Source organism: Mesorhizobium sp. LSJC269B00, from assembly GCF_000502815.1.
Lineage (GTDB): Bacteria > Pseudomonadota > Alphaproteobacteria > Rhizobiales > Rhizobiaceae > Mesorhizobium.
The window spans coordinates 229,228-344,570 of record NZ_AYVN01000004.1 but is presented as its reverse complement, the minus strand read 5'-3'; the positions used below and the strand labels follow the sequence as shown (position 1 = coordinate 344,570).

Genomic DNA, 115,343 nt, shown 5'->3' with positions numbered 1-115,343 from the left:
ATTCAGCGCGCGAATAAAACTGCTTGTGCTCGGCCATGGCGACATCGGTGGCGTAGCGCTGCAGGCGGCCGATCTGCACCGGCTTGCCTTCCGCCACCTCGCGCACGCAGACCTCTTCGCACAGCGTCTCGGTAGGGCAGACGCGGGCGCACATGCCACCCAATATGTTCTGGTCGAAAATCGTCTTGGCCGAACCGATCGGGTTGCCGGTCGAGATCTGGCGGATGAACAGCGGAATGTCGATCGAGGTCGGGCACGCATTCATGCACGGCGCATCGTAACAGAAATAGCAGCGGTCGGATTCGACCAGCGCCTCGTGGTGATCGAGCGGCGGATGCAGGTCGGAAAAATTCTCGGCGTACTGGTCGGCGGCAAGCCGGCCGCCGGCAATGCCGTCCTTGAACTGGCCTTCTGGCATCGTCAGTTCCCCTGTTTTCGTTTTGGGGAAGGCTAGCACGTTTTATTTTTTTATCAATTGGTCAATTTTCGACCCAAGCCGCTGAAAAGACTAGCTGATAATATGATTTAGTTCCTCATGTTATGAGTGACGGTTGCGTCCTCAAAGAGGGGAGCGCGACAAGCTCCAAGTCGCGGCAAGCTGTTCCAGGCCAGCGCGAAATGATAGGGCGCTTGAGCACGATGCGCGGCTTTCATTCAACGGAGAAGGCGATGACCGATGATAGGGAGACGGCTCACCGGTGGGAGCCCGTGGGAGATTTACCTCTGGCTGCCTGTCAGGTGTGGCGTCTAAAATCCGACAATAACTTTGAGCTGACCGTCGAAGGCGACTTCGGGACATCGGAACGAACTCTCAAGATCGATTTTCAAGGGGTAGTAGCCCTGGCTGCCCATGATGACATGCTGGGACTGACCAAAATCCGTGCGGACACCTCGATCCCATTGATTGGATCTGGCAGGCAAGCCTCCTACAGGTGGCCGATCCTGCGAGTGGAGAACTCGCACTGGTTGCGATCGACACTTGGCCCGACAGAAGACTGTACGCATTTTCTGCTGCTCAGTCTCGAATGCACGGTTGAGGTCATTGCTCGTGAAGCCACTCCTTCTTGGATCTGATCACCCGGGGAGCGAAACGCCTTGAAACCGCATACGCTCCGGCACAGGCCAAGATTGGTGGCTGTTCGCTACGAAGGTGCCAGCTGTAGGCTGGCATCGGAGCGGCCGCCATGGATCGACCTGATCTCGTCGGCAACCAGTTGCTGCAGCCGCCACAGATTGCGGTCGCGGATGCCGAATTCCTCGAGGTGGCTGACGGTGTTGTAGAGATATTCCGCGCCCGAGCCGACATGGCCGCAGGCTCTGGCAAGCACCCCCGCCACCGTGTCCAGCGGCTGCCCGAGCGAGGTTCCCCTGCCCGTCACCCCGACCCAGAAGCCGAGCGCCCGTATCCGGCCCTGCTGGGTGCGCACGGGAACCCACCGGACCGAGCTGACACTCTCATGATCGTCGATCTCGCGCCGCAGCAGTCTTTCGATCTGCTGCGGCTTGTCGCCGTCGGGCAGACGGTAGATGACGCCGTCGCATCGGCCGCCGCGTTCGAGCGCCATCATCAGCCCCGGCTGCGCGACGCTGCCGCGCCAGCGCACCATGTCGAGGCAGAAGGAGCGATGCCAGCCAAACGCAGTGGCGCGCTGCCGTTCGACGGACTCGAAAGCCGGCTTCCAGATCAACGAGCCATAGGCGAACACCCATAGCGGCCCCGCATCCGCTTCGTTGGAGAGCCGCGCGGCAAGAGCACGGAAATCCTCGTCGTTCAGCTGCGTCCAGCTGCCGTCGGGTCCAGGATCGACCTCTTCGCGATGGCACAGTGAAACAAGCTCAGGCGTGAGCGACATAAGGCGCATGAAGCGACAACCCCTCGTTTGCCCAAGGAAAGTCGAAAACCGCCGCATGTGCAAGGCGTCGAGCGGGACGAAGTGCGGAACGATGTGTCAACGCAGCCGTTGAACTTTCTCCGCTTCGCTGTCGGATTCGCGTCGCTGAAAACGTCCTTTGATGGATCGGACGACGATCTATGCATGAAGGTGAGGAGACCGAGAAATGCCAAAATCCCCGATGCCCTTCTTCTGGTACGAACTGATGACATTGGTCGAAAACGCTCACCCGACCTAATCAATCTTGTCGTCTAGTCCCACTCCCATCCCTTCCCGTTCCCCCATCGCTTGAAACCCTTTCCCTTGTGATCCAACACCTTTCGAAACAAACCGCCCTCGGGCGGCTCGTTTGGTCCATAGATATCGCGCAGCAGTTGTCTCGCCTCCCCGTTGTCAACATCGCCGTCAGTAAGCGGAATCAGAGTGAGTTTTCGATCCTTAGTCGGCACAACGTGCATGATTCTAGCGGGCACCGTCAGGAGCGATCGAAAATCTTTTCTGGGGCCTCTCTCAGATTGAACCATATCCTTTATGAATTTTGCATATTGCCAGACGATGATGTCAGCTGCCTGGATCATGCCAGACGCTCGCTTGTCCATAAATGAAAATGAAGTCCGCGGACGGTGGATCTTCCTATCATTGAAATACTCGTAAGCAGTGTTCCCGTTCTTGTGTCCACTTTCATAAAAAAGAGATACTTCGCAATCTCTAAAATATATATTTGCAATATCATATATTATATCAGATACGTTCCCTACAAGATAGGTATATGGGTCAATATATTTTCCATCTTTGTTATACCCATCATATCTGCCCAATGGGGTGGAACAGATAATCGAAAAGGCGACGTGTCGATTAATTAGGTCCATCAGTTCGGTTTGAAGCTGTATTCTGCGCTCTTTTGGCATTCCTTTGAAGACGCCGCTTGGAGGCTCAGGAGCGCATTCCACCATATGGAAGTAGGGAAGATCGCCATACTTTCTTAAGACGGCTGCCCATGCCGTCTCTACGAAACGCGCATCTTCGGGTCTAACAACATACCCGCCGACAATCTGGATCGGAAACCCTCCATCATCCCCCGACTCGTCTATGTAAGCCTCTAGACGCACGAATGCCAAATCCTAGGAACAGCTGATTTTCAAATACTTTCGAATAAGCGTCTATCATCCTACCACCTGCCAATGGATGCTCAAAGTACGGTATTCCACCTTAGCCCAAACTCTGAGCCCGTAACACTAATACGGCGCGCGCCCGCGCTATCCGTACAACGCACAACAATTACTTCCAAAAATCTGTAAAGAGCCGCGGCGAAGTGCGGAACGATGTATCAACGCGGCCGTTGGATTTTCTCAAGCCCGCTGTCGGATTCGCGCTGCCGAGATCGTCCTTTGATGGATCGGACAACGATCGATGCATGAAGGTGAGGAGACTAAAAATGCCGAAATCCCCAATGCCCTTCTTCTGGTACGAGTTGATGACCAGCGACCTCGATGCGGCGCAAGCGTTCTACACCACCGTGGTCGGCTGGCGGGCTGAGCCCTTCGACAAGGCGCCCGGCATGCCGCGCTATATCGTGGTGAACTCCGCCGAGCGTGGCGTCGGCGGGCTGATGACCCTGCCCGAGGAAGCAGCCAGGACGGGTCTGAAGCCGGCCTGGTTCGGCTATATCCACACCAGCGATACCGATGCCTCGACCGAGGCACTGAAAGCCGCCGGCGGGGCTGTTCACCGCGAACCGACGACATTCCCGGCGTCGGCCGCTTCTCCGTCGTCGCCGAACCGCAAGGCGCCGCCTTCATGTTCCTGCAGCCCAATGGTCCCGACCAGCCCGTCCTTCCGGCAACGACGCCGGGCCATGTCGGCTGGCACGAGCTTTATGCGTCCGACCGCCAGAAGGCCTTCGATTTCTACTCAAGCCAGTTCGGCTGGACTGATGCCGGTAGCATGGACGTCGGCGAGATGGGCATCTATCAGACCTTCTCGGCCGGCCCTGAATCCGGCGGCGGCATCATGAACAAGCCGCAACAGCTGCCGGTGCCGGTCTGGCTGTTCTACTTCAATGTCGATGCCATCGACGCAGCCGCCAAACGCGTCACCGACAATGGCGGCAAGATTGTCATGGGTCCGATGCCGGTGCCGACCGGCCAATGGATTGCCCAGTTCACCGATCCGCAAGGCGCTTATTTCGCGCTGATCGCGCCGGGCCGCTGATCCCCTCCGGTACTCGCCTGCACGGAACTGCTCTCATCGCGCCGCCGGTGCGACGAGACGCGCCTCCGGGCGCGGTCACTCCGGCGCCAGCACCGCGACCTTGAGGTTCTCTTTCCTGGCGCCGCTGAGCTGGATCGTGGCTGCGCCAGGCGTCAGCTTGAAGCGCAGGCTCTTGCGGACGCCGAGGCAGGTCTTCACGCCGCTGAAACCGGCTGATTTCACGGCCTGGCCATCCTGAATGACGTCGACCCAGGCCTCATCGGACAGGCTGATCTGGAGCTCTCCTTCCGTTGGCACGGCCACGTTTGCCGTCGCGCCGAACGTGCCGGCTGCCGGCGCGCGTTGCGGTGAGACCATGAAGCTGACCGCATCGACCGGCTCCAGCGCCATATCCGCGGCTTCGCCGAAAGCAAGAGAGGCACCAGACTGCGCGGCGGGCGCTGCCGGAAACAGTTCCTGCTCGCGTGTTACCGGCCATTTGAAGCCATCGCAGCCAGCATCAGCGGCCACGGCGAAACTGGTGCTTGCGAGGATTGCGAACAGGCTGATGGCGACTTTTTTCATGGCGAAGGAACCCGTCTGGTTTGGAGTGTCTACTCGCAGATATACAACCTTAACGAGATGTATGCAACCATAACGAGAGCAGATTTCGAAGTCAGACTGGAAATAATTGCAATCACCGATTGTTGATGACAGGCCATGGGAAGTGAATGGTCCAGCGCCGGGTGATGATTTATGGCCGGGCCACAGGGTTGGAAAAATGGAGTTTAGATGAAGCTTTTTGACGGTCTCGCCAGATTTCAGCCGCAGGCACTCGGCGTCCTGCGCATCATCACAGCCCTGCAGTTCCTCGAGCATGGCTCGCAGAAACTGTTCAATTTTCCGGTCAGCGCCGAGCCTCACGCTCTTAGCGGCCTGACGGCGACGGCAGGCATCCTGGAATTCGCAGGTGGCATCCTGCTGGCGCTCGGTCTGTTGACCCGCCCGGTCGCGTTCCTTCTGGCCGGCGAGATGGCCATCGCCTATTTCATGGCGCACTACCCGCGCGACTTCTTCCCGGTCAACAACAGCGGCGACGCGGCAATCTCCTTCTGCTTCATCTTCCTCTATCTGGTGTTTGCCGGCGCCGGCGCCTTCGCGCTCGACAACCGCCGCAACGTCTGACGCGCAATGCATGTCGCCCAAAGGTGCGCAGCGGTTTTGGGATAACGACATGCACAAAGGAATCTGAAGCGCCTCGGCGAAGCCGAAGCGCTTCAGGCGCGCATTCGCTCGAAGTTCGCGTCAAAGAGCGGCGCTGCCTGAACGCGCGCCGCGTGGCGCTTGCCCAAAAGTTCGATTTCGAAGCCGTCGCTCTTGTCTGCGATCTCCTTCGGCACATAGCCGATGGCGACGGATTTCTTCGAGTGATGCGCATAGCCGCCCGACGTCACCCAGCCGCGCACCGCGCCATCGTACCAGATCGGCTCGTCGCCGATGACATCGGCATCGTCGGCATCGAGGATAAATGTGCGCAGCCTGAGCTTGCCGCCCTGCTTGCGCTCGGCAAGAGCGCCAGCCTTGCCGATGAAATCGGCATCCTTGCCATAGGCGACGAAACGGTCGAGTCCGGCCTCCAGCGGCCCGTAGATCGGCCGGTATTCGCGCGCCCATGAGCCGTAGTTTTTCTCCAGCCGCAGCGCATTGAGCGCGCGCGAGCCGAACAGGCCGAGGCCGAATTCCTCGCCTGCCGCCATCAACGCCTGGAAGGCAGCGCGCTGATATTCCGGCGCCACCCAGATCTCGTAGCCGAGATCGCCGGTGTAGCTGACGCGGCCGACCAGGCACGGCGCCGTGCCGATGTCCATTTTCGCGACCGCCATGAAGGGGAATGCGGTGTTGGCGACATCCGCGCGGCTGACCTTCGCCAGCACCTCCCTCGCCTTGGGTCCGGCGATCGCCAGACCGGTCAGTTTCTGCCCCAGCGCCTCCATGCGCACTGAGCTATCCGCAGGTAAATGCGCCTCGAACCAGCGCATATGATACTGCTCGGCGATACCGGAGCCGGCGATGAACCACTCGGTCCCGTTGGAATTGGTGGCACCGATATTGGCCAGCGTGAAATCGCCGATGAGCTTGCCGTCATCCTTCAGCATCGGCGCCAGCGTCATGCGGCCTGGCTTGGGCAACTTGCAGGCAAAGACCCGGTCGAGCCAAGCGGCCGCCCCTCCTCCCGTCACCTTGTATTTGGCGAAGTTCGAAATCTCCGCCAGGCCGACGCTCTCACGAACAGTCGCGACCTCATTGGCGACATGGGAAAAATCGCTGGACCGCCGCCACGAGAACTCGTCCTTGACACCCTCGGGCGCAAACCAGAGCGGCACTTCCAGCCCATAGGACACGCCCCATTGCGCGCCCTTGGCCGACAGCAGATCATAGATCGGCGTCGTCTTCAGCTGCCGCCCGGCGGGCAGCTCCTCATTGGGGAAACGGATCGAGAAGCGGCGCGAATAGTTCTCGCGCACCTTGGCATTGGTGTAGGCCATCGTCGCCCAGTCGCCGTAGCGCGCGACATCCATCGCCCAGATGTCGGCGCCGGGATCGCCCTCGATCATCCAGTTGGACAGCGCCAGGCCGACGCCGCCGCCTTGTGAAAAGCCCGCCATGACGCCGCAGGCGACCCAGAAGCCGGGAAGGCCACGCACCGGCCCAACCAGCGGATTGCCGTCCGGCGCGAAGGTGAAGGGCCCGTTGATGATCTGCTTGATGCCGGTCCTCTCGAAGGCCGGGAAATGCCGGAAGCCGACCTCGAGCGACGGCGCGATGCGGTCGATGTCCGGCTCCAGCAGTTCATGGCCGAAATCCCAAGGCGTCTGGAACTCGGACCACACCTTGTTGGCCTTCTCATAGGTGCCCATCAGCATGCCGCCGCGCTCCTGGCGCAGATAGAGCTCACCGTCGAAATCGACGGCGTGGATGATCTCGGTGCCGGTCTTGGCGTTCCACGCCGCGACTTCCGGCATATCCTCGGTGATCAGGTACATGTGCTCCATGGCCAGCACCGGCAGTTCCAGCCCGACCATGCGGCCGACCTCGCGCGCCCACAGGCCGCCGGCATTGACGACATGCTCGGCCACGACCTCGCCCTTGTTGGTGATGACCCGCCACATCCCGTCGGGCCGGCGCACAATGTCTTCCACCTTGGTGAAGCGCTCGACCTCGGCGCCAAGCTTGCGCGCGGCCTTGGCGTAGGCATGCGTCACACCGGAGGGATCGAGATGGCCGTCTTCCTTGTTGCGAACGGCGCCGACGAACTGCTTGGGATCAATCAGCGGCATCAGTTCAGCCGCTTCGTTGGCCGATATTTCCTCGAGATCGATGCCGAGGTAACGCCCTTTGGCAACGACGCCGCGCAGCCAGTCGAGCCGCGCCTCGGTCGCCGCCAGCAGCACGCCGCCGGTCAGATGCACGCCGGTCGCCTGCCCCGACAGCTCCTCGATCTCCTTGTAGAGCGAGATCGTGTATTTCTGCAGCTTGGCGACGTTGGGGTCGCCATTGATCGTGTGCATGCCGCCGGCCGCATGCCAGGTCGAGCCGGAGGTCAACTCGTCGCGCTCCAAAAGCACGACATCGGTCCAGCCATGACGCGCCAGATGGAACAGCACGGAGCACCCGACGACGCCACCGCCAATGACCACGACCTTTGCATGCGATTTCATGAGTTTTGCTCTGTTATCAATGAGTTGGGAACGTAGGATGAATCGGAAAAGGAAGCGCCAAGCGACCCCCCTCTGGCCTGCCGGCCATCTCCCCCTCAAGGGGGGAGATCAGCAGCGTCTGCATCGCCGCTTTCTTTTCAGCGTTGGTGATTGGCGAAGGAAGACGTGACAGCCAATCTCCCCCCTTGAGGGGGAGATGTCCGGCAGGACAGAGGGGGCGCCGCGCGCCGACGCTGAAAAAGTCACGGCTCGCCCTGCCCGATCGCTTCCTTGCGCCTGGCCACATACGCCTCCAGCGCCTCGCGCACGGCGATATCCATCACCGGCTCGACATAGTCTTCCAGCGCCTTCTTCCACAGCCGGGTCGCGCGCGCCGTCGTGTCGAGGCCGCCGGCCTCCTGCCATGCCTCGTAATTCTGCCAGTTGGACAGTATCGGCTGGTAGAAGGCGGTGGCATAGCGTTCCAGCGTGTGCGGTTCGCCGAAGAAATGGCCGCCGGTCGGCACCGCGCCCAGCGCCTCGACCGCAAGCTCCGCCTCGTCGACGACGATCGGGCGCAGGAACTCCATCATGTGCTGGATCATCTCGACATCGATGATGAGCTTTTCGAACGATGCCGTCAGCCCGCCCTCCTGCCAGCCGGCGGCATGATAGACGAGGTTGCCGTGGCCGAGCACAGCGCCCCACAGCGCCATCAGCGTCTCGTAGGCGCCTTGCGCGTCCGCCGCATTCGATGCCGACCCCGGTGTCGTGCGGTAGGGCAGATTGTAGCGCCGCGCCAATTGCCCCGAGGCGATGTTGGCCTTGGTGTTCTCCGGCGTTCCGAAGGCCGGCGCGCCCGACTTCATGTCGACGTTGGAGGTGAAGGCGCCGTACATCACTGGCGCGCCGGGGCGCACCAGTTGCGTCAGCACCACGCCGAACAGCGCCTCGGCATTCTGCTGCGCCAGGGCGCCGGCGAGCGTCACCGGGCTCATCGCGCCCATCAGCGTGAACGGCGTCACCGCCACCGACTGGCCGAACTCAGCCATGGTCATCAGCCCTTCGGCCATCATCTCGTCGAAACGCCGCGGCGAGTTGACCGAGATGATGGTGGCAATGCCGGGATCATCGCGCATCTCGTCCAGCGTCAGCCCGCGCGCGATTGCCATCATCTCGATGCCGTCCAGCGCCCGGCCTCGTCCGATCGCCGAGACATGGAACGATTTGTCGGTCAGCGTCAGATTGGTGAAATAGGTATCCATGTGCCTGGTGTTGGCCGGCAGTTCCACCGGCGCGCAGACCTGGTTGCCGAGCATGTGGATGCAGTTGAAATGCTGCGCCAGCCGGGTCAGATCGGCATAGTCGTGCAAGTTTCCGGCGCGCCGGCCGCGCTCCATGTCGTGCACATTGGGCGGCCCGGCGACGAGGGTGAAATTGATCGTGTTGCCGCCGAGATGAATGGTGTTGGCGGGGTTGCGCGGCGTCAGCCGATAGCTGGACTGCGTGGTCTTCAGCGCCTCGGCGACAAGGCCCCGGTCGATGCGGACATTCGCGGTCGCATGGTCGACTTTTGCGCCCGCCTTCTCGAACAGCGCCAGCGCCCGCTGAGACATCACCTCGATGCCGAAATTTTCCAGAATATGCATCGACGCCTGGTGGATCGTTTCGACCTGGTCGACTGAGAGCATCGCCATCGGCGGATAGGGATTGGTCACCCGCCGCAGTGGAAGTTGCGGGATGGCGGCGGGCCCCCGGTTGCTGGTTCGCTCCGCGCCGCGCTTTCGTCTTGGTTCATTCATGCCTGGCATCAGAGCGCCGGCATCCGGATATCGCTGTCAGAAATCCGCCCTTCGCGGGCGTGATTTTAGCCAAGGCGGCATTTTTGAATTCGTATGGAGACAGAGGCGACGCAAAAGGTCGGAATAATGATACAGGTCCCACTCAGCGGAGCCGGGCCGGCAAGCCGTTAAGAAACGCCGCAAGATTCCCTTTATGATTTCAGCCTATCCGTCTTCCATGCGTAGTTCGAATTTGAGTAAAATTGTAGCGGTTGGCGTGCTGCTGGCTTTGCCGGCCTGCGCGACGCCGCCCAACCATATCAACGATGTCTGCGCCGTCTTCGACCAGAACGACGGCTGGTTCGACAACTGGCAGTCGGCCGCCGAGCGCGCCTCGCAGAAATACGGCGTCCCTGTCCCCGTGCTGATGGCGACGGTGCGCAAGGAATCCGGTTTCAAGAGCAATGCCAGGCCGCCGCGTACCAAACTGCTCGGCTTCATTCCGTGGAAACATGTCTCGTCGGCCACCGGTTTCTCGCAGGCGCTCGACGGCACCTGGTCGCAATATCAGAGCGAAACCGGCAGCTGGGCGGCGCGGCGGACCAAGTTTGCCGATGCCGTCGATTTCGTCGGCTGGTATCATTCCAAGACATCAGACACGTTCGGCGTCGCCCGCAACGACACCTACAATCTCTATCTCGCCTACTATCTCGGCTGGACCGCCTACGGCCGCGGCAACCGTGGCGATGCCGGCGTGCAGGGCTATGCCAGGGCGACCGAAAAGATGGCCCGCGACTATGCCGAACAGCTGCAGCAATGCGGCAGCTGACGTTGCCAAGCGGTCTTGCAGCCACGCAGTTTGCGATCGAAGCGGAACTCAGCCATTCATTCGCTTGGGATCAGGTGGAGGATCGACCTCCCTCCCTTTACCGCTGCCGTCGACAGCTTTCGGTCAAACGTCGCCAATTGGCCGTCACGCGCCTTGGCGAGTCCCAACAGATAGCTATCCGTTACCTGTGCCGGGGTGAGGATCCTGGCTGCATCGATGTCGTTGGAACCGACAAGGCTGATCTCGTCAGGCCAGAACTGATGTCCTGAAAGGGCATGCAGCTTGCCGACAATCTGCGCCACCACGGCGGGCGAACCCGGAGAATTGGGGTATTTCGGGTTGCTTACAATCCTGATGACGCCATTCTCGGTAATGGGACATGTTGCCCATGATAAATGCCCGGTGGATTGGAACCACCGATGGGCATCTTCATGCGCGACGTGAGCCGGATCGATCAACGCAATCAACACATTGACGTCGAGCAGGAAGGTCACGGCAATTCGTCGCGAAGCGCATTGACCATTTCGAGATCGACCATCGGGCCGTCGGGCCGCGATGCAAGCAAGGGGATGCCGTTGCGTTCACCGCCGGTCGGGGGCCTGCGCAGTGAGCGGCGAGCCAGATCGGAAATGACGTCGCCAACGCTGCGATCCTGCTGTCGCGCCATGGCCTTGGCCGCAAGTAGGACATCGTCATCGATTGCAAGTGTGGTTCTCACAACATGCTCCCTATCGCGCATCAAACATCACGCATCACATAAAGCAATGGACAGCAATATTCAAGCGAACGTAGCTGTCGTTCCTTGAGCTATGGCGACGCTGCGGCAATGCGCCAACGAGCGGCATTGCCTCTATGGCTGGTCAGCTCGGCTTCTTGCCATGCGGGCGCTTCGGCGGTTCGCCGGCGAAGCCGGGGCCGATCCCATCCGGTGCGTCTTCCGGCACGCCCTCATGCGCTGCGTGTTCCCTGTCGAACTTGATCACCGGCTCCATCGTCGCCAGCACATCGTCCGACAGCCAGCACAGGCTCATATGGCCATCGCCGAGATGCTTCACCGGCGGCACCTTGGTCTCGCACAGATTGTCCGGCACCAGCCTCTTGTAGCCGCAGCGCGTCTGGAACGGGCAGCCGCTCGGCGGGTTCATCGCCGACGGGATATCGCCTTCGAGCACGATGTGCCGTTTGACCACGCTGGTGTCGGCGATCGGGATCGCCGACAGATCGGAAGAGCGTCGTGTAGGGNGATCTGGTCGGTCGTGCCCTGCTCGACGATGTAGCCGAGATACATGACGACGACGCGGTCGGCGATGTAGCGCACGACGGACAGATCGTGGCTGATGAACAGCATCGTCGTCTTGTTCTTGCGCTGGATGTCCATCAGCAACTCGGTCACCGCCGCCTGCACCGAGACGTCGAGTGCCGACACCGGCTCGTCGGCCACCACCACCTTGGCATCGCCGGCAAAGGCACGCGCCACGCCGATGCGCTGCTTCTGGCCGCCTGAGAGCTGACGCGGCTTGCGCGTCTCGAAGGCCCGCGGCAGCTTCACCAGGTCGAGCAGCTCCAGCATGCGCTTGCGCCGCTCGGCGACATTGTTGCCGACTTTGAATTTTTCCAGCGTGCGGATGATCTGCGAACCGACGGAGTGGCTGGGATTGAGTGTATCGAACGGGTTCTGGAACACCATCTGGATCGACGACACCGTTTCGACGCTGCGCTTTTCGATGCCGGTCGACTGGATCTCCTTGTTGCCCAGCGTCACTGTGCCGGCACTTGCCGTCTCCAGCCCCAGCAGGACCTTGGCCAGTGTCGACTTTCCACAGCCGGACTCGCCGACGATGGCGACGGTCTCGGATTCGCGCGCCATGAACGAGATCGTCTCATTGGCCTTGACGACGCGGCCTTCGCTGGAGCCGAACACTTCGCTGCCGCCGACCTTGTAGTATTTTCTCAAATCCTCGATCTTGAGCACCGGGGCGCCGGGCACGACCTTCTCATTGACCTTCTTGGCGCCGGGAGGCAGCGCGTCCCAGTCGATCTCGTTGAAGCGCACGCAGCGCGAGAAATGCCCTTCGTGGCCGGCGACCTCGATCATCGGGATTTCGGCGGCGTTGCAGACGCCCTCGACGAAATGGTGGCAGCGCGGCCCGAAATTGCAGCCCTTGGGCCGCTCATGCGGCAGCGGCAACTGGCCGGGGATAGAGATCAGCGGCCGCGAATTCTTGTCGGCGCCCGGCAGCGGAATCGAGCGGAACAGCCCTTGCGTATAGGGGTGACGCATCCGGTCGAACACGTCCTTGATCTTGCCGGTCTCGACCGCTTCGCCCGAATACATCACCGTGATGCGGTCGCAGGTCTCGAGGATGAGGCCGAGATTGTGCGACACGAAGATCATCGACGTGCCGAACTTCTCGCCCAGCCCCTTGACCAGTTCGACGATGCCGGCCTCCACCGTCACGTCGAGCGCCGTCGTCGGCTCGTCGAGCAGAAGCAGCGCCGGTTTCGACAGCAGCGCCATGGCAATGACGATGCGCTGCTGCTGGCCACCGGACAGCTGGTGCGGATAGGAACGCATCATCCGTTCGGGATCGGGCAATCTCACCGAGCGCACCATTTCGAGCGCCCTTTTGTAAGCCTCTTCCTTCGACACCTTGTCGTGGATCAGCGGCACTTCCATCAATTGCTGGCCGACCTTCATCGCCGGATTGAGGCTCGCCATCGGCTCCTGGTAGATCATGGCGATCTTGTTGCCGCGGATGGAGCGCAACTCCTCGTCGGACAGCTCGCCCATGTCCTTGCCCTGGAACTTGATCTTGCCGCCGACGATCTTTCCGATGTTGGAGAGGTCGCGCATGATGCCGAGCGACACGGTCGACTTGCCGCAGCCGGACTCGCCGACGATGCCCATGGCTTCGCCCGGCATCACCGTGCAGGAAAAGTCCATGACGGCAGGGATCTCGCCCTTGCGGGTGAAGAAGGAGATCGACAGGTTCTCGATCTCGATGATCGGCGCAGCGCTTGGCCCAAGGGTCGGGTTGCCGGGATTTCGAACTGCCTCATTCATGGGTCGCTCCAATCCTATTTTTATGCTCGCGGGGCCGAAACCCGCAGATCAGTCTTTCATCGATTGTTCGCGCAGCGAGTCGGCAAGCAGGTTCAAGCCCAGCACGAACGACATCAGCGCGATTGTCGGCGGCAGCGCCGGGTGGATGAACGAGCGCAGCAGGCGGCTGGCGTCCTTGATCGCGGTGCCCCAATCCGGGCTCTCCGGCGCCAGGCCCAGCCCGAAATAGCCGAGCGTGCCGAGCAGGATCGTGGTGTAGCCGATGCGCAGGCAGGCATCGACGATCAGCGGTCCGCGCGCATTGGGCAGGATCTCCCACAGCATGATGTACCAGGGCGATTCACCGCGCGTCTGCGCCGCCGCCACATAGTCGCGCGTCTTGATGTCCATCACCAGGCCGCGCACGATGCGGAACACGCCGGGGCTGGAGGCGAACACCACCGCCACGAAGATGTTGAGCTGGTTGGGATCGATGTGGATGATCTTGAACGGATCGGCGTCGAACACCAGGCCGGCATAGACCCAGCCGCCGATGACCAGCGTCAGCCCGAGCAATATATAGAGGCGGTCCGGCCGGTTCTTGTAGCGGGTCCAGAACAGCACCGAAAAGAAGATGATCGGGAACAGGAAGAACAGCCCGGCCATGGCGTAGGGGATCGGCGTATCCATGATGCCCGGCGTCACCAGCAGGTAAAACAGCAGGATCACCGGGAAGGCCAGCACCAGATTGGCCAGGAACGACAGCACGGTGTCGATCCGGCCGCCATAGTAACCGGCGGGCAGACCGAGCGTGATGCCGACCATCAGCGCGAAACCGGTCGCCGCCGGTGCGATGATCAGCACGATCTGGCTGCCATAGACCATGCGCGAAAAGACGTCGCGGGCGAGCTTGTCGCCGCCGAAATAGTAGATGAGTTTCGATACCGGCTCGAGCGCGCCCGGCAGCGCATCCTTCATGATCGGGACCTGGGCGAGCGGATCGAAGGGCGCGACGGTCGACGCGAAGATTGCCGTGAACAGCCAGAACAGGCAGATGCCGACACCGACTATGCCGACGCCGCTATCGAACAACTGGCCGTAGAGGCCGAGCCTTTTCTTGTAGGTGAAGCTCACCCCCATCACCAGGGCAAGCCCTAACCAGACCGGCCAGAAACGCCCAATAACGCCGAGCACGACATTGAAGGCACCGATATATTCGACCTGCATCTGCCCCAGCCCCCTATTGAACTCTGATACGCGGATTGAGGAACGCGTAGCCGACATCCGAGATGAGCTGCGTGATCAGCACGATGAACACCGACACCAGTGAACAGCCAAGCAGCAGATCGATGTCGTTGTTGCCGGCGGCCTCGACCAGCGTGTAGCCAAAGCCCTGGTAGCGGAACATCACCTCGACGATGACGACGCCGGTAAGCAGCCAAGGAAATTGCAGCATGATGACGGTGAAGGGCGCGATCAGCGCATTGCGCAGCGCGTGCTTGACGACGACGCTGCCGAAGGAAAGCCCCTTCAGCCGGGCGGTGCGGATATATTGCTGCGTCATCACCTCGACCATCGAGGCGCGCGTCATGCGGGCGATGTAGCCGATACCGTAGATCGCCAGCGTCATCACCGGCAGGGTGAAATTGTAGAAGGTGATGCCCTGGCTTGCCGAGGCGGCCGAACCGTTGAGCCAGCCGAGCCAGGAGGCGAAGATGACGGTGAAGATGACGCCCGACACATATTCGGGCGTCGCCGTCGACGCGATCGATGCGACGGACAGTGTTCGGTCCGTTCGCGAGCCCTCGCGCATGCCGGCCAGGATGCCGATCAGCAGCGAAATCGGCACCATCACCAACAGCACGCAGAGCATCAGGATACCGGTGGCGGCGAGTGCGGGGAATAGCTTTGACGCAACGGTGGTTTTGAACTTGGTCGAGCAGCCGAAATCACCTTCCAGGATGCCGGAGAATTTCGGCTCCAGCGGTTCGTTGCAGAAGGAGAAACGCTGCGTCGGCTTGCCGGTCGCCGGATCGGTCACCGGTTGCTTCGGGACGACGCCCAGCCATTGGCCGTAGCGCACGAAGAAGTTCTGCCGGTAGCCATGGTTGACCAGCCAGCTTTCGAGCTGTTCGGCCGATGTGTGCATTTCGGTCTGGCTGATCGCCAGCTTCTTCAAATTCGGCTCGAGGTTGATCAGGAAGAAGACGATCATCGTCAGGCACAGCATCGTCAATGCCATGGTGCCGAGACGCCGGATTACGAAAGAAAGCATGGCGGTCCCCTGCCGGTCTGGTTGGGGTTGGAGCCAGTTCGAAAAACCAGCTTTGCCGTTGCCGGCAGAGTTGGCCGTCAAATCGGCACTCGGATGCAATCAACCCAGTTTTATTGAACGGTCTTTCAGGAGAGTCCGCAACTTTTGCTGCGGCGGCTTCCGGTTCTGGGCCATGCGAGGCGTGACGGGAAGGAGCGAAGTGCCCCTTCCCTGACGTTCCGATCACGCCTGGTCGAGCCAGACCTTGCCGTAGTCGCGCTCGAAGGTCGGATGCATCTTGTAATTCTGCACCGCCTTGACCGAGTGGCTGTAGAGCTTGCGCCAGTATGGCTGGATCATGATGCCGGAATCCTGCAGGATCTGCTCGATGTCCTTCATCATCTCCTTGCGCTTGGCCGCATCGGCAACGGCCAATGCTGCATTGAGCTTGGCATCCCATTCGGGGTTGGAATAGGCCGACTCGTTCCACGCCTCGCCGGTGCGGTAGCCGATCGCCAGAACCTGGACGCCGAGCGGGCGCATGTTCCAGTTGGTCATCGACAGCGGATACTTGGTCCAGTCGTTCCAGAACGTCGAGCCCGGCAGCACCGTGCGCTTTACCTTGAGGCCGGCGTCGCGCATCTGCGCGGCGATGGCGTCGCCGGTATTCTTGTGCCAGTCTTCGTCGACCGTTATCAGCTCATGCTCGAAGTCGGCCTGGCCGGCTTCCGCCATCAGCGCCTTGGCCTTGGCCGGATCGCGAGCGACTTTGGGCAGCTCGTAATATTCCGGGTGGATTTGGCAGACATGGTGGTTTTCAGCCACCGTGCCGGCATTTCCGTAGCCAAGCTGCAGAACGACATTGTTGTCGACCGCCAGTTGCAGCGCGTTACGCACCTTCTGATCGCCGTAAGGCTTGTTGTTGATGTTGGTGCGGCACACGATGGTCGACGCGGTGACGATTTCGGACTTGACCAGGTCCAGTCCGTCGAGGATCGACACATAGTCGGCCGAGGTCTCGAAATTGGTATGGACTTCGCCGGCCTCGAAGGCACTGACCATGGCTGCCGGATCGGTGCCGTAGTCGACGAATTCGATGCCGTCGAGGAACACCTCGCCGTCCCACCACTTGTTATCCTCGCGGCGCTTGTAGACCACCTTCTGGCCGACATCGTAGGAGACGAGCTCGAACGGACCGGTACCGATCGGGCAGGCTTTGAAGTCGCCGCCCTTCTCGTCGAAGCTCTTGTGGACGATGAGACCGGGATAATCGCACATGTTCGGAATGAGCGCGATGTCGGCCTTGCCGAGCTTCAGCTTGACGGTGTGGTCGTCAACCTTGGTCACGGCGCTTTCGTCGAGTTTGTCGTCCTTGACCAGCGTGCCGAGACGGCCAGGCATCGAATTGCCCTCGGCCTTCTTGTCGGCCCAGCGCTTGAGATTGAAGATGACGTCATCGGCGGTGAAGGCATCGCCATTCGACCAGGTCACACCCTTGCGCACATGCAGCGTGTACTCGGTGGCGTCGTCGTTGACCTCCCAGCTCTCCAGAAGGTACGGCCGGAACGTGTATTCGCTGGTGTACTTGACCAGCGGCTCAAGCGCCTGGCGCTCGGCATTGGCGATTTCCGACCAGTCGGCCTTGCGCGGATCCTTGGGATCCTTGACCCATTGCGCGACTTTAAGGATGCCACCCTTCTTGCCCTGCACCTCTTCGGCCCTGGCTTGGGTCGGCACGGCTACGCCGAGCATGCCGTAGGCCATCGCAGTCGACGCGCCGAACACGCTCGCCATGGCGAGGAACTCGCGGCGATCGACTTTGCCTGCCTTGGCTTCTTCGGCCATGGCCAGGATGTGATCGGGAACGCGATCGCCATTACTCTTGTAATTTGTCATACCTTAACTCCCATTGTTGGCTTTCCGCCTTTTAACATTCCGCATCCCTGCCGTGATGTCAAAGACGGCATGCTACGGAACCTGTTAGGGAATGTGCAACTTTGAAAAGGGAGCGGTTCGCGTGATAACGACAGACTTGGCGCAAAAGTGCTAGCGCGCCCAGATTCCGCCGGAATCTGCTTAGGCGAGTATTGATACATTTGGGCGGGTTGAGACAGCGCCAGTTCCGGCGGCGGTAAGGGCCAGGAACTCAATATTCCTTTTCGTAGAATATGCCGCCCTTGGCCTCGCCGCCATCATTGGCCTCGCCGCGCAGCTTGACGCCGCGTCCGACATTGAGGTCGATCGTCGCCTTGCCCGACCCTGGCCTGTCGCCTTTCTGGATCGTCACATAGGTGCGGTCATTGAGGTACTTGCCCGCCGACACGGCGGTGCCGCCCTGGTCATCGGTGGTCACATCCAGGTCGTCGACGCCGATTGCACTGCGCAGGTTTTCGAGCAGCGAGGTCGAGCCGCCGACGCCGGCCAGTTGGCCGGCGGCCTCGGCCAGCTGCGCGATCTGCAGCGGCGACAGGTTCGACATAGAGCGGCCGAAAATCAGCTGCGCCAGCACCTCGTCCTCGGGCAGCGCCGGCACCGATGAGAAGTCGAATTTCGGATTGGTCGCTTCGCCCGAGACGACGATGGTGACGGTGGCGCTGGTCGTGGTCGATGTCGCGGTCAAGTTGAGGTAGGGCACCAGCGAGCCCGAAAAGCCGACCGTGCCTTCGGTAAAGGTCAGCCGTTTGCCGAGAATCGACAGCCGCCCACGCTGCAAGGTGAAGGTGCCGACCGCCTGCGGCGAAGCCGCCGGGCCGGTCAGCCTCAGCGAACCGCCGAACTCGGCATCGACGCCCCTGCCCTGGATGAAGATCTGGTTCGGCGCATTGACCGTGACGTCGAGGACAAGCCCACTGCCGCCACCACCGCTGGCCGCCGCCGGTCGCAAGGCCTTGTCCTGCGCCCGCACGGAGGCGGGCGCGTTCTTGTGCTTGACACCGAGCGCTGCCAGCGAGCCCGGCAGCTTATCGGGAACGGTGATGACGGTCTTGGCCAGATTGACGGTGCCCGAAATCACCGGCGCCGAGGTGAGCGGCCCCTTGATGGTCAGGTCGCCGCCGAGATTGGCTGTCACCACCCTGCCGTCGGTATAGCGGCCGTCAACCAGCTTGATAGACAAATCGGCTGGGAAACCTTGCGCCGGATTGATGCCGAGGGTGCCGGAGGCCGACAGGCTGCCGCGTGTCGACAGCGTGCCGGTCAGCCGGTTGATCCGGGCAACGCCGTTGCCGATCGAAATGTCGGCGGCAATGTCGTTGACGGCAAGGCCGGAGCGCGCGTCGACCAGGCGGGCGCCCGACGTGCTGACCGTGCCGCCGATCACCGGCGACGCCGCCGGGCCGCGCATCTGGATATTGACGTTGGCGGTGCCGCTGAGCGACAGGCCTTGCGCCGCAAGCTTGGCGGCCAGGAAGGAAAATGGCACCTTGCCGTTGAAGTCGAGCACCAGCGCTGGTGTGCCGGCCGTCGTCACCGTACCGCCGCCCTTGAGGCCAAGCCCGGCGCCGTCGCTGATGTCGGCGTTGAAGGTGAGCTTCTTGCCGGCAAATGTTCCCGACGAAGAGATATTCATGCCGCCAAGACCGGCGCTGCGCGTCTGCGAGGTCTGCACCCCGCCGGCATCGATATCGAAGGCGACAGCCGGATTGCCCAACGCGCCCGTCACCTTCACAGTCCCTGAAATCGAACCGGCGGCCTGGAGGCCCGGCGAAAAACTGTTGGCCAGCGAAGCCGGCACCTTCGACAGCGCGGCACTGATGTCGAGTGCCTGCCCGACCTTGCCGGTCACCGTCGCCGTGCCGCCACCGAGATTGAGCACCAGCTTGTCCAGCGTCGTTGTGCCGTTGGCGATGCTGACGGTCGAGGCCTGGGCGATGGCCGCCTTGATGCCCTGCACCGTGGCCTGGCCGGAAGCGAGTTCGATGGTGGTGGTGCCGCCAGCCACCTTTATCCTGCCCGCAGCCTTCGCCGGAATGCCCTTGACGGTGGCGCCGCCGGAAAACCCGGTCCAGTCGCCGTCGCGCTTCAAATCGACATCGATGCCGCTGATGGCGGTGCCGCCGGAAATGACGCTGTCGGCGCGAATTTTGCCCGAGATGACCGGCGCGGCGAGATAGTTGGCGACCAGCGCATCGATCGACACCGTCTTCGCCTGCAGGTCGCCGCGCGTAATCGAAGCGGTCGCAGCCTTGACGGCGACGTTCGGGCCATCCGCGGTCTTTGAGAAGGCGATGGTGCCGCGCACGTCGCCTTCGGCCTTTTCCAGCGCCAGCGCCGCCAGGGGCCCGATATCCGGCAGGTCGAGCGCGATGGTGCCGACCGGCACGAAAGCCTCGTCGAGCGCAAGGTCGCCGGAAATCTTGTTCTTGCCGAGCGACAGCAGCAGGCCGTTGATGGCGCTCTTGCCGTCCGCCGTCGCCAGCACCGCGCTGCCTTGCAGCGCCTGCCCAGCAACATTGCCGGTCAGTTGCACATTGGCCGCCGGATTGGCGGCATCGGCCTTGCCGGTGGCGGTCAGCTTCAACCCGGTGATTTCGCGTTCCGCCACGAGAAGCCGGTCGCTGCTGACCGTCAGCGACAGATCCGGGGCCAGGCTGGGCCCCTGCGCGTTGAGTGCAAAGCTGATCGCGCCTTTGGCATCTTTCGACAACAGCGAGATGTCGGCCAGTGCACCCTTGATATTTGCGCTAAGCTTGTTGTCGGCGAGGCTGGCCTGACCGTCCGCGGTCAGTGCGCTCGACGCCAGTCTGACCGGATTGGCGCTGACATTGCCATTGGCATCCCGCTTCAGCGTGGCGCTGAGCTGCGTGCGCTCTGCCAGCACGCTGCGCGCCGCCGCCGGCAACGCCGCCGACAGCACGTCGGCGTTGAGGTTGAGGTCTATTGCTCCATCGGCAAAGCCGACACGGCCATTGAAGGCGCTGCCCAGCGCATCGCCCTGCACCGAGCCGCTGTCGATGGTGATCGCATCGGCCGCCAGGCTGCCCGCAACCTTGGCGGTGATTTTGCCGGCGATCAGCGGTGCGATGGTCGGATTGTCCAGACCTATCTTATCCGCCGTCACCGTGCCCGAGATCGGACCGGTGCGGCTTCTCACATCGAACGCGTCGGAATGCAGCGCCAGCGCGATGCCTTCGACCTTGGTGAAATTCGTTGCCACCGACGGCAACACCGCCGAGATATCGAGCTTGGCTTGCGCAGCCTGCCCCGCCGCCTTCACGGAAAGCGCCTGCAGTTCGAGCTTGATCGGGCCTTCCATGCTGCCGAACGCCAGCGGCAGGCTCGGGCCGGAAGAGGTCAGGTCGAGCGCGAAGTCGCTGGCGCCGTTCGGGTTGATGGTGCCGGCCGCATTGCCGGAGATTTTCTCACCCGAAAGCGTCGCCTGGTCGAGCACGGCGCCGCCGGCCGCGGAATAGCTGCCGGCTGCATCGATATCGAGCGGCCCGAGCCCGGCCTGACGGGTCTGGCTGGTCTCGGCGCCGGCCAGCTTTACATCGAAGTGGATGTCGGGATTTGCCGATGGCCCGGTGATTTGCGCCGTGCCGTCGAGCGTGCCCGCGGCATCGAGGCCGGGCGAAAAGCCATTGGCAAGCGCAGCCGGCAGCGCCGAGAAGGTCGCCGCCAGATCGAGCGTCTGGCCCACCGTGCCCGACAGCGTCACCGAGCCGCCGCCGAGATCGACTACCAGCCTTTGAATGTTGGTTATGCCATCGGCAATGGTCAGGCTCGACGGCTCGGCGATCGCCACCTTGATGCCGCGCACCGTCGCCTCGCCGGACGCGATCTCGACGCTGGTCGCGCCCCCGGCAATCTTCGCCCGCCCGGCAGCTGTCGCCGGAATGCCTGATATGGTTGCGCCGCCGGTGAAATTCGTCCAGTCGCCGTCACGCTTGAGGTCGACGCCGATGCCACTGACGACGGTCGTTCCCGAGGTCACGCTCTCGGCCTTGATCGTGCCGGAGATCGCAGGGCTGTTGAGATAGTTGGCGATCAGTGCGCTGACGGTGACTGCCTTGGCTGCCACATCACCGCGCGCGATCGACACGCTGGCTGCATTGATGGTGACAGTGGGAGCCTCGCCGTCTTTGGCGAACACCACGGTGCCGCCGATATCGCCGGCCGCCGTCTGCCCGGCCAGCGACGCCAGCGGCGCGATGTCGGGGGCGGAGATCGTCAGCGTCCCCAGCGGCAGGAATTTTTCATCGAGCGTGAGGTCGCCCGACACCTTGTTGTCGCCCAGCGCTACGCTGAGCCCCTTGATGGAGCGCTTGCCGTCGCTCGTCACCAGCGCCGCCTTGATGGCGAGCGGCTGTTCGTCGACCGCGCCGGTCAGCGAGACATCTGCGGCCGGGCTCACAATGTCGGCCTTGCCCGATGCGGTCAGCTTGATGTCCTTGACGGTGCGGCCGGAGGCCGTCAGGCTGGCACTGTCGGCCGAAACCGAGAAATCCGGTGCGTTGCGCGCGCCGCTTGCCGTCAGCGCGAAATCGACCCCGCCGGCGATCGGCACGCCGACCAGCGAAGACAGCACCGAGACGTCGCCGAGCTTGCCCTTGATGTCGGCCTGGATATCGCTGCCTTGCGCGCTGGCGGTGCCGCTGGCGCTCAGCGAACCGGAAGTGAGTTCGATCGAGTTGGCGGCGAAAGAGCCCTGCGGATCGCGCGTCGCGGTCGCCGAGAATTTGACCCGTTCGCCAAGCAGTGAACTGATCTGCGGCGGCAGCGCCGTCGACACCGCATCGGCATTCATCTTGAGCGTCATGGCGAGGTCGGCCAGCGCCACCTTGGCCGTCAGCCCGGCATTGAGCGCATCGCTGCGCAGCGTACCCTCATCGAGCGAGATCTCATCCTTGCTGATCGAGCCGGAAAGAGAGGCCGTCAGCTTGCCGGTGACCAGCGGGGCCAGCGTCGCGACGTCGGTCTTCAGCCCGGCCGCCGCCAGACTTACACTGACCGGGCCGCTGCGGCTCTCGATGTCGAAACCGTCGGAATGGATCTTCGCATCCAGATTGTTCACCTGAGAGCCGCCCGCCACCACCGAGACCAGTGAAGCGCTGGCGTCAATCATCGGCGCCTTGCCGTCACCGAAGGCGCGCGCGGTCACATTGTTGATGGCCACCATGATCGGCTGCGCCTGGGTACCGACATTGACCGTGACCGGCTTGGCTTTGGCCACGAGTTCGACCGAAAGGTCGCTGGCGCCGTTGGGGTCGACCATGCCGGCAGCGGTACCATGAACTGCGTCGCTCTCGATTGCAGCGCGCTCGATGTCGACGCCGCCGGCTGCGGTCGCGGTGCCGGCGAGGTCGAAACTGGTCTTGCCGGCAAACAGCGACTTGAACTGTTGCGGCAGGAACCCTTCGAACGAACCGTCGCCCTTGGCCTCGATCCGGTTGCCCTTGTCGGTCAGCTGGTGCCGGCCGGTGAGCTGGGTAACGATCTGCCCATCGACCATGAAGGTGCCGACGCCGCTCCAGTTGGCCAGCGGCCCGGTGCCCGAGACGACGATGTTGACCGGCGGCGCGCCGGGTAGCTTGAGCAGGTTGGCGATGATGCCGCCGGCCGGCTCGGAAGCCTTGAGATCGAGGTCAAGCTTGTTTTCATCCGGCGCGAAGTGGATGTTGGCGTCGACATTGCCTTGCTTGCCGTCATGGCGGGTAACGTTGAGCACCGTCTGGATCGCCAGCGGCGACGCATCGACCTTGGCCGATCCCTTGGCCGCAAGTTCGGCAATGCCGCTGCCGGCAAGTTGCTGGCCGAGCGCGATCTCCGGCAAATCGATCGCTCTGATATCAAGCGAAACCGGCAGGCCGGTCGACCCGCTCTTGCTCGGCTCGGTGCTCGCCACAGGCAGCCGTGCCAGTTCTATCCGTTCGGCCGCTATGCGGTCGGCGCTGAAATTCTTCGACAACAGCGCCAGCGGCGACCAGTCGACGGCCACCTTGCGGGCCACCAGCCAGGCGCCCTCGCGGTCTTCCAGCACGACATGGTCGACCGTCAGCGCGCCGGACCAGATACCGTTAATGCCGCTGACCGTGACTTTGCTGTCCCCTGACGAGGCCATGTCAGAGATGATGCCGGCGAGATTTTCGCGGCCGCGCTCGGTCTTGGTCAGCACGACCAGCGCGCCGATGCCCGCCGCCGCCACGATCAGCAGCGTGTAGAAAAACAGGCGAAGGATGCGTTTCAAAATCTTCATCGTCAGAACGCCTGTCCGATGCCGGCATAGATGCCGAAACGCGGGTCGCCACGGTCGCGGTTGAGCGGCACGGCGGCGTCGATGCGCAGCGGCCCGAACGGCGTGATGTAGCGCAGGCCAACGCCCGCGCCGACCTTCACGTCGGAAAAGTCCGGCGTCGCTGTGGTCGAGACAGTGCCGGCGTCGACGAACGGCACGATGCCGATCGTGTCGGTCAGCGCAATGCGCATTTCGACCGATGTTTCGAAGAAGGACAGCCCGCCGATCGGCTGATTGTCGATGTCCTTCGGTCCGATGCCCTGATAGGCATAGCCCCGCACCGAGCCGCCACCGCCGGAATAGAAGCGCCTGTCGGCTGGAACGTTCTGAAGGCCGGTGCCGACGATCGAACCCAGCGCGACGCGTTCGGCAAGCACGAATTTCGAGGCCGTGTCGAGCGACTGATAGGCCGACCCCTCGCCCCTGAGCTTGAGGAAGGCGGCGCCGCTCAGAATGNGCTCAGAATGTCGTAGCTCGGTTCGGCATAGGCCAGAACCCTGAAGCCGCTGGTCGGATTGAGCCGGTTGTCCCTGTTGTCATAGACATACTGCAGCGGAATGCTGGCGATCAGGTATTTGTGCTTGCCGAAGGCGTCCGTGATCCTGGAATAGTCGAGCGCGATTTCAGCCGAAGCCGTCTGCTTCTTGTCGATCTCATAGGACAGGCCGGTGCTGCCCTTGACCGAGAAATAATCGTAGGCATCGGGATGTTCGAGGACGGTCTTGACGCTGGCGATGAATTTCGAGGCCGGTCCGACCACGCCCGGCTTCTCGAACATGATGCCGGCATTGTAGTTGAGCTCGCTGAGATCGTTGCTGCCGATGCCGCTGATCTTGCCCTCGATGCGCAGTTTTTCGGCCCGGCCGAACAGATTTCGGTGGCCCCAATAGCCTTCCAGGCCTAGCCCTTCGGTGTTGGAGAAAGTGCCGCCGACGCCGAAATAGCGTGGTTTGCGCTCGCTGACCTGAACGCCGATCGGAATGTTGCCGTCGGCGTCGAGACTGTCGGCTTCCTTCAGCGTCACGCTGTTGAACACTTCGAGCCTCAGCAGCCGGTCGCGGGCATCGTCGATCTCGTCAGGCGAATATTGCCGGCCGCGTTTCAGCCCGGTCATATATTCGGTGAACTCGCGATCGACCTTCTCGGTGCCATCGACGGTGGTGTCGCCATAACCGGCAACCGGCCCGGCGGCCACCGTCAGCGTCACGTCTAGCGTCGAGGTGGTGTGCTCGGCCACGACCTGCCTGTCGGTGATCCGGGCCAGCGGCCGGCCCTCCTGCTTTAGCGCCCGCACGATCAGCGCCTCGGCCTTGAGCACGGCGCCCGAGCCGGCATCGCCGCCGGCTATCAGGCCGAAATCGGCGCTCGCCAGCCCGGCGGCATCGCCCTCCAGCCNTCGAGATGCTGATCACCACCGGGATCGGCTGCGGACCCGTAAATTCGGCATCGGGCGGCAAATCGTCGAGCACCTTGCCCTGGATGGTGATGGTGACGACGCCTTCATAACGGGCGTCGGCATAAAGCGCGGCGACCAGCTGTTCGCGGTCGCTACGCGCCTTTGCCAAAAGGCCGAGCGAGCCGGAAACCGGGCGGTCCTCGTCGGATTTCAGCGACGAGGCGTTTTCGAGCTTCTTGATCAGGTCCTTGTCGGCATCGGGCGCTTCGATGGTCACCGCATAGCGCAGCGGGTCGACGATATCGGCGTCCTCGTCATTCGAAGAGCCCCACAATTTGATGCCGAAGAGCTCGAAGGCGGCCGCCGACCCCGATTCGGCAACGAGCACGGTCGAGCACGCCAACGCCACAATCAGCGCACGCGAAAGCGTGCGCCGTGGCGCACTTACCTTCGACATCTGCGCTTCATACGCCGGCATCAGGACAACCTAGGTTACAAAACTAAAATTGGAATGAAGTTTTGAAGCGCTCGTAAAGGGGCCACAATCCAATTGTCTGAAATAGGCAGGGCTTGGAATTCACACCTTCTGCGTTTTCGCAAGAAAGCGTGATCCCTTTCCCGTGGATGAACTATCGGCATACCGGTCATTGGCCGGTTTGGGAACCGTTGGCGGGCGGAAACCTGCCCGTCCTCGTGTTGACAAGCTTGACTGAAGCTTGAACATGCCGCGGACGTAGCAGTGTCTGGAGGGTGTTATGGCGATGCGCGCGGCGGCTCGTGGTCTGTCGATCTTGATTCTTCTCATTTTCGCCTGGGGGTCTGTAACGCAAGCGGCCGAAGCCCGCCGGGTGGTGACCTCAAATAATTCCGACTATTTCGGCTTCGATCTCAGATCGGACCAGAATGTCAGCCTCGATCAGTGCAAGACGACATGCCTCGGCGACCCCGCCTGCCGCGCCTTTACTTACAACAACAAGGCCAAATGGTGCTTCCTAAAGTCCGACTATAACCAGTTGAAACCCTTCAGCGGCGCGGTCGCGGGCAAGGTCGTCAATGTCGATGGCGACCCCGATATCGGCGCCCCGCCGGAACTCGCCNTTCAGCGGCGCGGTCGCGGGCAAGGTCGTCAATGTCGATGGCGACCCCGATATCGGCGCCCCGCCGGAACTCGCCTTCTTCCCCAACTGGATGGCCGACCAGGCCCAGCAATACCGCAACAAGCTGACCGATCCGGCCTATGACAAGCCGACCGACGGGCTGGAATCACTCCGCGCCGCCGCCGAACAGGCTGCACTGACCGGCGACCATGGGCAGGCCATGAACAAATACGAGGCCGCGGTCTCGGTCCTGCCTGACGACGGTCAGCTTTGGCTCGGTCTGGCGCGTGAAACGCTTGCCATACAGCCGGCCAGCGGCACCTCCGAATCCTACAATCTGCCGGTCAAAGGCACCTCCGCCGCCATCAACGCCTACAAGTTGCTGCGCACCACCAAGACCCGCGCCGAAGTGCTGGCGCTGCTCGGCAACGGCCTCGACCGCCGCGATCTCTACCGTCCGGCCCTGCAGGCTTATGAAGCCAGCCTCGCGCTGGTCAGTTCGCCGGCGGTCAAGGCCGAATATGAGGATCTCAAGGCCCGCAAGGGCTTCCGCGTCATCGATCACTCGATCGACGCCGACACCAGCGCGCCGCGCATTTGCGCGCAGTTTTCCGAGGAGCTGGTCAAGACCGGCGTCGACTACGCCCAGTTCGTCACCGTCGACAACCAGCCGCCCAAGGGCGTCGAGGCCAAGGACAAGCAGATCTGCGTCGAAGGCCTGGAGCACGGCCAACATTACGAAGTGACCTTCCGCGCCGGTCTGCCGGCCGCCATTGGCGAGGTCACCGCCGCTCCGGTCGTGCTGTCGATCTATGTGCAGGACCGCGCGCCGTCCGCCCGCTTCACCGGCGACAGCTTCGTGCTGCCCGCCGGCGCCCGCCGTGGCATCCCCATCGTCACCGTCAACATGAACACCGCGCAGATGAAGCTCTACCGTATCGGCGATCGTTCGCTGGCGCAGCTTCTGTCCGGCTATCAGTTCCTGAAGCAGCTCGACGGCTATGATATCTCCAGCATTTCCGACCAGATGGGTGAGCCGGTCTGGCAGGGGCAGCTGGATATCGCCAACGACCTCAACAAGGACGTCACGACTTCGTTCCCGGTCGACGAAGCCTTGCCGCAGCGCAAGCCCGGCGTCTACGTGCTGACCGCGCAAGCGGTAAATGAAAATGACGAGGACAATTACAATTCGCTTGCCACGCAGTGGTTCGTCGTCTCCGACATCGGCCTGTCGACCTATACCGGCCAGGATGGCCTCAATGTCTTTGCCCGCTCGCTCGGAACCGCCAAGCCGATCGCCGGCGCCGAACTGACGCTGCTGGCCAGGAACAATGAAATCCTCGGCACAGCCACGTCGGACGCCGAAGGCCATGCTGTCTTCAACCCCGGCCTGACGCGCGGCGACGGCGGCATGGTGCCGGCCGTTCTGATGGCCAAGCAGGGCGACAACGATTTCGTCTTCCTCGACATGGGCCGCGCCGGCTTCGATCTGTCCGATCGCGGCGTCGCCGGACGCGCCGCACCGGGCGCGCTCGATGTCTATGCCTGGACCGAACGCGGCATCTACCGCGCCGGCGAGGATGTGCATGTCGCAGCCCTTGCCCGCGACGGCGCCTCCAAAGCGGTGGAAAACCTGCCGCTGACCTTCATCTTCACCCGTCCCGACGGCGTCGAGAACCGCCGCATCGTTGCCGATGGCGTCTCGGCCGGCGGCTATGCCGTCGACCTGCCGCTGGAAGCCAACGCCATGCGCGGCACCTGGACGGTGTCGATCTATACCGATCCCAAGCAGGCGGCCGTTTCCAGCCAGATGTTCCTGGTCGAAGACTTCGTGCCGGATCGCATCGAGTTCGACATGAAGTCCGACAAGCAGGAGATCGCCCAGGGCGAAACCGCCAACATCGACATTGACGGCCGCTTCCTCTATGGCGCGCCGGCCGCCGGCCTCGCGCTCGAAGGCGAGCTGACGCTGTCGACGGCGCGCGACTGGGACCGTTTCGCCGGCTATTCGTTCGGCCTTGCCGACGAGCAGTCGGCCGAGCCTTCGGTCACCCCGTTCACCGGTCTGCCGGTGGTCGGCGACGACGGCAAGGCGACCTTCCCGGTCACGGTCGACCAATTGCCCGCGACCACCAAGCTGGTCGACGCCAAGGTCACGGTTCGCATGCGTGAAACCGGCGGCCGCGCCATCGAACGCTCGCTCAACATCGGCATCCGCCCGCAAGGCCACATGATCGGCATTCGTCCGGATTTCGCCGACAATGAGGTGCCGCAGGGCGGCACCGCCAAGTTCAGCCTCATCGCGGTCGACCCCGACGGCAAGCGCGAGACGCTGAAGGGCGCGCAGTGGTCGCTGGTCAAGGTCGAACGCAATTACCAGTGGTATCGCAACAACAACTCGTGGAACTACGAACCGGTCACCTTCACCAAGTCGATCGCCAACGGCCAGGTCGATCTCAGCGCCGATGCCGAGGCGACCGTGACGATGCCGGTCGACTGGGGCCAGTACCGGCTCGAGATCGAGACTGCCGATCCCGAGGGCCCGGCGACCAGCTATGAGTTCGACGCCGGCTGGTATGTCTCCTCGACCTCCACCGAAACGCCTGATGGGCTCGAGATCGCTCTCGACAAGGACAGCTATGCCGCCGGCGACGTGGCCAAGCTGAAGGTGTCGCCGCATTTTGCCGGCGAACTGCTGGTCACCATCGGCGCCGACAAGCTGCTCAAGACCATCACGGCAACCGTGCCGGCCGGCGGCAGCACGGTCGACATCCCGGTCGGTGACGACTGGGGCGCGGGCGCCTACATCACCGCAACCCTGTTCCGGCCCGGCGATGCGCAGGAAACCCGCATGCCGGCGCGCGCCATCGGCGTAAAATGGCTGACGGTCGACCCAGGCTCGAAAAAGCTCGCCGTCACCCTGACGCCGCCGGACAAGACGATGCCGCGCCAGCAGCTGTCGATCCCGGTTTCGGTCGCCGGCGTAGCGCCGGGCAGCAATGCCTATGTCACGGTCGCTGCCGTCGATGTCGGCATTTTGAACCTCACCAACTACAAGGCGCCGGATCCGGAGGGCTGGTATTTCGGCCAGCGCATGCTCGGGCTCGAAGTCCGCGACATCTATGGCCGTCTCATCGACGGCTCGCTCGGCACCACCGGCAAGCTCAGGACCGGCGGCGACGGCGCCTCGATGCAGCCGCAAGGCAGTCCGCCGACCGAAAAGCTGGTCGCCTTCTTCTCCGGCCCGGTCCAGCTCGACGCCGACGGCAAGGCAAGGATCGACTTCGACATCCCGCAGTTCAACGGCACCGTGCGCGTCATGGCCGTCGCCTGGACCAAGGATGCAGTCGGCCATGCCACGACCGACGTCATCGTGCGCGATCCGGTGGTGATCACCGCCGGCCTGCCCCGCTTCCTGGCGCCTGGAGATGCAGCCATCATGCGGCTCGACGTCGCCGACACCGACGGTCCGGAGGGCGACTATGCCCTGTCGATCGCCACGACCGGCGACCTCTCGACCGGCGACAAGCCGTTGCCCGAAAAGCTGACTCTCGCCAAGGGCAAGCGCCAGACGCTGACTGTGCCGCTGGTTGCACAGACGGCGGGTAATGCCTCGATCACCATCAAGCTCGCCCATGGCGACGGCACCTCCGTCGAGCAGACGCTGTATGTCCCGGTGCGTCCGGCGCAATTGCCGGTCACCACCCGTCTGGTCGTCGACCTCAAGGGCAATGGCGGCTCGCTGCGCGTCGACAAGGAGCTGCTCGCGGCAAGCCTGCTCGACGGCGCCTCGATCAGCGTCGGCGTTTCGCAGGCTGCCGCCTTCGACGTGCCGTCGCTGCTGATGACGCTCGACCGCTACCCCTATGGTTGCGCCGNGTTTCGCAGGCTGCCGCCTTCGACGTGCCGTCGCTGCTGATGACGCTCGACCGCTACCCCTATGGTTGCGCCGAGCAGACCACCAGCCGCGCCATGCCGCTTCTCTACGTCAACGATCTGGCGTCCGGAGTCGGCATGCAAAGCGATCCCGAACTGCACGGCCGCGTGCAGGCCGCCATCTACAAGGTGCTGAGCTACCAGGCTTCGGCCGGCAGCTTCGGCCTGTGGGGTCCGGGCTCCGGCGATCTGTGGCTTGACTCTTACGTCACCGACTTCCTGACCCGGGCGCGCGAGCAGAACTACGACGTGCCGGCCCTGGCGATGAGCCAGGCGCTGAGCAATCTGCAAAACTCGGTCGGTTACGACCAGGACGTCCAGGATCGCGGCAGCGAAATCGCCTACGCGCTCTATGTTCTGGCCCGCAACAAGAAGGCCTCGGTCGGCGATCTGCGCTACTACGCCGACACCAAGCTCGAAGCCTTCTCGAGCCCGATGGCCGTCGCCCAGTTGGCGGCGAGCCTGGCGCTCTACGGCGACGCGCAGCGTTCGGAAGCAACCTTCCAGACGGCGCTGCAGCTGGCCAAGTCGACCACCGAATACGACTACTACCGGTCCGACTATGGCTCGCGGCTGCGTGATGGCGCCGCGATCCTGGCGCTCGCCGCCGAATCGAAGCCGGTGCCGACCATCGTGCCGGAGCTGATCCGGCTGGTGGCAAGGGAACGTGCCGATGCCCGCTGGACCAGCACGCAGGACGAGTCCTGGATGCTTCTGGCGGCCCGCGCGCTGAAGTCGGGCAACGACTCGATCACGCTCTCGGTCAAAGGCGCGCCGCATGCCGGTGGGTATTCCAACCACCTCAGCGGCACCGACATTGCCGACAGCCCGCTGACCATCGCCAACACCGGCGCCACGCCGCTGCAGGCGGTCGTCACCACGGTCGCCTCGCCGGTAGAGCCCTTGCCGGCCGGCGGCGACGGCTTCACCATCGACCGCACCTACTACAAGCTCGATGGCACCGAAGCCAACGTCACCGAGGCGACGCAGAACGAACGCTACGTGGTCGTGCTCAAGGTTTACGAGCAGAACCGCTGGCCTTCGCGCCTGCTGATCACCGACCTGTTGCCGGCCGGCTTCGAGATCGACAATCCGGGCCTTGTCTCCAGCGCCCAATTGTCGAACTTCACCTGGCTGGCGCAAACGGATGCAGCCCATCTCGAATTCCGCGACGACCGTTTCGTCGCGGCATTCAATCCCAATGACGGCGATGGCGACCGCAACATCATGCTGGCCTACGTCGTGCGTGCGGTAACGCCGGGCACCTATGCCCATCCGGCAGCCACGGTGGAGGACATGTACCGGCCGCAATATTCGGCCCGCACCGCCACCGGCATGATGGAGATCAAGGCGCCGTAAGGCGCCTTGACGAAGATGAACACGCCGATGTCCGCGACCATCTCCTTCTCCCCGCTATGCGGAGAGAAGGAGCCGGCAGGCGGATGAAGGGCACCACCATGCTCTCCAGAAAATTTCTCCGTCGAACAGGCATCGCCGCCGCCTCCCTCGTCGGCTTTGCGGCGATCGCTGCCGCTTCTCTCTGGGAACTCGACCGCGCTTTTCCGCCGCCGCTGCCCGGAAGGCTCACCGTCTCCACCGAGGTCCAGGACCGCGACGGTCAGCTGTTGCGCGCCTTCGCCACGTCGGACGGTTACTGGCGGCTCGACACTCATCTCGACCAGGTCGACAAGCAGTTCGTCGACATGCTGGTCACCTATGAAGACAAGCGCTTCTGGGACCATGATGGCGTCGATGTGCTGGCGCTGGCGCGCGCCGCCGGCCAGTTCGCCACCAGCGGCCATATCGTCTCCGGCGGCTCGACCCTGTCGATGCAGCTTGCCCGGCTGATCGAGCCACGCGAAAACCGCAGCCTCGGCTCGAAGATCAAGCAGATGCTGCGTGCCATCCAGATCGAGCGGCGGCTGTCCAAGCAGGAGATCCTCGAACGCTACCTGACCTTGGCGCCCTATGGCGGCAATCTCGAAGGCGTGCGCGCCGCCTCGCTCGCCTATTTCGGCAAGGAGCCGAAGCGGCTGACGGTCTCGGAAGCCGCCCTGCTGGTTGCGCTGCCGCAATTGCCGGAAAAGCGCCGGCCCGACCGCAATCTCACCATCGCTCATGCCGCCCGCGACCGCGTGCTGACCCGCATGGTGTCGGCTGACCTGCTTGGCGAGCGCGAGGCCGCGCGCGCAGCGCTCGATGATGTCTCGGGCTTGCGCCGCAAACTGCCGGCGCTGGCGCCGCATGCCGCCTATGCCATGCTTCCCAAGGCCGTACCCGGCAAGCCATTGCAGCTGACGATCCGCAAAAGCGTCCAGCAAGGGCTGGAGCAGGTGGCGCGCGATGCCGCGATCAAGCTTGGTCCGCGCCTCTCCGTCGCCATGGTGATGGCCGATGCCCGCACCGGTGACATCCTCGGCGAAGTCGGCTCTGCCGATTTCTTCGACGCCAGCCGTTCCGGCTGGATCGACATGACCAGGATCGTGCGGTCGCCCGGCTCTACGCTTAAGCCGTTCATCTATGGCCTCGCCTTCGAGCAGGGGCTGGTGGCGCAGGAAATGCTGATCGAGGACAGACCGGTCGATTTCGGCGGCTACCGGCCAAAGAATTTCGACATGGGCTATCAGGGGGATGTCTCGATCCGCCAGGCGCTGCAGCTGTCGCTCAACGTGCCGGCAATCCGCGTGCTCGACTCTGTCGGCCCGGCACGGCTGATGGCGCGCTTCCGCCAGGCCGGCGTCAGCCCGGTGCTACCGGTCAACGAGGCGCCGGGCCTCGCCATCGGCCTCGGAGGCGTCGGCGTAACGCTGCGCGATCTCGTCCAGCTCTATACCGGCCTCGCCAATGGCGGCAAGGCAAACACGCTCCATGACGGCACCGAGCCGGCCAACGACGAGCGCGCCACCGCCACCATCCTCGACGCCCAGGCGAACTGGCAGATCACCGACATATTGTCGGGCGTAAAGCCGCCCGAGGGCGCCTTGCAGCGCGGCATCGCCTACAAGACCGGCACGTCCTACGGCTATCGCGATGCCTGGTCGGTCGGCTTCGACGGCCGCTACGTGCTGGGTGTGTGGGTCGGCCGCGCCGATGCCGGTGCGGTGCCCGGCCTGTCCGGCTATGTCTCAGCCGCCCCCATCCTGTTCGAGGGCTTCGTCCGCTCCGGCCTCACCGCCGTCCCGTTGCCCAGCCAGCCGGCCGGTGTCCTCAAGGCCAGGCGCGAAGACCTGCCGGTGACATTGGGGCGCTTCGGCGCCGGCGCCGACGGACTGGTGCAGGCAGGCCCGACGGAACCGGCGCCAACGATCATTTTCCCGCCCAACGGCGCCCGCGTCGATCTCGCCACCAATTCCGCCGAGGCCTCGCCGCTGGTGCTGAAACTGCAAGGCGGCCGCGCGCCGTTCCGCTGGCTGGCCAATGGCAAGCCGCTCGTCGGCATCGACCGCCGCCGCACTGCGACCTGGCTGCCCGACGGCGCCGGCTATTCGACGCTCACCGTCATCGACGCCGTGGGACGCGCGGCAAGCGTGAAGGTGTTCGTTGAATAGATGGCGCCAAGCGATTCAGGGGATTGGGCTTCTTCGCCCGAGACCCGGCGCGAGGCACCCCCCTCTGGCCTGCCGGCCATCTCCCCCGCAAGGAGGGAGATTGGCAGCTTCGGCGCCGCGCTCATTCAGCAACGTTGAAAATTGGCGAAAGCCGCAGCGACACCTGATCTCCCCCCTTGCGGGGGAGATGGCCGGCAGGCCAGAGGGGGGTGTGCCGAAGCGCTTGCATCGAGGATTGGCCTTAGCCCTATCCATGTTCGTTTCGACTTGCTCCCCCGCCGCCGCCGATCCCCTGCCCGCCGGCTTCGTCCGCCTGGCCGATGTCGATCCCTCGATCCGCCAGGACATCCGCTATGCCGGCCTGGAAAACTTCCTGCATCGCAAGGCCGACGGCTATGACGCGCCGGTCTGCATACTCACGAAGCAAGCTGCGCAAGCGCTGTCCGGTGTGCAGAAAGCGCTCGCCGCCGATGGCCTGACGCTGGTCGTCTTCGACTGCTACCGCCCGGCCCGCGCCGTTGCCGACATGGGCAAATGGACCAGAGAGGGCGGCCCGCCCGATCCGCAATGGTACCCTCAGGTGCAGCGCGGCGACCTCATCGCCAAGGGCTATATGGGCGAATTGTCCACCCATTCGCGCGGCTCGACCGTCGATGTCGCCATCGCCCGCAGCGACGGCAAGAACAAGTCATCCGCCGCTTGCGGCGCGGCCGGCGCCGGCACGCTCGGTTTCGGCACCAGCTTCGACTGTTTCGACCCGGCAAGCGAAACCGCCCATCGCCCATTGGCGGCAGAAGCGGCGGCAAACCGCAAAAGGCTGCTCGACGCCATGCGCGCCGGCGGCTTCAAGAATTATGCGCGCGAGTGGTGGCACTACACGCTTCGGGATGAGCCGTATCCAAAGCTGCGCTTCGATTTTCCCATCACTGCGGGCTGAACCGCCCGGTGCTACACCGAGCCTTCCCTCGCTCGGCCTTGCTTCTGCGCTGTCAGTTCCTAGATAGCGTCAAACCGGCCGGATTCGGGTTAGACCAATATGAGGAAAATATTTCCTTCCGAAACCCAATATCGGCGAAAATTTCCTTCGGGGGGACAAAAAATGCAACGTTGAATGCATCTAATTTCTATCAATTCGATAGAGTTCAGCCGTCATCAACGGAGGCGGAAATGACCAAACCTCATTTCAAGAAACTGCTCGGCGCACTGGTCGCCACATCGATCCAGTTCGGCACGCTCGGTTTCGCGTTTGCCGATACGACCATTCTGAACGTGTCCTACGACCCGACACGCGAACTCTACAAGGCCTATGACGAAGCCTTCGTCGCACACTGGAAGGCCGAGACCGGCGAGACGGTCACCATCCAGCAATCGCATGGCGGCTCCGGCGCCCAGGCCCGCGCCGTGATCGACGGCCTCGATGCCGATGTGGTGACGCTGGCGCTCGAAGGCGACATCAACGCCATCGTCACCAAGTCGAAGAAGATCAACCCGGACTGGCGCAAGAAGTTCGAGAACAATTCGGCGCCTTACACCTCGACCATCATCTTCCTGGTCCGCAAGGGCAACCCGAAGGGCATCCACGACTGGAGCGATCTGGTCAAGGACGGTGTCCAGGTGATCACGCCGAACCCGAAGACGTCGGGTGGCGCCCGCTGGAACTACCTTGCCGCCTGGGCCTATGCCAACGCCAATGATGGCGGCGACGAGGCCAAGAACAAGGAATTCGTCGGCAAGCTCTACGCCAATGCTCCGGTGCTCGACACCGGTGCGCGCGGCTCGACGGTCACCTTCGCGCAAAAGGGCATCGGCGACGTGCTGATCGGCTGGGAAAACGACGCCTATCTGGCGCTCAATGAATTCGGAGCCGACAATTTCGAGATCGTCTATCCCCCGACCTCGATCCTGGCCGAGCCGCCGGTGGCGATCGTCGACGCCAATGTCGATGCCAAGGGCACCCGCAAGGTCGCCGAAGCCTATCTCGGCTGGCTCTATTCCAAGGAAGCCCAGACGATCATCGCCAAGAACCACTATCGTCCGGCCAAGCCCGAGCTGGTGGATGCGGCTGACATTCCGAAGACGCCCGAAATCAAGCTGATCTCCATCGACGATCCGCTTTTTGGCGGCTGGAAGAAGGCACAGCCTTATCATTTCGGCGATGGTGGTATATTCGACCAGATCTACAAGCCGGCCCAGTAGGATTTAGATCAGGACGACATGACCATAGCACCCGCCAAGGCGGGGTGGCGATTCAGACAGCCGAGTGTCATTCCGGGTTTCGGATTGACGCTCGGCTTCTCGCTTGCCTACCTCACGCTCATCATCCTCATCCCCCTGTCGGGCCTGATCTGGCGCTCGGCAGCCCTCGGCTGGACCGATTTCTGGGCGATCGCCACCGACCGCCGGACCATCAACGCACTCGAAATCAGCTTCGGCACAGCCTTCATCGCAGCCGCCGTCAACGTCGTCTTCGGCACGCTCGTCGCCTGGGTGCTGGTGCGCTACCGCTTCCCCGGCCGCCGCGTCGTCGACGCCATGGTCGACCTGCCCTTCGCGCTGCCGACCGCGGTCGCGGGCATTGCGCTGACCACTCTTTATGCGCCCAATGGCTGGATCGGCCATCTCCTGGCGCCGCTCGGCATCAAGGTCGCGTACACGCCGCTCGGCATTGTCGTGGCGCTTGTCTTCATCGGCCTGCCGTTTGTCGTGCGCACGGTGCAGCCGATCATGGAGGAGATCGACAAGGAAGTGGAGGAGGCCGCTGCGACGCTCGGCGCCAACCGCTTCCAGATCATCACCCGCATCCTGTTTCCCGGCCTGGCGCCGGCCATCATCACCGGCTTCTCACTCGCTTTCGCGCGCGGCGTCGGCGAATACGGCTCGGTCATCTTCATCGCCGGCAACCTTCCCTACAAGTCGGAGATCGCACCGCTTCTGATCGTCATCCGGCTCGAGGAGTACAATTATCCGGCGGCCACCGCGATCGCGGCGATCATGCTTTTGCTGTCGTTCGTGATGCTGCTGGTCATCAACCTGGCGCAGTCATGGAGTCGCAAGCGCTATGGCTGACCCCGAGATCAAATCCTACGAACCGCATCACGAGAGCCGGTCGGCGGCGGTGACCGAAAGCCGGCCGGTGCGGCTGCTGCTGATGGCGGTGGCCTTCGCCTTCCTCGCCATCTTCCTGCTGCTGCCGCTGATCATCGTCTTCCACGAGGCGCTGGCGAAAGGCATTGGCGCCTACACGGAATCGCTCTCCAATCCCGATACGCGCTCGGCGATCCGGTTGACGCTGCTGGTGGCGGTGATCGCCGTGCCGCTCAACGTCGTCTTCGGCATTTCGGCTGCCTGGGCGATCGCCAAGTTCGAGTTCAAGGGCAAGACTTTTCTGACCACGCTGATCGACCTGCCCTTCTCGGTCTCGCCGGTCATTTCCGGCCTGGTCTATGTGCTTTTGTTTGGCGCTCAGGGACTGTTCGGTGAATGGCTGAAGGCGCACGGCATCCAGATCCTGTTCGCCGTGCCCGGCATCGTGCTCGCGACCATCTTCGTCACCTTCCCCTTCGTTGCCCGCGAACTGATCCCGCTGATGCAGGAACAGGGCAACGGCGACGAGGAAGCCGCGCTCTCTCTGGGCGCCAATGGCTGGCAGACCTTCTGGTACGTGACGCTGCCCAACGTCAAATGGGGATTGCTCTACGGCGTGCTTCTGTGCAACGCCCGCTCGATGGGCGAATTCGGCGCGGTCTCGGTCGTGTCGGGCCACATACGCGGGCTGACCAACACCATGCCGTTGCATGTCGAAATCCTCTACAACGAGTACAACGCCGTCGGCGCTTTTGCCGTCGCTTCGCTGCTTGCCGGCCTGGCGCTGGTCACGCTGGTCTTGAAAACACTTCTCGAGATGCGCTACGGCGCCGAGATCGCCGCGACGCGCGGGCACTGACTAAATGCATGTCGCCCAAGACTGGGAACCGGTTTTGGGACAACGACATGCGCCAAATTACTGAGGGATCTACATGGAAGTTCGCGTTGCCAACGTACGCAAGGAGTTTGACCGGTTTCCGGCCCTCCATGACGTATCGCTTGACATCAAGTCGGGTGAGCTGATCGCGCTGCTTGGGCCATCCGGCTCCGGCAAGACGACGCTGCTGAGGCTTATCGCCGGCCTGGAGCGGCCGACGCGCGGAAAGATCTTCTTCGGCGACGAGGACGCCTCGCACCGCTCGATCCAGGAGCGCAATGTCGGCTTCGTCTTCCAGCACTATGCGCTCTTCCGGCACATGACGGTCGCCGACAATATCGGCTTCGGCCTCAAGGTGCGGCATGGACCGTCGCGACCACCGGCGGCCGAAATCCGCCGACGCGCCTCCGAACTGCTCGATCTCGTTCAGCTTTCCGGCCTGGAAAAGCGCTATCCGGCGCAACTTTCGGGTGGCCAGCGCCAGCGCGTGGCGCTCGCCCGGGCCATGGCCATCGAGCCCAAGGTGCTGTTGCTCGACGAGCCGTTCGGCGCGCTCGATGCGCAGGTGCGCCGGGAACTGCGCCGCTGGCTGCGCGAGATCCATGACCGTACCGGCCACACCACCGTCTTCGTCACCCACGACCAGGAAGAGGCGCTCGAGCTTGCCGACCGCGTCGTGGTGATGAGCCAGGGCCGCATCGAGCAGGTCGGCTCCGCCGACGAGATCTACGACACGCCGAACTCGCCCTTCGTCTACTCCTTCATCGGCGAATCGAGCATGCTGCCGGTCAAGGTTGAGAATGGCGAGATCTGGCTCGCCGACCGTCCGATCGGCGTGTCGGCGCCGCACGCACCCGAGGGCGATGCGACGCTGTACTTCCGCCCGCACGATATCGAACTGCTCGACGGCTGCAGCGGCTGCATCGCCGGCACGGTCGCCGCCAGCCGCCGCGTCGCCGGCACAAGACGCGTCGAACTGGAAATCGGCGGCGAGCGCCAGCGCGTCGAGATCGAACTGCCTGTGGACCATCCTGCGGCGCAGAAGAGCCGGGTGGCGTTCAGGCCGAGGCGCTGGAAGCTTTTCCCGGCGGCATAGACATCGATCCGGCGCTACTCCAGCCAGTTCTCGACCGTCAGGCCCTTGATCCGACGGAACTCAGCGGTGTTGGCCGTCACCAGTGTCGTCCCCAACACACAGGCATGGGCAGCAATGAAAAGATCATTGTGGCCTATTGGCTGGCCTCTGGCCTCCAGCTCGGCACGAAGTGCTCCGTATTCGTTATCCATCGGCACATCGAGCGGCAACACAGGAACCTCGGCGAGCAATTCCTCCACCTTGGCGAGCAGCTTGGCCGATCTCTTGCGGGCGCAGCCATAACGCAGCTCCGAGGCGACAACGATGCTGGTGCACAGGGCACCGTCTCCCGCGCGAACCGCCGTACTGGCAGCCTTGCCGGCAGGGTTTCGGATCATGTCGCTGAGAATGTTGGTGTCCAGCATGAACCGCATCAAAAGATATCCTCAGGCCCCACGGGCGCATCATGGATCTCGGGAAAGTCGTCTTCAGGACCAAGCGGCGGCTCTTTCGCCCATTGGGCAAGCAGCGCGACAAGTCCCGGTTTACGGACCGGCTCGATGATCAGCCGGTCGCCATCGCGGCTGATCAGGACCTTCTCCCCAGGCAGCTCGAACTCGACAGGAATGCGAACCGCCTGACTGCGGTTGTTGCGAAACAACTTCGCCTCCCTGGGCGGTGGTATTGAGTGACGGTGCTGCGGCATGGCAGCCTCCCCTGTCTGTTCCACTTGTATATGCCATCTGTATATGCCACTCGGCTTCGAATTGCAAACCCACAGAAAACCCCAACGCACCGGCATTTCGGCTGGAATGAATTTTCGCCGATAACCTGCTTCAGCGATTTCTTTTTCGCTGCAACGCCATACGTCTGCCCCGTGTGCCTCGCAGTACACCCTCCGGCCCGGCTATGTTCTGGCAACGCATTGCACATCGGAGCTTGTTTTCATGAAGCGTTTTTTGCTCAGCGTCGCCACCGTCGCCGGCCTGGTCCTCGCCTCTTCGCAGGCCTGGTCGGCCGACAAATTGCTCAACGCTTCCTATGATGTCGGCCGCGAATTGTTCGCCCAGGTGAACAAGGCTTTCGTCGCCGGCCATCCGGGCGTCACCGTCGACCAGTCGCATGCCGGCACCTCGGCGCAGGCGCGCGCCATTGCCGAAGGCCTCGGCGCCGATGTCGTCACCTTCAACCAGGTCATCGACATCGACTTCCTGGTCAAGAAGGGCCTCGTCTCCGCCGACTGGCAGAAGGATTTCCCCGACAACGCCTCGCCCTTCTATTCGCTCCCATCCTTTCTCGTCCGCGCGGGCAACCCCAAGCACATCAAGGACTGGAACGACCTCGTGCGCGACGACGTGCAGGTGATCTTCCCCAACCCCAAGACCTCGGGCAATGCGCGCTACACCTATCTGGCCGCAACCGCCTACGCCAAGGAAGCCTTCAAGGGCGACGACACCAAGGTGAAGGAGTTCGTCACCAAGCTGTTCAACAAGGTGCCGATCTTCGACACCGGCGGGCGCGCCGCCACCACCACCTTCGTACAGCGCGAGATCGGCGACGTGCTGATCACCTTCGAGTCGGAAACGCGCGGCATCCGCAAGGAGTATGGCAACGACAAGTTCGAACAGGTCACGCCAACGGTCAGCCTGCTCGCCGAATTCCCGGTGGCGATCGTCGACAAGGTCGCCGACGAGCACGGCAGCCGTGACCTCGCCAAGACCTATCTCGACTTCCTCTACACGCCCGAGGGCCAGACCATCGCGGCTGAAAATGGCCTGCGCGCCCGCAACGCTGAAGTCGCGGCAAAATACAAGGCCGACTTCCCCGATGTCCGCCTGCTGACGGTGGAAGACGTCTTTGGCGGCTGGGACAAGATACAGAAGGAGCACTTCGCCGCCGGCGGTCTGCTCGACCAGACCTATGGCAGCCGCTGATATCAGCAGCGTTCGACCTCACCTCACAAGAAAGCCGGCGCTTTGCCGGCTTTTCGTTTTCGCTCGCCGACAACGGCTTTCAGGCGGAATCTGTCGCGATCGGCGAAAAACGTTACAAAGAATGAACGCCTTTGTGCCTAACATCTCAACCGGGCGGCTTGTTCTACGCGAAACCGGGTTGTTCAGGCGAAACGTCATGATTTGCACACAAACAACCGCCAGATGCGGGTGGTTGGGGTTTTCATGAACTGAAGCGGGCATGCTTACCAAAAAAGGCAAATACGGCCTCAAGGCCCTCGTGCATCTTTCCGGCCTACCGGTCGGCCAGCTTGCATTCGTCAACGACATCGCGATCGCCAACAACATCCCGAAGAAATTCCTGGATGCCATTCTGGGCGAGCTGCGCAATGCCGGTTTCGTCCTCAGCCGCAAGGGCAAGGAAGGCGGTTATCGCCTCTCCCGGCCGGCTTCCGAAATCAAGATCGGCCACATCGTGCGCGTGCTGGACGGCCCGCTCGCTCCCATACCCTGCGCCAGCCGCACGCAATACCAGCGCTGCGAGGATTGCGACGAGGCGACCTGCCAAGTCCGGCACATGATGCTGGAAGTGCGCCAGGCGATCGCCGAAGTGCTGGACAATCGCAGCCTCGCCGCCATGCGCGACGCCGACAATGATGATTTTCCGGTCGAGCTGACATCGCAGATCTAAATTAGAGCATGGTCCCGAAAAGTGGGAACCGGTTTTCGGACAAGATCATGCTCAAATGAGAGTCCTCAGACCAGGCCGAGCTTGCCGGCCAGGCCGACGCGCTGGATCTTGCCTGTGGGACCCTTGGGTATCTCCTGAAGAAACAAGATGTGGCGCGGCACCTTGAACTCGACAATGCGGCTGCGCGCGAAATCGCGTATCTCATCGGCGTCGGCGATGGCGCCCTCGGCCAGCACGATAGCCGCACCCACCTCCTCGCCGAGCATGGCATGCGGCACGGCGAAGGTCACCGCCTGCGCCACCAGCGGATGATCGAGCAGCACATTGTCGACCTCGAGCGGCGAGATCTTTTCGCCGCCGCGGTTGATGATCTCCTTCAGCCGCCCGGTGATCTTCAGATCGCCATCCTCGTCGATCAGACCCTGGTCGCCGGTGCGGAACCAGCCATCGCTGAAGGCAGCTTCATTGGCCACCGGATTGTCGAGATAGCCATCATGGATGTTGGCGCCGCGCACCGCGATCTCGCCCTTTTCACCCGCCGGAAGGATCGTCCCCTTGTCGTCCAGGATCGTCACCTGCGGACCCGCAGGCAGGCCGACCGAGCCTGGCTTGCGGCGCGCCGGCGGCAAGCCATTGGATGTCATCTGGTGCGCCGCCTCGGTCATGCCATAGGCCTCGACCACCGGACAGCCGAAGACGCGCTCGAGGTCGCGGAACACGGTGTCGGGAAGCGCTGCCGAAGACGAGCGGATGAAGCGCAGCCGCGCAGCCGCGATGGTTTCGCCATTGCGGGCGGCGCGCGCCAGGATCGCCTGATGCATGGTCGGCACCGCGCTGTACCAGCTCGGCCGGAAATCGCCCAGCCAGCCGTAGAATTTGAGCGGGTTGAAGCCCGGCGTGCAGACAACAGCGCCGCCGACTGCCAGCTGTGCGCTGAGCGCCGCCATCAGCCCGTGAATGTGGAACAGCGGCATCACGTTGAGACAGATATCGTTTGCCGACAGCGCCAGGGTGCTGGCGATGTTGGCCATCGATGCCTGCAGATTGCGCTGCCGCAAGCCGACGATCTTCGGTCGCGCCGTGGTTCCCGATGTGTGCAGGACAAGCGCGAAATCGTCGGGTCCGTTGAACTGCATATCGTCGAGGCGAGCCTCGCTGGCAGCCTCCACCTCGGCGTCGCCCGCCAGCAGAAACTCGCCGGCCTTGGCGCCGTCAGTCACGACGACGTCGAGCACCGCAATGCCGAGCCCCTTTGCGGCGTTGCGCGCGGCATCGCCCATGCCTTGTCCGCACAGCAGCAGCTTCACATCGAGATCGCCGAGATAGAAGCGGAATTCGTCTTCGCCGTAAGCCGGATTGAGCGGCGCCGCCGTCGCCAACGCCGAGACCGCCAGGAAACAGGCCGCCATTTCCGGGCTGTTGGGCAAGACGATGCCGACGGCCGTGCCGCGGGCAACGCCACGCCTGGCGAGATCGCCGCAGAGCTTGTCGACAAGACTGGCGAGGCCGGCAAAGCTCAGGGACGGCCGGTCCGGCGCCATCAGCGCCACCGCAGCCGGCCGCAAGGGCGCCAGTTGGGGAAGTGCTACCGATAGGGCCTGTTTCAAGTTCGAACCCTGAATGGCGTTCACCATGGCCTTGCCGGCGCCGATTGCGCGCCCGTGGCAGACGCAGTAAAGCGATTTCCGGACGCACGCAAGAACAGGTGGACACCGATCGGATGAGGCTGCCGTGGTTGGGAAAATCCCGGAAAGCCGACCGGACACCATCTTCCGCCGTCATTTATCATACGGAAATCATCGCCGACATCCTGGTGCCCGAACGCGCCGAGCATGTCCGCTTCTTCAGCCGCAAGCTGGTTCGCCCCGGCAAGTTGCGCACCTTCAACAACAGGGATTTCCGCGAGCTGCTGCTGGCCGCCTTCTATCTCGGGGTCGCGGCATTGCTGCCGGTCAATTGGTGGGCCGCGATCTGCAGCCGCGTATCGGGACTGCGCCTCAAGCGCCATATCCGCAAGGATTTCGTGCGCTACGCCGCCGCGACGCGCGCCGTGCTCGGCAATGGCATCGATGCGCAAAAGCAGTTCAGGGCCTTGCTCTGCGCCAACCACCGTCGGCGTCTGCTGCTTGCCGCGCATCTCATCGGCCGCCGGTGGTCGCCTGATATCCGGCTGGAAGGCCTGGAAGGTCTGGAAGCGGCGCTAAAGCGCGGCCACGGCGCTATCATCTGGTGCGATCAGTTCACGGCCCAGACCATAATCGGCAAACGCGCTCTCCATGAAGCCGGAATCGAGACACACCAGCTCAGTGTCAGGGCTCACGGCATATCCGATTCGACCTTCGGCTTGCGCTTCCTGAACCCGCCGATGGTTCGGGTCGAGAACCGTTTCCTGAAAAGCCGGATCGTGTTCGACCGCAGCGACGCCTACCAGGTCACCGGCCGGATCCAGAAGATCCTTGGCAGCAACGGCGTCGTATTGGTGACCAACACCGTGCATGCCGGCTCGACATTCACCGAAGTCGGCCTTGGCGAGAGCGGCTGGACTCACCTCGCCTCGGCGCCGACGAATTTCGCTGCCAGAGGCAAGGCGGCGCTGTTTTCCATGTCGACCTTCGAGACCGATCCGTTCCGCCAATACCGCGCCGTCCTAAGTCCCGAACTGGTGCCGGCCCCGGCAGAGGCCGGCGAGCGCGCGGCCAGAGCCGGCGCCAAGAACATGGCGCTGCAGGCCGAGTACATATTGCTCAAGCGCGACCGCTTGCTGGAGGCGCTGAAACTCTATCCCGAGCAAATGATGGTCTGGTCCGGCGCCGACCGGTTCACCGAACGGCCGGAAACCGCCTTGCCCGACGAGGGTGGTTCATGATTTTGCGCCGGCCAGCAGGCTGGCAACGGCGGTGACGATCTCAGCCACTGGAAGTGTGGCGTCGGCCGTCAGCGCCCGCTCGTCGGCGCCAGGCGGTTCAAGGATGGCGAACTGGCTTTCGACCAGGCTTGCCGGCATGAAATGCCCCTTGCGGCTGGCGACACGCTGCTTGGCGGTAGCGGGATCGATCTCCAGATAGATGAAAACGATATCCCGGCGGAAGCCGCGCAGACGATCGCGGTAGCTGCGCTTCAGCGCCGAGCAGGCGGCAACCACGCTTTGGCCGCTGCCGGTCAGGTCGGCGATCCGCTCGCCGATGGCATCGAGCCAGCCCTCACGCAGTTGATCTGTGAGCGGCTCACCGCTCGCCATGCGGGCGACGTTTTCGGGCGGGTGCAGCCTGTCGCCTTCGACAAAGACGGCCCCTTCCTCTGCTGCCAATGCTTTGCCGACAGCCGACTTTCCGCAGCCGGCGACGCCCATCACCACAATGGCCCGAGGCACTGAGCCGGTGGCGCCCATTGGCGCCTGTGCCGTCTTTTCGTCCACGGTCAGCGGCTTGCCGGCGCGCGGCCGTAGAGCAGGAGCATGGCAACGATGACCAGGCCATAGACGATCTGCCGCCCCGCCTCCGGCATCTGCATGACCGAGAGGATGGACTGCAGGAGCGTAATCAGGATGACACCGGCGACGGTGCCGAGATAGGAGCCGCGGCCACCCAGGATCGAGGTGCCGCCCAGAACCACGGCGGCGATCGACGGCAAGAGATAGGCATCGCCCATCGATTGCGCCGCCTTGGAGGCATAGCCGGCGAGAAGCACCCCGCCAAAGGCGGACAGCCCGCCTGAGATAGCGAAGGCGATCATCACCACGCGCCTTGTATCGATGCCGGAGAGATAGGCGGCACGCTCGCGGTTGCCGATGCCGTAGACGGTGCGGCCGAAGCTGGTGCGGGACAGCACGAACACCATCGCGGCACCAATCAGCGCCCAGATGATGACGGCGTTAGGCACGCCAGGAATGGTAAAACCTGTCGCAAGATAGCGCATGGCGCCGGTGGCCGAATCCTGTGGCGAGTAGCCGCCGGTATAAACGACCATGAGCCCTTGCGCGACAGCGTTGGTGGCGAGCGTGATGATCATCGAGGGTATGCGCAGATAAGCGACGCCAAAGCCGTTGACGATGCCGATCAGCACCCCGCAAAAGATGCCGAACGGGATGGCCAGCGCCACACCGATCGGGCCATAGGCCGCAGCCGCACACGCCATCATCGCGCCCGCCGCCACCGCCCACGGCACCGACAGGTCGATCTGGCCTAGCAGGATGACCAGCATCATGCCTGTGGCGATGACGCCGAGGAACGAGGCCACCTTGAGCTGCTGCAAGAGATATTCAGGCGACAGAAAGCTCCTGGAATAGAGGCTGCCTAGGAACAGCAACAGCACGATGCAGGCGAAGGCCGTCAGCACCGCCGGATCGGCGCGGCGGATGAATTTCGGCATGCGGCCGGCGATGCCGCCCAACGTCGTTTCGCTCACAGGAACCACTCCAGCCGGTTGCGGACCCGAAACAGTGCGAAGGCGCCGAGGCTGACCGCAACCAGCAGGATAACGCCCTGGAACAGTGGCTGCCATAGCGGGTCGAAATCGAACACGAACAACAGGTCGCCGATGGTGCGGAAGGCCAGCGCGCCGAAGATGGCGCCGATGGCGCCGCCTTTGCCGCCGAACAGCGAGACGCCGCCCAGCACCACCGCGGCGATTGAAAACAGCGTATAGGCGTTGCCGCTGGCATAGGCTGCATCGCCCGTATAGGTGAAGAAGGTCAGGAACAGTCCGCCGATCGCGGCCAACAGGCCTGCGAGCGCGTAGGCAGCGAACTTGCCGCGCCTTATCGGCACACCGGACATGTAGGCCGCCGTCTCCGAGGACCCGGCCGCATAGGCCGCGCGCCCGAGCACCGAGCGGCTGAACGGTACCCAGACCACGAGCACGACGGCGAGCAGCACGACCAGGCTCGCCGGCACCACGCCCAACAGGCGTCCGGTCAGCGCGTCGGCGAGACCTTCGTTGACCGAACCGCCGGGAAACGGCCTCAGCAGCAGCGCGATGCCGAAATAGACCGCACCCGTGGCGATCGTGGCGACGATCGGCTGCAGGCGGCCGTAGATGACGATGGCGCCGTTGATCGCTCCGCAAAGGAGCCCGGTGCCGAGCACGGCGATGACGCCGAAAGCGGTCTCGAGGCCGGTGCCGATGACCAGCCAGGAGGCGAGGCAATTGGTCAGCGTGAAGATCATGCCGACGGAGAGGTCGATGCCGGCGGTGATCACGACCAGTGTCTGCGCCATGGCGACGAAGGCGAGCAGCACGCCCTTGTTGGACGCCGTCTGCACGACATTGGCGGTGAAGCCCGCCGGATGGTTCGAGGTGTAGATGACGAACATGACAATGAATATGCCGAGTGCCATCAGTGTTCCGCGCTGCTCGGCCAGCCGGTAGCGCCACTCTTTCACGCGTCCGCTCCCTGTCTTGCGCCGGCATCGTCTCTCGCGCCGGCGTCATCGCCGTGGATGTTGAGCGCGCTTGCAATGAGCGCCCGCTCGGTGATCTCGGCCCCGACCAGCTCGCGCTTGACCGCGCCGTCATAGAGCACCAGCACGCGGTCGCAGCAGCCGATCAGTTCGTCATAGTCGGTCGAATAGAACAGGATCGCCGCCCCCGCATCCGCCAGCTTGCGCATCAGTTGATAGAGTTCCTGCTTGGTGCCGACGTCGATGCCGCGCGTCGGATCGTTGAGCAGGATGATACGCGGCTGGCGCATCAGCCATTTGGCGATGACCACCTTCTGCTGGTTGCCCCCCGACAGCGCACCGACCGGAATGTCGAGGCCGGCCGTCTTGATCGCCAGCAGCCCGACCATGTCGTCGATCAGCCGCTGTTCGGCGGCGCGGTCGATGATGCCGGCCTTGGACAGCCGGTCTAGGGCGGCAAAGGAGAGGTTCTCGCGCACCGTCATCGGCAGCATCAGGCCTTCGGTCTTGCGGTCCTCCGGGATCAGCGCCATGCCGATGCGGTCGTCGCGCGCCGCTTGGGGGCTGGCGATCGAAACAGGCTTGCCGTCGATAAGGATCTGGCCGCCGAGGCCGCGCAGCACACCGAAAAAGGCAAGCAGCAATTCGCGCTGGCCCTGGCCGTCCAGGCCGCCAAGGCCGACGACCTCGCCTGCCCCGACCGTCAGCGAGACATTGTCCAGCCGGTCCGTCCAGGACAGCTTGCGCGCCTCCAGCACAGGAACGGCGGCGGCTGCGGTGCGCGCGGGTTTCGGCGGGAAAATATGGCTGTATTCGCGCCCGATCATCAGTTCGACGACTTCGTTGTCGCTCTTTGTGCCTGCCTTGTAGCTGGCGACATTGCGGCCGTTGCGAAACACCGTGCAGTGGTCGGCAAGCTCGGCGATCTCGTTCATGCGGTGCGAAATGTAAAGCAGCGCCAGCCCTTCCGAGCGCAATCGCTTGAGCACGCTGAATATCCTGGCGACGTCCGTCGCGGTCAGCGCCGAGGTCGCCTCGTCGAGGATCAGGATGCGCGGCTTCCTGGCCAATGCCTTGGCGATCTCGACCATCTGTCTTCTTGAAAGCGGAAGATCCTTGACCAGCGCCAATGGATGGATGTCGGCCGCACCTGCGCGTGCCAGCGCATCCTCGGCAATGCGGCGCTGCGCCTTGCGGTCGATCATGCCGAAACGCTTCGGCGGATCGGAGATGACGATGTTGTCGGCAACGCTGAGTTCGGGAACCAGCGACAGCTCCTGGAAGATGCAGACGATGCCGGACTTGTTTGCAGCAGCAGGCGAAGCGAACGTCACCTCGCTGCCGTTCAGCATCATGCGGCCTTCGTCGGGCGCGACGACGCCCGCCATGACCTTGATCAGCGTCGATTTGCCGGCGCCGTTTTCGCCGAGAATGGCGTGGATGCTACCGGACGAGACCGAAAGCTCGGCCTTTTCCAGCGCCCGCACACCACCATAGCGCTTGGATATGCCTTCCATCCGGAAGAGCGGAACCGCACCGTCCATCGGCCCTCCCGAGGCAGTTTGACTTCAAGGGATATCGAGTGGCCGGCGCCGCGGAGATCCCGCGGCGCCGGATATGCCGCCTATTGGTCAGCCCTATTGGTCAGCTTTGGTCTGGCCCATAATTTCCTGCGCGGTGAAATTGATGCCGCAGGTCGGGAAGGAATTGCCGACGAAGAAATTGTCGGACTGGTCGGGGAAGAAATCCTGACCGGCCTTGAAGTTCGGATCCTCGACGATCGCCAGTGGCAGTTTCACTGCTTGCGGCACGACGTTGCCTTCGAGCGCGGCAATCGCCGTCTTGATGGCGACCGCGACCTGCGCCGGACCGGTGCCGGCCGATGAGCATTTCAGCCCGTCGCCGGCATGTGCCGCGCAGAACTTGCGGAAACCGTTCTCGGTCTCCCCGCCGAACGGCACGAAAGCATGCTTGGCATCGATCATCGCCTGCACGATGCCGGTGTCGCCGCCTTGCCCGGTGATTCCGTCGAACGGACCGTTGGTGGCAATGGCGTCGGCCGTGGCCTTCTGTGCCACGCCGTCGTCCCATTTGCCGACCACCTCGGTGACGTCCCATTTCTTGCCGGAGGCATCGAGCGCTTCATGGATTCCGTTGTGACGGTCGGTGTCGACGGAAGTCCCGGCAACGCCGCGCACTTCGAGCACCTTGCCGCCATTCGGCACATGGCCGACCAGCCATTTGCCCCACAATTCGCCAAGGCCCTTCTGGTCGACATTGACGTTGATGGCGTCCTTGGTATCGAGAATATTGTCGAAGGCGACGAGGATGACGCCCGCTTCCTTGGCGCGCTTGATGACCGGCCCGAAAGCGGTCGGGTTCTGGGCGTTGACGACGATCGCGTCATAGCCGGAATCGATGAAGTTGTTGATCGCCGAAATCTGAGCCGGCACGTCCTCGCCGGTCGAGACGACCTTGAATTCCTTCAGTTTCGCGGCGACCTCCGGCTGGGCCGCATAGGCCTTGGCGGTCTGCACCATCTGGATGCGCCAGGTGTTGGCGATATAGCCATTGGCGAGCGCGATGCGGTATGGGCCGTCTTTCTTGGGGAACTTGAAGAACTGCGTATCGGCCGCCCAGGGCGCAAAGCAATCCGGCTCAGCCGACGGTCCCTTGACAACTTCCGGGTCGGCCATGGCCGACGAACTCAGCATGACGAATGCAGTGGCGGCAACGATGCCACCAACAAGTGACTTGATCATCGATATTCCTCCCAGTTGTAGTTTTATTTGCTGCTGCTTGTTTATTTGATGCGGTTTGTCGTGGTGTGTTTTCCACGCCTGCCGAAGGCCCTCCAGCCTGGCCGGCGCCACGTCTCAAGGGCCCGAAGCCGGCCCGATCCCCTCCCCCTCGCCGCTTCACAGGCGAGAAACGAAACTAGCATATTATACATAATAAACAAGCATGAGCTGTTGCTTATGTATAATAAACAGGCACTGCCTCTCATCAAAACGTCTGCCCGACGAAAATGGTAGCGCTACCATGACGTTGTGTAAAGCACCATTTGCCGAGGTCGCCAAAGCGTGTTCAGCGTGCGGTGCTCTCGCGGGGCTTGAGTTCGAAACCGAGATCGACGACCCGCTGCTCAGGCCTTTGCCCGGCGATCGCCGCCAGCGCCATGGCAACAGACCGACGGCCGATTTCATAGCGAGGGGTGCGGATACTGGTGAGCGGCGGGAACGCCGCCTGCATCATTTCGAGGTCGTTGAAGCCGACAATGCCGATTGTTTTCGGCACGTTGAGCGCGGCGCTATGGCATTCGAACAAAACGCCGAGCGCGATGTCGTCATTGTTGCAGAAGACGCCGTCGAGCGCCGGCATCTTGGCCAGCGCATCGCGAAGCAGCTCGCGGCCGAGCGTCACGCTGGACAGTAGCGGAGTGGTGGTGACGAGCCGCGGGTCGAACAGGCCGGCCTTCTCCATTGCCGCGCGATAGCCGGCAAGCCGCCGCTGCGAGCGCGGGTCCATGCGTGCGCCGATGAAGCCGATCCGCCGGCAGCCCGCCTCGATCAGATGCTCGGTCGCGGTGCGGCCGCCGTCGAAATGCGAGAAGCCGACCAGCATGTCGACCGGATCGGGCCCGGTCTCCATCACCTGCACCACCGGGCAGCCCGCGCTCTCCAGCAGCTTTCGCGAGGTCGGCGTCTGGTCGATGCCGGCCACGATCAGCGCCGCCGGGCGCTGCGGTGCGAACACCTGCAGCAGGCGCTCCTCCTCGAGGCCGGAATAATGGGTGTTGCCGAGCTGGACGCGGAACGGGCCGTCCGACAGGCTGTCATAGATGCCGCGCACCACTTCTGCGAAGACGTTGTTGGTCAGCGACGGCACCAGCACGCCGAACACATCGGCGCGCGCCGAGGCCAGTGCCCGTGCATTGGGATCCGGGACATAACCGAGTTCGTCGACGGCGGCCTGGATCTGGCGCCGCAGATCCTGGCTGACGCGTTCCGGTTCGCGCAGCGCCCGCGACACGGTAATGGCGCCGACGCCGGCCTTGCGCGCCACATCTGATAGGGTCGGGCGGCCGCCCCCGCGACGCGAGCGCGGCTTGGTCATGGACATCCTCCACGTGCCGGGCCCCGGCCGCTGCGCCCTTGCGAAACCATGTTCAGCTTTTCCACTGCCACCATGCCAACCGGCTGCTGCCGCACCCACTCGCCTGCTGGCGTCGCGCAGCCAATCGCCCTTGTCAAGCAACAGGGCAATCCTGCCTTCCTAAGCCATCAGGGCAGCACTGCGTTTTGCTTTCCACAGCAGCAGCCCGATGGCCACTATGTTCAGCAAGTTCCACGCGATCCCGTTGAGGAACGCGGCGGCGTAAGAGCCGGTCAGGTCGTAGATCCAGCCCGACATCCAGCCACCGATCGCCATGCCGAAGATGGTCGCCATCATGACGATGCCGATACGCTGGCCGGCCTCCCTGGCGGGCAGGTATTCGCGCACGATGATGGCATAGCAAGGCACGATGCCGCCTTGCGACAGGCCGAACACCAGCGACACGACATAGAGCGAGGCAAGCCCGTCGAACGGGATGTAAAACAAAAGCGACAGGCATTGCAGCACGGAACCGATAAGCAGGGTTTTCACGCCGCCGATGCGGTCGGCGACAAAGCCGGAGGCGAGCCGGCTGACGACGCCCGCCGCCATCATGATCGACAGCATGTCGGCGCCATGCGCAATGCCGTAGCCAAGATCCATGCAATAGGCGACGATGTGCACCTGCGGCATCGACATCGCCACGCAGCAGCCGAGACCGGCAACGATCAGCAGCACCTGTAACGCCGCCGGCGACAGCGAAATCGACTGCACTGGCCGGCTTCCGGGCGAACCGGCGGCAGCCGCCGCCGGAGCAGCGCGCCGCAACAACAGCACCAGTGGCACCATGGTGACCAGGCAGAAGACACCGATGCCGGCATAGGTGAAGCGCCAGCCTTCCGCCTTGATCAGTGTCGGCATGATGGTTGGCCAGAGCGCTCCGGCGAGATAGTTGCCAGCCGCCGCAGCTGTGACGGCGACGCCGCGCCGACGGTTGAACCAGTGCGAGATGTCGGCGATCAGCGGCCCGAAGATCACCGATGTGCCGACACCAATCAGCACGCCCTGGGCAAGGGTGAATTGCAGGATAGAGGTCGACAGCGCGGCGAGCAGCAGGCCGGCGGCGAGAGCCACCGAGGATAGCAGTGCCGGGATCCAATACCCCATGCGATCGACCGCGCGGCCAACCAGCACATTGCCGGCGGCGAAGCCGACCATGGTTGCGGTGTAGGGCATCGATGCCGCGGCGCGGTCAACGCCGAACTCGGCCTGCACGGCCGGCAGCACGACGACGACGGCCCACATGCCGACCGCACCGATCGTCGCCAGCAGCATGGAGATGGCAAGCCGCATCCAGGCGTAGCTGCTGTCGATGCCGGGGCTATCCGCCTGATTGGCGACGATCGGGGTCAAGGCGTTTCCTGTCTACGGTCCTGGGAAGTCGACCGTTGTGTCGCCACTATCGGCGCATTCACCGCGACGGGCAGCGCCACAGGGCCATGATCCGTGGCTCCAGCGGCCCGGCGGCTTTCTCGGGAACCGGCGGCGGCCTGCTCGAGTTTTTGCGACAGGAAGGAGTTTGTCATGACCGCGAAAAAGAAATGGTCGGCCGAGGTGACCGAGCACAGCGATGCGATGGACCTCGAGGACCACATCTTCGAAGCCGACGACGCCAGGAAGATCGCGGCCTCGCTCAAGCGCTCGGCCGAGCACAGCGACCGCCGCAAGGCCGAGCCGTTTCAGTCGGCCATGTCGATGCTGAATTTCTACATCAACCGCGCCGGCAAGAACCTGCCGCAGGCGCGCCGGAAAGTGCTCGAGGACGCCAAGGACGAACTGCGCGCGGCCTTCGGAAGGCCGCAGCAGGATTAATGCATGTCGCTCAAAAGTGGCGCCGGTTTTGAGACAACGACATGCAAAGACCTAAGCGCGTCGACTTAGTCCGTTCAAACGGGACGCGCTTTAGCGCTCCCGATTGGCTCTGCCAAATTCACCTCAACTGGACCTAGTGACAGGTCCTCTTTCCCCTCAGTTTGCCGGCCTCGGCTTTGTGTTTCCCCGAGCCCTTTGAAGTAGCGGCATGACGGTCAAGATCGGCATCAATCCCATCACCTGGAGCAATGACGATGTTCCCGCACTCGGCGGCGATACGCCGCTCGCGACATGCCTGTCGGAAACCAGGCAGGCCGGCTATCGCGGCACCGAACTCGGCGGCAAATTCCCCAGGCGAAGCGACGAGCTTGGACCGATCCTGTCTTCTTACGGACTGGAACTCGTCTCCGGCTGGTATGACGGCCGCATTCTGGACCGCACGGTCGACGAGGAATTCGCCGCCCTCACCTCGCATCTGACCCTGCTGCGCGACCTCGGCGCCAAGGTCGTCGTCTATGCCGACACCTCGCGCGGCCGTCATGACGGCATTTTCGCGCCGATCTCACAGCGTCCGCGCCTCGCTGACGGCGAATGGACCGCCTATGGCGAGAAGCTGACCGAACTCGCCGACCGCATGGCTGCCTTCGGCGTCGGCATGGCTTTCCATCACCATATGGGCACGATCGTCGAGAGCGATGACGAGGTCGACAGGCTGATGGCCGCAACCGGCAAGAGCGTCGGCCTGCTGTTCGATACCGGCCATTGTCTGTTCTCAGGCGGCGACCCGGCCTCCCTCCTGAACCGGCATCTCGACCGCATCGTGCATTTCCATTGCAAGGACGTCCGCGCGGCCGTGCTGGAGAAGGCACGGCGCGAGGACATGAGTTTCATGGCGGCAGTGATGGAAGGAATCTTCACCGTGCCCGGCGATGGCTCCGTCGATTTCCTGTCGCTGCTGCAGCCTCTGGCCAGCCATGGCTTCGAAGGCTGGATCGTCGTCGAGGCCGAGCAGGATCCGGCCAAGGCACACCCCTTGACCTATGCCACGAAAGGTTACGCTTCGCTTCTCAAAACGGCCTGCACGGCCGGGTTCGACGTGGCAATACGAGACATGGCCTAACCACCGCCGGGGGGCTGGTGGTTGGGCCGGTTGGGCGCGCGCCTCGGTAGGGGTAGCGACGCGAAAGCGCCCGGCGATCCGCGCCGCCGCCCTCCCTTGGCGGCGCGGATCGCACAGTTCTTGGCATCGAAATTTTTGCCCCCGAGTTGCCGGCCCGGCGTTTCCAGCTTGAGGCTGGGGACGAGGCATGCCTTGATGCAGATGGAGGAGCGACATGGCATTCGAGGCGGCACTCGGCATGGAACGGCTTTGCACCATCCGTGAGATCGCCGAGAAGGCGGAACTCGGCGCGGCAACCGTTCACCGCGCGCTGAAGAACAGCCGCGAGGTCCGTCCCGAAACCAGACGGCTGGTGCTGGAGACTGTCTGCCTGCTTAACGAAGAGAAGATCGCCCGCGCCGCCAGGTTGGTCGGAGACTAGCTTGGCCGACCATATGCGCCTTTCCCTCGACATCATGTCGGTCGACCGCGGCTCGGACGAACCGATGCACCGGCAGATCTACGGCGCCTTGCGGCGCTTCATCCTCGACGGCCAGATCCAGCAGAACACGCTGCTTCCTTCGACACGCTCGCTGGCCGAGGATCTCAAGGTCGGCCGCAACACGGTGATCGCCGCCTACGACCAGCTGCTCGCCGAAGGGTTTATAGAGGCGCGCGCCGGGTCCGGCACCTGGGTGGCGCCGATCCAGCAGAAACGCCCGCCGGCCGCGCTGCGCGCCGGCCTCGCCGCCCCGCAAAAACTCTCGCGGCGCGGTCAGACCATCGTCAACGGCCCGCAGCCGCCACGCAATGCCGGCGTCATCAACTTCCATCCGGGCGTGCCGGAATCGGCATCCTTTCCCTTCACCATCTGGTCGAGCCTTCTGGTGCGCAATGCGCGCAGCCGCGATGAGAATTTGCTCGGCTATATCTCCTTTGCCGGCCATCCCGGCCTGCGCCAGGCCATCGCCTCGACCATAAGCCTGTCGCGCGGCATCAATTGCACCGCCGACCAGGTCATCATCGTCACCGGCGCGCAGGCAGCACTCGACCTCGCTTCGCGCGTGCTGATGGACGAAGGCGACCATGTCTGGATGGAGGAGCCCGGCTATCTCGGCGCCAAGAGCGCCTTTCTCGCCAGCGGCGCGCAGCTTGCGCCCTTGAAGGTCGATCGCCTTGGATGGCATCTCGCAGACCCAGAGCTGCCGCCGCCGCGCCTGATCTATGTGACGCCATCCTGCCAGTGGCCGTTCGGCACCATCATGCGCATCGAGGAACGGCTGCAGCTGCTCGACATCGCCGAGCGCCACGGCGCCTGGATCGTCGAGGATGATTATGACGGCGAGTACCGGTACCGTGGCCGGCCGGTACCGGCGCTGCGCGGCCTCGATCACGCCGACCGGGTCGTCTATATCGGCTCCTTCGGCAAGACGCTGATCCCGGCGCTCCGCATCGGCTATCTCATCGTGCCGCGCGAACTGTCGGTCCCCTTCGACCGCGCCGTCTCGATCACCGGCCAGTTCGCGCCGCTGATCCTGCAGGCGACGGTCAACGACTTCATCACGCAAGGCTATTTCGCCACGCATCTGAAGCGTATGCGCCGGCTCTATGCGCGCCGGCAGGCCAATTTCGTAAAACTGTGCCAGGAGCATCTGGCCGAATGGCTGACCGTGACCGAGAACGATTCCGGCATGCAGCTGCTGGCCAGTTTTATCCGACCCTACAAGGACAGCGACGTCGTCGCCGCTGCCGTCAAGGAGGGCCTCGACGTGCAGGGCATCTCGATCAACTACCATTCGAGCGAGCCGGAACACGGCCTGCTGCTCGGCTATGCCGCGATGGACGAACGCCAGATCCTGCGCGCAGTGCTGGCGCTGCGCGCCGCCTTCATGCGGCTGGACCGGCAATAAGCCGGTCCAACGCGGCTCTTCAATTCACGCTGTCGAATTTCTGCAGGTCCACCGGTGCTGCCTTGCGCACCTCGACATCGTCCAGCGAGGCATTCTCCAGCGCCACACGGGCCGCCGCATCGATGTTATGGATCATGTCGTCGATGTCGGCGTCGCCATGCGCCGGATTCATCGCGATCATCACCGTGCGGTTGAGGATGTCGAGAGAACCCTTGCCGAGGTCGTCGGCATAGGTCAGCCGCAGGCCTTTGTTTTCCGGCAGCGTGTACGGATTGAGCGCCGGATGATGCGCGCCCTCATGCATCAGCACCTGGTCCCACTGGGTGAAATTGTGGCGGCCGGTCTTGCCGGCAATGACGCTCGGAATGGTCTTCGAAAAAGTCTGCGCCGCCTGTTCGCTGGGCAGCAGATACATTACCTGTGCCGCGCAATCGTCGTCGGGGCTGTTCATCGGCGACGGCGTCAGGCCGAGATTGCCGAGATGGCGCGTGCCGGCCAGCACCTTCTTCTTCTCCGCCCGCATCGCCTCGATGATGCCGTCCAGACGGTCGAGCTGGACATTGAGCATTGCACCCATCAGTTCCGAGGCGCGCGCCCCGATGCCGGCGAACGGCTTGATGCTGTCGCTGCGGCCCTGCCAGTAGAAGTGGCAGGGGTCGATGGCGCAGCGCGCGCGCTCGGCCACTTTCGGATCGCTGGTGGCGATGCCGCCGCCCTCGCCCGACGTGATGTTCTTGAAGTAGTTGAAGGAGTAGGCGCCGGCATGGCCGATGGAGCCGAGCTTCTTGCCCTCATAGCCGCCGCCAATGCCCTGGCAGACATCTTCCAGCACGAGCAGACCGCGTTTTTTAGCGATATCCATGATCGCGTTCATGTTGCAGGCCGCACCCCACATATGCACCGGGATGACCGCCTTGGTGCGCGGGCCGATGGCGTCGCGCAGAGCGGCCGGGTCAATGGTCAGGCTCTCGTCGATGTCGACAATGACCGGAATGGCGCCGACCGACAGCACTGCCGTTGCGGTCGCCATATAGGTGTGCGCCGGCACCAGCACCTCATCGCCCGGGCCGATGCCGAGGCCGATCAGGCCGGCGGCGAGCCCATAGGTGCCGCTGGCGGCCAGCGCAAAATGCTCGACGCCGAGATGCCTGGCATAGCGGGCCTCGAAGCGGTTGCACTCGCTGTTCTCGCCATAGCGAAACAGCGCACCCGAGCGGATCACCCTGGCAATGGCTTCGATCTCTTCTTCGCCGGCAGTGTACATGGCAAGTCTCCACATCGCTGATGGTATGAAAGCAGTACGCCTGCGGCCGCTGTTTGAAAGAACCACTCCGCTGCGATCTGACCAAGCCATCCCGGTTGCTTGATGGCCGGGTTTGACGCCGAATGTGGGCATATCGAATGAAATCGACATTCCAGAATGCAGGCCCGCGGAAAAATCGTACCCATCCGAATTCGTCGAAGTGGCCCTGTCGGAAAGCCGGCATTGGGCGTTCCATCGCGTCCAGTTGGGCAAACGGTCGGTTCCATGCAGCACGGGACACACTTTGGAAGACCCTCGAAACCGGCGTGCCGGCAAGATGGTGGCCGGCAAGATGGTGGCCGGCAAGACGGTGGCCGTCCATGACGCGACAGCTCGTCCTGCATGAAGACGATGTCGGCATGTGCCATGGCGCCAACAGCGCCTTCCTCGAACTGACCGCACACGGCGCCTGCAGCTCCGGCGCCGTGATGGTGCCGTGCCCATGGTTCCCTGAGATGGCCGAAGCGGCAGCCGCCGATCCCCGGCTCGATCTCGGCGTCCACCTGACGCTGAACAGCGAAAAGCAGCACTACAAATGGCGGCCGCTGACGTCGCCGTCGCGCGCGGCCGGCCTGACGGACGAGTTCGGCTATTTCTGGCCCGATGTAGCGACCACCCGCCGCAAGGCAGCACCGCAAGCGGTGGAAACCGAGCTTCGCGCGCAGATCGACACCGCCTACCGCGCCGGCATCGACGTCACTCATCTTGACGCCCATATGGGGGCAGCGCTGTCGCCGGAGTTTTGCGACGTCTACATCAAGCTCGGCCTGGAATATCGGCTGCCGGTGCTGTTGACCAAAACGCTGTCGGCCTATTCGCCCAACGACAATCTGGTCGGCGTCACCGAAGCGGCGTTCCAGCGCGGCGTCACTGGAGCCCGCGCCAAAGGCTTTGTCATCTTCGACGCCGCCATTCAGACGACCTGGGGCCGTCCACGCTCCAAGCCGATAGAGCCAGCCTACAAGGCATTGGTCGAAGGGGTCCGTGAAGGCCTGACCTTCTTTTGCCTGCACTTCAACGCGCCGGGCGAGCTCGAACTGATCGAGCCGCGCTCCGCCTATATCCGCACCGAGGAATATGAACTCTTCCGCGACCAGGCTTTTCGCGACTGGCTCGGCGCGCAGGACATCGACATCATCGGCATGAAGCCGTTGCGCGAGGAACTGCGTGCACGGCTCGGGGCATCGACACCGGCAAAGGCCCGCAAAGCGGCCACCCGGTCAGCGCCGTAAGCCGATCCGTCGGCCAACAGCGCAAAGAGGGATTTGGAACTGCAACGACAATGGGAGAATGACATGAAGACTGTTCTGAAACTGGCGCTCGGCGCGCTTGTCTCGATGAGTATGCTGGCGGGCGTCGTGCAGGCCGCGGGCCTGAAGGACCCGAAGGATGTCCGCATCACCTTCGTGGTGCATGGCTCGGCCTCCGATCCCTACTGGTCGGTGGTCAAGCGCGGCGTCGACGATGCGGCGGCGCTCACCGGCGCCAAGGTCGAATATTATGCGCCGCAAGTGTTCGACGTGGTCGAACAGGCCCGCCTGCTCGACGCGGCCATCGCCACCAATCCCGACGGCATCGCCGTCTCCATTGCCGACGCCAATGCGCTTGGTAAATCGGTCAAGGCCGGCCTTGCCGCCAACATTCCGATGGTCGTCCTGGATTCCGGCGAGAAGGAAGGCGCCGAACTCGGCACCTCTCTCTACGTCGGCACAGTCTCCGAATATGATTCCGGCAAGAAGGCGGGCGAGCGGCTGGCCAAGGAAGGCACGCTCAAGGTCGTCTGCATCAACCACGAGGTCGGCAATGTCAGCCTCGACCAGCGCTGCCAGGGGTTGAATGACGGGCTGAAGCCGTCAGGCGGCGGCACCGAGGTGCTTACCGTGTCGCCCGATCCGGCCGACATCCAGCGCCGCACCGAGGCCTATCTGTCGGCGCATCCCGACACCCAGGCGGTGTTTGCGCTCGGCGCCACCGCCGCCAATCCGCTGATCCCGTTCTTCCGGCAGAAGGAACTGTTCGGCAAGATCAAGCTCTACACCTTCGACATCAGCCCCGAAGTCCTGGATTCCGTCGTCGCCGGCGAAATGGGCTTCGGCATGGACGCCCAGCAATATCTGATGGGATACCTGCCGGTGATCTATCTGGTCGAGCATGCCACACATGGCTTCTGGCCGCAGAACAACGCCTACACCGGGCCGCTGTTCATCGACTCGCCCGACAAGGCCAAGGCGATCCTGGCGCTCGCCAAGGACGGCATCCGCTAAGGCAAGACCAAAACGGATCGGGGAGCCGCCATGCGCTCCCCGTCTCTGGTCGAGATTGCGAAGTGAGCGATTGGGGAGCCTAATGGCTGTTGTGGAAGACAAGGCGATACCTCCAGAAGCGCCGGCCCCCGGGGTACTGGGCAAGGACCGTTTCGGCATGACGTCGAAACGGGCTGCCGGCACTGACGAGCGGCTGGCCAGCACCGGCCGGCTGACGCAATGGCTGCGCCGGCCCGAAGCCGGTGCCGCCGGCGGCCTCATCGCCACCGTCATCATCTTCGCCCTGCTGCCGGGTGCGTCGAACCTCTATTCGCTACAGGGGTCGATGACCTTCCTGACGCTGGCAGCCGAACTCGGCATCATCGCCACGGCCGCAGCCCTTCTCATCATCGCCGGCGAGTTCGATCTCTCCGTCGGCTCGATGGTCGGCTTCGCCGGCGTCGTCATCGGCCTGACCGTCAAATACTGGGGCTTGCCGCTGTGGGGCGGCATCGCCTGCGCCTTCGCTGTCGCCATCCTCACCGGCTACGTCAACGGCCTGATCGTGGTGAAGACCCGCCTGCCCTCCTTCATCGTGACGCTGGCGTCGCTCTACATCCTGCGCGGCCTGTCGATCGGCATCACCCGCGCCGTCACCGGCCGCACGCAGATCCCCTACATCCTCGACGGCGCGCCGGACCCGGCAACCGCGGGCCTGTTCAACGGCCATCTCCTGACCGGCTTCTTCCAATGGATGGGCACGCAAGGTTGGATCGCCACCCGCACCGACGGCATTCCCTTCGTCGTCGGCATTCCGATGTCGATCGTCTGGTGGCTCGGACTGACAGCGCTTGCCGGCTATGTCTTGACCCAGACCAAATACGGCAACTGGATCTTCGCCACCGGCGGCGACCTCAATGCCGCCCGCAATGTCGGCGTGCCGGTCGACCGGGTTAAGATCGCGCTGTTCATCTACACCGCCTGTGCCGCGACCTTGCTTGCCACCATCCAGGTGATGGAGGCCGGCTCCGCCGACACCACGCGCGGCCTGCTCAAGGAATTCGAGGCGATCATCGCCGCGGTCATCGGCGGCGTGCTGCTCACCGGCGGCTACGGCACCGTCTATGGCGTGCTGTTCGGCGCGCTGATCTTCGGCCTGGTGCAGATGGGCATCTTCTACACCGGCATCGACACCGACTGGTTCAAGGTCTTCCTCGGCATCGTCATTTTGATGGCCGTGCTGGTCAACAACTACATCCGCCTCAAGGCGCTCGGACGCGGAGGCGGCAAATGACCTACCCAAACCCGTCCCCGGCCATCCAGCCAGCCATGGAATTGCGTGGTGTGTCGGTCAATTTCGGCTCGGTGCGCGCGCTGCAGGATATCGACATCAAGGTCTATCCCGGCGAGGTGCACTGCTTGCTGGGCGACAACGGCGCCGGCAAGTCGACGCTGATCAAGGTTCTGTCGGGCGTGCACCGGCCGACCAAGGGCGAGATTTTCGTCGACGGCAAGCCCGTCACGTTCCGCAGCCCGCGCGACGCGCAGGACCTCGGCGTCGCGACGGTCTTCCAGGACCTCGGCATGATCTCGCTGATGTCGATCACGCGCAATTTCTTCCTCGGCCGCGAGCCGACCAGAAGCCGCCTGCCCTTCTCGCGCTTCGACAAGGAGCGCGCCAACACAATTGCCCGCCAGGCGATGGCCGATATCGGCATCGACGTGCGCGACCCGACGCAGGCCGTCGGCACGCTGTCGGGCGGCGAGCGCCAATCGGTGGCAATCGCGCGCGCAGTCCACTTCGGCGCAAAGGTGCTGATCCTTGACGAGCCGACCTCGGCGCTCGGCGTGCATCAGGCGGCCATGGTGCTGAAATTCATCATCGAGGCGCGCATGCGCGGGCTGGCGGTGATCTTCATCAGCCACAACATCCACCACGCCTACCCTGTCGGTGACACTTTCACGCTGCTCAACCGCGGCCGCAATCGCGGCACATACGCAAAGTCCGAGATCTCGCGCGACGAGGTGATTTCCATCATGTCGGGCGGCGAGGATCTGAAGGCGGTGGAAGCTGAGATTGCCGGGCTGTTGGCGCAGATCGGCAATCGGCCGGCCGCCGCACCCTGAGCCTGGAACACTTTGCAGAGAGTTTTAGCAGCATGAGCAGGATACGGGTTGGCGTTATCGGCGCCGGCATGATCTCGCAGGTCGAGCATATTCCGAATCTGTTGCGGCTCGGCGACCTGTTCGAACTGGTCGGCGTCGCCGACCCGTCAAGGATTTCGCGGGAATATGTCAGCGAAGTTCACGGCATCGCCAATTTCGAAACGCCGGAGCAACTGTTCGACCATAAGCTCGACGCCGTCGTGATCGGCTCGCCCGACCCGCTGCATCAAGAGCAGGTGCTGGCCGCACTGGGGCGCGGCCTGCATGTCTTCTGCGAAAAGCCGCTCTGCTATTCCCCGGCGGAAATCGCCGAGATCATCGCCGCGCGCGATAAGGCCGGCAAGGTCATGCAGGTCGGCTATATGAAGCGCTTCGATCCGAGCTACCGGCTGGCGCTGGCCTCGCTGCCCGGCACGGCAAAGACGTTGCGGTCCGTCTCGGTCGAGGTTAACGATCCCGATGCCTGGCCGTTCATCGCCCACCAGCGCTACAAGCGCGGCAACGACATTCCCGAGGAGCTGATTGCCGCCGCGCAAGCCAGGCAGAAACAACAGGTCGAACGCGCTATCGGCCAGCCTTTGAACGATCTGGCTTTCCGTGGATTTACCGCCGCTTACAGCTCCGCCTTGATTCACGATGTGAATGCCGTACACGGCCTGCTCGACGCGCTCAGCGTGCCGGATGGCGAGGTCGTCGGCGCGCAGATCTTCGCCAATGGCGATGGCGGCCAGGGCGCAGTAAAACTGCTCGACGGCCAGGCGCTGTGGACGATGACGCATCTCACCGTGCCGAAGCTCGCCGACTACAAGGAACGCATCACGCTGTTCTTCGACGCTGCCAGCCTCGAGCTCGAATTCCCCTCGCCCTGGCTCAACCATCACCCGACCCGGCTGACTGTGAAGACCTCGGACGGCCACACACTGTCGACGAAGGATCTGCGCGCCGGCTACGGCGAAGCCTTCGTCGAGGAACTGCGCGGCTTCTGGGGTGCGATCGTCAATGGCGACGAGGTGGTCAACCGCCCCGAGCACGCCGCGCGCGACCAGGCGCTGCTGATCGCGCTGACCAGGCAGCATTTGGCCACTTCGCAGGCCGGCTGAGCGCTCGCAGGATGTGTTGAGATTCAGGTCAGGCCGCGCCGAAAACATTGGGTTCGAGAACCGGAGCGGAGCGTACTTAAGTACGTGAGCACCGGAAGCGCAGAAAGCCGGCGTTTGCAGGCCCGCCTCACCTGAATTTCAGCACATCCTACCGGGTGTTGATGACGCCGTCTGTATTGGCGAGCAGCTTGCGCACCGCGTTGCGGGCCGCCTCCGGCCGCTGCAGGCGGATGGCCTTCTCGATCGCCTCGTGCAGTTGCTGTGCATGCTGCAGATCGTCGAGTTCGCGCGTCGTATAGGTGAACAGATGATCGAAGGCGGATTCGATCAGCACGCCGAGCGGCACCAGCAGGTCATTGCCGGAGGCACGCAGGATGGCCAGATGGAAACGTGTGTCGGCGCGCGTGCGCTCCTGCAGGCTCGACGCCTCGCCCATCTCGCGGCAGGCCTGGCTGATCTCGGCCATCTGCTCCTCGGTGCGTCGCATGGCTGCGAAGGCAGTCGCTTCCGGCTCGATGATGTGGCGGAATTCCTGCACCGTCTTCAGGAACACCTCACGGTCGGGCGCGGTCGCGTACCAGGCGAGCACATCGCGATCGAGCAGGTTCCAGCGCTCCCTGGGCTCCACCCAACTGCCGATCTTGGGGCGCGACGCCAAAAGGCTTTTGGCCATCAGCATCTTGATCGCTTCGCGCACCGCAGAGCGACTGACGTTGAAGGTTTCGGACCATTTGGCTTCATTGGGCAGGATGGTGCCTGGCGGATAGTCGCCGCGCACGATCCGAAGCCCGATTTCGCTGGCCAGCGAGGCATGCACGCTGGTGCCGGGCATCCGGGTGGCGTCAGCCCGGCGAAGGGTCGCCGGGCGCTCGCCGGATGCCGCCTTTTCAGGCTTCTTTCCCTTATTCGGCTTTCCGTCCCTCATGCGTCCACAAAGTCCGGATTTCGAAAGCTGTCAAGCAAAGGACGGGACGTTGACGGCAAAGCCTGCGGCTGTGCACAGATCAGGTCGCAACCTTGCCCCCGGCCGTCCTATTTGACGTATTTGCGCCAGCTGTGCTCGGGACGGAAGCCGAGCATGTCCCTGGCCTTGCGGTTCGAGAGCAGCGTTTCATATTCGCCGAGATCCGCCTTGACCGGCACGTCGGGGTAAAACCGCTTCAAAAGTTCGGCCGTCGGCAGGTCGGACGAGGTGTCGTCATTGGCGGCGTTGAACACCTGGAAGCCGAGCCCGTCCGTTTCAACGGCGCGCAGCGTGATCTGGCCGAGATCGCGCGCGTCGACATAGCTCCAGGCGATGCGCTTGCGAAAGCCCGGATCGGCAAACCACTTCGGAAACAGCGAATATTCGTGCGGTTCGATGACGTTGCCGATGCGCAAGGCATAGATATCGGTGCCGTTGCGCTGCGCAAAGGCGCGCGCCGTGTGCTCGTTGACGACCTTGGACAGAGCATAGCTGTCCATCGGATCGACGTCGTATTCTTCGTCGAGTGGGAAATATTTGGGATCGCGCGGCTCGTTGGCGAACACCACGCCGTAGGTGGTCTCGCTGGACGCGATCACCACCTTCGGGATGCCGAGCTTCACCGCCGCCTCGATGACGTTGTAGGTGCCCATCGCATTGATGCGGAACGCCTCATTGTCGGTCGTCATCATGATGCGCGGTATGGCGGCGAAATGCACCACGGCATCGACCGGCTGCGGGCGCAGCGACGGATCGAATTCATGCAGGCCCATATAGCTCGACAGCGCGTTGAACACCTGGCCGCTGTCGGTGATGTCGGTGATCAGCGTGCGCACCTTGGGATTGTCGAGCGGCCTGGTGTCGATGTTGAGCACCTGGCAGCCCTGTTCGACCAGATATTGCACGACATGGCGACCGGCCTTGCCGCTGCCGCCGGTGAACATGATCCGCTTCGTCATTTTCGTCTCCAATGCCTAGGATTTCCGTGTATTGTCAGACAATATGGCATTCCGCAACCACCCTCGCCCGCCACACGGCGGCGCCCACTATCAATCATCGCAACAGGACTTCAAGACATGACCACGACCGCCGCGAGCGAAAAGATCGGCTTTATCGGCCTTGGCCTGATGGGGCACGGCATTGCCAAGAACATCGTCGACAAGGGCTATGGCCTGACCTTCCTCGGCCGCAAGAACCGCAAGCCGGCGGAGGACCTGATTGGCCGGGGCGCCAAGGAGGCGGCGACTTCGCGCGACGTGGCGGCGGCGTCCGACATCGTCTTCATCTGCGTCACCGGCTCGCGCGAAGTGGAAGCCATCATCCGCGGCCCCGGCGGCCTCAAGGAGGGCTTGAAGAAGGGTTCGGTCGTCGTCGACTGCTCGACCGCCGATCCGGTCTCGACGGTGGCGCTGGCGGCGGAACTGAAGGAGATCGGCGTCGACTTCGTCGATGCACCGCTCAGCCGCACCCCGAAGGAAGCCTGGGAAGGCACGCTCGACGCCATGGTCGGCGCGCCCGACGCGCTGTTTGCCCGTGTGAAGCCGGTCATCGAAACCTGGGCCGGCCGCATCGTTCATATTGGCGATACAGGTGACGGCCACCGCATGAAGCTGCTCAACAACTTCATCTCGCTGGGCTATGCCGCGATCTATTCCGAGGCGCTGGCGCTGGCCGAAAAGGTCGGCATCTCGCCACCGCGTTTCGACAGCGTCATCCGCAACGGCCGCATGGATTGCGGCTTCTACCAGACCTTCATGCGCTGGACGCTGGAGGGCGACCGCGACGCACATAAATTCACCATCGCCAACGCCTTCAAGGACCTGACCTATCTGGAATCGATGGCGGGCGCGGCCGGCATCGCCAACCCGCTCGGCAACGCCACCAAGAACTCCTTCGCCGGTGCCCATGCCACTGGCCCGGCCGAGCAATTCGTGCCGATGCTGGCGACATATATCGGCAAGGTCAACGGCGTCGACCTGATGCCCAGCAAGGATGGCAAGAAGCAGACGATTTGAGGTGGCGAAAAGCCTGTGTCAGCGCCTCGACCGGCCGATAACATCGTCGGTGTTGGCGAGCAGTTTGTGCACCGCATTGCGCGCGGCCGCAGGACGCTGCAGGCGGATGTTCTTCTCGATCGCCTCATGCAGCGCCTGCGCCCGCCGCTGATCGCTGGTCTCGCGTGTGACGAAGACAAAGAGATGATCGAGCGCCGACTCGATCAGAACGCCAAGCGGCACCAGCAGATCGTTGCCCGAGGCGCGCAGTATGGCGAGGTGAAAACGCGTATCGGCGCGGATACGCTCCTGCAGGTTCAGAGCCTCGCCCATCTCACGACAGGCCTGGCTGATCTCGTCCATCTGCTCGTCGTTGCGCCGCGTGGCGGCAAAGGCCGACGCTTCCGGCTCGATGATGTGACGGAACTCCTGCACCGTGCGCAGGAAGGCTTCCCGGTCCGGCCCGGTCGCGTACCAGGCCAGCACATCGCGGTCGAGCAGGTTCCAGCGTTCCCTGGGCTCGACCCAACTTCCGATCTTGGGCCGTGAAGCCAGCAGGCTTTTGGCCATCAGCATCTTGATGGCTTCGCGCACCGCCGAACGACTGACATCGAAGATCTCGGCCCATTTGGCCTCGTTGGGCAGAATGGTGCCGGGCGGATAATCGCCGCGCACGATTCTGAGGCCGATCTCGCCGGCCAGCGAGACATGGACGCTCGCTCCCGGAAAATGCGCGGCACCGGCCCTGCGCATGACAGCCGGACCGCGGCTGGCTTGTGCCTTGGCCCGCTCGGTTCGCTTCTTTGATTTCTCGTCCGGCATTCACGTTCCAATGCGTCGGCCGTCTGCGTCCGGACTGGTCCGAACCTGCACGGCGCGCCGATCTCGTTGCCGAAAATCCAAACTACAGACGCGTCAAAGCCGGAGCCTGCTGCCCCAACCGTTGCGTCCGTCCGGGAAGAGACGGGGCGCCCGTCAAAGGGCGCCCCGAAATCGAGAACCTACTTCTGGATGCAGGTGTCGACCGTGTCCTTTGTGCATTCGTCGAGGCCGGTGAACACCGGATCGGCGACGGCCTTGCCTTCGACCAGATCGATCATCACCGACGGTGCCTTGTAGCCCATTTCGAACGGCCGCTGACCGACCAGAGCGGTTACAAGGCCGTCACGGGCGATCGCCACTTCATCGCCGATCGTATCGGCGGCGCCGATGACGAAGTCGTTGCTGGCGATGCGGTCCTTGAGCGGCCCGAACAGGTCGCGATAGGGCTGCGGTGCGCCAAACAGCGGCCAGCCGCCCATGATGCCGAAGGCGTCGAGCTTGGGATTGGCGGCGAGGATGTCGGTCATCGCCTGCACGCCCTTGGCGCCGTCGTCATTGGTGAACACCGGGCAACCGGCGACTTCGGTCCAGCCGCCTTCGCCGGCAAGTGCCGCCAGGCCTTCCTTGCCCGACAGCGCGTCACGCATGCCCTGCGCGCGGCGCAGGATGTTGTCGGCCGCGGGATTGCCTTCGATGGTACAGATCGTGCCGCCGTTCGGCTTGCCCTTCTTGATGTACTCGCCGATCTTGTGACCCATCAAATAGTTGTCGGTGCCGAGATAGGTCTTGCGCAGCGCGGCATCTTCCTTGCTGAGATCGGCGTCGAGCGTCATGATCGGGATCGTCGGATTGGCGGTCTTGATCGTCTGAGCGATCAGCGGCGCGTTGGATGGCGAAATCGCCATTGCCACCGTGTCGGCCTTGCTCAGCATGTCCTGAACGATCTGCGCTTCGCCGGCCTCGTCGGAGGTCGATGCCGGGCCGGTGTAGAAGCATTCATATTCCGAGCTTGCATTTTCCTTGTTCCATTTCTCGCAGCCCTGGTGGATGGCTTCGAAGAATGGATTGTCGAGACCCTTCACCACGATGACGAGCTGTTTCTTGGCCAAAGCCGGCCCGGCGCCCAGCGCCATGGCGGCGACGGCGGCGAGCAAAAGTGTTTTCCTCATGTCAGTCCTCCCTTGAAACAGACGGACACGGCGTGCCCGCCACACAGATCGACCGGATGCTTAATGACCGAGGTTCGTTTCACGAGCACTCGTGTCGCCAAGACAGATCGATAAGCATTTCCAGATGCGGCATTGGCCCGGCTCAACACAAGGGTGGCGCCGCAACCTCGACCGATAAACCTCCGCCGATTCCGCCCGGCTAACCGCCAGCGGCATCGGCATAATCTCCTCCGACGCTTAGCTAATATCGGCTTGCGGCCAACGTCAATGCTATTTGTCCTACAAAACGGATTTTTGGATAACCAACGCTTCAATTCGTCCGACAATTGATTGACGAGCGCCGGCTTTTGCGTAAAAGAACGCTGACGCTGTTTCCGGGAGGAGATGGGGAGAGCGGGGCCAAAGCAGCGCCGGCATTCACGCCGGGAACAGCAGCGGGTCGCAAAACACGGGGAGGCAAAGACTGGTGGCGGTTCTCGAACTCACCAATATCTCGAGGCATTTCGGCGCCATCCAGGCGGTCAACGACGTATCGCTGTCGATCGAGCCCGGACAGGTGGTCGGCCTGATGGGCGACAACGGCGCCGGCAAGTCGACACTGGTCAAGATGATCGCCGGCAATTTCCGCCCCAGCCATGGCGTCATGCGCATGGACGGCAAGGAGTTGATCCTGCACAAGCCGGCGGAAGCTCGCCAGCACGGCATCGAGATCGTCCACCAGGACCTGGCGCTGTGCAACAATCTGACCGCCGCCGCCAATGTCTATCTCGGCCGTGAATTGCGCCGGGGCCTCGGCCCTTTACGCATCCTCGACTATGCCGCCATGTACAAGCGCGCCGGCCAGCTCTTCGCCGAGTTGAAGTCCGAGACCCGTCCGCGCGACCTCGTCAAGCAGATGTCGGGCGGCCAGCGCCAGGCAGTAGCGATTGCCCGCACCATGCTGTCGCAGGCCAAGATCGTGTTGATGGACGAACCGACGGCCGCGATCTCGGTGCGCCAGGTCGCCGAAGTGCTGAACCTGATCCGCCATTTGCGCGACCAAGGCATCGCAGTGGTGCTGATCAGCCACCGCATGCCTGACGTGTTCACCGTCGCCGACCGCGTCATCGTCATGCGGCGCGGCCGCAAGGTCGCCGACAAGACGATTGCGTCAAGTTCGCCCGAGGAAGTCACCGGGCTGATCACCGGCGCCATCGAACAGGTTTGATCTCAGCGAATTTCACCACGCACAGCACATGAAGGTCGACGATGGCACTGACAATTGACCAGCCGATCGAACAAAAGCAGCAATCCTTGCCGGCAAGACTGTTTGCCAGCCAGACCTTTTGGGTGGTGATCGCGGTCATCCTGGCCTGCCTGTTCCTGTCTTTTGCCACTGACGCCTTCGCCACGTCGAAGAACCTGTACAACATCACCCGCAACATCACCTTCGTCGCCATCATCGCGCTCGGCATGACCTTCGTCATCATCACCGGCGGCATCGACCTGTCGGTCGGTTCGGTGCTCTGCCTGTCGTCGATGGTGCTGGCCGTCACCATGCATGCCGGCTACTCCATAGAAGTCGGCATCCTCGCCTCGATCGCCACTGCGCTCGCCATAGGCGCCTTCAACGGCATCATGATCGCCTATCTCGGCTTTCCACCCTTCGTGGTGACGCTCGGCATGCTGTCGATTGCCCGCAGCCTCGCCATGGTCGCCTCCAACAACACTGTCGTCTTCCAGTTCGGCCCGGATCACGACAAGCTTCTGGCGCTGGGCGGCGGCGCCTGGGTGTTCGGCATCGCCAATCCGGTCCTCTACATGATCCTTCTGGCGCTGATCACCGGATTCACGCTGCGCTGGACCAAGTTTGGCCGCCACATCTTCGCCATTGGCGGCAATGAGCACGCGGCGACGCTGACCGGCGTTCCCGTCAAGCAGATCAAGGTCGCCGTCTATATGATCTCGGCGCTGGCGGCGGGCATTGCCGGCATCATCCAGACCGGATGGCTGGGCGCCGTCACCACCAATCTCGGAACCGGCATGGAACTGCAGGTCATCGCCGCCACGGTCATTGGCGGCGCCAATCTCGCCGGCGGCGTCGGCACCGCCTTCGGCGCCATTGTCGGTGCCGCGCTCATCGAAGTGATCCGCAACAGCCTTGGTCTGCTCGGCATCAATGCTTTCTGGCAAGGCGTGTTCATCGGCGGCGCCATCCTGCTCGCGGTGCTGTTCGACCGGATCCGCAACTTCAGGCGCAATGACTGAATGTTTTTGGACTGAACCTTTCGGCTGGAAACCGTTGCCTTGACATCGAAATCCCTGTTCGAGCTCAACGGCCGGCTGGCGCTGATCACCGGCTCCGGCCAGGGCATCGGCCTGGCGCTGGCGCGCGGCCTTGCCGAGCATGGCGCAAGTGTCGTGCTCAACGGCCGCGATGCCGGCAAGGTTGCCGGTGCTGTCGCCGGCTTGCGCGACGCCGGCTTCAAAGCGCACCCCTCGACCTTCGACGTGACGGATTTTCGCGCGGTCGATGCCGATGTCGCCCGCATCGAGGCCGAGATCGGCGCCATCGACATCCTGATCAACAATGCCGGCGTGCAGTTCCGCGCTCCGCTCGAGGACTTTCCCGAGGAGCAGTGGGAGCGGCTGTTCAAGACCAATGTCTCCGGCACCTTCCATGCCGGCAAGGCGGTCGCCCGCAATATGATCGCGCGCGGCAAAGGCAAGATCATAAACATCGGCTCGGTGCAGAGCGAACTCGCCCGGCCCAACATCGCGCCCTATACGGCGACCAAGGGCGCAATCCGCAATTTGACCAGGGGCATGTGCACCGACTGGGCGAAATACGGCTTGCAGATCAATGCCATCGCCCCCGGCTATTTCCGCACCGAGATGAACCAGGCGCTGGTCGACAACCAGGAATTCTCCGCCTGGCTGGAAAAGCGCACGCCGGCCGGCCGCTGGGGGTATGTCGACGAACTGATCGGCGCCGCCGTGTTCCTCGCCTCCGACGCCTCATCCTTCGTCAACGGCCATACGCTTTATGTCGACGGCGGCATGACGGCCTCGGTTTGACGGGAAACCCTATCGCTCAGTCTGAAAATCCACCACTGCCGCCGGCAGCACACAGCGGCTTTCGCCCCGCGCCTTGACGCGACCCCGAACTCAGCCGCACAATCCCGTTGCAGGCGAAGGGAGGCCAGTCGTCTGCGGGAGGTATAACCCATGACGGACGCGATCAGGCTCTATTGGGGCCGGTTCGGACATGTTTCTGTCCTGAATGTCGCCAGCGACTTCGTCACCCATGCGCATGTCGAGGCCCACATCATCATCTGGCTGGAGGGCACGGCCGGCGAGATGACCGTCGGCCGCGAGACGGTGCCGCTGGGTCCCGGCACCGCCGCCGGCATCAATTCCTACCAGCCGCACAGCCACATTCTGTCGCAGAACGGCAGGCCCGGCCTGTTCCTCGCTTTCTACATCGATCCGGATTGGGCGCGCCGGCGCCGCGACCTGCCTTCGTCGGCGCCGTTGTTTGCACAGGCTGCGATCACGCTCGAACCCTGGCTGCACCAGGCCGCCGCCAACCTGCTCGACCATTTGAGCGATAATGAAAGCATCGACGACGTCGCCAATTACGAGATCGAGCGCTTCATCGATAGCCTGCTCGACGCCGCCGACGCCTCGGCGCCGCGGGAGGCGCGCATCCGGGTCAACACAATGCAGGATTTCCGCGTCCGCAAGGCAATCCAGCTGATGAAGGCCAATGTCTGCGAACGCATCTCCTTCGACGACGTCGCCCGCAGCGTCGGCCTGTCGCGGCCGCACTTCTTTGCTTTATTCAAGGAACAGACCAATCTGACGCCCAATGTCTACTGGAACACGCTGCGCATGGAGGAAGCCGTGCGGCAGCTGCAGTGGTCGCAGGAGCCGCTGATCTCGGTCGCCTGCAATCTCGGCTTCACCACCCAGGGCAATTTCTCGCGCTTCTTCCGCGACCATGTCGGCGTGCCGCCGACGCTTTACCGCGAAGCGGCGCGTGCCATGGCCTGAACGGGCCGTTCTTTTTCAGACTCCTTGATAGGGCCGCAAGACCCATTGATAAGCGCAACGCCGGCCGCCGCCCTACCCTGCAGCGTATCGAATTCGTAGGGGAATGATCATATGGCTGAAGTCACCGTCTCCAGCGTCATCGACGCGCCGGTCGAAAAGGTCTGGGCGCGCATACGCGACTTCAACGGCCTGCCGGGCTGGCATCCGCGCATGGTCAAGAGCCATATCGAAGACGGCAAGAGCGCCGAAACCATCGGCTGCGTGCGTAATTTCGAGCTCGCCAGCGGCGCGCGTATCCGCGAGAAACTGCTCGACTTCTCCGATTCGAATTTCCGCGTCAGCTACTCCATCCTGGAGACGCCGCAGCCGCTGACCAATCACAAGGCAACGCTGCAATTGCGCCGCGTGACCGACGGCGACCGCACCTATGCTGAATGGACCGCAACTTTCGACGCGGCGCCCGAAGAGGCCGACAAGATCGCCGCCGGCATGGCCGCCAATGTCTTCCAGGGTGGCTTCAATGCGTTGAAGAGCCATTTTTCTGGCCAGAGCTGAGTCAGGGGAGACTGCCATGGCGCTTGCCCTCCAGACCTTTTCGGCCGTCAGGGATGCCAACGCGGCGCTGAAGGCGCCCGGCACCCGCTATCTCGGGGGCGGCACGCTGGTCGTGCGCGCCGCCAATGAAGGCGATGTCTCCGTCACCGGCCTCGTCCGCTCGACCGATCCGACCCTCTCCGGGATCACCGTTGCCGGCGGCAAGGTCCGCATAGGCGCTTCGGTGACGATGGCGGCTATCGCCCGCCATCCGGAGCTTGCGGCGCTGTCCAAGGCCGCACGCGCCGTCGGCGGCCCGGCAATCCGCAATATGGCGACTGTCGGCGGCAATCTGTTCGCACCCGCGCCCTACGGTGATTTCGCTGTCGCCCTGCTGGCGTTGGATGCGACGGTCGGCACCGATGATGGGGAATTGCCTATCGAGGATTTTCTGGCCAGGCGGGACGACAGCCGCGCCATCGTCACATCAGTCGCCTTCGCGTTGCCGAAGGCCGAGAATTTCCGCTTCCTGAAAGTGTCGCGGGTCAAGCCGAAGGGCGTCTCCGTGCTCAGCATCGCCGCCGTTCTCGAACAGGCCGGCGACGGCACTGTCTCCTCGGCGCGGATCGCGCTCGGCTGCATGGCAGACCGGCCGATGCGCGCCCGTGCTGCGGAAAAGGCACTGATCGGCAGCAGGCTCGAGCAGGACGGCGTCGCAGCGGCGCTGGCTGCAGCCGGTGAAGGCACCTCGCCAATCACCGACCCGATCGCCAGCGCCTGGTATCGCGCCGAGGTTCTGCCGGTCCATCTCGGCCGGCTGCTGCTTACTTAACCACCGCTTGGGGGGCGCGCGTCTGTCCGATCAACCGGGCAGGCGCGCTGGGAGGAAAACATGGCAAAGGTTCCGGTTCAGTTCACGCTCAACGGCTCGGAGAAGGCCGAATTTGTCGACAGCGGCACGACGCTGCTGCACGCGCTGCGCGACAAGATCGGCGACACCTCGCCCAAGGGCGGCTGCCACCAGGGCACCTGCGGCGCCTGTTCGGTCATCATCGACGGCGAACTCCGGCTCTCTTGCCTGACGCTGGCCGAGACCTGCGGCGGCGCCGACATTCGCACCACATCGGGCCTCGCTGAGGCCGGCGTCCTGCATCCGCTGCAGCGTGCCTTCCTCGACGCCTTCGCCACACAATGCGGCTTCTGCACGCCGGGCATGATCATGGCCGCCAAGGTGCTGCTTGACCACACGCCCAATCCGAGCCGCGAGGATGTGGTCGAGGCGCTGTCCGGCAATATCTGCCGCTGCACCGGCTACGAGCCGATCATCCAGGCGGTGCTGACCGCGGCCCGAGCCAATTCGCAGAACGCGGCCTAAGGACCAAAAGAATGGAACTGCGCAAAAACTATTTCGCCGATCAGCGCAAGGACGGCCTGCACGAGATCGGCCATGGGCGGCCTCGGCTGGATTCGCCGGGACATGTGACGGGCAAGACCGCCTATTTCGCCGACCGCAACTTCCCGAATATGCTTCACCTGAAAATGGTGCGCAGTCCGCACCACCATGCCCGCATCCGTTCGATCGACACTTCCGAAGCGGAGAAGCATCCCGGCGTGGTGAAAATCCTCACCGCCAAGGATGTGCCGCACAATGTCTACACCATCCTGATCCTGATCCAGGTCGGACCGGAAGACGAAACGGTGCTGGCCGACGGCAAGGTGCGCTGGAAGGGCGAGGCCGTGGTGGCGGTGCTGGCCGAGACCGAGCGCGCGGCTCAGGAAGCGGCAGCCAAGGTCAAGGTCGATTATGAGGTGCTGCCGGCCGTCTTCGACATGGAAGAAGCGCTGAAGCCCGGCGCGCCTTTGGTCAACGAATATCACGGCCAGAATTATTACCTCTATGACAGCGGCGAATGCCGCAAGGTGCGCTTCGGCGATGTCGAGGCGGGCTTCGCTGGCGCCGACCACATCCTGGAACAGAGCTACCAGTCCTCGCCGATCGAGCATGCGCCGACCGAGACCACGGGCTGCGTCGTGGTGCCCGAAGGCAATGACCGCTTCACCTGCTACACCAACACCCAGGCGATGTTCTTCACCCTCGACAACGCGTCGATCATCCTGCAGATGCCCGGCTCCAAACTGCATTTCGTCGGCGGCACTGTCGGCGGCGGCTTTGGCGGCAAGGTCGACGTCATCGTCGAGCCGATCGCCATTCTTGGCGCCAAGCTGACAGGACGTCCCGTCTCCTTCATCTACAGCCGCGAAGAGGAGATGCAGATCTCCTCACCCCGCGCCGCCGAAAAGATAATCATCAAGGACGGCGTGATGAACGATGGCCGCATCGTTGCGCGCAAGGTGACCGGCTATACCGATGCCGGCGCCTATTCGCGCCACTCGCCTTATGGGGCGCAGAAGGGTGCCGCGCACTATCCCGGCCCCTACACCATCCCCAATGTCTGGATCGACACCTACTGCGTCTACACCAACCGCACACCCTCCTCCGCGATGCGCGGCTTCGGCGTCACCATCGGCGACTTCGCGCTTGAGGTGCAGATGGACAAGCTGGCGCGGCTGATCGGCATGGACCCGCTCGAATTCCGCTTCATCAACGCCTATCGCGATGGCGACATGAAGGCGCATCGCCAGCCGACCGAAGGAGCGGCGCTGATCGAGTGTATGCAGGAGGCGTCGCGCGCCGCCAACTGGCCTGTGGCGGAGAAGTATATGGCGATGTCCTCCTACAAGAAGGGAGCTTGAGATGGGGCTAAAGCGCGGACGCGGCGTCGCCGCGATCAACTATCCGACGGGCATGAACCTTGGCGGCGACCCGACGCAGGCGCTGGTGCATTCGACGCCGACCGGCAATTTCATGGTGACGCTTTCCAGCGTCGATCTCGGTCAGGGCTTGAAGCAGATCATGGCGCAGATCTGCGCCGAGACCATCGGCGTGCCGACGGACCGGGTTACCATCGACACCGCCGACACCGACACCGGTCCGCACTGCATGGGCACCTTCGCCTCGCGCGGCACCCACCGCGCCGGCAACGCCGTCATCCAGGCGGCCAAGGAAGCGCGCCAGGTGATGCTGGAAGTGGCGGCGGAAGAGCTGGAGGTGAACGCCTCCGATCTCGAAACTGATGGCGAGGGCAACATTCTGGTCAAGGGCGCGCCGCAAAAGTCGATCTCGATCTTCGATGTCGCGCTGTCGGCTCATTTCAAGCGTGGCCGCTCGATCTCAGGCCGCGGCATGTTCCTGATCCCGCGCTCCTATCCGGAGAAAGAGACCGGCGCGATGAAGCCGTCGACCTGCTACGCCCATGCCTGCACGGTGGCCGAGGTCGAGGTCGATGACGAGACGGGCGAGGTTACGGTGCTGACCGTCAAGAACGTCTTTGAGATCGGCCGCGCGCTGAACCCGAAAATGGTCGAGCAGCAACTGGTCGGCGGTTCCTGGATGGGCATCAGCCACGCGCTCTACGAAACGACCGAGCCCTATTATCCCAACCGCGACCATGGCGGCACCGACTTCAACCAGTATCTGATGCCGGGACCGGGCGATCTCGCCCAAACCGAGATCATCGTGCTGGAGCGGCCGTCGGCGGATGGTCCTTACGGTGCCAAAGGGCCAGGCGAAATGTGCGCGAACCCGCAGATCCCCGCGGTTACCAATGCCGTCTTCGACGCCGTCGGCGTGCGCATCGACACGCTGCCGATCACGCCGGAGCGCATATTGCGCGCGCTGAAGGCGCAAGCGGCGAACTGAGGACGACATGCAGGAGCCGAACGCAGAGACTGTCGCGACCTCACCGGAGGCGGTGGCATCCCGTCTCGCCGCTTCGCGTTATCTCGCCGACGACAGCCTGGCCACCGCCATCTTCCTGGCCATACGGCTGGGCAAGCCGTTGCTGCTCGAAGGCGCGCCCGGCGTCGGCAAGACCGAAGCGGCCAAGGCGATCGCGCAGCTGCTGGGCCGCGATCTGGTGCGGCTGCAATGCTATGAAGGAATCGACGCAGCACACGCGCTCTATGAATGGAACTACCAGCGCCAGTTGCTCGCCATCCGCCATGCCGGCGAGCACGAGATCGACATCTATGACGACCGCTTTCTGATCGCGCGGCCATTGCTGCAGGTGCTGCGGGCGCCGGAGCAGCGCGTGCTGCTGGTCGACGAGATCGACCGCTCCGACCACGAATTCGAAGCGCTACTGCTGGAATTCCTCTCCGACTTCCAGATCAGCATTCCTGAGCGCGGCACGGTCCGCGCCGAGGCGCAGCCGATCGTCATCCTGACCTCGAACCGAACCCGCGAACTGGCGGAGGCGCTGCGTCGGCGTTGCGTCTATCACTGGATCGGCTATCCCGACGCCGAGCGCGAAGCCGCCATCATCATGCTGCGCGCCGGCAATGTCGCCGAGACCACCGCGCGCGCCGTGGCGAATGCCGTGCAGTCGATCCGCGCGCGGCCACTGGCCAAGCCGCCCGGCATCTCCGAGGCCGTCGAATGGGCCAACGCCGCCACCATACTGGAGAAAGGCGGCAGCCCATGGCCGCAAGCCTTCCGCCGAGCCATCGGTGTGCTTATCAAGGACGAGGAGGATTTGTCCGCAATCGCGCCGGAGCTTGGCCAGATTGTCGAGGAGGCGCTGGGGTGACGTGTGAGGTCAACAGCTCGTTCATAGCGAGGTGGCCTCACCTGGGCACTGTGCAACGCTGGCAGGACAGAGGGGGGCGCGAAGGAATGATGCGTCAGGGAACCCTTCCTCTCGCCTCCGCGCCCTTCCTCCACTNTGGGGTGACGTGTGAGGTCAACAGCTCGTTCATAGCGAGGTGGCCTCACCTGGGCACTGTGCAACGCTGGCGGGACAGCGCCCCCCTCTGTCCTGCCGGACATCTCCCCCACAAGGGGGGAGATCAGCCGTCATCCTGGCTTTCGCCAATCTCCAGCGGCGCAGAAAGAACCGAAGCGCCAAAGCTGCTGATCTCCCCCCTTGTGGGGGAGATGTCCGGCAGGACAGAGGGGGGCGCGAAGGAATGATGCGTCAGGGAACCCTTCCTCTCGCCTCCGCGCCCTTCCTCCACNGGCAGGACAGAGGGGGGCGCGAAGGAATGATGCGTCAGGGAACCCTTCCTCTCGCCTCCGCGCCCTTCCTCCACTTCGCCCGGCTGCTGCGCCGCCACGCCTTTGCCGTCGCCCCCGAGCAGGTCTCCAGCTTCATGCAGGCGGTCACCCTGCTCGGTCCCCGCTCGATGGCCGACATCCGCGAGGCGGCGCTCGCAACGCTTGCCCCCCCGCCCGATCGCCGCGGCGAATTCGAGGCGCATTTTCGCAATCACTTCCATGGCGATGGCCAACCCTCGATCGAAGGCGAGGAAGACGAGGAAACCCGCATCAAAGACGATCACGGCACGCGCCAGGAGGAGAAACAGACCACGCGCCAGGAGAAAGGCGGCGATCTGTCGTCGGGCCTGGAGCAACTGAGCACGCGCGATTTTCAGCGTGACGATGACAGGCTGACCGCCTTTCGCCGCAAGCTCGCTTCAGCCCTCCCCGCGCGCCGCTCATTCCGCACCGTGCGCACCCATTCGCGTGGCAAGCTCGATCTGCGCCGCTCGCTCAGGGAAATCGTCACCGCCGATGGCGATATCCCCTCGCCGCAGCTCCGCCGCCGCCAGACGGTGCCGCGCAAACTGCTGATCCTGATCGACGTCTCCGGCTCGATGAAGCTGCATACATCGGATTATCTCAAATTGGCTCACGCCGCCGTACAAGGTGCTGACCGTGCCGAAATCTTCACCTTCGGCACGCAGCTCACCCGAATCACGTCCGCACTGCGTATCCGCGATCGCGACCAGGCTCTCGCCCAAGCGGCGGCACTCGTAGACGACTGGGACGGCGGCACGCGCATGGGACCGACCCTGCTCGCCTTCCTCTCGGTGCCCCGTTTCTCAGCCTTCGCCCGCGGCGCTGCTGTGATCATCCTGTCGGACGCGCTGGAGCGCGGCGACCATGCCGATCTCGAGACCGCGATACGCCGCCTGAGCGCCCGCGCCTTTCGCCTGTCGCTGGCCACACCTTTGGCCGGCGATCCGCGCTTCCAGCCGGCAACGGCGGCGTTGCGCGCCATCTTGCCCGATCTCGACGATCTCATCGACGGCTCGTCGCTCGGGAGTCTCACCGATTTCATCCTGTCGCTCGCCCGCCCGGCCACGGCGGCGTCCGCAATCTGGAAAAGGGTATCGTGATGCAGAAAGCCATCGACGCGCATTTCCACATCTGGCGCCAGCAGGATCAGCCCTGGCTGGTCGGGCCGATGGTGCCGCGCATTTTCGGCCCCTACGAGCCGATCCGCCGCGACTATCCGATCGAGGAATTTCTCGCCGATCAGCAAGGCGCAGGTGTCGAGAAGGCCGTCTATGTCCAGACCAACTGGGCCAAGGAGGATTTCGAAAAAGAAGTCGCCTTCCTGCAGAAGACTGCCGACGAGACCGGCTGGCCGCACGCTATCGTCGGCTATACCGATATGACTGTCGACGATGTCCGGCCCCAGATCGATCGATTGAAAAAGTACCCGCTGCTGCGCGGCGTGCGCATGCAGCTGCATTGGCACGAGACGCCGGCCTTCCGCTTCGCTGCCTCGGCCGATCAGGTCATCGACCCCAAGGTGCGGGCCAATGTCGCGCGGCTTAAAGACTATGGCCTGTCCTTCGACCTGCAGCTTTTCCCTGCCCAGATGAAGGACGGGCTGACGCTGGTCGGCGAGAACCCGCAGATCAACTTCATCCTCACCCATGCCGGCATGCTGACCGGCATGGAGCCGGAAACCACCGAGGCCTGGAAAGCCGGCCTGAGTACGCTATCAACAGCGCCGAACTTCTACGCCAAGCTGTCGGGCCTCGGCACCTTCGCCCACCGCAACGATCCGGCGTTGATTGCCTACATCGTCGACAATGCGATCGACATTCTGGGCGCTGACCACCTGATGTTCGGCTCCAACTTCCCGATAGAGAAGCTCTGGACCAGCCACGCCGAACTGATCAAGGCGCATCGTGCAGCCGTGGCGAAGCACGGTCCGGTGGCGGAAGCGGATATCTTTTGGAATACAGCAGAGAAGGTTTACAGACCGGCATAGCGCACGCTTTCCATTCTCCCACAGGGGAGAAGCGAAAGCCGCCCCTCACTTCACTTCAAACTCAGGATCGACCGGAATCTGCATCGCAGTCACCAGATGGTTGGTCTGCCCGGCCAGCCCGATGATCGACACCATCTCGCCATGCTGCGCATCGGTCAAGCCTTTGGCCCGCGCCGCAGCCGTGTGCGAATGGACGCAATAGGAGCAGCCATTGGCGGTCGACACAGCGATGTAGATCATCTCCTTGGTCAGCGGATCGATGGCGCTTTCCGTAGCCATCACCACTTTCACCTGGTCCCATGTCCGTTTCAGCAAGGCCGGATCGTTGGCCAGCCCGCGCCAGAAATTGTTGACGAAGTCCGACTTGCGCGTCGCGCGGATGTCGTCGAACACAGCCTTCGCAACCGGGATTTTTTCGACCTCGGCATCGCTGAGGAGTTTTGTGGCGGCCATGGCGTTTCCTTTCGTTGAATCGGTGGATCAGGTGGTTGAATCAGGTCTCGAGCAAGGGCGGCTAACCGGCTATTCCGATTCAGTTTTTGATGCTGACAGAACCATGGCGATTGGCCGAAGCATCTCAGCTTCGTCATTCAGGGGCGAAGCAGGCGCGAAGCGCCGTCGCGGAGACCCGAGCATGACGAAGGCGCTGAGGCCTTGGCCAATTGGTGACGTATGCGCACCGTCAAACACCGACCGGCAACCTAGTGCACTGCCGCATACATGATCTTCTCCTCCGTCGCCTCCGCCGGCGAGAACTCCTCCACGATGCGCCCCTGTCGGCACACCAGAATCCGATCCGACAGGTTCATGATTTCCGGCAGGTAGGACGAGATCACCACCACGGCCAACCCCTCGTCGGCCAGCCGGTTGATGATCTGGTGGATCTCGGCGATGGCGCCGACATCGACGCCGCGCGTCGGCTCGTCGAAGATCACGATACGCGGCTGCTGCACCAGCCCCTTGCCGATCACCACCTTCTGCTGGTTGCCGCCGGAAAGCTCGACCACGCGGGCATTGTCGTTGATCGCCTTGATGTTCAGCGTCTTCGTCCATTCAGCGGAAAGCGTGCGCATCTCCTGCTGGTTGATCACCCAGGCCTTTTCGCGGCCCGCCGCCAGGAGCCCGCCGAACAGGTTCTCGGCAACGCCCATCGTCTCGAAAATGCCCTCGCTCTTGCGGTCCTCGGTAACATAGACGATGCCGTCGGCGACCGCTTCGCTCGGCACGATATAGCGCACCGGCCGGTCGTCCAGCTCGATGGCGCCGCCGCGCAGGAAATCGCGCTTGTAGATGCCGGAGACGATCTTGAAGGTCTCGGTGCGGCCGGAGCCGATCAGCCCGAACACACCGGTGATCTGTGCCTGAAAGATCGAGAAGGAGGTGTTGCGCACGACATTGCTCATCGAAATGTCCTGCACCGACAGCACCTTCTTGCCGGCCTTGCGCAGCCTGGCCTCGTCGCGCTGGCGGTAGATCTGTCCCGACAGCGTACGCCCGACCATGGCGGCGACGATCTTGTCGCGGTCGAAGGCCGATGTGTCGTCGGTGATCACCAGTTCGCCATCGCGCAGGATTGTGATGCGGTCGGCGATCATCAGCGCCTCTTCCAATGCATGGCTGATGAAGACGATCGAGACGCCGTTCGCCTTCAGCCGCCGGATCAGTGCGAAAAAGTGCCGCTTCTCCTCCGGCGTCAGCGTCGCCGTCGGCTCGTCGAAGATGATGATCTCGGCATTGTGGTGAACGGCGCGCGCGATCTCGACCATCTGACGCTTGGCCGCGCCGAGCGTTGCCACCATGGCGTTCGGGTCGACCGGGAAGTTCAGCGATTGCAAAAACTGTTGCGCCGAAATGTAGGTGCCGCGCAGCCGGTTGAGAAACTTTTCGGTGCCGAGATAGAGGTTCTGCGCCACTGTCATCGACGGCACCAGGCTGGTCTCCTGGAACACCATGGCGATGCCGGCCTCGAGCGCCGCATGCGGCGAGGCGTAGGCGATCTCGCGGCCTTTGTGGAACATCTTGCCGGAAGTGGCGTCGACGACGCCGGCAATGATCTTGGTCAGGGTCGATTTTCCGGCGCCATTCTCGCCGAGCAGCGCGTGGATTTCGCCCTTGCGCAGTTCGAAGCTGACTTGTCTGACCGCGGGCACGCCGCGATAGTTTTTGGTGACGTTTTCCAGGCGCACGATCGGTTCCATCAGAAACCTCCCGCGTCGAGCACATAATCGCCGCCCCTGGAGGCGATGAATAGAAGTCCGTCCTTCTCCGCCACGCTGCAGATGCCGTGGCGCGTGCCGTTGGCGCGGCTGTGCAGGCTGAATTGCGGCTGCATGGTCCGGTCGAGCTTCACCACCAGCCCGTAGGAGCGGCTCGGCGACCAGGGCTTGTGGATGCCCATGGTGCGGATGCCGCCACATTGCAGCGGTTCGAGGAAGCTGCGGTTGGAGGCCAGCGCCGGCGCGATCCAATAGGCCGGCGGCACCTGGTCGATCATGTCGCGCCGGTAATGCGTTTCCTGCAGCACGAATTCGATCAGCCGGTTGCGCGGCGCGAACAGGGCCAGCCACGCGCCGCCATCGCCGGCCGGCGCAAGGCGCGCGGGATAGCCGGGCAGATGCGTCAGCACGGTCGAGCGGCTACCGGTTGCACCATCGAAGCGAACGAGCTGGTGACGCCAGCTTTCGCTGACCAGCACATCCCGCCCCGTGGGATGGAGCCCATAGGGAAAGGCGATCTCGCCGGCCACTTTGCGGAACCCGCCGCCGGCTGCGTCCCGCCTCCAAAGCGATCCGGACGCGCCCTTCTTCATCAGGTCGGCGGCCCATAGCGACGGCGCATGCTCAGCCGAGCCATTGGCCAGCCACAACGTGTCGTCCTCGGCATAGGCAAGCGCGGTGATGCAGCTGACGCCAGACGGCAGCGAAACCTCCTTGCCGGCGACCAGCAGCTTGCCGCTCTCAAGTCCGACCGTCAGTTCTCCCGACAGTGATAGAGCCAGCGCAGTGATGGGGGAAGGAAAGGTCTCGACAACCTTCGGCTCCACTCCTGCGGCAAGCGAATAGATGGCGTTGCCGCTGGAAGCGAGCAGCCGGCCATCGGCAACCAGCAGATTGTCGGGTTCGATCAGTCCGGCAAAAACCGGCGCATCATCGAGCCGCGTGTTGGGCCGGAAGGCGCCGTCGAGCGGCGGGATGGTGACGGCCTTGCCGCGAAACATGTCCAAGATAGGATCGAGGATCATGGCTGCGTTCCCCAATAAGAAGCGGAGCTGGTCCAGGTCGGGTCCGCGCCCGCAATCTTGTAGCGGCCGATGCGGTTGTTGAGGATGCCGCCGACGAACAGGAAACCCTTGTGCTCGCGCATCGAGGTGACCATCGGATGCGCGCCGCCGGTGAGGTCGCCCATCGCCTCGACAATGCCGCCCTTGTCGTTGAATTTCACCACGCCGCCGGTGTTGATGTTGGGGAACAGCCACTCGTCCTGCGGCAGCCGGCGCGTCATGCGCTTGCGCATATCGGGATGGCGCAGCGACAGGTCGAAGCTGGGCGTGCGCATGCCGAGCCACGCCATCCAGTAATTGCCGTCGGAGGCGCGGTTGATGTTGTCGGGATAGCCCGGCATGTCGCGGATGACGCATTCGGCGGCGCCCGCCTTTGGCCCTTCCAGCCAGTAGCGGTGGACGCGGCAGGCCCAGCTCTCAGCGAAGAACAGCGACTTACCATCATGCGCCATGCACACGCCATTGGTGTAGCGGTAGCCGTCGAGCAGTGTCTTCGTCGAACCGTCCTTCGGGTCATAGACCAGCAGCCGGCCGGTGGCGCGGTTCTCGATCGAGTCCAGCGCCCAATCGTGCGCGTCATAGCGCTTGGTGGAGTCAGTGAAATAGATGCGCCCGTCCGGCGCGATGTCGCAATCATTGGGGTCGCGCAGCCGCGCATCGTCTACGATCGAGGTCCAGGAGCGTGACGTCTCGGCCGACAAGCGCTTCACTTCCCGATCCGGTGAGACGGAATAGAGCCCCATGGCGCCGACGCAGCTGATCAGATTGCCCGATTTGTCGAAGGCCAGGCCTAGCGGAAAACCACCGATATGGGCAAACACCTCCGACTTAACGTAATCCGGCGCGAAGAAGCGGACGATCTCGCCATGGCGCGTGCCGCAATAGAGGTGATCGTCGCGGTCGAGGATGACGTCTTCCGGCCCTTCCAACTCGCCGAGCCCGATATGGTCGGCCGCCGACAGCCGGTTGTCGAGCGCGTAGGGCGTGCCTGAGCCCGGCACCGCAGACTGTGTCTCGCCCATCTTGAGATAGACCGGCGCGACATAGACTTCGTTGAGCACCTTATGTCGGTTCTTCAGCCAGCGGATGTCGATCGTCACCGCCACCGCCAGCATGATGCCCAGCACCATCTGGTTGGTGCCGGTGCCATAGCCCAGCCGGATCAGCCCGTTGGTCATGGTCAGCACGATGATGGCGCCCATCAGCCCCTTGATGACCGAGCCGCGGCCACCACCCAGGCTGACGCCGCCGACCACCGCCGCCGTCAGCGCCATGATCTCAAGGTTGAGGCCGGTGCCCGGCCCTGCCCCACTCAGGCGGCAAGCGATCAGGAAGCCGCCGATCGAGGCGCAGAAGCCGGAAAAGACATAGGTCATGAACACGATGCGGCGCACGCGAATGCCGGCATTGTGCGCCGAGCGCCTGGATCCGCCGACCGCCAGCACATGCCAGCCCGGCCGTGAGCGCGTCAGCGCGATATGGGTGACGATGGCAAGAATGATCGCCAGCCACACCGAGACCGAAAGCCCCCAGAAGGTGCTGTCGCCGATGAAGTCGAGCACATCGGATGTCGCCTGGGAAAGCTGCACGTCTGCGGCATAGGTGGTGACGAGAATATCGAACAGCGCCCGGCCAAAAATGAAGGTGACCAGCGTAGTCAGAAAGGCGCGCAGCCTGAGATAGCCGACGAGGTAGCCGTTGACGGCGCCGAAGATGAGCCCGGTGGCAAGCGATGCCGCCAGCGCCAGCCAGATAGACTGTTCGAGGATGAAGAAGACATAGACGGCGGAGAAGCAGGACAGCGCGAAGATCGAACCGACGGACAGATCGATGCCGCCGCCCAGCATCACCACCGTCATGCCGGTGACCACCATCGAGAACTCGCCGAGCTGGCGGGTCGATTCCTGTAGCGAGGTCAGCTTGAAGAAGCCGGGAATGATCGAGCCGAACACGCTGAGCGTCGCCACCAGCGCCAGGAACGGAATGGCGTTGTCGGTCCAGCGTTTTGTCAGGATTTCGCCGACCAGATGGTCGGGCACGAGATTGTAGCGCCATGACTGGAGGCGTTCGCGAAAGGACATCGGCGGCTGCTATTCCATGAGGGAACGAGGTGACCGGATTGTCCAGCCACCTCGTTTATTTCAGTCGAAAAAGCGCGGCTTACTTCGCCGCCGCTTCGGCCTGCAGCGCCTTCAGGTCCCAGCAGCTGTCGGGCTTGAGGTCGGCCTTGGTCGTAGCCTTCTCCAGTGTGTAGATGTAGGTGTGCGACGTGCCGGCCGGCTGGCCGCTCTGCAGCAGGAACTTGATGATAGCGTTCATGTCGCCGGACTGGCGAGCCAGATCGGTCATCACCACGGCGCCGTAAGTTCCGTCCTGCAATTTGTCGCAATCGGCCGCCTTCTCGCCGCCGCCGGTGGTGACCAAAAAGACCTTGCCGTCGAGCTTGGCGTCGCGGATGGCGGCGGATGCGCCGGTGGCGTCGCCATCCCAGAAGTCGATGATAGAGCAGATGTCCGGGTTCTGCTGCAGCATTGTCGTCGTCACGTTGCGCGACGTCGTCGGATCCCAGTTGGAGTCGGGCTTGGCCACGACTTTGAAGTCGGGGTGCTTCTCCAGCACCTTCATGATGCCGGCATACTGGTAGAGACTGGACGAGTTGGCCTGATCACCCTGCACAAGGCCGATCTTCTTCGACGAATTCTCGCCGCAGCCCTTGATCGCCGCTTCGGCCTCGAGTTGGCCGAGCCGGTCCCAGTCACTGCCGACAAAGGCGTCGGCCGGGAAGTTGGCGGGATTGTCGACCAGTATGACGTAGGTTCCGGCAGCCTGCGCCTTCTTCATCAGCTTGGAATAGGAGTTGAGATCCGGCGCATGGATGATCAGCACGTCCGGCCTTGTGTCGGACGAGATCGCGTCGGTGATCGCCTGTGCGCCGGCATCGACGACCCAGTTCGGATCGCGTGTTTCGAAGGTGCCGCCCCAGGCCTCGACTTCCGTCTTCAGATAGTGCGACCAGCCCTGCGCAAGGTCGAAGCCCATCGCCAGCGGCACCAGCATGACGCGCTTGCCCTTGAGCGCCTGCGCGTATGCGGCCGGGCCCGGATCGTCGGCGGCGAAGGTCGGCGCGACGAAGGCGGTAGCGGCAAGCGCCGTGGCGGCCGCCATCAGTGTTCTGATCAGTTTCATGTCACATCCTCTGTTTTTCACTTATTGCCGGCCGGTCCGCATGACCCGTCGGGTACCCCTTAGATGTCGCCCTGCTGCGCGGTCTGTTCGTCGCGCGGATTGATGATGCCGTCGACGATGATGGCTCCGAGCAGGATCGCCGCCTTGATCAGGTTTTGATAGAGCAGCGGAATGTCGATGATGGTCATCGCGTTCGACAGGATGCCGATAAGTGCAGCGCCCACCAGCACATTGCGCACTCCGCCCCGCCCGCCGGACAGGCCGATGCCGCCGATCACCGCCACCAGCACGATGTCATAGAGCAGCGTCGAGTTGACGACGCGGGTGTTGATCGAGTGCAGGCTCGACGCCGTCAGCAGGCCGGCGATCAGCGCGACGAAGGCCGAAACCACATAACGCAGCACCAGCATTGGCCGCACCGGAATGCCGATGTTGCGCGCGGCGACCGGATTGTCGCCGGCGAAATAGATGTAGCGGCCCCATTTGGTGTAGCGCAGGAACAGGAAGAACAGGAAGGCGAGCCCGGCGAAGACGAACACTTCGATCGGAATGTCGAGGAAACGCAGGCCGCCGAGCAACTCCACCCAATGGCCCTGAGGCACCGGCACCGCATCCTGTGTGATCAGTTGCGAGCGGACATAGCCGAAGACGAAGGAGCCGGTCGCCAGCGTCACGAAGATCGCCGGCACGTCGGCATAAGCGACGAGAAAACCGTTGAGCAGGCCGATGGCGAGCACGCCTGCCAGCACATAGGCGAAGGCGAGCCCATCAGGCGTTCCGGCGTTGAGCAATTGTAGATACCAGGCGACCGACATCGCCATGATCGCCACCGCCGACAGGTCGATGCCCCTGCCGATTATGACGACCGCCATGCCGAGCGCCAAAATGCCCAGCACCGACACCGAGCGGACGATGGCAACGAGATTGTTGGCAGCGATGAAACCAGGCAGCCCAATGGCAGCGGCGACGAACAGCACCACGGCGATGGCAAAGACAATGCCTTCCTGATTCAGGCTCCTGACATTTGGCCAGCCAATCGTGTTCATGTCTGCATTCGCCCCGATGGCAGCTCTGCCACCCCTTCCGAGAAAGCTAATCGGCTCGGCGCCGCTTCGTCAAATGAATCCGCGCTCGGAACACCCGTTGGCAGTGATAATCTTCCAGTGGACGCACCGATTGCTAGAACTGGCGCAATCCTAGGAAAAGGCTGCGCTTTTGGCATTTGGTTGCACCATTGCGCGTATGCGCGAAGGTGCCGTTCTGAGGCGAAAGCACAAGGCGGAATTAATTGCCGCCTGAGCGGCGAAAATTGCGAATTCAGGTCCTGGACGTGTGGCCTGAAACTTCGGCGCCTGCACCGGGCGGCAGCACGAGGAACCGCAACGCCGCCGCCAGCCCGATGGCGCCGATGACCAGGAAGGCGATGCGAAAATCGACGAGGTCGAGCGCCGGCCGGTGCCTGACGATCTGCGACAGGTTCAGAATGGCAGCCGCCACCGCTACGCCGAACAGCATCGACATCTGCTGCAGCATGGACGACAAAGTTGCCGCCGAGCTGCGCTGCGCCGCATCGATATCGGCGAAGGCCAGAGTATTCAGCGCTGTGAACTGCATCGAGCGCGTCAGGCCGGCGATCAGCATCAGCGCTACCACCAGCGCCTGCGGCGTCTCCGGCGAGATCGCAGCGCAGGCCATGATCGAGGCCGAGGCGATCAGGCCGTTGACGACCATGACCGTGCGAAAACCAAAGCGCCGCAGCGTCGGCGTCGTCACCGTCTTCATGCCGAGATTGCCGAGGAAATAGGCCAGGATCATCAAGCCGGCATCGACCGGCGAAAGGCCAAAGCCGACCTGAAACAGCAGCGCCAAAAGGAACGGCGTGGCGTTGATCGCCACGCGAAAAATGGTGCCGGCGGCAAGCGTAGAGATGGCGAAGGTCTGCACCCTGAACGCGCTGAGATCGAGCAGCGGATGCGGCGCGCGCCGGAGATGCCGCACCGCCAGCCAGCCGATGACGATGCCGGCGGCAACCAGCAGCACGGCGGGCAAGGCGCCGTCTTCCGGATGTGCGATGCGCTCAAGGCCGTAGAGCAGCAGCGCGAGCCCCAGCGACGTGAGGAAAAACCCCGGCCAATCCAGCGGCTTGGGATCGGCCGCGCGGTCGCCCGGAATGAAGCGCGCGACCAGCGCCAGCCCGACGAGCCCAAGCGGGACGTTGATGAAGAAATTCCAGTGCCAGGAGAGATAGGTTGTGATGAAGCCGCCAAGCACCGGCCCGACCACGGGCGCAAACAACGCCGGCCAGGTGATCAGCGCCGTGGCGTTGAGCAGCTCCGATTTCGACGCATTGCGCAGCACCAGAATTCGCCCGACCGGCGTCATCAGCGCGCTGCCAAGGCCTTGCACGACGCGAGCGGCAACGAACTGAGGCAGACTTTGCGAGAAGCCGCAGGCCAGCGAGGCCAGCGTGAACAGTACGATCGCCAGCAGGAAGATGTTGCGCGCGCCGAAGCGGTCGGCAAGCCAGCCCGACAGCGGCACGAACACTGCCATGGTCAGCATATAGGCGGTGATGCCGATGCTCATCGCCACCGCCGGCACGCCGAAGGATTGTCCCATCTGCGGCAGCGAGGTCGAGATGATCGTCGAATCCAGCAGCTGCATGAAAAAGGCGATGGCAACGATCAACGCCACGCGCCGCGCATTGCTGGCGGTTACGGCGGAGGCCTCGGTGTCGGGAACGGCAGTCATGGCGAACCGCGTTGAACAGCATATGGCTGGCCCCGTCCAGAGCTTATCCAACAAACTTCCGTGTCGGCTCGCAGCCTGTTATGGATGGGCGGGCGGCCAAGGACATTGCATGAAGCCTATCTATATCGACTACCTCAATGGCCTCGATATCGAAGCCCTGGAGATGACCGACGGCGAAATCATTGCCGCTGTCGAAGCCGGGCTTATCGCGCAAGGCAATGGCCAGACGGTGATCGAGCCGCGCGTCCATCTTGAACCCGCCCCTTCCTTCCATGGCCATTTCAACGTTCTGCGCGGCTACGTTGCGCCGCTCGATACGGCGGGCGTGAAAATCGTCGGCGACTATGTCGACAACTATCTGCACGGGCTCCCTTCAGAATTTGGCATTTTGAACCTGTTCGATCCGCGCACCGGCACGCCGCGCGCCATTCTCGACGCCACCGTCATCACCGACATGCGCACCGGCGCCGTCACCGCCATTGGCGCCAAACATCTGGCGCGCAAGAACTCCAAGGTGCTGGCCCATATCGGCGCGCGCGGCACCGCCTATTGGAATGTGCGCCTGCTCGACCATCTCTTCGACTTCGACGAGATCCGCGTCCATTCGCGCCGCCCGGAAAGCCGCGACGGCTTCGCCGCCAAACTCTCGGCCGATCTCGGCAAGAAAGTTACCGCGGTTGCCGACTGGGAAAGCTGCATCAAGGGCGCCGACATCGTCGTCGAGGCCTCGCGGCTGCCGGAGCCGCAGCCGCTGCTCAAGACCGAATGGATCAAGCCCGGTGCGCTGGTCGTGCCCTATGGTACGATGAGCGCGGTGGAGCTGTCATTGACCGACATCATGCAGAAAATGGTCGTCGACGACTGGGGCCAGTGCAAAGGCGGCAAGTTCGGCTCGCTGCGCGCCCATGTCGAGACCGGGCGGCTGAGCGAAGCGACGCTGCACGCCGAGCTCGGCCAGATCGCTGCCGGTCTCAAGCCGGGACGCCAGAGCGACGACGAGACGATCCTGTTCTGGCATCGCGGCCTGTCGCTGTCCGACATTGCGCTGGGCAAGGCGATGCTGGCCAAGGCTGCTGATAAAGGCATCGGCCAGAGGCTGCGCTTCGCATGAGCGCGCTCGTCCTCACCGGCGCCGGCGTCAGCGTCGAGGACGTTGCGCAGGTCGCCCGCGGCGGCCGCAAGGTCGAGGTTGAACCGACAGTCATCGAGAGGCTCGACAAAGCGCGAAAAGTGCTCGATCAGGTCGCCGCGTCCGGCCAGCAGATTTACGGCCTCAACACCGGGCTCGGCGCCAATCTCGGCACGTCGGTCGAGGGCGATGCCAGCGCCTTCCAGCGCCAGTTGCTGGAAGGGCGAAGCGGCGCTGTCGGCGAGCCGCTGCCGCAAGAAGCGGTGCGGGCGACCATGTTTGCCCGTGCCGCGATGTTCTCTGTTGGCGGTTCCGGCATTTCGCCGGCGGCTTTCACCGCCCTTGTCGATGCGCTCAATGCCGGCGTGCATCCGGTAATGCCGCAGCTGGGCTCGATCGGCGCCGGCGATCTCGTGCTGATGACGGCGCTCGCCCGTCTGCTGACCGGCGACGGCGAAGCTGACTATCAGGGTCGGCGCATGCCGGCGGCCAAGGCGTTGATGATGGCGCGGTTGGCTCCGATCAGCCTGGCGCCGAAAGACGGCCTGTCGCTGATCAACGCCTCGGCGGTATCAGCCGGCACTGGCGCGTTGGTACTGGCCGACGCGCTGTCGGCCTTTGCGCAACAGCAGCAGGCCGGCGCGCTGACCATGGAAGGGTTTGGCGCCAACCGCACCATCCTCGATCCGCGCCTGCATCTGGCGCGGCCGGCAGCCTGCCAGCAACTCGCGGCCAAGGGCCTGCGCGACCTGCTTGCCCGTGACGAGGAGCCGGCGCCGACCACCTTGCAGGACCCGTTGTCGATCCGCTGCATGCCGTCGATCCATGGTGCATTGATCCAGGCGATCGATCAGGCGCGGCTGGCGCTGGAGATCGAACTCAATGCCGCCGCCGACAATCCGCTGGTGCTGGGCGATGACGGGCTGGTTCTGTCGACCGGCAATTTCCACACCGCATCGCTGGCGCTTGCCTTCGAGACGCTCGGCCTGGCGATCGCGCAATGTGCCGCGGCAAGCGTTGCCCGCTTCATCCAGCTCGCCGGCTCCGGCCGCAACGGCCTGCCAAAATATTTGTCACCGGTCGGCGGCGCCTCGGCCGGTTTCGTGCCGCTGCAAAAGACCGCAACGGCAATCCTGGCCGGCATCCGCCACAAGGCCAATCCGGTGATGCTGGATTTCCTGGCCGTGTCCGAAGGCGTAGAGGACCACGCCACGCAGACGCCGCTTGCCGTGTCGAAATGCGCCGGGATGATCGCGCTGTGGCGACGGCTGATCGCCTTCGAACTGATGGCCGCCGCACAGGCCGTGGACCTGCGCGACGGTCTCAAGCTGGCGCCCGGCACAGCAGCGGTCCATACCGCGGTGCGCGCGCATGTAGCGATGCTCAGGGAGGACCGGCCGCTGGGAACGGATGCCGAGGTGCTCCATGCCATGCTCGCTGACGGAACATGGCAAGGTGCAGCGATGATCGGCAAGGAGGCCGAGTAGTTAGCCCTTTGCGTCCACCCGTTTCATGAACAGGCTGAGCTCGGCCGGATCCATGCGCACGACATGCCTGTCTTCCGGATAGGCGCCGCTATCGACGTCGGCAACGTACTCGGAAAACGCCGCGACGCGTTCCGCCTGCAGACGATCGTACTCGGCGGCGAAGTTGCGGTAGACCTTGGAATGGCGCGGCATGTGGCCCCGGTTCTGGCCAAGAATATCGTCGGCAAACAGATATTGCGCGTCGCAGCCGGTGCCCGCACCCATCGACAGCATGATCAGCGAGGTCCGTTCCGAGATCGCCTTCGCCACCTCGATCGGCACCACTTCGATCTCGGCGCCGAGAGCTCCAACGGCCTCATACTGCTTGACCGCCTCAAAAATCTGCATGGCGGTGTCGGCGGTCTTGCCGACGGCCTTGAAGCCGCCGGTCCAGGTGGCGCGGGACGGAATGAGGCCGACATGGCCGATGACGGGGATCGCGTCGTCGGCGAGCCGCTTCACGGTGGCGAAACCGGCGCTGCAATAAACGGCGTCGGCGCCGGCCTTGTAGAGCCGGAACGCCCAGCGCAGGAAATCGTCCGCCGTGCCGATCTCATAAAAATTCTCGCCCGGCATGGTGAACAGGCTGGGCGCCGCATCGCGATACTCAGGGTTGAGCACCAGCTCGGGCGGCACCGAGACGATATCGACCCCTGCCCGCTCGGCAGCCTCGGCCTCGTCCATGGTCAGGACGCGCAGCATGGTCAGCTGGCGCTTGCCCTTCATGGCGCGCAGATCGGCGACGGTCGGTCTCTTTCGGCTCATCGGGATGTCCCTGTTTGCTGGTTGCTTTTCCCGGTCACCTTACCGGCCCCGTAACAGGCCGGATAGAAGGCGGGTGGTTTATTCGCTACTCGGCCGCCGCCGACATATCGAGCTCGTGAAATTCACCGCGATAGGGCCGCGCCGTCGGCGGCAATTCGCGCTTGAGGAAATAATCCTCGTACCGCAGCTGCTTCAGCAGCACCGGCCAGACCTCGCGATAGGCATGCCACATGGACGGGTTCGCCGCCGGCAGGTCGTGCTTGATCAGCTCGTGCAGCCTCGGCAGCGCATGGTAGGGCACCATCGGAAACATGTGATGCTCGACGTGGTAATTCATGTTCCAGTAGATGAAGCGGCTGACCGGGTTCATGTAGACGGTGCGCGTGTTCAGCCGGTGGTCGACGACATTGTCGGCCAACCCGATATGCTGGAGCAGGCCGGTCAGAACCATGTGCCAGCTGCCATAAAGACGCGGCAGGCCGATCAGCACCAGCGGCAGCCATGAACCCAGCGCGATCGCGAGGGCGATCGTCGCAACGTACACGGCGACATGCCAGCGCGCCGCCGTGATGGCCTTGCCCTGTTCGGTCTCAGGAATGTAGCTCTTTTCGCCGTCCGACAGCTTGCCCAACGCCTGGCGCGCCAGGATCGGCAGCGAATAACGGAAATCGAGAATGCCGGTGAAGGCAAGCGCCGCCTTGACCAGATTTGGCGGCCGCATTACCGCAATCTCGGCGTCACGGCCGACGATGATCGTGTCGGTGTGATGCCGCGCATGGCTCCAGCGCCATTGCACCGGATTGCGCACCACCATGAAGCTGGCGATTTCGTAGATCGCATCATTCATCCAGCGTGTGCGGAAGGCGGTGCCATGGCCACATTCGTGCCAGCGCGAGTCGCTCGACGATCCATAGAGCACGCCATAGACGAGCAGGAACGGCACCACCCACCACGTGCCCCAGAACCAGATGATGCCGGCGGCCGAGCCCAGGATGGCTGCGATCCAGATGATGGTATCGCGGATCGCCGGCCCGTCGGAGCGCTGCATCAGTTCCTTCATTGCCTTGCGCGGCACGTCGGTGTGATACCACTCGGCCGAGGCCAGCCCGGTCTCGATCGCCCGGCGGGTGCTTTCGCCGACCAGGCCGTAATCGCGCTTTGTCTTGGCCGCCGTCGCCATCACCGTCTCGCCTACCTCAAAGCCCGTTGGCGCGGAACTTCCCGTCGAGAAATGTTTTCGCCCGCGGCACGTCGTCCTCGGTCAGATGCTCGATGATAACAGGGATGTTCGGGTGCTTCTCACTGAGCCGCTGCAGATAGAGATCGTAATTCAGCGATCCCAGCCCGGGCGCCGGCAGCTCGATCTCGCCGACGCCGCGGAAGGTCAGCCCCTCATGCGCGTCCGCGTCGCCGATATCGGCATGCTTCTCGGTCTTGTCGCTGCCTGAGCGCTTGACGTCCTTGGCGTGCGCGATGCGGATCTTGTCGGCCAGCGTGTCGAACACCTGGTTCAGCACCTGGTCCATGCGGTCGATATTGTGCGCCTCGAAATAGTTGGTCGGATCCATCAGCAGGCCGAGGCCTGGATGGTCGACCTGCGCGAACATTTTGACCGTCTCCTCGACCGAGCCGACGACATTGTTGGCATAGGTTTCGAGCAGGAACACCGCGCCGTGGTCGTAAGCCGTCTGGGCAAGGTCCGAGATCACCTTGCGGCATTCCTCGAAGCCTTCCTCGGTCTTGTTCCTGGGGTGATGCACCCAATCGGATTCGGTGTTGTATGTGCCGGTCTCCGAGATCACGTAGGGCGAGCCGAAGGCGCGCGCATTGCGGATGATTTCCTTGAGATAGCCGACGCGCTTGTCGCGCTCGGATTTGTCGGGATGAATGATGTTGGTGTAGCCCGAGATGCAGCAGACCGGCAGATTGTGGTCGCGAAACGTGTCGCGCACTGTCCTCGCCTTGTCCCCGGTGATCTGCCCGGCCGTGAGATCGACATCCCTGAAATGCATGTCGAGCTGCACCGTGTTGAAGCCGAGTGCACGGATGCGGCGGGCGGCCTCGGCGAGCTCATAGGGGAAATAGCCGGTGAATATACCTGCCTGCATCATGATGTGAACTCCTCCCTGTGAGCGATTCAGCCGCCACGCTATTCGGCGGCATGTTCAGTCGATCGATATCTCGGACAGCTTGACGGTGCGGCCTTGCGCCATCGAGCGGTAGCCGGCCTCGACCAGCGCCATCGTCTTGACGTTGTCGGCAACCGATAATGCCGGCGGCGCGCCTGTCTTTACCGCATGCTGCAATTGCTCCATCACGCCGATGAAGGCATGCGGGAACCACATCGTGTCCCAGCTCGGGCTGACCCACTTGCCATCCGTCGTCTCGGTCGAGGCGTAGGTCAGCGTCGAGGCCACGCCTTTCGGCCAGCCGATCGTGCCTTTGGCGACACCGTTGGTGCCGTCGACGCGCCAGTTGATGTGCTGGTCGTCCAGATAGCCCTCCTGACGTGGGCCGGACCAGACATCCTCCAGCGACACGGCGAGCACGCCGGAGGGAAAGCGCAGCGTCGAGACGGTGATGCCGTCGCTATGCTCGAATNCGACGCTCTTCCGATCTCATCCTCCAGCGACACGGCGAGCACGCCGGAGGGAAAGCGCAGCGTCGAGACGGTGATGCCGTCGCTATGCTCGAATGTCGTGCGCGGGTCCTTGCGTGTCAGCGTGGTGATTTCCGAGGGATCGCCGAACAGGAAGCGCAGCACGTCGAGATGATGCACGCTCATATTGGCCAGCGTCAGCCGGTCGTAGTCCTGAAGGAAAGTCTGCCAGTGCGGGATCGCATGCATGTCGATCTGCGCGAAGACGATGTCGCCCAGCGCGCCGCTGTCGATTATCTGCTTCAGCACGCGCATCGACTGGTCGTAGCGCATGTTCTGGTTGACCGAGAGGATCTTGCCGGACTTTGCGGCTTCGTCGCGCAGTTTCACGGCTTCATCGACCGACAGCGCCAGTGGCTTCTGCGCCAGGATCGCCTTGATGTGAGGCTGCTTCAGAGATCGGAAGAGCACACGTCTNCCGACAGCGCCAGTGGCTTCTGCGCCAGGATCGCCTTGATGTGAGGCTGCTTCAGCGCATGGCGGATCAGCGCCGGCTGCTGGTCGGGCGGGAAGGCAAGGTCGACGATCTCAATCTCGGGATTCTCGATCAGTTGTTCCGGCGTGTCGTGGACGGTCGGAATGCTCCAGCGTGCAGCTACCTTCTCGGCGCTGGCCTTGGTGCGCGAAGCGATGGCGACGACTGGGAAACCGGCCTGCGCATAGGCGGCAAGATGGCATTCGGCCATGATCATGCCGGCGCCGATGCAACCGATCCGGTATTCGCTGGTGCGAACCCTCACATCCGGCTCGAAACCCTGGCCTGCCATCCATTCCTCCCTTGGACGACAGGATATAACGCCATGGCCGGCCCATCAGCCAAGATCCGCTCCATCAATTCCCATCAGAACCATGCCGGGGTGACGGTGCGAACTAGTTTGCGGCAATCAGCACGGTGCTTTCCGGCGACCAGCTGAGCATTACATCCTGGCCTTCCGCCAGCCGGTCATTGCCGGTGTTCTGGACGATCACCTTCAGCATCTGGCCGGCGCGCTCGACGAAATAGGTGCTGTTGTTGCCGGCGAAGATGCGCTTGGAGACTTGCCCCTTCAGCGTGTTGGCATTGCCGCTCGATGCCCCGGCATCGGTGGCGATGCGAATGCGTTCGGGACGCACCGCGCAGCTGGCCTTCGTACCGGCGGCAAGCCGATCACCCACCCCGGCGGCAATCGCCGTGCCGTCCGGCAGGCGGATGCCGTTGCCGGTCGCATCGCCGCGAAAGATGTTGGCGTCACCGAGGAAGGTGGCGGCGAACTCGCTCTTCGGCCGGTCGTAGATCTCCTCCGGCGGCCCTTCCTGCACGAGCCTGCCGTCCCGCAAGATTCCGATGCGGTCGCTCATCGTCAGCGCCTCTTCCTGGTCGTGGGTGACGAAGATGGTGGTGATGCCGATCTCGCGCTGGATGCGCTTCAGCTCGATCTGCATGTCGACGCGCAGCGCCTTGTCGAGCGCGCCGAGCGGCTCGTCGAGCAGCAGCACGCGCGGCTTGGTGACAATGGCGCGCGCCAGCGCCACACGCTGGCGTTGGCCGCCGGAGAGCTGGTGCGGCCGGCGCTCGCCGAGCTTCCCGAGTTGGACGAAATCGAGCGCGCGCTGCACTTCGGTGGCGATCGTCGCTTTCGTTTCGCCGCGCACCGACAGGCCGAAGGCGACATTGTCGGCAACGCTCATATTGGGAAACAGCGCATAGTTCTGGAACACCATGCCGATGCGCCGCTTTTCGACCGGCACGCGTTCCACACTCTCGCCGCCAATGGCAATGCGGCCAGTATCGGGAAAGTCGAAGCCGGCGATCTGGCGAAGCAGCGTGGTCTTGCCGCTGCCCGATGGGCCGAGCAACGCATAAAAGCCGCCATCGGCGAAATCGATGGAGACGTCGTCCAGCGCCTTGTGCGCGCCAAAACTGCGCGAGACGTTCGATACCTGCACGCCGGCCATTATTTCTCTCCGCCGAATTTGAAGAAGCGCGCCGTGAGCAGCATCAGCGCCATCGACACGACGATGATGATGGTCGAGACCGCGTTGATCTCGGGCGTGAACCCCTTGCGGATCGCGGCGTAGATTTCGACCGGCAGCGTCGTCTGCCCCGGCGTCGCCAGGAAGTAGGAGACGACGAACTGGTCGAACGACACGGCAAAGGCGAACAAGCCGCCGGCAATGACGCCGGGCATGATCCACGGCAGCGTCACACGCCTCGTCACTTGCCACTGGTTGGCGCCGAGCGAGCGCGCCGCCTCTTCCAGCTCCGGTGCAAAAGTCTGCAGCCGGGCCGAGACGACGACGATGACATAGGGCAGCGCCAGCGCCACATGGCCGAGCAGGATGGCGAACAGGCCGCGGCCAATGCCGACGCCGAAGAAGAAGATCAGCATCGCCGTGCCGGTGATCAGCCACGGAATGGCGATTGGCGGAAACAGCAGCGCCTGCAGCACTTTCTTGCCGCGGAAATCATAGCGGAACAGCGCTAGCGAAGCGGCCGAGCCAAGCACCACTGAGATGAGCGTGGTGATGACCGCGATCTCGAGGCTGTTCCAGGTGGCCGCGATCAGCTGGTCGTTCTGCCAGAGCGAGGCATACCATTCCGTCGTCCATTCGAACGGCAATTGGTAGAAGGGCGAGACGTTGAACGACATCAGCGCCATGATGATGATCGGCAGATAGAGGAAGGCGAGCAGCAGGAAGATGTAAAACCGGCCCAGCCCTTGGAGGATGCGGGTGGTCTTCATCACGCGGCCCTCTTCAGCACCGGCGAGGCAACTGCGAGGATGACCAGCACGACGGCGAGCAGGATGAACGACAATGCCGCACCAAGCGGCCAGTTGAACACGGCGACGAACTGGTCTTCGATCACCGTGCCGTAGAAGGTGCCGGTGCGACCGCCGAGAATGCGCGGCTCCATGAACGAGCCGACGACCGGCACGAAGATCAGTGCCGCACCTGCCACCAGGCCGGGCATAGACATCGGGATGATCACCCGCTTCAGCACCTGCAGCCGCGAGGCGCCGAGCGAGCGCCCGGCCTCGATCAGCGAGTCGTCGATTGCCTGCAGCGTGAGATAGCAGGTCAGCACCATATAGGGCACGTAGGAGTGCACCAGGCCGATGATGATTGCGGGATAGGAATACATCAGGTCGATGTTGATCTTGAACGGCAGCACGGCGTTGAGCGCCGTGTCGAGGATGCCGCCCTCGCGCAGCACCATCGCCCAGGAGAAGATGCGCACCAGCCCGTTCGACCAGAACGGCAGGATGACCAGCAGGAAGATCGCCTCGCGGCTGCGCCCCTTCAGCACCTTGGCCAACACATAGGCTGCGGGATAACCGATGACGACGCACCACAAAGTCACTTCGAGGCCGAGCCGCAGCGAAGCGAGCAGCAGCGTCAGGTACAGGCTCTGCGAGAAGAAGGCGGCGTAATTGCCAAGGGTCAAGGCCCACGGCTTTCCCGACAGCGGCAGGTCGGTCATGAAGGAGAAGAACACCATGGCCGAGAGCGGCAGGAAGATCGCCACCGTCAGCCAGAGATAGGCCGGCGCCAGCAGCGGCAGGGCCGATCTCAGCCCGCTGCGCGACGCGACCGCACCCTGTACCGCCATGATACCCTCCTCCCCAGGATTGAAGGGCCAGCCGGCGCCAACCGCCGGCTGGTCCGGACGTGAGCGTTACTTCACGTCGACTTTGAGCTGCTGCCACAGCGCCAGATAGGCCTCGCGCTGCGCGTCGGTGATCGGCGCCTGGAACTGGATGCGCTTGGCCACCTCGGGATCGCCCATCACCTTGCGGTTGAAGGAGTCTTCAGGCAGCGCTTCCACCGCCTTGGTGTTGGCCGACACCGGAGCGCCGACCTTGGTGACCCATTCGACATAGAATTTCGGATCGATCATCCAGTTGATGAAGGCCTGCGCACCTTCGACATTCTTCGAGCCCACCGGGATCGAGAACGCGTCGAGCCAGGCGACGGCGCCTTCCTGCGGAACGACCAGCGAGACCGGCAGCTTGAAGTGGGTCTTGGCGCGATCGGCCGAGCCGCTCCAATAGGTGCCGATGTCGATCTGGTTGGAGGCGACCATCTGGTTCCAGTCGTTCTCCGAACTCCAGAACGTCTTGATCTGCGGCATCAGCGAGGTCAGCTTCGCCTTGACCGCTTCCATATCCTTGATGTCGTTGATATTCTGACCGGTGGCGATGGCGCCGAACTGCACCGCTTCGACAGCGTCGTCGCGAATGACGACCCGGCCCTTATGCGCTGGGTCCCACATTTCGGCGATCGAGGTCGGTGGCTTGTCGAAGGACTTTTCGTTGATTGCCAGCGCCGTCAGGCCCCACACCCACGGCACGCCATAGACCTTGCCGTCATGGTCGAGCATCGGCGATTGCGCCTTGTCCTTGCTGATGTCGGCATAGTTCGGCAGCTTCGAGACATCGATCGGCTGGATCAGCTTTTCCGCCATCGCCTGATCGTTGAAGGCGGCGTTGATCATGACCACGTCATAGAGGCCCGGATTGGTGCGGATCTTGGTCAGCATTTCCTGTTCGGAATTGAAGAAGTCGTTGACGACCTTGTTGCCGGTCGCCTTTTCGAAGGCTTCGATCGCCCACGGCTCGTCGGCGCCGTAGCCCTTCCAGTTGAGCACATGCACTTCGGCGGCACTGGCGGCCAGCGTGAGCGCGGAGGTGATGACGGCGGTCGCCGTCAGCAGGGCAGTCAGTCTTGGCATGCGCATGTTCGTTCCTCTCTTGTTTGCCCGCTTGGCGGGTCAGGCTGTCTGATGGGCCTTCTGGTTCTGGCCCGGCTCGCCCGTGGCGGCCTGGCTCAGGAAAGTCTGGATCTCGCTGTCGGTCGGCGCCGATGAGCCGCCATGGCGGGTGACGGAAAGTGCTGCCGCCGCATTGGCATAGCGCGCCGCCTCGAAGGGATGCACGCCGCGCGAGAGTGCACTGACGAAACCGCCGATATGGGTGTCGCCGGCGCCATTGGTGTCGATGGCATCGACCTTGAAGCCGGCAATGGTCTGCGTCTCGCCATTGACCAACCTCACGAAACAGCCCTTGGCGCCGGCGCGGATAACGACGCCTTCGGCCTTTGGGCAGTGGTCGGCGAGCAGCCGGGCGGCGAGTGCCTCGACATCGCCTTGCCCAGCGATCTCGACCGCTTCCGTCATGTTGCAGCTCAGCCATGTCGTACGGGCAAGCACCCGCGAAAGGATGGGACGTGGGATATCCGCGATGACCGGCGTTGGATCGAAAACGAAGGGAATGTTTCCTGGCAGCGCCTCGATCCAGTCGGTCAGCGCGTCGCGGCTGTCGGAATAGCTCAGCGTATAGCCCGACGTGAACACCCAATCATCAGGCGCGACCACCACGGGCCTCATCATCTCGAGGCTGAGAAAGCTCTCCGCACCGGGCCACGACACGAAGGTGCGCTCGGCATCCCCGGAGATCATGGCGACGCAATTGCCGCTGTCCATGACCGGCGATGGCGGCGTCAGCGTTGTGATGCCTTCGGCCGCAAATGCGGCGCGCAAAAAATCGCCATTCGGTCCGCTGCCGAGCCGGCCGCCGAAGACCACCGTCATGCCGGTGCGGCTGGCCGCCACCATCATGTTGAAGCCGCCGCCGGCGACCTGCGCAAAGCTCGACGCGGTCTTCTCGCAGCCCGGGGCCGGCAAGGCGTCGATGCGGTAGACATAGTCGACGACGGCGCTGCCGATATGGACCAGACGCCCACTCATGCCGCGGCATCCTTGCTGGCCTTTGCCGTGCGCGCCGCGACGAGGTCTTCGGCAAGCGAGCGCACCTCCCCCATATCTATGCCGACGAGCCCGGCAATGTGTTGTTGCGGCAGTTGCGAAAAGCCGACGCAGGCGCCGGCCATGCCTGAGGCAATCGCGCCGATCGTGTCGGTGTCGCCGCCGAGATTGGCGCTGATGATTGCCGCTTGCCAGGGATCGCCCTGCGCGACTTCAAGCACGGCGAAAGCTGCCGGCACGGACTCCTGGCTGGCCACACCGGTGCCGACGAGATCGGTGATGAGCCCGATCGCATCCCGCATGGTCTTGCCGCGCACGAGCTCCTGCGCCCAGGCGATACGCGCGGCGATATCGCCACCAGTCACCCAATGTCCGAGCCTGGCGCCTCGCCGCGCGGCTGCTACCGCGCTGTCGGAAGCGGCACGCCAGTCGCCGCCGGCGACGCCACGGCTGACGGCGGCGGCGACGGCGGCAGCCGTGGCAATGGCGATCGAGGTGTTGTGCGTCGCGCGGCAGGTCTCCGCCACCTTGGCGATAAAAGCGTCGAGCGGTTCCAGCGGCATCATGATGCCGACCGGCGCGATGCGCATGGCCGCGCCATTGGTGTCGCCCCGGCTTCCCGCCTCTTCCGCCGGCACGCCGTCATTGATGGCGTCGATGGCGCGCTTGGTCGATGGTCCCAGCAGGTCATAGCTGCCGCGCGCCTTGACCTCGCGCTCCCAGTCGAGCAGTGCGTTCACCCAGCGCGCATGATCGAAGCGGTCGCCGGACTCGACGAGAATGCGACCAAGCAGCAGCGCCTGTTCGGTATCGTCGGTGATGGTGCCGGCAACGAGCCCCTTCGACACCGGATGATCGGCAAACGGCGCCACGAAATCCTCGACATGGCCGTATAGCTCGGCGATCCGCGCCGGCGACAGAAGCTGCGTCGGCATGCCCAGCGCATCACCGAGCGCCCCACCGACAAGCGCGCCCATGGCGCGATCGAGCGTGTCGTTGGTTCTGTCCGGCATCGCTCAAAACCTCATATGCAGCGCGAAATGCGCCGGGTTGAGCAGGCTGGTTACATATTCGATCGGCCGGTCGTCAGCCGCACGCGTCAGCCGGCGTCCGCGCAGGAACGGCGTGCCTTGCGGGCAGCCGAGAATGGCGGCGTCTTCGGCATTCAGCATCTCGATGCCGACCCATTCCTCGCCATGGTCTGGGATGAGGCCGGCGCCGCGCAGCGTCTGGTGCAGCGAGCCTTCGCGCAGACCGCGCAGCGGCACGTCCTCCAGTTCGGGCGACAGCGGCAGACGGCTGCGTTCGATGGAGATCGCATGGCCGTCGCTGGCATTGGTGCGCACCCGGTCGACGGCGATGAAGAACGGGCTTTCGATGCCAAGCAGCGCGGCAAGATCGGCATCCTCGATCACTTCAAGCCGCAGCGTCCGCGTCTCGGCATTGGCGCCGGCATTGGCCAGCGCCCGCGACCAGCCAATGCTGTCATCGACCGGCTTGCCGTCGAAAGTGACGAAGGAGCCGATGCCGACCTTGGTCGTGATCAGCCCACGGCTGGACAACTCCTCGAGGCCCTTGCGGACCGTGTTGCGGCTGACGGAAAAGCGCTGGACGAGTTCGTTCTCGCTTTGCAGGCGGTCGCCGAAGCCAAGCACGCCGGAGCGGATCTCATGTTCGAGAACGGTGGCGATCTGCTCGGGCTTGCCCGTGCCGGGAGAAAGTTGAACCGCGCGCCGCTTCATATGGGTACCTGTTCAGTAAACCTGTATAGTCCTGTTCGATATTGGAGTTGAAGGGCGGCGTCAACGATATATTTGGATTCACGCATATGCGTTGTGCTCAGGTGCCCCGGGCATCGTTTGTTCGCATGGCGACGCTAACCGCGCAGGGCGTCGCGTCTCCGAGACAGAGCGGGGGCAGCGCTTCCCTCAGGCGATTAGCCTTGCGCTCACACGAAGAAAAATTCCTCAATCCGTTGCTTGGCCGTCCGCAGCGCTGGCAGGATATCCCGCTCCATCGCCTCGACGGAGAACCGCGCCGACTGCGTCGAGACGTTGATCGCCGCCACGGTCTTGCCGGCGCGGTCATAGATCGGCACGGCTATCGAGCGCAGGCCAAGTTCCAGCTCTTCATCGACGACGGCAAAGCCATCCGCCCTCGCCGCGTCGATGGCCTTGGCCAGCGCGGCGCGGCTGGTGATCGTCTTCGGCGTGCGCCGTTCGATCCTCGCCTCTGCAAGCAAGGCCTTCAGCTCATCCGCGCCCAGCCCCGCAAGCAGGACGCGCCCCATCGAGGTGCAATGCGCCGGCAGCCTGGTGCCGACATCGAGCGAAACGCTGAGGATGCGGCGGCCAGGAATGCGCGCGACATAGACGACTTCCTCGCCCGACAGCACCGCCGCGTTACAGGCCTCGTCGAACTGGACGGCCACGTCGCGCATGATGGGTGCGGCGAATGTCCACAGCGAGGCGCCGCCGAGCCAGGAGCGCACGATGGTGAGCAGGCGCGGCGATAGCGAAAACTGCCGGCCGGATTGCGTGGCATAGCCGGTCGCGGTTAGCGTCAGCAGGAAGCGACGCGCGCCGGCGCGGGTCAGCCCCGCCTCCTCCGCCATTTCGGTCAGCGTCATCCCGGCCGGATGCCGGGCCAGTATCTCCATGACTGCAAGGCCGCGCTCCAGCGAGCCGACATGGTCGCGTGTCGTTGCCTCGTCCTCCATGCGGCCTCCGCAAGACAATGCGCCGCCTTGACTCGTCTCGGCGGCGCGATGTAAAAATATCTCATACAAAACAAATGTTCGCAATACGAACTTTTTGAACTTCGGAGTTCTTGGCGATGGTCAATTTCCTGCCGCTCAAACAGGCCGTGGCTGAGAACCTGCATGATGGCGATACGGTCGCCTTCGAAGGCTTCACGCATCTGATCCCGACGGCGGCGGCGCATGAGGCCATCCGCCAGGGCTTTCGCGACCTGACGCTCATCCGCATGACCCCCGACCTGATCTACGACCAGATGATCGGCATGGGCATGGCCAAGAAGATCATCTTCTCCTATGTCGGCAATCCCGGCGTCGGCCTGCTGCGCCGCGCCCGCGACGCCATCGAGAACGGCTTCCCCCGGTCGATCGAGATCGAGGAGCACAGCCATGCCGGCATGGCCAACGCCTACGAGGCGGGAGCTGCCGGCCTGCCTTGCGCGGTGTTCCGCGGCTATCGCGGCGCCGGGCTGGCGGCAGTCAATCCCAACATCCGCTCGGTCACCTGCCCGTTCACCGGCGAGGTGCTTGCCGCCGTTCCTTCCATCCGACCGGACGTGACCTTCATCCACGCTCAGAAGGCCGACAAAAAAGGCAATGTGCTGGTCGAAGGCATTATCGGCATCCAGAAGGAAGCGGTGCTCGCGGCCAAGCGCGCCGTGGTGACGGTAGAGGAAGTCGTCGACAATTTCGACGACCTGCATCCCAACCTCACCGTGCTGCCGCGCTGGACCATCGCTGCGATCTCGGTGGTATCAGGCGGTTCGCATCCCTCCTACACGCACGGCTACTATGCCAGGGACAACGCCGCCTATCTCGAATGGGACGACATCGCCGCCGACCGTGAAAAATTCCAGACCTGGATGCAGGCCAATGTCCTTGAGCGCACGGCGGACGATTTCGCCGGCCGCGTAAAGCATCTGAGGAGCGCGGCATGAGCGGCTTTACTCCCAATGAGATGATGACGATTGCCGCCAGCCGAGCCCTGAAAAACGACGATGTCTGCTTCGTCGGCATTGGCGCGCCGTCGGCCGCCTGCAACGTCGCGCGACTGACGCATGCGCCCGACATCACGCTGATCTATGAAAGCGGCACCATCGGCACCGCGCCCGATGTTTTGCCGCTGTCGATCGGTGACGGCGAACTTTGCGACACCGCCGTCACGACCGTCTCGGTGCCGGAGATGTTTCGCTACTGGCTGCAGGGCGGTCGCATTTCGATCGGTTTCCTCGGTGCCGCCCAGCTCGACAAGTTCGGCAACATCAACACCACCATCATCGGCGACTTTGCGCATCCCAAGACCCGCCTGCCCGGCGGCGGCGGCGCGCCGGAGATCGCCACCTCGTCGAAGGAGATCTACATCACCATGGCGCAGTCCAAGCGCGGCATGGTCGAGAAGATCGACTTCTTCACCTCCTTCGGCCATGGCAATGGCGGCGACCATCGCCAGCGCCTCGGCATCGAGACCGCTGGACCGACGCTGCTGATCACCGACCTCGCCATCTGGAAGCCCGACCCGATGAGCAAGGAATTCACCGTGGTGTCGCTGCATCCCGGCGTGACGCGGCAGCAGGTGCAGGACAGCTGCGGCTGGATCGTAAAGTTCGCCGAGACGCTTGACGAAACGCCGGCGCCGACGGAACTCGAGCTGACGACATTGCGTGACCTGCAGGCCCGCACCAAGGCGGCGCATGAGGGAAGCGGAAAAGAAAAGGCCGCATGACATGACCGAGGCATTCATCTGCGATTACATCCGCACCCCGATCGGCCGTTTCGGCGGCTCGCTGTCGTCGGTGCGGGCCGACGATCTTGGCGCCATCCCGCTGAAGGCGCTGGTCGAGCGCAATGCCGGCATCGACTGGCAGGCTGTCGACGACGTCGTCTATGGCTGCGCCAATCAGGCCGGCGAGGACAACCGCAATGTAGCCCGCATGTCGCTGCTCCTGGCCGGACTGCCGAAGGAAATTTCAGGCTCGACCGTCAATCGCCTCTGCGGGTCCGGCATGGACGCGCTCACCATTGCCGCCCGCGCCATCAAGGCGGGCGAAGCCGAGTTGATGATCGCCGGCGGCGTCGAATCGATGAGCCGCGCGCCCTTCGTCATGCCCAAGGCCGAGACCGCCTTTTCACGCCATGCCGAGATCCATGACACCACCATCGGCTGGCGTTTCATCAACCCGCTGATGAAGAAACAATATGGCGTCGATTCCATGCCGGAGACCGGCGAGAACGTCGCCGAGGATTTTTCAGTGTCGCGCGCCGACCAGGACGCCTTTGCTGTGCGCAGCCAGGACAAGGCCGTCGCGGCACAGGCCAATGGCCGGCTGGCGAAGGAGATTACCCCGGTGACGGTCCCGCAGAAAAAGGGCGATGCGACTATCGTATCGAAGGATGAGCATCCCCGCGCCGGCACCACGGTCGAGTCGCTGGCCAAATTGCCGACGCCGTTCCGGCAAGACGGCACGGTCACCGCCGGCAACGCATCGGGCGTCAACGATGGCGCGGCGGCGCTGATCATCGCCTCCGAAGCGGCTGTGAAAAAACACGGCCTGACGCCGATCGCCCGCATCCTCGGCGGCGCTGCCGCCGGCGTGGCGCCGCGCATCATGGGCATCGGCCCTGCTCCGGCGACACAAAAGCTCTGCGCTCGCCTCGGCCTGACACCGCACCAATTCGATGTCATCGAACTCAACGAAGCCTTCGCCTCCCAAGGCATCGCCGTGCTCCGCCAACTCGGCATCGCCGAGGATGCGGAGCACGTCAACCCCAATGGCGGCGCCATCGCGCTTGGTCATCCCTTGGGCATGTCGGGCGCGCGCATTGCAGGCACGGCTGCGCTGGAGCTTCGCGAGCGCGGCGCCCGCTATGCGCTCGCCACCATGTGCATCGGCGTCGGCCAGGGCATCGCAGTGGCGCTCGAACGGGTTTGAGATCGCACTGCCCTTAATAGGGCAAACCGACATAGTTCTCCGCCAGCGCGGTCGACGCCGCCTGCGAATGCACGAGATAGTCGAGCTCGGCTTCCTGGATGCGCTGGCCGAACTCGCCCGTATCGGGAAAGCGGTGCAGCATCGTCGTCATCCACCAGGAGAAGCGCACCGCCTTCCACACCCGAGCCAGCGCTTTGGCTGAATAGGCGTCAAGCCCGGCCTGCGATTTGTCCAGATAGAATTCGCGAAGTCCGGCAAAGAGATAGCGCACGTCGCTGGCAGCGAGGTTGAGCCCTTTGGCGCCGGTCGGGGGCACGATATGGGCGGCGTCGCCGACCAGGAACAGCCGGCCGAAGCGCATCGGCTCGGCAACGAAGGAGCGCAGCGGCGCGATCGACTTTTCGAAGGACGGCCCGGTAACAACGGCGGCGGCAGTCTGCTCGGGCAGGCGACGGCGCAACTCATCCCAGAAGCGGTCGTCGCTCCAGGCCTCGACGCTCTCATCAACCGGAACCTGCACATAGTAGCGGCTGCGATGTGTCGAGCGCATCGAGCACAGCGCAAAGCCCCGCTCATGGTTGGCGTAGACCAGTTCGTGATCGGCCGGCGGCACTTCGGCCAGCACGCCGAGCCAGCCGAAGGGATAGGTCCGCTCGAAGGTTTTCAGCGCCCGCTCAGGCACCGATTTGCGGCTGACGCCGTGATAGCCATCGCAGCCGGCGATGAAGTCGCAGTCGATGCGATGGCCGACGCCGTCCTTGCTATAGGTGACGTAAGGCGCTTCGCCATCGAAACCATGCAGCGCGACGTTGGCCGCCTCATAGACGGTGGTCAGCCCGGCCGCCTCGCGCTTGTCCATCAGATCGTGCGTCACTTCGGTCTGGCCATAGACGGTGACATGCTTTCCCCCAGTCAGTGCCGTGAGGTCGAGCCGGTGCAGGCCGCCGCCGAAGGCAAGCGAGATGCCGGCATGCAGCAGGCCCTCGGCATGCAGCCTTGCAGCTGCGCCCGCCTCTTCGAGCAACTCGACGGTGCCTTGTTCGAGCACCCCTGCCCGCACCCGGCCAAGCACATGCTCCCGGCTCGAACGTTCGAGGATCACCGTCTCGACGCCAATGGTGCCGAGAAGCTGGCCAAGCAGCAGCCCGGACGGTCCGGAGCCGACAATGACAATCCGGGTGCGCATCAGTGTCCCAGGCTTTCGATCTGTCCGGCGAGTTCGGCGGCGAGCCGTAGCGCAGCCGCGGTCGCAACCGCCATCTGCGGCAAGAGCAGCCATTCCAGCGTCCAGGCAGCACCGGAGCGCTCCTGCTCATGCACCAGCGCCTGATGCATGCCGGAAAGCTGGGTGGCGTTGAAGCGCGCCAGCGTCACCAGCACTTCCGCCTTCACCGGGTTCTGCTTGTGCGGCATGGCCGACGAGCCGCCGCCGCCGGACAGCTTGATGTCGGTTCTATCTTGAGCCATCAGCGCAATGTCCTGGCCGAACTTGCCGAGGCTGCCGGTGATGAGCGATAGCAGCCCGGCGAATTCGGCCAGCGCATCCCGCTGGCTGTGCCATTGCGGCGCGTCGCCAAGGCCGAGCTTTGCGGCAAGGGCCGCGCGCACGGCAGGTCCTTTGTCGCCCAGCTTCTCCAGCGTGCCGGCGGCGCCGCCAAACTGCACCACGAGCAGACGCTTGGATTGCTCCGACAGTCTCTGCTGATGCCGTTGCAGCGGCGTGCGCCACACCGCCACGCGGTCCGACGCCTGAATTGGGATCGCCGGCTGCATGCGCGTCATCGCTGTCAATGCACGGCTGCCAAAACGTTCTTCCAGCCCCACCAGCCGCAGAATGTTTTCAGTCAGCAGCAGGTCGAGATGTTCAATGAGCCGGCGCAGCCGAAGCACCAGGCCAGTGTCGATGACGTCCTGGCTGGTTGCGCCGAAATGCACGCCGGCGTCGTGCGGCGCCCCGACCGCTGCCTTCAACTGGCGCACCAGTTCGGGCACGATCACGCCATCCTTCGCCACACCGGCCCGCAGCCGCGCGGTGTCCGGCTTGTATGACAACAGGACAGGTACAATCGCCGCGGCGGCATCCGTGCCGATAGTCCCGCTTTCGGCTTCCGCTTGCGCCAGCGCGCGCTCGAAATCGAGCATGGCGGCGATTTCCGCATCCACCGAAAAATGCCGAGCCGCCTCCTCGTCGCCGAGCAGGCCGGAGAGCAGCGGATGGTCGAAGGGCGATACGGTCATGTCATTGGTTTCCTGACCGTCAGCTGTCGAAGAAGACCGTTTCCTTCTCCCCTTGGAGATGGACGTCGAAAATATAGTTGTCGCCTTGCCGCTCGGCGATCAGCGTCGGCACGCGCACCTTGTGCTCGATGCGGGCCAGGATCGGATCCTCGGCATTGGCCTTGGCCTCGTCGGAGAAATAGAGCCGCGTGTGGAGGCCGATATTGATGCCGCGGGCGACGATCCACAGGCTGATATGCGGCGCCATCAGCCGGCCGTCGCCATACGGCACGCGTCCCGGCTTGATCGTCTGAAAACTGCACAGGCCGGTTTCCATGTCGGTCGGCTGACGGCCCCAGCCCTGAAAATCCGGATCGGCATCGCCGCGCAATTCGGCCGGCGAATTGTAGAAACCATTGGCATCCGCTTGCCAGATTTCGATCAAGGCATCCCTGAGCGGCGTGCCGGTGCCGTCGAGCACGCGGATGCGCAAACCGATGCGCTCGCCCTTGGTCTTGTCGTTGAGCATCGTCGCGCCGAGGTCTGTCGGATAGACGCCGCCGATATCACCGAAATTCGGCGTCAGCCCGATATGCACGTAGGGCCCGGCGGTCTGCGACGGGCTCTCCTTCAGCCGGGTCAGCGATTGCGCCATCAATTGCCCTCCGGACGGTTTTCGAACAGCGCGGCGCGGCGTCCGCGCAACACGATGTCGAACTTGTAGGCGCGCGCGTCGAACGGGATCGTCGCCTGCATGTCGAGCGCGGCGACCAGCGTCTCAATCGCCGCCTTGTCGCGGATACCGCGCACGATCGGGCACCGCCAGATCAGCGGGTCGCCCTCGAAATACATCTGGGTGATCAGCCGCTGTGCGAAGCCGTGGCCGAACACCGAGAAATGGATGTGCGACGGCCGCCAGTCATTGGGCCCGTTCGGCCAGGGATAGGGACCTGGCTTCACCGTGCGAAAGGCATAACCGCCATCGGCATCGGTGATGGTGCGGCCGCAGCCGCCGAAATTCGGATCGAGCGGCGCGAGATAGCCGTCCTTCTTGTGGCGGTAGCGGCCGCCCGCATTGGCCTGCCAGAATTCGAGCAGCGCGCCGGAGACGCCCTGGCCGCGCTCGTCGAGCACGCGGCCATAGACGATGATACGCTCGCCGATGGCGCTCTCGCCGGACTTTGCAAAATTGTGGATCAGGTCATTGTCGAGTTCGCCCAGCACGGCGTGGCCGAACACCGGACCGGTGATCTCCGACGCCGTGTTGTCGAAGGCCAGCAGCGCCTTCTGCGGCGAGCGCAGCACCGAAGTCTTGTAGTCGGGCGTCAGCGCCGGCGGGTGCCAGCCGCGGTCGCGCTGGAAGAAGGCGCCGGTCTCGGGCCTGCGGTTCGAGCCGGCATCAGCTGGCATGGCCAGCCCTGCTTCCGTCCATTTCCGAAAACACCTCCTTGGCGATCCTGAAGGCGCGGTTGGCGGCCGGCACGCCGGCATAGATCGCGACATGCAGGAACGCTTCGCAGATATCGTCGCGCGACGCACCGGTGTTGGCGGTGGCGCGCACATGCATGGCGACCTCTTCATCATGGCCAAGGGCGGCCAGCAGTGCCAGCGTCACGATCGAGCGTTCGCGCCTGCTGAAGCCCGGACGCGCCCACACAGTGCCCCAGGCTGCCTCGGTGATCAGCTCCTGGAACGGCCGGTCGAAATCGGTGACGGCATCCTCGCTGCGATCAACATGCGGGTCGCCGAGCACCGAGCGCCTGACGGTCAGCCCGGTCTGATATCTGGTTTCGTTTTTGGGCAGTTCATCCATGGGTCTGCTTTCTCAGGGGAAGCGCCGCGACGAAATCGCGGATCAGGGTGGTCAGCGCCTTGGGCTGTTCGACGCAAGGGATGTGCGCGGCGTCACGAATGATTTCGAAATGTGCGCCTGGGATCAGATCGGCCAGCCAGCGGACGAGATCCGGCGGCGTCGAGCCGTCCTGGTCGCCAACGACGCAAAGCGTGGGTACCGCGATCCCCTGCGCGGCCTCGGTGAAATCGGCATCGCGCACCGCGGCGCAGGTGCCGACATAGCCGGCGACGGCTTGCCGGGTCATCATGTTCCAGTAGCCGTCGAGCTCGGCGACACGGTCCGCGTGGAAGGCAGGCGTAAACCACATTTTGAGCACGGCATCGGCGATGGCCTGGATACCTTTGCTTTCGACCGTTTCGATGCGGGTGTTCCAGCTGTCGGCCGTGCCGATCTTGTGGGCGGTGTCGCACAGGATGAGGCCGTCGACGATTTCGGGGCGCCGGGCATAAAACCCTTGCGCAATCAGGCCGCCCACCGACAGGCCGCACAGCACCGCATTGTTCAGTTCGAAATGATCGATCAGGCCCGACAGATCATCGACATGCTCGTCGATCGAGCTGACGCCACCAATGTCGGACAGGCCATGGCCGCGCTTGTCGTAGACCAACACAGGCATTTCGCCACCCAGTTCGGACAACACCTCGTCCCAGACGCGGAAGTCGGTGCCCAGCGAATTGATGAACACGATCGGCCGCGCATTTCCCTTCGCCTTGATATGGCGATGGTGCAGCGTGATGCCGCCAATGTTGACGAATGGCACGATTTCGATCCTCCGTGTTCACATTGCACAAGGCATTTGGTTTGGTAAAATGATATTTTACGCCGTTTCATTAACTGCTAGGTTATGAGAACATGTCCGAAAGCCGCATAAGGTTCCGTCACCTGCAGGCATTCCTTGAGGTAGCGCGGCAAGGCAGCGTGGCGAGGGCGGCCGACTTTCTCCATGTCAGCCCACCGGCCGTGACCAAGACGTTGCGCGAATTGGAGGAGGCGCTTGGCATCGCTGTCGTCGAACGCGACGGCCGCGGCATCAGGGTGACACGGCTTGGCGAAATCTTTCTCGGCCATGCCGGCACGGCGATCACGGCACTGAAGCGCGGCGTCGATTCCGTCCGCCAGGACGGCGCCATCAACCGGCATCCGATCCGCATCGGCGCGCTCCCGACAGTGTCGGCCAAGGTGATGCCACGCGCCATAAGCCTGTTCCTGAGTGAAAATACCGGTGCTGCGATCAAGATCGTCACCGGCGAGAACGCGGTCCTGCTGGAACAGTTGCGCGTCGGTGCGCTCGATCTCGTCGTCGGCCGGCTTGCGGCGCCGGAAAACATGACCGGCTTCTTCTTCGAGCATCTCTATTCCGAACCGGTGCTGTTCGTGGTGAGGGCCGGCCATCCGCTGCTGCAGCCGGGCCAGGACATCTTCGCCCGGCTCGATGAATTCCCGGTGCTGATGCCGACGCGGGAGTCGGTCATCCGCCCCTTCGTCGACCGCCTGTTCATCACCAACGGCATGACGGCGCCTGCGACCGAGATCGAGACCGTCTCGGATTCCTTCGGCCGTGCCTTCCTGCGCCAAAGCAATGCGGTCTGGATCATATCGACAGGCGTCGTCGCCAACGAACTCTCCAGCGGCGCCTTCGTCGCCTTGCCCGTCAACACCGAGGAAACCAAAGGGCCCGTCGGCCTGACGATGCGGACCGACACTGCGCCTTCGCCGGCCTTCACCATCCTGCTGCAGACCATTCGCGAGGCGGCCAGCCAGAACGCCTGAGCACCTTTCGCCAATCTGGCGCAGAGCGGGCCTTCAGCCGTATTTCCATAACCTGTTGGTTAACGAAACACCGCAAAATATCATTTTACCAAACCAAACACCTAGGGCACTGTGACCATGGGAGGATCGAAATCGTGCCGTTATCGCCGCCGGACGGCGGCAAGCGGTTTTGGGGACTACCACAAGTGCAAAGCAAAATACGCGATACGGATCGCGCCGGGGAGGAATCGTTATGCCAAACAAGGCCCTGCCGCTGGTCATCAGCGCGCCGGAACCACGCACGCTCGACCTGATCTTCACCTCACCGCAGCTGGCGCGCCTCAAAGCGCATTACCGCCTCGTCGAGGCGACGGCCGAGGGCGTGGCGAACTTGCCCGCCGACGTGCTTGCCGAAGCCCGCTATATTATCGGCCAGCCGCCGATCTCGCCCGAGACCTTGGACCGGATGCAGGCGCTGCGTTGCGTCTTCAATGTCGAGACCAACCTCATCAACAACATGCCCTATGAGACGCTGTTTGCGCGCGGCATCCATGTCGTCACCACCGGCCTCGTCTTCGCCGAGCCGGTGGCCGAGCTTGGCCTCGCCATGGCGCTCAACCTTGCCCGAAATATTGTCGATGCCGACCTCGCTTTCCGCAAAGGCGAGGAGCTGTGGGGCGGCGATGGCAATTTGACGGCGCGGCTTCTGTCCGGCGCCGATGTCGGCATCATCGGCTTCGGCGATCTGGGCCGTGCGCTGAACCGGCTGCTGTCGGGCTTTCGTACCCGCACCAAGGTCTTCGATCCCTGGCTGCCGCCATCGATCCTGATCGACAATGGCGTCGAACCGGCCTCGCTCGACGAGGTGCTGTCGACCAGTGACTTCGTCTTCGTCGTCGCTTCGGTGACCTCGGAGAACCAGGGTTTTCTCGGCACCGATGCTTTTGCCAGCATGCGCAAGGGCGCCGCCTTCATCCTGCTCAGCCGCGCCGGCGTCGTCGATTTTCCGGCCTTGATGGCGGCGGTGAAGAGTGGTCACATCCTTGCCGCCAGCGATGTCTTCCCCGAAGAGCCGCTGGCGGCGGACCATCCGGTCCGCACGATCCCCGGCTTCCTGCGCTCCGCCCACCGCGCCGGCGCGCTCGACATCGCCTTCAAGCGCATGGGCGACATGGTTCTGGAAGACATGGACCTGATCGACCGCGGCCTGCCGCCGCTGCGCTCCAAGCGCGCCGAGCGCGAGACCGTGTCAAGGATGCGTTCGAAGCCGGCGGACAGGAACTAGTTATCGCGATAAATCCGTCTGAAATGGATTTCGGAGTTGGCCAAGCCGCGTTGTCATCGTCGCTCAGGATGACCGCAAGCGCGGGAACCTTTGCACGGCGATACCCCGCCAGGCCTGGCCGGCGGGGTATTGATTTGCGGATGACGTAAAAATCTGCGTGCTATCCGGCCGCAACGCCGGCAGCTGAGCGATTGGCCAGCACCAGCCCGACCTCGCCGACAACCTGATCGACGCGCTTCAGGATGGGTTCGGCCCGCAGCACGCCGTCGGAAAAGTCCTTGTCCGTGGCATAGACCCCTGTCGGCAGCGTCAGCGCCTCGAAGAAGCCGAACAGCGGCCGCAACTGGTGCTCGACGATCAACGCGTGGCGATCGTTGCCGCCGGTGGCAAGCAGCACCACCGGCTTGCCGCGCAAGGAAGCGGGATCGAACAGATCGAAGAAGTGCTTGAACAGGCCGGTGTAGCTGCCCTTGTAGGTCGGCGACCCCACCACCAGCACATCGGCATTGACGACGCTGTCGAAGATTGCCCGGGCCTGACCGTCGAGATCGCGCGCCCATTTGGCAGCGCCAAGTGAGGGGCCGAGGTCTTCGATGTCGTAGGTACTCGCCGACAGGCCATGCTGGCGCGCAATGTCCCTGACGACCTGGTCGACGAAGCCGCGCGTCTTGGACGGCCGGGTGAAATTGCCGGAAAACCCGACGACGGTTGGATTGGGCATGTTTCTCTCACCTCTCGCGGACCTGCTTGATGCCGCATATTTACAGGCTTGCGCCTGCCGCAAGAAGCAAATGACTGACCTTGCAGCACCATAGTGAGGAATTTTTTTCCGTTTGCCCGCTCGTCTCAGGCCGCGAGAAGCGGGCCATAGGATTCCAGGTAGAAGCCGGGCGACCTTGCGCAGGTCCGCACCGCCTCCCTGGCGGCAACCGTTTCCTGCCACCGCAGCAGGCGCTCGCATTCGGTCGGCATGACGAAGCCCAGATATTTCTCAAGCACGCACAGCTGTTCGAACCAGGGATAGAAGGCGATGTCGGCGGCGCTGAATTCCGAGCCCAGCAAAAACCGTTCGTCCGCCCCTCGCAGGGCGAAGGCATGCTGTTCCACAAAGCGCAGATCGTCGGCAAGCTGGGCCTTGATCCGCTTATGAACCATAGCGTCGGAACTGTGCATCATGGTTGCCGTCCGGGCGTAAAGCTGCGTGTCGGCGAAGCTGATCCAGATGCGCGCCTCAGCGCGGGCCTGAGCATCCCTGGGGAAAATCGGCCGTTCGGGGAATGCATCATCGAGATATTCGCAGATGATCGCCGACTCCCTGACATATTGCCCCTGATGGCGGAGCAGCGGCACCTTTCCCGTCGGCGTGAGTTTCAGGAACCACGCCGGCTTGTTGCGCAGATCGATTTCGATTTCCGTCGCCTGCAGGCCTTTCTCGGCAAGGGCGAGCCTGACACGGTGCGCATAGGGACAAAGCTGCGCGACAAAAAGCTCGATTGGCGGCATGAATAACTCCTGAGTTTCGTTATCGCCGACAAGCGGCCTGTTGGGCATAGCTAGGTCCAGTAAGGCCGGCGCGCTATTCGACAGCGTCTGGATTGATTTATCGATCGTCTGTTTCTGGAGCGAAGCGTGGATCTCCTGGCTACCCTCATGCGCGAATTGCACTTCGCAGCCGCCGGGTACCGGCGCCTCGAACTGGCCGCTCCCTGGGCGATCTCGTTCAGCCAGGCTGGGCTTCGCGGCATTCACGTCGTCATCAAGGGGCGATGCGAGGCGGTGTTCGGTGAGGAAGATGTCGAGCCTCTCGATGCCGGCGACCTGATCATTGCACCGCGCGCCGATCCGCATGTGCTGCGGTCGCCCGGCGCGCTCAAAAGCGCGAACGTCTCCGCCGCCGAACTGGCGACCCAAACCGCAGCCGGGCGTATTCGCAGCGGCGGCGAAGGCGAAAAGACCGTCATCCTGTGCGGCGCCTTCGCCTTTCGCGACGCCGACCATCCGGCACTTGCCGGCCTGCCGCGCATCGTTCACATCCGGGGATCGAATGGCCGTCTGCCCAAATGGCTGCGTGGCTATGTCGAGGCCTTGCTGGTGGAAGCGAC

At 63.5% G+C, this 115,343-nt stretch carries 95 protein-coding genes and 5 pseudogenes (2 of these 100 only partly in view); 44 read left to right on the top strand and 56 right to left on the bottom strand.

Going from position 1 to position 115,343, the window contains the following annotated elements; genetic code table 11:
• On the bottom strand, positions 1–418 hold the 5' portion of the coding sequence (locus X771_RS152435; protein ID WP_023687986.1) for an NAD(P)-dependent oxidoreductase. Its footprint begins 938 nt before the window's first position; the window shows 418 of its 1,356 coding nt (coding positions 1–418); it begins with the start codon at positions 416–418; its stop codon lies off the left edge, out of view.
• Positions 419–630: 212 nt separating this feature from the next.
• Between X771_RS152435 and X771_RS152440 the strand changes: the two genes are divergently transcribed.
• A complete protein-coding gene (locus X771_RS152440) occupies positions 631–1,074 on the top strand; it encodes a hypothetical protein (RefSeq protein WP_156935986.1) in 444 nt (147 codons plus the stop codon).
• A 68-nt stretch (positions 1,075–1,142) separates the two neighbouring features.
• Here X771_RS152440 and X771_RS152445 read toward each other — a convergent pair whose 3' ends face one another.
• Positions 1,143–1,862 carry a gamma-glutamylcyclotransferase gene (locus tag X771_RS152445; protein WP_023687984.1) on the bottom strand — a complete coding sequence of 240 codons (720 nt, stop codon included), beginning with the start codon at positions 1,860–1,862 and terminating at the stop codon, positions 1,143–1,145.
• Between the two features lie 281 nt (positions 1,863–2,143).
• The gene (locus X771_RS1000000166745) at positions 2,144–3,001 is read right to left on the bottom strand and encodes a DUF3800 domain-containing protein (RefSeq protein WP_198025826.1); all 858 of its coding nucleotides are present in this window, start codon (positions 2,999–3,001) and stop codon (positions 2,144–2,146) included.
• A 326-nt stretch (positions 3,002–3,327) separates the two neighbouring features.
• Here X771_RS1000000166745 and X771_RS01000000164960 point away from each other — a divergent pair.
• A pseudogene (locus tag X771_RS01000000164960) lies at positions 3,328–4,103 on the top strand (VOC family protein).
• 75 nt (positions 4,104–4,178) lie between these two features.
• On the opposite strand, the gene X771_RS152455 reads toward X771_RS01000000164960, so the two are convergent.
• On the bottom strand, positions 4,179–4,667 hold the full coding sequence (locus tag X771_RS152455; protein ID WP_023687982.1) for a hypothetical protein: 489 nt from the start codon (positions 4,665–4,667) through the stop codon (positions 4,179–4,181).
• Between the two features lie 207 nt (positions 4,668–4,874).
• On the opposite strand from X771_RS152455, the gene X771_RS152460 reads away from it, so the two are divergent.
• Positions 4,875–5,267 carry a DoxX family protein gene (locus tag X771_RS152460; protein WP_023687981.1) on the top strand — a complete coding sequence of 131 codons (393 nt, stop codon included), beginning with the start codon at positions 4,875–4,877 and terminating at the stop codon, positions 5,265–5,267.
• 92 nt (positions 5,268–5,359) lie between these two features.
• On the opposite strand, the gene X771_RS152465 is transcribed toward X771_RS152460, so the two are convergent.
• Complete coding sequence (locus tag X771_RS152465) at positions 5,360–7,801, bottom strand: FAD-dependent oxidoreductase (RefSeq protein WP_023687980.1); 2,442 nt, start codon at positions 7,799–7,801, stop codon at positions 5,360–5,362.
• A 242-nt stretch (positions 7,802–8,043) separates the two neighbouring features.
• Positions 8,044–9,582, bottom strand: coding sequence for a trimethylamine methyltransferase family protein (locus tag X771_RS152470; protein ID WP_023687979.1), 1,539 nt, complete (start codon positions 9,580–9,582; stop codon positions 8,044–8,046).
• 217 nt (positions 9,583–9,799) lie between these two features.
• On the opposite strand from X771_RS152470, the gene X771_RS152475 reads away from it, so the two are divergent.
• Entirely contained in the window at positions 9,800–10,390 is a 591-nt protein-coding gene (locus tag X771_RS152475) for a transglycosylase SLT domain-containing protein (RefSeq protein ID WP_023668193.1), read from the top strand.
• Between the two features lie 56 nt (positions 10,391–10,446).
• Here X771_RS152475 and X771_RS152480 read toward each other — a convergent pair whose 3' ends face one another.
• The 8 genes and pseudogenes from X771_RS152480 to X771_RS01000000164950 form a co-directional block, all read right to left on the bottom strand.
• Positions 10,447–10,884, bottom strand: a complete 438-nt coding sequence (locus X771_RS152480; RefSeq protein ID WP_023682204.1) for a TA system VapC family ribonuclease toxin — start codon at positions 10,882–10,884, stop codon at positions 10,447–10,449.
• Positions 10,881–11,108: a hypothetical protein gene (locus X771_RS152485; RefSeq protein ID WP_023668191.1), complete on the bottom strand. Its 228-nt coding sequence runs from the start codon at positions 11,106–11,108 to the stop codon at positions 10,881–10,883. The genes X771_RS152480 and X771_RS152485 overlap by 4 nt, the downstream gene beginning before the upstream one ends.
• Positions 11,109–11,250: 142 nt before the next feature.
• Positions 11,251–13,454, bottom strand: a pseudogene (locus tag X771_RS01000000164955) (ABC transporter ATP-binding protein).
• 48 nt (positions 13,455–13,502) lie between these two features.
• A complete protein-coding gene (locus X771_RS152490) occupies positions 13,503–14,660 on the bottom strand; it encodes an ABC transporter permease (protein ID WP_023687978.1) in 1,158 nt (385 codons plus the stop codon).
• 13 nt (positions 14,661–14,673) lie between these two features.
• Positions 14,674–15,708: an ABC transporter permease gene (locus tag X771_RS152495; RefSeq protein ID WP_023687977.1), complete on the bottom strand. Its 1,035-nt coding sequence runs from the start codon at positions 15,706–15,708 to the stop codon at positions 14,674–14,676.
• A gap of 222 nt (positions 15,709–15,930) precedes the next feature.
• On the bottom strand, positions 15,931–17,583 hold the full coding sequence (locus tag X771_RS152500) for an ABC transporter substrate-binding protein (protein ID WP_023668187.1): 1,653 nt from the start codon (positions 17,581–17,583) through the stop codon (positions 15,931–15,933).
• Between the two features lie 250 nt (positions 17,584–17,833).
• On the bottom strand, positions 17,834–23,881 hold the full coding sequence (locus tag X771_RS152505) for a translocation/assembly module TamB domain-containing protein (protein WP_023687976.1): 6,048 nt from the start codon (positions 23,879–23,881) through the stop codon (positions 17,834–17,836).
• Positions 23,882–23,883: 2 nt separating this feature from the next.
• A pseudogene (locus X771_RS01000000164950) lies at positions 23,884–25,794 on the bottom strand (autotransporter assembly complex family protein).
• Positions 25,795–26,071: 277 nt separating this feature from the next.
• On the opposite strand from X771_RS01000000164950, the pseudogene X771_RS01000000164945 reads away from it, so the two are divergent.
• From X771_RS01000000164945 to X771_RS152535, 7 genes and pseudogenes are all read left to right on the top strand, one after another.
• A pseudogene (locus X771_RS01000000164945) lies at positions 26,072–31,708 on the top strand (alpha-2-macroglobulin family protein).
• An 83-nt stretch (positions 31,709–31,791) separates the two neighbouring features.
• Positions 31,792–33,897: a penicillin-binding protein 1C gene (pbpC, locus tag X771_RS152510; protein ID WP_031202624.1), complete on the top strand. Its 2,106-nt coding sequence runs from the start codon at positions 31,792–31,794 to the stop codon at positions 33,895–33,897.
• A 253-nt stretch (positions 33,898–34,150) separates the two neighbouring features.
• Complete coding sequence (locus X771_RS152515) at positions 34,151–34,834, top strand: M15 family metallopeptidase (protein ID WP_023687974.1); 684 nt, start codon at positions 34,151–34,153, stop codon at positions 34,832–34,834.
• 230 nt (positions 34,835–35,064) lie between these two features.
• Positions 35,065–36,093, top strand: a complete 1,029-nt coding sequence (locus X771_RS152520) for a sulfate ABC transporter substrate-binding protein (protein ID WP_023673082.1) — start codon at positions 35,065–35,067, stop codon at positions 36,091–36,093.
• A gap of 18 nt (positions 36,094–36,111) precedes the next feature.
• A complete protein-coding gene (gene cysT, locus X771_RS152525; RefSeq protein WP_023687973.1) occupies positions 36,112–36,963 on the top strand; it encodes a sulfate ABC transporter permease subunit CysT in 852 nt (283 codons plus the stop codon).
• Positions 36,956–37,840, top strand: coding sequence for a sulfate ABC transporter permease subunit CysW (gene cysW / locus X771_RS152530; protein ID WP_023687972.1), 885 nt, complete (start codon positions 36,956–36,958; stop codon positions 37,838–37,840). Before cysT ends, cysW begins: the two co-directional genes overlap by 8 nt.
• Positions 37,841–37,913: 73 nt before the next feature.
• Positions 37,914–38,954: a sulfate/molybdate ABC transporter ATP-binding protein gene (locus X771_RS152535; RefSeq protein WP_023673079.1), complete on the top strand. Its 1,041-nt coding sequence runs from the start codon at positions 37,914–37,916 to the stop codon at positions 38,952–38,954.
• A 14-nt stretch (positions 38,955–38,968) separates the two neighbouring features.
• On the opposite strand, the gene X771_RS152540 is transcribed toward X771_RS152535, so the two are convergent.
• Both X771_RS152540 and X771_RS152545 read right to left on the bottom strand, forming a co-directional pair.
• A complete protein-coding gene (locus X771_RS152540; protein WP_023687971.1) occupies positions 38,969–39,367 on the bottom strand; it encodes a type II toxin-antitoxin system VapC family toxin in 399 nt (132 codons plus the stop codon).
• Positions 39,367–39,639: an AbrB/MazE/SpoVT family DNA-binding domain-containing protein gene (locus X771_RS152545; protein ID WP_023687970.1), complete on the bottom strand. Its 273-nt coding sequence runs from the start codon at positions 39,637–39,639 to the stop codon at positions 39,367–39,369. Before X771_RS152545 ends, X771_RS152540 begins: the two co-directional genes overlap by 1 nt.
• Before the next feature lie 241 nt (positions 39,640–39,880).
• On the opposite strand from X771_RS152545, the gene X771_RS152550 reads away from it, so the two are divergent.
• Positions 39,881–40,867, top strand: a complete 987-nt coding sequence (locus X771_RS152550) for a sulfate ABC transporter substrate-binding protein (RefSeq protein ID WP_023687969.1) — start codon at positions 39,881–39,883, stop codon at positions 40,865–40,867.
• Positions 40,868–41,126: 259 nt separating this feature from the next.
• A complete protein-coding gene (locus X771_RS152555) occupies positions 41,127–41,576 on the top strand; it encodes an Rrf2 family transcriptional regulator (protein ID WP_023687968.1) in 450 nt (149 codons plus the stop codon).
• Between the two features lie 65 nt (positions 41,577–41,641).
• On the opposite strand, the gene X771_RS152560 is transcribed toward X771_RS152555, so the two are convergent.
• The gene (locus X771_RS152560; RefSeq protein WP_050587435.1) at positions 41,642–43,183 is read right to left on the bottom strand and encodes an acyl--CoA ligase; all 1,542 of its coding nucleotides are present in this window, start codon (positions 43,181–43,183) and stop codon (positions 41,642–41,644) included.
• Positions 43,184–43,296: 113 nt separating this feature from the next.
• Between X771_RS152560 and X771_RS152565 the strand changes: the two genes are divergently transcribed.
• Positions 43,297–44,442: a hypothetical protein gene (locus X771_RS152565; protein WP_023687966.1), complete on the top strand. Its 1,146-nt coding sequence runs from the start codon at positions 43,297–43,299 to the stop codon at positions 44,440–44,442.
• On the opposite strand, the gene X771_RS152570 is transcribed toward X771_RS152565, so the two are convergent.
• The 7 genes from X771_RS152570 to X771_RS152600 form a co-directional block, all read right to left on the bottom strand.
• Positions 44,437–44,991, bottom strand: a complete 555-nt coding sequence (locus X771_RS152570; RefSeq protein ID WP_023687965.1) for a gluconokinase — start codon at positions 44,989–44,991, stop codon at positions 44,437–44,439. The two genes, X771_RS152565 and X771_RS152570, sit on opposite strands and share 6 nt — an antisense overlap.
• Positions 44,992–44,993: 2 nt before the next feature.
• On the bottom strand, positions 44,994–45,980 hold the full coding sequence (locus X771_RS152575; RefSeq protein ID WP_023673071.1) for an ABC transporter permease: 987 nt from the start codon (positions 45,978–45,980) through the stop codon (positions 44,994–44,996).
• Complete coding sequence (locus tag X771_RS152580; RefSeq protein ID WP_023687964.1) at positions 45,977–46,957, bottom strand: ABC transporter permease; 981 nt, start codon at positions 46,955–46,957, stop codon at positions 45,977–45,979. The genes X771_RS152575 and X771_RS152580 overlap by 4 nt, the downstream gene beginning before the upstream one ends.
• The gene (locus X771_RS152585) at positions 46,954–48,519 is read right to left on the bottom strand and encodes a sugar ABC transporter ATP-binding protein (RefSeq protein ID WP_023687963.1); all 1,566 of its coding nucleotides are present in this window, start codon (positions 48,517–48,519) and stop codon (positions 46,954–46,956) included. Before X771_RS152585 ends, X771_RS152580 begins: the two co-directional genes overlap by 4 nt.
• A 93-nt stretch (positions 48,520–48,612) precedes the next feature.
• Positions 48,613–49,737: a sugar ABC transporter substrate-binding protein gene (locus tag X771_RS152590; protein WP_023682221.1), complete on the bottom strand. Its 1,125-nt coding sequence runs from the start codon at positions 49,735–49,737 to the stop codon at positions 48,613–48,615.
• Between the two features lie 325 nt (positions 49,738–50,062).
• On the bottom strand, positions 50,063–51,091 hold the full coding sequence (locus X771_RS152595; protein WP_023687962.1) for a LacI family DNA-binding transcriptional regulator: 1,029 nt from the start codon (positions 51,089–51,091) through the stop codon (positions 50,063–50,065).
• Between the two features lie 159 nt (positions 51,092–51,250).
• Entirely contained in the window at positions 51,251–52,423 is a 1,173-nt protein-coding gene (locus X771_RS152600; protein WP_050587434.1) for an MFS transporter, read from the bottom strand.
• A 231-nt stretch (positions 52,424–52,654) separates the two neighbouring features.
• On the opposite strand from X771_RS152600, the gene X771_RS152605 reads away from it, so the two are divergent.
• The 4 genes from X771_RS152605 to X771_RS152620 all read left to right on the top strand — a co-directional run bounded on the left by X771_RS152605 (position 52,655) and on the right by X771_RS152620 (position 55,951).
• The gene (locus X771_RS152605) at positions 52,655–52,942 is read left to right on the top strand and encodes a DUF3175 domain-containing protein (RefSeq protein ID WP_023673065.1); all 288 of its coding nucleotides are present in this window, start codon (positions 52,655–52,657) and stop codon (positions 52,940–52,942) included.
• Between the two features lie 208 nt (positions 52,943–53,150).
• Positions 53,151–54,062 carry a myo-inosose-2 dehydratase gene (gene iolE / locus X771_RS152610; protein ID WP_023687961.1) on the top strand — a complete coding sequence of 304 codons (912 nt, stop codon included), beginning with the start codon at positions 53,151–53,153 and terminating at the stop codon, positions 54,060–54,062.
• A gap of 214 nt (positions 54,063–54,276) precedes the next feature.
• Entirely contained in the window at positions 54,277–54,483 is a 207-nt protein-coding gene (locus tag X771_RS152615; RefSeq protein ID WP_023673063.1) for a LacI family DNA-binding transcriptional regulator, read from the top strand.
• A gap of 1 nt (position 54,484) precedes the next feature.
• Positions 54,485–55,951: a PLP-dependent aminotransferase family protein gene (locus X771_RS152620; RefSeq protein WP_023673062.1), complete on the top strand. Its 1,467-nt coding sequence runs from the start codon at positions 54,485–54,487 to the stop codon at positions 55,949–55,951.
• A 19-nt stretch (positions 55,952–55,970) separates the two neighbouring features.
• Here X771_RS152620 and X771_RS152625 read toward each other — a convergent pair whose 3' ends face one another.
• A complete protein-coding gene (locus X771_RS152625) occupies positions 55,971–57,215 on the bottom strand; it encodes an aminotransferase class I/II-fold pyridoxal phosphate-dependent enzyme (protein ID WP_023673061.1) in 1,245 nt (414 codons plus the stop codon).
• Between the two features lie 359 nt (positions 57,216–57,574).
• Here X771_RS152625 and X771_RS152630 point away from each other — a divergent pair, with 359 nt between their 5' ends.
• From X771_RS152630 to X771_RS152650, 5 genes are all read left to right on the top strand, one after another.
• Entirely contained in the window at positions 57,575–58,486 is a 912-nt protein-coding gene (locus tag X771_RS152630; RefSeq protein WP_023673060.1) for a polysaccharide deacetylase family protein, read from the top strand.
• A gap of 63 nt (positions 58,487–58,549) precedes the next feature.
• Complete coding sequence (locus X771_RS152635; protein ID WP_023687959.1) at positions 58,550–59,518, top strand: sugar ABC transporter substrate-binding protein; 969 nt, start codon at positions 58,550–58,552, stop codon at positions 59,516–59,518.
• Between the two features lie 82 nt (positions 59,519–59,600).
• A complete protein-coding gene (locus tag X771_RS152640; RefSeq protein WP_023829208.1) occupies positions 59,601–60,791 on the top strand; it encodes an ABC transporter permease in 1,191 nt (396 codons plus the stop codon).
• On the top strand, positions 60,788–61,624 hold the full coding sequence (locus tag X771_RS152645) for an ATP-binding cassette domain-containing protein (RefSeq protein ID WP_023712088.1): 837 nt from the start codon (positions 60,788–60,790) through the stop codon (positions 61,622–61,624). Before X771_RS152640 ends, X771_RS152645 begins: the two co-directional genes overlap by 4 nt.
• A gap of 32 nt (positions 61,625–61,656) precedes the next feature.
• Positions 61,657–62,763, top strand: a complete 1,107-nt coding sequence (locus X771_RS152650) for a Gfo/Idh/MocA family oxidoreductase (RefSeq protein ID WP_023687957.1) — start codon at positions 61,657–61,659, stop codon at positions 62,761–62,763.
• 148 nt (positions 62,764–62,911) lie between these two features.
• Here the strand turns inward: X771_RS152650 and X771_RS152655 are convergent, their stop codons facing one another.
• Complete coding sequence (locus X771_RS152655; RefSeq protein WP_023687956.1) at positions 62,912–63,688, bottom strand: FadR/GntR family transcriptional regulator; 777 nt, start codon at positions 63,686–63,688, stop codon at positions 62,912–62,914.
• Positions 63,689–63,795: 107 nt separating this feature from the next.
• The gene (locus tag X771_RS152660) at positions 63,796–64,686 is read right to left on the bottom strand and encodes an NAD(P)-dependent oxidoreductase (RefSeq protein ID WP_023687955.1); all 891 of its coding nucleotides are present in this window, start codon (positions 64,684–64,686) and stop codon (positions 63,796–63,798) included.
• A 117-nt stretch (positions 64,687–64,803) separates the two neighbouring features.
• Between X771_RS152660 and X771_RS152665 the strand changes: the two genes are divergently transcribed.
• On the top strand, positions 64,804–65,742 hold the full coding sequence (locus X771_RS152665) for an NAD(P)-dependent oxidoreductase (RefSeq protein ID WP_023687954.1): 939 nt from the start codon (positions 64,804–64,806) through the stop codon (positions 65,740–65,742).
• 18 nt (positions 65,743–65,760) lie between these two features.
• Here X771_RS152665 and X771_RS152670 read toward each other — a convergent pair whose 3' ends face one another.
• Both X771_RS152670 and X771_RS152675 read right to left on the bottom strand, forming a co-directional pair.
• On the bottom strand, positions 65,761–66,543 hold the full coding sequence (locus tag X771_RS152670) for a FadR/GntR family transcriptional regulator (RefSeq protein WP_023673051.1): 783 nt from the start codon (positions 66,541–66,543) through the stop codon (positions 65,761–65,763).
• A gap of 179 nt (positions 66,544–66,722) precedes the next feature.
• On the bottom strand, positions 66,723–67,712 hold the full coding sequence (locus tag X771_RS152675; RefSeq protein WP_023673050.1) for a sugar-binding protein: 990 nt from the start codon (positions 67,710–67,712) through the stop codon (positions 66,723–66,725).
• 415 nt (positions 67,713–68,127) lie between these two features.
• Between X771_RS152675 and X771_RS152680 the strand changes: the two genes are divergently transcribed.
• From X771_RS152680 to X771_RS152735, 12 genes are all read left to right on the top strand, one after another.
• Positions 68,128–68,919 carry an ATP-binding cassette domain-containing protein gene (locus X771_RS152680; protein ID WP_245259973.1) on the top strand — a complete coding sequence of 264 codons (792 nt, stop codon included), beginning with the start codon at positions 68,128–68,130 and terminating at the stop codon, positions 68,917–68,919.
• Between the two features lie 41 nt (positions 68,920–68,960).
• Positions 68,961–69,959 carry an ABC transporter permease gene (locus X771_RS152685; RefSeq protein ID WP_023673048.1) on the top strand — a complete coding sequence of 333 codons (999 nt, stop codon included), beginning with the start codon at positions 68,961–68,963 and terminating at the stop codon, positions 69,957–69,959.
• A 39-nt stretch (positions 69,960–69,998) separates the two neighbouring features.
• On the top strand, positions 69,999–70,769 hold the full coding sequence (locus tag X771_RS152690; protein ID WP_023804920.1) for an SDR family oxidoreductase: 771 nt from the start codon (positions 69,999–70,001) through the stop codon (positions 70,767–70,769).
• 150 nt (positions 70,770–70,919) lie between these two features.
• Positions 70,920–71,747: an AraC family transcriptional regulator gene (locus X771_RS152695; protein ID WP_023687952.1), complete on the top strand. Its 828-nt coding sequence runs from the start codon at positions 70,920–70,922 to the stop codon at positions 71,745–71,747.
• Positions 71,748–71,858: 111 nt separating this feature from the next.
• On the top strand, positions 71,859–72,302 hold the full coding sequence (locus tag X771_RS152700; protein ID WP_023687951.1) for an SRPBCC family protein: 444 nt from the start codon (positions 71,859–71,861) through the stop codon (positions 72,300–72,302).
• A gap of 16 nt (positions 72,303–72,318) precedes the next feature.
• A complete protein-coding gene (locus tag X771_RS152705; protein WP_023687950.1) occupies positions 72,319–73,113 on the top strand; it encodes an FAD binding domain-containing protein in 795 nt (264 codons plus the stop codon).
• Positions 73,114–73,173: 60 nt separating this feature from the next.
• Positions 73,174–73,656: a (2Fe-2S)-binding protein gene (locus X771_RS152710; protein ID WP_023673043.1), complete on the top strand. Its 483-nt coding sequence runs from the start codon at positions 73,174–73,176 to the stop codon at positions 73,654–73,656.
• Between the two features lie 11 nt (positions 73,657–73,667).
• Positions 73,668–75,035, top strand: a complete 1,368-nt coding sequence (locus X771_RS1000000169735; protein ID WP_023687949.1) for a xanthine dehydrogenase family protein molybdopterin-binding subunit — start codon at positions 73,668–73,670, stop codon at positions 75,033–75,035.
• Position 75,036: 1 nt separating this feature from the next.
• Positions 75,037–76,041, top strand: coding sequence for a molybdopterin cofactor-binding domain-containing protein (locus X771_RS1000000169730; RefSeq protein WP_023687948.1), 1,005 nt, complete (start codon positions 75,037–75,039; stop codon positions 76,039–76,041).
• 7 nt (positions 76,042–76,048) lie between these two features.
• Positions 76,049–76,930 (top strand): MoxR family ATPase, encoded by an 882-nt coding sequence (locus tag X771_RS152725; RefSeq protein ID WP_023687947.1) that lies wholly within the window; start codon positions 76,049–76,051, stop codon positions 76,928–76,930.
• Between the two features lie 454 nt (positions 76,931–77,384).
• The gene (locus tag X771_RS152730; RefSeq protein ID WP_023687945.1) at positions 77,385–78,521 is read left to right on the top strand and encodes a VWA domain-containing protein; all 1,137 of its coding nucleotides are present in this window, start codon (positions 77,385–77,387) and stop codon (positions 78,519–78,521) included.
• A complete protein-coding gene (locus X771_RS152735; RefSeq protein ID WP_023687944.1) occupies positions 78,521–79,408 on the top strand; it encodes an amidohydrolase in 888 nt (295 codons plus the stop codon). The genes X771_RS152730 and X771_RS152735 overlap by 1 nt, the downstream gene beginning before the upstream one ends.
• Positions 79,409–79,453: 45 nt before the next feature.
• On the opposite strand, the gene X771_RS152740 is transcribed toward X771_RS152735, so the two are convergent.
• The 7 genes from X771_RS152740 to X771_RS152770 all read right to left on the bottom strand — a co-directional run bounded on the left by X771_RS152740 (position 79,454) and on the right by X771_RS152770 (position 88,625).
• Positions 79,454–79,861, bottom strand: coding sequence for a carboxymuconolactone decarboxylase family protein (locus tag X771_RS152740; protein ID WP_023687943.1), 408 nt, complete (start codon positions 79,859–79,861; stop codon positions 79,454–79,456).
• A 248-nt stretch (positions 79,862–80,109) separates the two neighbouring features.
• The gene (locus tag X771_RS152745) at positions 80,110–81,606 is read right to left on the bottom strand and encodes a sugar ABC transporter ATP-binding protein (protein ID WP_023687942.1); all 1,497 of its coding nucleotides are present in this window, start codon (positions 81,604–81,606) and stop codon (positions 80,110–80,112) included.
• The gene (locus X771_RS152750) at positions 81,606–82,649 is read right to left on the bottom strand and encodes a hypothetical protein (protein ID WP_023687941.1); all 1,044 of its coding nucleotides are present in this window, start codon (positions 82,647–82,649) and stop codon (positions 81,606–81,608) included. Before X771_RS152750 ends, X771_RS152745 begins: the two co-directional genes overlap by 1 nt.
• Positions 82,646–84,769, bottom strand: a complete 2,124-nt coding sequence (locus X771_RS152755) for an SMP-30/gluconolactonase/LRE family protein (RefSeq protein ID WP_023687940.1) — start codon at positions 84,767–84,769, stop codon at positions 82,646–82,648. Before X771_RS152755 ends, X771_RS152750 begins: the two co-directional genes overlap by 4 nt.
• 79 nt (positions 84,770–84,848) lie before the next feature.
• On the bottom strand, positions 84,849–85,874 hold the full coding sequence (locus tag X771_RS152760; RefSeq protein ID WP_023668177.1) for a sugar ABC transporter substrate-binding protein: 1,026 nt from the start codon (positions 85,872–85,874) through the stop codon (positions 84,849–84,851).
• A 59-nt stretch (positions 85,875–85,933) separates the two neighbouring features.
• On the bottom strand, positions 85,934–86,920 hold the full coding sequence (locus tag X771_RS152765; RefSeq protein WP_023668176.1) for an ABC transporter permease: 987 nt from the start codon (positions 86,918–86,920) through the stop codon (positions 85,934–85,936).
• 271 nt (positions 86,921–87,191) lie between these two features.
• Positions 87,192–88,625, bottom strand: a complete 1,434-nt coding sequence (locus tag X771_RS152770) for a DHA2 family efflux MFS transporter permease subunit (RefSeq protein WP_023687939.1) — start codon at positions 88,623–88,625, stop codon at positions 87,192–87,194.
• Positions 88,626–88,734: 109 nt separating this feature from the next.
• Here X771_RS152770 and X771_RS152775 point away from each other — a divergent pair, with 109 nt between their 5' ends.
• Positions 88,735–89,736, top strand: a complete 1,002-nt coding sequence (locus X771_RS152775) for an ornithine cyclodeaminase family protein (RefSeq protein ID WP_023687938.1) — start codon at positions 88,735–88,737, stop codon at positions 89,734–89,736.
• Positions 89,733–91,241, top strand: a complete 1,509-nt coding sequence (hutH, locus tag X771_RS152780) for a histidine ammonia-lyase (RefSeq protein ID WP_023687937.1) — start codon at positions 89,733–89,735, stop codon at positions 91,239–91,241. The genes X771_RS152775 and hutH overlap by 4 nt, the downstream gene beginning before the upstream one ends.
• Here hutH and X771_RS152785 read toward each other — a convergent pair whose 3' ends face one another.
• From X771_RS152785 to X771_RS152835, 12 genes and pseudogenes are all read right to left on the bottom strand, one after another.
• Positions 91,242–92,045: a 3-methyl-2-oxobutanoate hydroxymethyltransferase gene (locus X771_RS152785; protein WP_023682254.1), complete on the bottom strand. Its 804-nt coding sequence runs from the start codon at positions 92,043–92,045 to the stop codon at positions 91,242–91,244.
• An 85-nt stretch (positions 92,046–92,130) separates the two neighbouring features.
• Positions 92,131–93,225 (bottom strand): fatty acid desaturase family protein, encoded by a 1,095-nt coding sequence (locus X771_RS152790; protein ID WP_023687936.1) that lies wholly within the window; start codon positions 93,223–93,225, stop codon positions 92,131–92,133.
• A gap of 16 nt (positions 93,226–93,241) precedes the next feature.
• On the bottom strand, positions 93,242–94,156 hold the full coding sequence (locus X771_RS152795; RefSeq protein ID WP_023687935.1) for a sugar phosphate isomerase/epimerase: 915 nt from the start codon (positions 94,154–94,156) through the stop codon (positions 93,242–93,244).
• Positions 94,157–94,210: 54 nt separating this feature from the next.
• A pseudogene (locus X771_RS01000000164940) lies at positions 94,211–95,471 on the bottom strand (Gfo/Idh/MocA family oxidoreductase).
• 103 nt (positions 95,472–95,574) lie between these two features.
• Positions 95,575–96,639, bottom strand: coding sequence for an ABC transporter ATP-binding protein (locus X771_RS152800; RefSeq protein ID WP_023687934.1), 1,065 nt, complete (start codon positions 96,637–96,639; stop codon positions 95,575–95,577).
• A complete protein-coding gene (locus X771_RS152805; protein ID WP_023687933.1) occupies positions 96,639–97,427 on the bottom strand; it encodes an ABC transporter permease in 789 nt (262 codons plus the stop codon). The genes X771_RS152800 and X771_RS152805 overlap by 1 nt, the downstream gene beginning before the upstream one ends.
• Complete coding sequence (locus tag X771_RS152810; protein ID WP_023687932.1) at positions 97,427–98,296, bottom strand: ABC transporter permease; 870 nt, start codon at positions 98,294–98,296, stop codon at positions 97,427–97,429. Before X771_RS152810 ends, X771_RS152805 begins: the two co-directional genes overlap by 1 nt.
• A gap of 66 nt (positions 98,297–98,362) precedes the next feature.
• A complete protein-coding gene (locus X771_RS152815; protein WP_023687931.1) occupies positions 98,363–99,424 on the bottom strand; it encodes an ABC transporter substrate-binding protein in 1,062 nt (353 codons plus the stop codon).
• 33 nt (positions 99,425–99,457) lie between these two features.
• Positions 99,458–100,432, bottom strand: coding sequence for a PfkB family carbohydrate kinase (locus X771_RS152820; protein WP_023687930.1), 975 nt, complete (start codon positions 100,430–100,432; stop codon positions 99,458–99,460).
• Positions 100,429–101,463: an ADP-ribosylglycohydrolase family protein gene (locus tag X771_RS152825; RefSeq protein WP_023687929.1), complete on the bottom strand. Its 1,035-nt coding sequence runs from the start codon at positions 101,461–101,463 to the stop codon at positions 100,429–100,431. Before X771_RS152825 ends, X771_RS152820 begins: the two co-directional genes overlap by 4 nt.
• A 3-nt stretch (positions 101,464–101,466) precedes the next feature.
• On the bottom strand, positions 101,467–102,192 hold the full coding sequence (locus X771_RS152830) for a GntR family transcriptional regulator (RefSeq protein ID WP_023687928.1): 726 nt from the start codon (positions 102,190–102,192) through the stop codon (positions 101,467–101,469).
• A 206-nt stretch (positions 102,193–102,398) separates the two neighbouring features.
• On the bottom strand, positions 102,399–103,169 hold the full coding sequence (locus X771_RS152835) for an IclR family transcriptional regulator C-terminal domain-containing protein (RefSeq protein WP_023687927.1): 771 nt from the start codon (positions 103,167–103,169) through the stop codon (positions 102,399–102,401).
• A 116-nt stretch (positions 103,170–103,285) separates the two neighbouring features.
• Between X771_RS152835 and X771_RS152840 the strand changes: the two genes are divergently transcribed.
• The 3 genes from X771_RS152840 to pcaF are packed head-to-tail and all read left to right on the top strand — an operon-like array spanning position 103,286 to position 106,135.
• Complete coding sequence (locus X771_RS152840) at positions 103,286–104,143, top strand: CoA transferase subunit A (RefSeq protein WP_023685266.1); 858 nt, start codon at positions 103,286–103,288, stop codon at positions 104,141–104,143.
• A complete protein-coding gene (locus X771_RS152845) occupies positions 104,140–104,928 on the top strand; it encodes a CoA-transferase subunit beta (RefSeq protein ID WP_023687926.1) in 789 nt (262 codons plus the stop codon). The genes X771_RS152840 and X771_RS152845 overlap by 4 nt, the downstream gene beginning before the upstream one ends.
• Before the next feature lies 1 nt (position 104,929).
• Positions 104,930–106,135, top strand: coding sequence for a 3-oxoadipyl-CoA thiolase (gene pcaF, locus X771_RS152850; RefSeq protein ID WP_023687925.1), 1,206 nt, complete (start codon positions 104,930–104,932; stop codon positions 106,133–106,135).
• A gap of 13 nt (positions 106,136–106,148) precedes the next feature.
• Here pcaF and pobA read toward each other — a convergent pair whose 3' ends face one another.
• Genes pobA through pcaD form a run of 6 tightly spaced genes read right to left on the bottom strand, consistent with a single transcriptional unit; the run spans position 106,149 to position 110,967 of the window.
• Positions 106,149–107,321 carry a 4-hydroxybenzoate 3-monooxygenase gene (pobA, locus tag X771_RS152855; RefSeq protein ID WP_023685269.1) on the bottom strand — a complete coding sequence of 391 codons (1,173 nt, stop codon included), beginning with the start codon at positions 107,319–107,321 and terminating at the stop codon, positions 106,149–106,151.
• On the bottom strand, positions 107,321–108,373 hold the full coding sequence (locus tag X771_RS152860; RefSeq protein WP_023685270.1) for a 3-carboxy-cis,cis-muconate cycloisomerase: 1,053 nt from the start codon (positions 108,371–108,373) through the stop codon (positions 107,321–107,323). Before X771_RS152860 ends, pobA begins: the two co-directional genes overlap by 1 nt.
• Before the next feature lie 19 nt (positions 108,374–108,392).
• A complete protein-coding gene (gene pcaG, locus X771_RS152865) occupies positions 108,393–109,007 on the bottom strand; it encodes a protocatechuate 3,4-dioxygenase subunit alpha (protein ID WP_023687924.1) in 615 nt (204 codons plus the stop codon).
• The gene (gene pcaH / locus X771_RS152870; protein ID WP_023687923.1) at positions 109,007–109,762 is read right to left on the bottom strand and encodes a protocatechuate 3,4-dioxygenase subunit beta; all 756 of its coding nucleotides are present in this window, start codon (positions 109,760–109,762) and stop codon (positions 109,007–109,009) included. Before pcaH ends, pcaG begins: the two co-directional genes overlap by 1 nt.
• On the bottom strand, positions 109,752–110,165 hold the full coding sequence (gene pcaC, locus X771_RS152875; RefSeq protein ID WP_023685273.1) for a 4-carboxymuconolactone decarboxylase: 414 nt from the start codon (positions 110,163–110,165) through the stop codon (positions 109,752–109,754). Before pcaC ends, pcaH begins: the two co-directional genes overlap by 11 nt.
• The gene (gene pcaD, locus X771_RS152880) at positions 110,158–110,967 is read right to left on the bottom strand and encodes a 3-oxoadipate enol-lactonase (RefSeq protein ID WP_023687922.1); all 810 of its coding nucleotides are present in this window, start codon (positions 110,965–110,967) and stop codon (positions 110,158–110,160) included. Before pcaD ends, pcaC begins: the two co-directional genes overlap by 8 nt.
• 92 nt (positions 110,968–111,059) lie before the next feature.
• On the opposite strand from pcaD, the gene pcaQ reads away from it, so the two are divergent.
• Both pcaQ and X771_RS152890 read left to right on the top strand, forming a co-directional pair.
• A complete protein-coding gene (pcaQ, locus tag X771_RS152885; RefSeq protein WP_023685275.1) occupies positions 111,060–111,977 on the top strand; it encodes a pca operon transcription factor PcaQ in 918 nt (305 codons plus the stop codon).
• Between the two features lie 232 nt (positions 111,978–112,209).
• Entirely contained in the window at positions 112,210–113,241 is a 1,032-nt protein-coding gene (locus X771_RS152890; RefSeq protein ID WP_023687921.1) for a hydroxyacid dehydrogenase, read from the top strand.
• Between the two features lie 160 nt (positions 113,242–113,401).
• Here X771_RS152890 and msuE read toward each other — a convergent pair whose 3' ends face one another.
• Entirely contained in the window at positions 113,402–113,962 is a 561-nt protein-coding gene (msuE, locus tag X771_RS152895; RefSeq protein ID WP_023687920.1) for an FMN reductase, read from the bottom strand.
• A gap of 125 nt (positions 113,963–114,087) precedes the next feature.
• Positions 114,088–114,906, bottom strand: coding sequence for a glutathione S-transferase family protein (locus X771_RS152900; protein WP_050587430.1), 819 nt, complete (start codon positions 114,904–114,906; stop codon positions 114,088–114,090).
• On the opposite strand from X771_RS152900, the gene X771_RS152905 reads away from it, so the two are divergent.
• Positions 114,892–115,343 carry the 5' portion of an AraC family transcriptional regulator gene (locus X771_RS152905; protein WP_023687918.1) on the top strand. The gene runs 436 nt beyond the window's last position, so 452 of the gene's 888 nt are visible here — the first part of the coding sequence; it begins with the start codon at positions 114,892–114,894; the stop codon falls past the right edge of the window. The genes X771_RS152900 and X771_RS152905 overlap by 15 nt on opposite strands.

Coding starts and splice junctions, on each gene's coding strand:
- X771_RS152445 (WP_023687984.1), bottom strand. CDS start 1,862: ATGCGCCTTATGTCGCTCACGCCTGAGCTTGTTTCACTGTGCCATCGC.
- X771_RS152455 (WP_023687982.1), bottom strand. CDS start 4,667: ATGAAAAAAGTCGCCATCAGCCTGTTCGCAATCCTCGCAAGCACCAGT.
- X771_RS152460 (WP_023687981.1), top strand. CDS start 4,875: ATGAAGCTTTTTGACGGTCTCGCCAGATTTCAGCCGCAGGCACTCGGC.
- X771_RS152465 (WP_023687980.1), bottom strand. CDS start 7,801: ATGAAATCGCATGCAAAGGTCGTGGTCATTGGCGGTGGCGTCGTCGGG.
- X771_RS152470 (WP_023687979.1), bottom strand. CDS start 9,582: ATGAATGAACCAAGACGAAAGCGCGGCGCGGAGCGAACCAGCAACCGG.
- X771_RS152475 (WP_023668193.1), top strand. CDS start 9,800: ATGCGTAGTTCGAATTTGAGTAAAATTGTAGCGGTTGGCGTGCTGCTG.
- X771_RS152490 (WP_023687978.1), bottom strand. CDS start 14,660: ATGCAGGTCGAATATATCGGTGCCTTCAATGTCGTGCTCGGCGTTATT.
- X771_RS152495 (WP_023687977.1), bottom strand. CDS start 15,708: ATGCTTTCTTTCGTAATCCGGCGTCTCGGCACCATGGCATTGACGATG.
- X771_RS152500 (WP_023668187.1), bottom strand. CDS start 17,583: ATGACAAATTACAAGAGTAATGGCGATCGCGTTCCCGATCACATCCTG.
- X771_RS152505 (WP_023687976.1), bottom strand. CDS start 23,881: ATGAAGATTTTGAAACGCATCCTTCGCCTGTTTTTCTACACGCTGCTG.
- pbpC (WP_031202624.1), top strand. CDS start 31,792: ATGAAGGGCACCACCATGCTCTCCAGAAAATTTCTCCGTCGAACAGGC.
- X771_RS152515 (WP_023687974.1), top strand. CDS start 34,151: ATGTTCGTTTCGACTTGCTCCCCCGCCGCCGCCGATCCCCTGCCCGCC.
- X771_RS152520 (WP_023673082.1), top strand. CDS start 35,065: ATGACCAAACCTCATTTCAAGAAACTGCTCGGCGCACTGGTCGCCACA.
- cysT (WP_023687973.1), top strand. CDS start 36,112: ATGACCATAGCACCCGCCAAGGCGGGGTGGCGATTCAGACAGCCGAGT.
- cysW (WP_023687972.1), top strand. CDS start 36,956: ATGGCTGACCCCGAGATCAAATCCTACGAACCGCATCACGAGAGCCGG.
- X771_RS152535 (WP_023673079.1), top strand. CDS start 37,914: ATGGAAGTTCGCGTTGCCAACGTACGCAAGGAGTTTGACCGGTTTCCG.
- X771_RS152540 (WP_023687971.1), bottom strand. CDS start 39,367: ATGCGGTTCATGCTGGACACCAACATTCTCAGCGACATGATCCGAAAC.
- X771_RS152545 (WP_023687970.1), bottom strand. CDS start 39,639: ATGCCGCAGCACCGTCACTCAATACCACCGCCCAGGGAGGCGAAGTTG.
- X771_RS152550 (WP_023687969.1), top strand. CDS start 39,881: ATGAAGCGTTTTTTGCTCAGCGTCGCCACCGTCGCCGGCCTGGTCCTC.
- X771_RS152555 (WP_023687968.1), top strand. CDS start 41,127: ATGCTTACCAAAAAAGGCAAATACGGCCTCAAGGCCCTCGTGCATCTT.
- X771_RS152565 (WP_023687966.1), top strand. CDS start 43,297: ATGAGGCTGCCGTGGTTGGGAAAATCCCGGAAAGCCGACCGGACACCA.
- X771_RS152585 (WP_023687963.1), bottom strand. CDS start 48,519: ATGGACGGTGCGGTTCCGCTCTTCCGGATGGAAGGCATATCCAAGCGC.
- X771_RS152590 (WP_023682221.1), bottom strand. CDS start 49,737: ATGATCAAGTCACTTGTTGGTGGCATCGTTGCCGCCACTGCATTCGTC.
- X771_RS152595 (WP_023687962.1), bottom strand. CDS start 51,091: ATGACCAAGCCGCGCTCGCGTCGCGGGGGCGGCCGCCCGACCCTATCA.
- X771_RS152600 (WP_050587434.1), bottom strand. CDS start 52,423: ATGCGGCTTGCCATCTCCATGCTGCTGGCGACGATCGGTGCGGTCGGC.
- X771_RS152605 (WP_023673065.1), top strand. CDS start 52,655: ATGACCGCGAAAAAGAAATGGTCGGCCGAGGTGACCGAGCACAGCGAT.
- iolE (WP_023687961.1), top strand. CDS start 53,151: ATGACGGTCAAGATCGGCATCAATCCCATCACCTGGAGCAATGACGAT.
- X771_RS152615 (WP_023673063.1), top strand. CDS start 54,277: ATGGCATTCGAGGCGGCACTCGGCATGGAACGGCTTTGCACCATCCGT.
- X771_RS152625 (WP_023673061.1), bottom strand. CDS start 57,215: ATGTACACTGCCGGCGAAGAAGAGATCGAAGCCATTGCCAGGGTGATC.
- X771_RS152630 (WP_023673060.1), top strand. CDS start 57,575: ATGACGCGACAGCTCGTCCTGCATGAAGACGATGTCGGCATGTGCCAT.
- X771_RS152635 (WP_023687959.1), top strand. CDS start 58,550: ATGAAGACTGTTCTGAAACTGGCGCTCGGCGCGCTTGTCTCGATGAGT.
- X771_RS152640 (WP_023829208.1), top strand. CDS start 59,601: ATGGCTGTTGTGGAAGACAAGGCGATACCTCCAGAAGCGCCGGCCCCC.
- X771_RS152645 (WP_023712088.1), top strand. CDS start 60,788: ATGACCTACCCAAACCCGTCCCCGGCCATCCAGCCAGCCATGGAATTG.
- X771_RS152650 (WP_023687957.1), top strand. CDS start 61,657: ATGAGCAGGATACGGGTTGGCGTTATCGGCGCCGGCATGATCTCGCAG.
- X771_RS152655 (WP_023687956.1), bottom strand. CDS start 63,688: ATGAGGGACGGAAAGCCGAATAAGGGAAAGAAGCCTGAAAAGGCGGCA.
- X771_RS152660 (WP_023687955.1), bottom strand. CDS start 64,686: ATGACGAAGCGGATCATGTTCACCGGCGGCAGCGGCAAGGCCGGTCGC.
- X771_RS152665 (WP_023687954.1), top strand. CDS start 64,804: ATGACCACGACCGCCGCGAGCGAAAAGATCGGCTTTATCGGCCTTGGC.
- X771_RS152670 (WP_023673051.1), bottom strand. CDS start 66,543: ATGCCGGACGAGAAATCAAAGAAGCGAACCGAGCGGGCCAAGGCACAA.
- X771_RS152675 (WP_023673050.1), bottom strand. CDS start 67,712: ATGAGGAAAACACTTTTGCTCGCCGCCGTCGCCGCCATGGCGCTGGGC.
- X771_RS152685 (WP_023673048.1), top strand. CDS start 68,961: ATGGCACTGACAATTGACCAGCCGATCGAACAAAAGCAGCAATCCTTG.
- X771_RS152695 (WP_023687952.1), top strand. CDS start 70,920: ATGACGGACGCGATCAGGCTCTATTGGGGCCGGTTCGGACATGTTTCT.
- X771_RS152700 (WP_023687951.1), top strand. CDS start 71,859: ATGGCTGAAGTCACCGTCTCCAGCGTCATCGACGCGCCGGTCGAAAAG.
- X771_RS152705 (WP_023687950.1), top strand. CDS start 72,319: ATGGCGCTTGCCCTCCAGACCTTTTCGGCCGTCAGGGATGCCAACGCG.
- X771_RS152710 (WP_023673043.1), top strand. CDS start 73,174: ATGGCAAAGGTTCCGGTTCAGTTCACGCTCAACGGCTCGGAGAAGGCC.
- X771_RS1000000169735 (WP_023687949.1), top strand. CDS start 73,668: ATGGAACTGCGCAAAAACTATTTCGCCGATCAGCGCAAGGACGGCCTG.
- X771_RS1000000169730 (WP_023687948.1), top strand. CDS start 75,037: ATGGGGCTAAAGCGCGGACGCGGCGTCGCCGCGATCAACTATCCGACG.
- X771_RS152725 (WP_023687947.1), top strand. CDS start 76,049: ATGCAGGAGCCGAACGCAGAGACTGTCGCGACCTCACCGGAGGCGGTG.
- X771_RS152730 (WP_023687945.1), top strand. CDS start 77,385: ATGATGCGTCAGGGAACCCTTCCTCTCGCCTCCGCGCCCTTCCTCCAC.
- X771_RS152735 (WP_023687944.1), top strand. CDS start 78,521: ATGCAGAAAGCCATCGACGCGCATTTCCACATCTGGCGCCAGCAGGAT.
- X771_RS152740 (WP_023687943.1), bottom strand. CDS start 79,861: ATGGCCGCCACAAAACTCCTCAGCGATGCCGAGGTCGAAAAAATCCCG.
- X771_RS152745 (WP_023687942.1), bottom strand. CDS start 81,606: ATGGAACCGATCGTGCGCCTGGAAAACGTCACCAAAAACTATCGCGGC.
- X771_RS152750 (WP_023687941.1), bottom strand. CDS start 82,649: ATGATCCTCGATCCTATCTTGGACATGTTTCGCGGCAAGGCCGTCACC.
- X771_RS152755 (WP_023687940.1), bottom strand. CDS start 84,769: ATGTCCTTTCGCGAACGCCTCCAGTCATGGCGCTACAATCTCGTGCCC.
- X771_RS152760 (WP_023668177.1), bottom strand. CDS start 85,874: ATGAAACTGATCAGAACACTGATGGCGGCCGCCACGGCGCTTGCCGCT.
- X771_RS152765 (WP_023668176.1), bottom strand. CDS start 86,920: ATGAACACGATTGGCTGGCCAAATGTCAGGAGCCTGAATCAGGAAGGC.
- X771_RS152770 (WP_023687939.1), bottom strand. CDS start 88,625: ATGACTGCCGTTCCCGACACCGAGGCCTCCGCCGTAACCGCCAGCAAT.
- X771_RS152775 (WP_023687938.1), top strand. CDS start 88,735: ATGAAGCCTATCTATATCGACTACCTCAATGGCCTCGATATCGAAGCC.
- hutH (WP_023687937.1), top strand. CDS start 89,733: ATGAGCGCGCTCGTCCTCACCGGCGCCGGCGTCAGCGTCGAGGACGTT.
- X771_RS152785 (WP_023682254.1), bottom strand. CDS start 92,045: ATGAGCCGAAAGAGACCGACCGTCGCCGATCTGCGCGCCATGAAGGGC.
- X771_RS152790 (WP_023687936.1), bottom strand. CDS start 93,225: ATGGCGACGGCGGCCAAGACAAAGCGCGATTACGGCCTGGTCGGCGAA.
- X771_RS152795 (WP_023687935.1), bottom strand. CDS start 94,156: ATGATGCAGGCAGGTATATTCACCGGCTATTTCCCCTATGAGCTCGCC.
- X771_RS152800 (WP_023687934.1), bottom strand. CDS start 96,639: ATGGCCGGCGTGCAGGTATCGAACGTCTCGCGCAGTTTTGGCGCGCAC.
- X771_RS152805 (WP_023687933.1), bottom strand. CDS start 97,427: ATGAAGACCACCCGCATCCTCCAAGGGCTGGGCCGGTTTTACATCTTC.
- X771_RS152810 (WP_023687932.1), bottom strand. CDS start 98,296: ATGGCGGTACAGGGTGCGGTCGCGTCGCGCAGCGGGCTGAGATCGGCC.
- X771_RS152815 (WP_023687931.1), bottom strand. CDS start 99,424: ATGCGCATGCCAAGACTGACTGCCCTGCTGACGGCGACCGCCGTCATC.
- X771_RS152820 (WP_023687930.1), bottom strand. CDS start 100,432: ATGAGTGGGCGTCTGGTCCATATCGGCAGCGCCGTCGTCGACTATGTC.
- X771_RS152825 (WP_023687929.1), bottom strand. CDS start 101,463: ATGCCGGACAGAACCAACGACACGCTCGATCGCGCCATGGGCGCGCTT.
- X771_RS152830 (WP_023687928.1), bottom strand. CDS start 102,192: ATGAAGCGGCGCGCGGTTCAACTTTCTCCCGGCACGGGCAAGCCCGAG.
- X771_RS152835 (WP_023687927.1), bottom strand. CDS start 103,169: ATGGAGGACGAGGCAACGACACGCGACCATGTCGGCTCGCTGGAGCGC.
- X771_RS152840 (WP_023685266.1), top strand. CDS start 103,286: ATGGTCAATTTCCTGCCGCTCAAACAGGCCGTGGCTGAGAACCTGCAT.
- X771_RS152845 (WP_023687926.1), top strand. CDS start 104,140: ATGAGCGGCTTTACTCCCAATGAGATGATGACGATTGCCGCCAGCCGA.
- pcaF (WP_023687925.1), top strand. CDS start 104,930: ATGACCGAGGCATTCATCTGCGATTACATCCGCACCCCGATCGGCCGT.
- pobA (WP_023685269.1), bottom strand. CDS start 107,321: ATGCGCACCCGGATTGTCATTGTCGGCTCCGGACCGTCCGGGCTGCTG.
- X771_RS152860 (WP_023685270.1), bottom strand. CDS start 108,373: ATGACCGTATCGCCCTTCGACCATCCGCTGCTCTCCGGCCTGCTCGGC.
- pcaG (WP_023687924.1), bottom strand. CDS start 109,007: ATGGCGCAATCGCTGACCCGGCTGAAGGAGAGCCCGTCGCAGACCGCC.
- pcaH (WP_023687923.1), bottom strand. CDS start 109,762: ATGCCAGCTGATGCCGGCTCGAACCGCAGGCCCGAGACCGGCGCCTTC.
- pcaC (WP_023685273.1), bottom strand. CDS start 110,165: ATGGATGAACTGCCCAAAAACGAAACCAGATATCAGACCGGGCTGACC.
- pcaQ (WP_023685275.1), top strand. CDS start 111,060: ATGTCCGAAAGCCGCATAAGGTTCCGTCACCTGCAGGCATTCCTTGAG.
- X771_RS152890 (WP_023687921.1), top strand. CDS start 112,210: ATGCCAAACAAGGCCCTGCCGCTGGTCATCAGCGCGCCGGAACCACGC.
- msuE (WP_023687920.1), bottom strand. CDS start 113,962: ATGCCCAATCCAACCGTCGTCGGGTTTTCCGGCAATTTCACCCGGCCG.